This is a genomic window from Rhizobium sp. O111 (genome assembly GCF_055616315.1).
This window is the reverse complement of record NZ_JBSHXL010000003.1, coordinates 960,277-1,071,813: the sequence shown is the minus strand read 5'-3', so window position 1 is coordinate 1,071,813 and position 111,537 is coordinate 960,277. Positions and strand designations below refer to the sequence as shown.

112 protein-coding genes, 13 pseudogenes and 1 riboswitch (2 of these 126 cut by a window edge) are annotated in these 111,537 nt (G+C 58.4%); of the genes and pseudogenes, 65 read left to right on the top strand and 60 right to left on the bottom strand.

The annotated features are described in order from the left end of the window. Window positions 1–380 (bottom strand): annotated as a pseudogene (locus ACVTFQ_RS31100) (PAS domain-containing protein); it reaches 743 nt to the left of the window's first position. 215 nt (window positions 381–595) lie between these two features. Here ACVTFQ_RS31100 and ACVTFQ_RS31095 point away from each other — a divergent pair. From ACVTFQ_RS31095 to ACVTFQ_RS31085, 3 genes are read left to right on the top strand one after another with little or no spacing between them, the layout of a single operon-like run. Then, complete coding sequence (locus ACVTFQ_RS31095) at window positions 596–799, top strand: cold-shock protein (protein ID WP_111563694.1); 204 nt, start codon at window positions 596–598, stop codon at window positions 797–799. Window positions 800–823: 24 nt separating this feature from the next. Next, the gene (locus tag ACVTFQ_RS31090) at window positions 824–1,150 is read left to right on the top strand and encodes a GNAT family N-acetyltransferase (protein ID WP_470424647.1); all 327 of its coding nucleotides are present in this window, start codon (window positions 824–826) and stop codon (window positions 1,148–1,150) included. Continuing rightward, complete coding sequence (locus ACVTFQ_RS31085) at window positions 1,081–1,290, top strand: GNAT family N-acetyltransferase (RefSeq protein ID WP_470424550.1); 210 nt, start codon at window positions 1,081–1,083, stop codon at window positions 1,288–1,290. Before ACVTFQ_RS31090 ends, ACVTFQ_RS31085 begins: the two co-directional genes overlap by 70 nt. Window positions 1,291–1,614: 324 nt before the next feature. Here the strand turns inward: ACVTFQ_RS31085 and ACVTFQ_RS31080 are convergent, their stop codons facing one another. The 3 genes from ACVTFQ_RS31080 to ACVTFQ_RS31070 all read right to left on the bottom strand — a co-directional run bounded on the left by ACVTFQ_RS31080 (window position 1,615) and on the right by ACVTFQ_RS31070 (window position 3,352). Beyond that, complete coding sequence (locus tag ACVTFQ_RS31080; protein WP_470424549.1) at window positions 1,615–1,797, bottom strand: hypothetical protein; 183 nt, start codon at window positions 1,795–1,797, stop codon at window positions 1,615–1,617. An 86-nt stretch (window positions 1,798–1,883) separates the two neighbouring features. Next, window positions 1,884–2,930 (bottom strand): non-homologous end-joining DNA ligase, encoded by a 1,047-nt coding sequence (gene ligD / locus ACVTFQ_RS31075; protein WP_470424548.1) that lies wholly within the window; start codon window positions 2,928–2,930, stop codon window positions 1,884–1,886. Window positions 2,931–3,055: 125 nt separating this feature from the next. Further along, a complete protein-coding gene (locus ACVTFQ_RS31070) occupies window positions 3,056–3,352 on the bottom strand; it encodes a DUF982 domain-containing protein (protein ID WP_470424547.1) in 297 nt (98 codons plus the stop codon). A 157-nt stretch (window positions 3,353–3,509) separates the two neighbouring features. Between ACVTFQ_RS31070 and ACVTFQ_RS31065 the strand changes: the two genes are divergently transcribed. Next, window positions 3,510–3,728: a hypothetical protein gene (locus tag ACVTFQ_RS31065; RefSeq protein WP_470424546.1), complete on the top strand. Its 219-nt coding sequence runs from the start codon at window positions 3,510–3,512 to the stop codon at window positions 3,726–3,728. Window positions 3,729–3,892: 164 nt separating this feature from the next. On the opposite strand, the gene ACVTFQ_RS31060 is transcribed toward ACVTFQ_RS31065, so the two are convergent. Then, on the bottom strand, window positions 3,893–4,435 hold the full coding sequence (locus tag ACVTFQ_RS31060) for a DUF1330 domain-containing protein (RefSeq protein ID WP_470424545.1): 543 nt from the start codon (window positions 4,433–4,435) through the stop codon (window positions 3,893–3,895). A gap of 531 nt (window positions 4,436–4,966) precedes the next feature. Here ACVTFQ_RS31060 and ACVTFQ_RS31055 point away from each other — a divergent pair. The 15 genes and pseudogenes from ACVTFQ_RS31055 (at window position 4,967) to ACVTFQ_RS30985 (ending at window position 19,229) form a co-directional block, all read left to right on the top strand. Next, entirely contained in the window at window positions 4,967–6,163 is a 1,197-nt protein-coding gene (locus ACVTFQ_RS31055) for an IS256 family transposase (RefSeq protein WP_470423900.1), read from the top strand. 124 nt (window positions 6,164–6,287) lie between these two features. Then, window positions 6,288–6,399, top strand: a riboswitch (TPP riboswitch). A gap of 91 nt (window positions 6,400–6,490) precedes the next feature. Beyond that, window positions 6,491–8,317, top strand: a complete 1,827-nt coding sequence (gene thiC, locus ACVTFQ_RS31050) for a phosphomethylpyrimidine synthase ThiC (protein ID WP_470424544.1) — start codon at window positions 6,491–6,493, stop codon at window positions 8,315–8,317. 1 nt (window position 8,318) lies between these two features. Continuing rightward, a complete protein-coding gene (gene thiO, locus ACVTFQ_RS31045; RefSeq protein ID WP_470424543.1) occupies window positions 8,319–9,293 on the top strand; it encodes a glycine oxidase ThiO in 975 nt (324 codons plus the stop codon). Then, window positions 9,290–9,487 (top strand): sulfur carrier protein ThiS, encoded by a 198-nt coding sequence (thiS, locus tag ACVTFQ_RS31040; RefSeq protein ID WP_470424542.1) that lies wholly within the window; start codon window positions 9,290–9,292, stop codon window positions 9,485–9,487. The genes thiO and thiS overlap by 4 nt, the downstream gene beginning before the upstream one ends. Window positions 9,488–9,490: 3 nt before the next feature. Further along, the gene (locus ACVTFQ_RS31035; protein WP_470424541.1) at window positions 9,491–10,264 is read left to right on the top strand and encodes a thiazole synthase; all 774 of its coding nucleotides are present in this window, start codon (window positions 9,491–9,493) and stop codon (window positions 10,262–10,264) included. Then, entirely contained in the window at window positions 10,261–10,866 is a 606-nt protein-coding gene (locus tag ACVTFQ_RS31030) for a thiamine phosphate synthase (RefSeq protein WP_470424540.1), read from the top strand. The genes ACVTFQ_RS31035 and ACVTFQ_RS31030 overlap by 4 nt, the downstream gene beginning before the upstream one ends. Window positions 10,867–10,981: 115 nt before the next feature. After that, complete coding sequence (locus tag ACVTFQ_RS31025; RefSeq protein ID WP_470424539.1) at window positions 10,982–11,509, top strand: 2'-5' RNA ligase family protein; 528 nt, start codon at window positions 10,982–10,984, stop codon at window positions 11,507–11,509. 206 nt (window positions 11,510–11,715) lie between these two features. Continuing rightward, window positions 11,716–11,981, top strand: a pseudogene (locus ACVTFQ_RS31020) (type II toxin-antitoxin system prevent-host-death family antitoxin). A 504-nt stretch (window positions 11,982–12,485) separates the two neighbouring features. Further along, the gene (locus tag ACVTFQ_RS31015; protein ID WP_470424538.1) at window positions 12,486–13,256 is read left to right on the top strand and encodes a 2-keto-4-pentenoate hydratase; all 771 of its coding nucleotides are present in this window, start codon (window positions 12,486–12,488) and stop codon (window positions 13,254–13,256) included. A gap of 152 nt (window positions 13,257–13,408) precedes the next feature. Beyond that, complete coding sequence (locus ACVTFQ_RS31010) at window positions 13,409–13,645, top strand: hypothetical protein (RefSeq protein ID WP_081993172.1); 237 nt, start codon at window positions 13,409–13,411, stop codon at window positions 13,643–13,645. 289 nt (window positions 13,646–13,934) lie between these two features. Then, window positions 13,935–16,285 (top strand): annotated as a pseudogene (locus ACVTFQ_RS31005) (hypothetical protein). Window positions 16,286–16,628: 343 nt separating this feature from the next. Then, window positions 16,629–17,216: an AbiEi antitoxin N-terminal domain-containing protein gene (locus tag ACVTFQ_RS31000; RefSeq protein ID WP_283193831.1), complete on the top strand. Its 588-nt coding sequence runs from the start codon at window positions 16,629–16,631 to the stop codon at window positions 17,214–17,216. After that, window positions 17,206–17,361: a hypothetical protein gene (locus tag ACVTFQ_RS30995; RefSeq protein ID WP_470424537.1), complete on the top strand. Its 156-nt coding sequence runs from the start codon at window positions 17,206–17,208 to the stop codon at window positions 17,359–17,361. Before ACVTFQ_RS31000 ends, ACVTFQ_RS30995 begins: the two co-directional genes overlap by 11 nt. Then, window positions 17,346–18,104 (top strand): nucleotidyl transferase AbiEii/AbiGii toxin family protein, encoded by a 759-nt coding sequence (locus tag ACVTFQ_RS30990; protein ID WP_470424536.1) that lies wholly within the window; start codon window positions 17,346–17,348, stop codon window positions 18,102–18,104. Before ACVTFQ_RS30995 ends, ACVTFQ_RS30990 begins: the two co-directional genes overlap by 16 nt. Before the next feature lie 825 nt (window positions 18,105–18,929). Beyond that, the gene (locus ACVTFQ_RS30985; protein WP_470424535.1) at window positions 18,930–19,229 is read left to right on the top strand and encodes a hypothetical protein; all 300 of its coding nucleotides are present in this window, start codon (window positions 18,930–18,932) and stop codon (window positions 19,227–19,229) included. Here the strand turns inward: ACVTFQ_RS30985 and ACVTFQ_RS30980 are convergent. From ACVTFQ_RS30980 to ACVTFQ_RS30965, 4 genes are all read right to left on the bottom strand, one after another. Beyond that, entirely contained in the window at window positions 19,203–21,509 is a 2,307-nt protein-coding gene (locus ACVTFQ_RS30980; RefSeq protein WP_470424534.1) for a xanthine dehydrogenase family protein molybdopterin-binding subunit, read from the bottom strand. The two genes, ACVTFQ_RS30985 and ACVTFQ_RS30980, sit on opposite strands and share 27 nt — an antisense overlap. Then, window positions 21,506–22,495: an FAD binding domain-containing protein gene (locus ACVTFQ_RS30975; RefSeq protein ID WP_470424533.1), complete on the bottom strand. Its 990-nt coding sequence runs from the start codon at window positions 22,493–22,495 to the stop codon at window positions 21,506–21,508. The genes ACVTFQ_RS30980 and ACVTFQ_RS30975 overlap by 4 nt, the downstream gene beginning before the upstream one ends. After that, window positions 22,492–23,025, bottom strand: a complete 534-nt coding sequence (locus ACVTFQ_RS30970) for a 2Fe-2S iron-sulfur cluster-binding protein (protein ID WP_111563705.1) — start codon at window positions 23,023–23,025, stop codon at window positions 22,492–22,494. Before ACVTFQ_RS30970 ends, ACVTFQ_RS30975 begins: the two co-directional genes overlap by 4 nt. Before the next feature lie 86 nt (window positions 23,026–23,111). After that, a complete protein-coding gene (locus tag ACVTFQ_RS30965) occupies window positions 23,112–24,131 on the bottom strand; it encodes an XdhC family protein (RefSeq protein WP_470424532.1) in 1,020 nt (339 codons plus the stop codon). A gap of 226 nt (window positions 24,132–24,357) precedes the next feature. Between ACVTFQ_RS30965 and ACVTFQ_RS30960 the strand changes: the two genes are divergently transcribed. From ACVTFQ_RS30960 to ACVTFQ_RS30940, 5 genes are all read left to right on the top strand, one after another. Continuing rightward, window positions 24,358–24,963, top strand: coding sequence for a TetR/AcrR family transcriptional regulator (locus ACVTFQ_RS30960; protein WP_111563707.1), 606 nt, complete (start codon window positions 24,358–24,360; stop codon window positions 24,961–24,963). Window positions 24,964–25,070: 107 nt separating this feature from the next. Beyond that, the gene (locus ACVTFQ_RS30955; protein WP_111563708.1) at window positions 25,071–25,451 is read left to right on the top strand and encodes a hypothetical protein; all 381 of its coding nucleotides are present in this window, start codon (window positions 25,071–25,073) and stop codon (window positions 25,449–25,451) included. 9 nt (window positions 25,452–25,460) lie between these two features. Further along, complete coding sequence (locus ACVTFQ_RS30950; protein ID WP_283193838.1) at window positions 25,461–26,156, top strand: MgtC/SapB family protein; 696 nt, start codon at window positions 25,461–25,463, stop codon at window positions 26,154–26,156. A gap of 339 nt (window positions 26,157–26,495) precedes the next feature. Next, window positions 26,496–26,702, top strand: a complete 207-nt coding sequence (locus tag ACVTFQ_RS30945) for a hypothetical protein (RefSeq protein ID WP_112950080.1) — start codon at window positions 26,496–26,498, stop codon at window positions 26,700–26,702. 6 nt (window positions 26,703–26,708) lie between these two features. After that, complete coding sequence (locus ACVTFQ_RS30940; protein ID WP_470424531.1) at window positions 26,709–27,080, top strand: GFA family protein; 372 nt, start codon at window positions 26,709–26,711, stop codon at window positions 27,078–27,080. A 102-nt stretch (window positions 27,081–27,182) separates the two neighbouring features. On the opposite strand, the gene ACVTFQ_RS30935 is transcribed toward ACVTFQ_RS30940, so the two are convergent. Further along, window positions 27,183–27,482, bottom strand: coding sequence for a hypothetical protein (locus ACVTFQ_RS30935; RefSeq protein WP_470424530.1), 300 nt, complete (start codon window positions 27,480–27,482; stop codon window positions 27,183–27,185). Window positions 27,483–27,598: 116 nt separating this feature from the next. Between ACVTFQ_RS30935 and ACVTFQ_RS30930 the strand changes: the two genes are divergently transcribed. The 5 genes from ACVTFQ_RS30930 (at window position 27,599) to ACVTFQ_RS30910 (ending at window position 30,357) form a co-directional block, all read left to right on the top strand. After that, window positions 27,599–28,042, top strand: a complete 444-nt coding sequence (locus ACVTFQ_RS30930) for a pyridoxamine 5'-phosphate oxidase family protein (protein WP_112950081.1) — start codon at window positions 27,599–27,601, stop codon at window positions 28,040–28,042. Window positions 28,043–28,149: 107 nt separating this feature from the next. Next, a complete protein-coding gene (locus ACVTFQ_RS30925; protein ID WP_470424529.1) occupies window positions 28,150–28,830 on the top strand; it encodes a hypothetical protein in 681 nt (226 codons plus the stop codon). Window positions 28,831–28,845: 15 nt separating this feature from the next. Beyond that, window positions 28,846–29,034, top strand: coding sequence for a hypothetical protein (locus tag ACVTFQ_RS30920; protein ID WP_470424528.1), 189 nt, complete (start codon window positions 28,846–28,848; stop codon window positions 29,032–29,034). A 284-nt stretch (window positions 29,035–29,318) separates the two neighbouring features. After that, window positions 29,319–30,038 carry a Crp/Fnr family transcriptional regulator gene (locus ACVTFQ_RS30915; protein WP_413393962.1) on the top strand — a complete coding sequence of 240 codons (720 nt, stop codon included), beginning with the start codon at window positions 29,319–29,321 and terminating at the stop codon, window positions 30,036–30,038. A gap of 85 nt (window positions 30,039–30,123) precedes the next feature. Next, window positions 30,124–30,357 (top strand): DUF6894 family protein, encoded by a 234-nt coding sequence (locus ACVTFQ_RS30910; RefSeq protein ID WP_283193844.1) that lies wholly within the window; start codon window positions 30,124–30,126, stop codon window positions 30,355–30,357. 382 nt (window positions 30,358–30,739) lie between these two features. Here the strand turns inward: ACVTFQ_RS30910 and ACVTFQ_RS30905 are convergent, their stop codons facing one another. Then, complete coding sequence (locus ACVTFQ_RS30905; protein ID WP_111563719.1) at window positions 30,740–31,453, bottom strand: Crp/Fnr family transcriptional regulator; 714 nt, start codon at window positions 31,451–31,453, stop codon at window positions 30,740–30,742. 239 nt (window positions 31,454–31,692) lie between these two features. On the opposite strand from ACVTFQ_RS30905, the gene ACVTFQ_RS30900 reads away from it, so the two are divergent. Further along, entirely contained in the window at window positions 31,693–32,052 is a 360-nt protein-coding gene (locus ACVTFQ_RS30900) for an oxidoreductase (protein ID WP_111563720.1), read from the top strand. Between the two features lie 85 nt (window positions 32,053–32,137). On the opposite strand, the gene ACVTFQ_RS30895 is transcribed toward ACVTFQ_RS30900, so the two are convergent. The 4 genes from ACVTFQ_RS30895 to ACVTFQ_RS30880 form a co-directional block, all read right to left on the bottom strand. After that, a complete protein-coding gene (locus ACVTFQ_RS30895; RefSeq protein ID WP_470424527.1) occupies window positions 32,138–34,129 on the bottom strand; it encodes an ATP-binding protein in 1,992 nt (663 codons plus the stop codon). A gap of 121 nt (window positions 34,130–34,250) precedes the next feature. Further along, on the bottom strand, window positions 34,251–35,741 hold the full coding sequence (locus ACVTFQ_RS30890) for an ATPase domain-containing protein (protein ID WP_470424526.1): 1,491 nt from the start codon (window positions 35,739–35,741) through the stop codon (window positions 34,251–34,253). A 262-nt stretch (window positions 35,742–36,003) separates the two neighbouring features. Continuing rightward, window positions 36,004–36,264 carry a DUF982 domain-containing protein gene (locus ACVTFQ_RS30885; RefSeq protein ID WP_470424525.1) on the bottom strand — a complete coding sequence of 87 codons (261 nt, stop codon included), beginning with the start codon at window positions 36,262–36,264 and terminating at the stop codon, window positions 36,004–36,006. 192 nt (window positions 36,265–36,456) lie between these two features. Beyond that, window positions 36,457–36,744 (bottom strand): PRC-barrel domain-containing protein, encoded by a 288-nt coding sequence (locus ACVTFQ_RS30880; protein WP_111563724.1) that lies wholly within the window; start codon window positions 36,742–36,744, stop codon window positions 36,457–36,459. 323 nt (window positions 36,745–37,067) lie between these two features. Here ACVTFQ_RS30880 and ACVTFQ_RS30875 point away from each other — a divergent pair, with 323 nt between their 5' ends. Beyond that, entirely contained in the window at window positions 37,068–37,931 is an 864-nt protein-coding gene (locus ACVTFQ_RS30875; protein WP_470424524.1) for an SDR family oxidoreductase, read from the top strand. Between the two features lie 42 nt (window positions 37,932–37,973). Here ACVTFQ_RS30875 and ACVTFQ_RS30870 read toward each other — a convergent pair whose 3' ends face one another. The 4 genes from ACVTFQ_RS30870 to ACVTFQ_RS30855 all read right to left on the bottom strand — a co-directional run bounded on the left by ACVTFQ_RS30870 (window position 37,974) and on the right by ACVTFQ_RS30855 (window position 41,549). Beyond that, a complete protein-coding gene (locus tag ACVTFQ_RS30870) occupies window positions 37,974–39,209 on the bottom strand; it encodes a DUF763 domain-containing protein (RefSeq protein ID WP_470424523.1) in 1,236 nt (411 codons plus the stop codon). Window positions 39,210–39,407: 198 nt separating this feature from the next. Beyond that, on the bottom strand, window positions 39,408–40,742 hold the full coding sequence (locus ACVTFQ_RS30865) for a PQQ-dependent sugar dehydrogenase (protein WP_470424522.1): 1,335 nt from the start codon (window positions 40,740–40,742) through the stop codon (window positions 39,408–39,410). A 1-nt stretch (window position 40,743) separates the two neighbouring features. Next, entirely contained in the window at window positions 40,744–41,187 is a 444-nt protein-coding gene (locus ACVTFQ_RS30860; protein WP_470424521.1) for a DUF2231 domain-containing protein, read from the bottom strand. Between the two features lie 179 nt (window positions 41,188–41,366). After that, complete coding sequence (locus ACVTFQ_RS30855) at window positions 41,367–41,549, bottom strand: hypothetical protein (protein WP_470424520.1); 183 nt, start codon at window positions 41,547–41,549, stop codon at window positions 41,367–41,369. A gap of 155 nt (window positions 41,550–41,704) precedes the next feature. Between ACVTFQ_RS30855 and ACVTFQ_RS30850 the strand changes: the two genes are divergently transcribed. From ACVTFQ_RS30850 to ACVTFQ_RS30835, 4 genes and pseudogenes are all read left to right on the top strand, one after another. After that, window positions 41,705–42,064 (top strand): response regulator, encoded by a 360-nt coding sequence (locus ACVTFQ_RS30850; RefSeq protein ID WP_112950086.1) that lies wholly within the window; start codon window positions 41,705–41,707, stop codon window positions 42,062–42,064. A 16-nt stretch (window positions 42,065–42,080) separates the two neighbouring features. After that, window positions 42,081–42,584, top strand: a complete 504-nt coding sequence (locus ACVTFQ_RS30845; RefSeq protein WP_470424519.1) for a DUF6180 family protein — start codon at window positions 42,081–42,083, stop codon at window positions 42,582–42,584. Window positions 42,585–42,687: 103 nt separating this feature from the next. Next, complete coding sequence (locus ACVTFQ_RS30840; protein ID WP_470424518.1) at window positions 42,688–42,939, top strand: hypothetical protein; 252 nt, start codon at window positions 42,688–42,690, stop codon at window positions 42,937–42,939. Window positions 42,940–43,171: 232 nt separating this feature from the next. Further along, window positions 43,172–43,670: pseudogene (locus ACVTFQ_RS30835) on the top strand (GNAT family N-acetyltransferase). Window positions 43,671–43,877: 207 nt separating this feature from the next. Here ACVTFQ_RS30835 and ACVTFQ_RS30830 read toward each other — a convergent pair. Beyond that, window positions 43,878–44,012, bottom strand: a pseudogene (locus ACVTFQ_RS30830) (SDR family oxidoreductase); the annotation flags it as partial. Window positions 44,013–44,104: 92 nt separating this feature from the next. Here ACVTFQ_RS30830 and ACVTFQ_RS30825 point away from each other — a divergent pair. The 5 genes and pseudogenes from ACVTFQ_RS30825 (at window position 44,105) to ACVTFQ_RS30805 (ending at window position 46,537) form a co-directional block, all read left to right on the top strand. Beyond that, window positions 44,105–44,656: a DUF924 family protein gene (locus ACVTFQ_RS30825; protein WP_470424517.1), complete on the top strand. Its 552-nt coding sequence runs from the start codon at window positions 44,105–44,107 to the stop codon at window positions 44,654–44,656. A gap of 27 nt (window positions 44,657–44,683) precedes the next feature. After that, window positions 44,684–45,251 (top strand): annotated as a pseudogene (locus tag ACVTFQ_RS30820) (pyridoxamine 5'-phosphate oxidase family protein). Window positions 45,252–45,447: 196 nt separating this feature from the next. Next, window positions 45,448–45,684 (top strand): hypothetical protein, encoded by a 237-nt coding sequence (locus ACVTFQ_RS30815; RefSeq protein WP_111563844.1) that lies wholly within the window; start codon window positions 45,448–45,450, stop codon window positions 45,682–45,684. A gap of 34 nt (window positions 45,685–45,718) precedes the next feature. Then, window positions 45,719–45,949 carry a hypothetical protein gene (locus ACVTFQ_RS30810; protein ID WP_283193852.1) on the top strand — a complete coding sequence of 77 codons (231 nt, stop codon included), beginning with the start codon at window positions 45,719–45,721 and terminating at the stop codon, window positions 45,947–45,949. 213 nt (window positions 45,950–46,162) lie between these two features. Then, the gene (locus tag ACVTFQ_RS30805) at window positions 46,163–46,537 is read left to right on the top strand and encodes a VOC family protein (protein ID WP_111563735.1); all 375 of its coding nucleotides are present in this window, start codon (window positions 46,163–46,165) and stop codon (window positions 46,535–46,537) included. Between the two features lie 61 nt (window positions 46,538–46,598). On the opposite strand, the pseudogene ACVTFQ_RS30800 reads toward ACVTFQ_RS30805, so the two are convergent. Beyond that, window positions 46,599–46,855: pseudogene (locus ACVTFQ_RS30800) on the bottom strand (sulfite exporter TauE/SafE family protein); the annotation flags it as partial. Between the two features lie 97 nt (window positions 46,856–46,952). Here ACVTFQ_RS30800 and ACVTFQ_RS30795 point away from each other — a divergent pair. The 6 genes and pseudogenes from ACVTFQ_RS30795 (at window position 46,953) to ACVTFQ_RS30770 (ending at window position 51,625) form a co-directional block, all read left to right on the top strand. Continuing rightward, window positions 46,953–47,834, top strand: a complete 882-nt coding sequence (locus ACVTFQ_RS30795; RefSeq protein WP_283193854.1) for a LysR family transcriptional regulator — start codon at window positions 46,953–46,955, stop codon at window positions 47,832–47,834. A 158-nt stretch (window positions 47,835–47,992) separates the two neighbouring features. After that, window positions 47,993–48,874 (top strand): aldo/keto reductase, encoded by an 882-nt coding sequence (locus ACVTFQ_RS30790; protein WP_283193855.1) that lies wholly within the window; start codon window positions 47,993–47,995, stop codon window positions 48,872–48,874. Between the two features lie 15 nt (window positions 48,875–48,889). After that, window positions 48,890–49,231 (top strand): hypothetical protein, encoded by a 342-nt coding sequence (locus ACVTFQ_RS30785; RefSeq protein ID WP_283193856.1) that lies wholly within the window; start codon window positions 48,890–48,892, stop codon window positions 49,229–49,231. Window positions 49,232–49,333: 102 nt separating this feature from the next. Further along, on the top strand, window positions 49,334–49,555 hold the full coding sequence (locus tag ACVTFQ_RS30780) for a hypothetical protein (RefSeq protein WP_111563739.1): 222 nt from the start codon (window positions 49,334–49,336) through the stop codon (window positions 49,553–49,555). Between the two features lie 170 nt (window positions 49,556–49,725). Then, window positions 49,726–51,085: pseudogene (locus ACVTFQ_RS30775) on the top strand (KUP/HAK/KT family potassium transporter); the annotation flags it as partial. Beyond that, complete coding sequence (locus ACVTFQ_RS30770) at window positions 51,065–51,625, top strand: KUP/HAK/KT family potassium transporter (protein ID WP_470424642.1); 561 nt, start codon at window positions 51,065–51,067, stop codon at window positions 51,623–51,625. The pseudogene ACVTFQ_RS30775 and the gene ACVTFQ_RS30770, both read left to right, overlap by 21 nt. 217 nt (window positions 51,626–51,842) lie before the next feature. Here the strand turns inward: ACVTFQ_RS30770 and proP are convergent, their stop codons facing one another. From proP to repC, 3 genes are all read right to left on the bottom strand, one after another. Continuing rightward, complete coding sequence (gene proP, locus ACVTFQ_RS30765; protein ID WP_470424516.1) at window positions 51,843–53,360, bottom strand: glycine betaine/L-proline transporter ProP; 1,518 nt, start codon at window positions 53,358–53,360, stop codon at window positions 51,843–51,845. A 589-nt stretch (window positions 53,361–53,949) separates the two neighbouring features. After that, a complete protein-coding gene (gene serA, locus ACVTFQ_RS30760; RefSeq protein ID WP_470424641.1) occupies window positions 53,950–55,188 on the bottom strand; it encodes a phosphoglycerate dehydrogenase in 1,239 nt (412 codons plus the stop codon). A 278-nt stretch (window positions 55,189–55,466) separates the two neighbouring features. Further along, entirely contained in the window at window positions 55,467–55,790 is a 324-nt protein-coding gene (gene repC, locus ACVTFQ_RS30755; RefSeq protein WP_470424515.1) for a replication initiation protein RepC, read from the bottom strand. A 28-nt stretch (window positions 55,791–55,818) separates the two neighbouring features. On the opposite strand from repC, the pseudogene ACVTFQ_RS30750 reads away from it, so the two are divergent. Beyond that, window positions 55,819–56,088, top strand: a pseudogene (locus ACVTFQ_RS30750) (FAD-dependent oxidoreductase); the annotation flags it as partial. Window positions 56,089–56,280: 192 nt separating this feature from the next. On the opposite strand, the gene ACVTFQ_RS30745 reads toward ACVTFQ_RS30750, so the two are convergent. Both ACVTFQ_RS30745 and ACVTFQ_RS30740 read right to left on the bottom strand, forming a co-directional pair. Further along, on the bottom strand, window positions 56,281–56,562 hold the full coding sequence (locus tag ACVTFQ_RS30745; RefSeq protein WP_470424514.1) for a helix-turn-helix transcriptional regulator: 282 nt from the start codon (window positions 56,560–56,562) through the stop codon (window positions 56,281–56,283). Window positions 56,563–56,582: 20 nt separating this feature from the next. Then, on the bottom strand, window positions 56,583–57,905 hold the full coding sequence (locus ACVTFQ_RS30740) for a type II toxin-antitoxin system HipA family toxin (RefSeq protein WP_470424513.1): 1,323 nt from the start codon (window positions 57,903–57,905) through the stop codon (window positions 56,583–56,585). 339 nt (window positions 57,906–58,244) lie between these two features. On the opposite strand from ACVTFQ_RS30740, the gene ACVTFQ_RS30735 reads away from it, so the two are divergent. Further along, window positions 58,245–58,568 carry a hypothetical protein gene (locus ACVTFQ_RS30735; RefSeq protein ID WP_413393992.1) on the top strand — a complete coding sequence of 108 codons (324 nt, stop codon included), beginning with the start codon at window positions 58,245–58,247 and terminating at the stop codon, window positions 58,566–58,568. A 7-nt stretch (window positions 58,569–58,575) separates the two neighbouring features. Here ACVTFQ_RS30735 and ACVTFQ_RS30730 read toward each other — a convergent pair whose 3' ends face one another. After that, complete coding sequence (locus tag ACVTFQ_RS30730; RefSeq protein ID WP_112436748.1) at window positions 58,576–58,785, bottom strand: hypothetical protein; 210 nt, start codon at window positions 58,783–58,785, stop codon at window positions 58,576–58,578. A gap of 444 nt (window positions 58,786–59,229) precedes the next feature. Beyond that, a pseudogene (locus tag ACVTFQ_RS30725) lies at window positions 59,230–59,454 on the bottom strand (DUF983 domain-containing protein); the annotation flags it as partial. 373 nt (window positions 59,455–59,827) lie between these two features. On the opposite strand from ACVTFQ_RS30725, the gene ACVTFQ_RS30720 reads away from it, so the two are divergent. The 3 genes from ACVTFQ_RS30720 to ACVTFQ_RS30710 all read left to right on the top strand — a co-directional run bounded on the left by ACVTFQ_RS30720 (window position 59,828) and on the right by ACVTFQ_RS30710 (window position 61,305). Further along, the gene (locus ACVTFQ_RS30720; protein ID WP_470424640.1) at window positions 59,828–59,965 is read left to right on the top strand and encodes a hypothetical protein; all 138 of its coding nucleotides are present in this window, start codon (window positions 59,828–59,830) and stop codon (window positions 59,963–59,965) included. A gap of 326 nt (window positions 59,966–60,291) precedes the next feature. Beyond that, window positions 60,292–60,513, top strand: coding sequence for a hypothetical protein (locus tag ACVTFQ_RS30715; RefSeq protein ID WP_283193862.1), 222 nt, complete (start codon window positions 60,292–60,294; stop codon window positions 60,511–60,513). Between the two features lie 285 nt (window positions 60,514–60,798). Next, a complete protein-coding gene (locus ACVTFQ_RS30710; RefSeq protein ID WP_283193863.1) occupies window positions 60,799–61,305 on the top strand; it encodes a metallophosphoesterase family protein in 507 nt (168 codons plus the stop codon). Window positions 61,306–62,507: 1,202 nt separating this feature from the next. Here ACVTFQ_RS30710 and ACVTFQ_RS30705 read toward each other — a convergent pair. The 5 genes from ACVTFQ_RS30705 to ACVTFQ_RS30685 form a co-directional block, all read right to left on the bottom strand. Beyond that, window positions 62,508–63,281 carry an SDR family oxidoreductase gene (locus tag ACVTFQ_RS30705; RefSeq protein ID WP_470424512.1) on the bottom strand — a complete coding sequence of 258 codons (774 nt, stop codon included), beginning with the start codon at window positions 63,279–63,281 and terminating at the stop codon, window positions 62,508–62,510. Between the two features lie 139 nt (window positions 63,282–63,420). Next, a complete protein-coding gene (locus tag ACVTFQ_RS30700; protein WP_470424511.1) occupies window positions 63,421–64,011 on the bottom strand; it encodes a cysteine hydrolase family protein in 591 nt (196 codons plus the stop codon). 248 nt (window positions 64,012–64,259) lie between these two features. Then, window positions 64,260–64,361, bottom strand: a complete 102-nt coding sequence (locus ACVTFQ_RS30695; RefSeq protein ID WP_470424510.1) for a DUF982 domain-containing protein — start codon at window positions 64,359–64,361, stop codon at window positions 64,260–64,262. A gap of 704 nt (window positions 64,362–65,065) precedes the next feature. After that, a complete protein-coding gene (locus ACVTFQ_RS30690; RefSeq protein ID WP_470424509.1) occupies window positions 65,066–65,665 on the bottom strand; it encodes a flavodoxin family protein in 600 nt (199 codons plus the stop codon). After that, window positions 65,662–66,327 (bottom strand): glutathione S-transferase family protein, encoded by a 666-nt coding sequence (locus ACVTFQ_RS30685; RefSeq protein ID WP_111563753.1) that lies wholly within the window; start codon window positions 66,325–66,327, stop codon window positions 65,662–65,664. Before ACVTFQ_RS30685 ends, ACVTFQ_RS30690 begins: the two co-directional genes overlap by 4 nt. Before the next feature lie 49 nt (window positions 66,328–66,376). Here ACVTFQ_RS30685 and ACVTFQ_RS30680 point away from each other — a divergent pair, with 49 nt between their 5' ends. Then, a complete protein-coding gene (locus ACVTFQ_RS30680; RefSeq protein ID WP_470424508.1) occupies window positions 66,377–66,571 on the top strand; it encodes a hypothetical protein in 195 nt (64 codons plus the stop codon). A gap of 559 nt (window positions 66,572–67,130) precedes the next feature. On the opposite strand, the gene ACVTFQ_RS30675 is transcribed toward ACVTFQ_RS30680, so the two are convergent. Beyond that, window positions 67,131–67,265, bottom strand: coding sequence for a hypothetical protein (locus ACVTFQ_RS30675; protein WP_470424507.1), 135 nt, complete (start codon window positions 67,263–67,265; stop codon window positions 67,131–67,133). Between the two features lie 141 nt (window positions 67,266–67,406). On the opposite strand from ACVTFQ_RS30675, the gene ACVTFQ_RS30670 reads away from it, so the two are divergent. Further along, window positions 67,407–67,556, top strand: coding sequence for a hypothetical protein (locus ACVTFQ_RS30670; RefSeq protein WP_470424506.1), 150 nt, complete (start codon window positions 67,407–67,409; stop codon window positions 67,554–67,556). 515 nt (window positions 67,557–68,071) lie between these two features. Here ACVTFQ_RS30670 and ACVTFQ_RS30665 read toward each other — a convergent pair. Continuing rightward, window positions 68,072–68,332 (bottom strand): annotated as a pseudogene (locus ACVTFQ_RS30665) (chromate transporter); the annotation flags it as partial. Between ACVTFQ_RS30665 and ACVTFQ_RS30660 the strand changes: the two are divergent. Next, window positions 68,322–69,900 (top strand): annotated as a pseudogene (locus ACVTFQ_RS30660) (mechanosensitive ion channel family protein); the annotation flags it as partial. The pseudogenes ACVTFQ_RS30665 and ACVTFQ_RS30660 overlap by 11 nt on opposite strands. A gap of 712 nt (window positions 69,901–70,612) precedes the next feature. On the opposite strand, the gene ACVTFQ_RS30655 reads toward ACVTFQ_RS30660, so the two are convergent. Beyond that, a complete protein-coding gene (locus tag ACVTFQ_RS30655; RefSeq protein ID WP_470424505.1) occupies window positions 70,613–70,927 on the bottom strand; it encodes a hypothetical protein in 315 nt (104 codons plus the stop codon). A 156-nt stretch (window positions 70,928–71,083) separates the two neighbouring features. Here ACVTFQ_RS30655 and ACVTFQ_RS30650 point away from each other — a divergent pair, with 156 nt between their 5' ends. After that, window positions 71,084–71,239, top strand: coding sequence for a hypothetical protein (locus tag ACVTFQ_RS30650; protein WP_470424504.1), 156 nt, complete (start codon window positions 71,084–71,086; stop codon window positions 71,237–71,239). 842 nt (window positions 71,240–72,081) lie between these two features. Here ACVTFQ_RS30650 and ACVTFQ_RS30645 read toward each other — a convergent pair. The 3 genes from ACVTFQ_RS30645 to ACVTFQ_RS30635 form a co-directional block, all read right to left on the bottom strand. Next, window positions 72,082–72,669, bottom strand: a complete 588-nt coding sequence (locus tag ACVTFQ_RS30645; RefSeq protein WP_470424503.1) for an HWE histidine kinase domain-containing protein — start codon at window positions 72,667–72,669, stop codon at window positions 72,082–72,084. A 1,159-nt stretch (window positions 72,670–73,828) separates the two neighbouring features. Next, window positions 73,829–75,196, bottom strand: coding sequence for a sensor histidine kinase (locus ACVTFQ_RS30640; RefSeq protein WP_470424502.1), 1,368 nt, complete (start codon window positions 75,194–75,196; stop codon window positions 73,829–73,831). Between the two features lie 632 nt (window positions 75,197–75,828). After that, window positions 75,829–76,002 (bottom strand): CrpP-related protein, encoded by a 174-nt coding sequence (locus tag ACVTFQ_RS30635; protein ID WP_413394299.1) that lies wholly within the window; start codon window positions 76,000–76,002, stop codon window positions 75,829–75,831. Between the two features lie 536 nt (window positions 76,003–76,538). On the opposite strand from ACVTFQ_RS30635, the gene ACVTFQ_RS30630 reads away from it, so the two are divergent. Beyond that, window positions 76,539–78,182: a putative bifunctional diguanylate cyclase/phosphodiesterase gene (locus ACVTFQ_RS30630; protein ID WP_470424501.1), complete on the top strand. Its 1,644-nt coding sequence runs from the start codon at window positions 76,539–76,541 to the stop codon at window positions 78,180–78,182. Between the two features lie 456 nt (window positions 78,183–78,638). On the opposite strand, the gene ACVTFQ_RS30625 is transcribed toward ACVTFQ_RS30630, so the two are convergent. From ACVTFQ_RS30625 to ACVTFQ_RS30610, 4 genes and pseudogenes are all read right to left on the bottom strand, one after another. Continuing rightward, window positions 78,639–79,777, bottom strand: a protein-coding gene (locus ACVTFQ_RS30625) for an IS3 family transposase (RefSeq protein WP_470424500.1) whose coding sequence is annotated in 2 segments (ribosomal slippage) — window positions 78,639–79,519 and window positions 79,519–79,777 — 1,140 coding nt in all. Because the reading frame shifts where the segments join, the coding sequence is not laid out codon by codon here. A gap of 84 nt (window positions 79,778–79,861) precedes the next feature. Further along, window positions 79,862–80,644 (bottom strand): annotated as a pseudogene (locus ACVTFQ_RS30620) (IS256 family transposase); the annotation flags it as partial. Between the two features lie 1,103 nt (window positions 80,645–81,747). After that, window positions 81,748–82,347: a hypothetical protein gene (locus ACVTFQ_RS30615; protein WP_112436724.1), complete on the bottom strand. Its 600-nt coding sequence runs from the start codon at window positions 82,345–82,347 to the stop codon at window positions 81,748–81,750. Between the two features lie 121 nt (window positions 82,348–82,468). Then, window positions 82,469–82,897 carry a hypothetical protein gene (locus tag ACVTFQ_RS30610; RefSeq protein WP_112436723.1) on the bottom strand — a complete coding sequence of 143 codons (429 nt, stop codon included), beginning with the start codon at window positions 82,895–82,897 and terminating at the stop codon, window positions 82,469–82,471. Window positions 82,898–83,225: 328 nt separating this feature from the next. Between ACVTFQ_RS30610 and ACVTFQ_RS30605 the strand changes: the two genes are divergently transcribed. After that, on the top strand, window positions 83,226–83,429 hold the full coding sequence (locus ACVTFQ_RS30605) for a cold-shock protein (protein ID WP_112436842.1): 204 nt from the start codon (window positions 83,226–83,228) through the stop codon (window positions 83,427–83,429). 68 nt (window positions 83,430–83,497) lie between these two features. On the opposite strand, the gene ACVTFQ_RS30600 is transcribed toward ACVTFQ_RS30605, so the two are convergent. Beyond that, window positions 83,498–84,331, bottom strand: coding sequence for an IS5 family transposase (locus tag ACVTFQ_RS30600; protein ID WP_112973966.1), 834 nt, complete (start codon window positions 84,329–84,331; stop codon window positions 83,498–83,500). Window positions 84,332–84,713: 382 nt separating this feature from the next. On the opposite strand from ACVTFQ_RS30600, the gene ACVTFQ_RS30595 reads away from it, so the two are divergent. After that, a complete protein-coding gene (locus tag ACVTFQ_RS30595) occupies window positions 84,714–84,959 on the top strand; it encodes a hypothetical protein (protein WP_112987737.1) in 246 nt (81 codons plus the stop codon). Between the two features lie 434 nt (window positions 84,960–85,393). On the opposite strand, the gene ACVTFQ_RS30590 is transcribed toward ACVTFQ_RS30595, so the two are convergent. The 3 genes from ACVTFQ_RS30590 to ACVTFQ_RS30580 all read right to left on the bottom strand — a co-directional run bounded on the left by ACVTFQ_RS30590 (window position 85,394) and on the right by ACVTFQ_RS30580 (window position 87,766). Then, window positions 85,394–86,590 (bottom strand): IS256 family transposase, encoded by a 1,197-nt coding sequence (locus ACVTFQ_RS30590; RefSeq protein WP_470423900.1) that lies wholly within the window; start codon window positions 86,588–86,590, stop codon window positions 85,394–85,396. A gap of 318 nt (window positions 86,591–86,908) precedes the next feature. After that, window positions 86,909–87,193: a hypothetical protein gene (locus ACVTFQ_RS30585; RefSeq protein WP_283193935.1), complete on the bottom strand. Its 285-nt coding sequence runs from the start codon at window positions 87,191–87,193 to the stop codon at window positions 86,909–86,911. 294 nt (window positions 87,194–87,487) lie between these two features. Further along, on the bottom strand, window positions 87,488–87,766 hold the full coding sequence (locus ACVTFQ_RS30580; RefSeq protein ID WP_162718164.1) for a BON domain-containing protein: 279 nt from the start codon (window positions 87,764–87,766) through the stop codon (window positions 87,488–87,490). 624 nt (window positions 87,767–88,390) lie between these two features. On the opposite strand from ACVTFQ_RS30580, the gene ACVTFQ_RS30575 reads away from it, so the two are divergent. Beyond that, window positions 88,391–88,891 carry an SRPBCC family protein gene (locus tag ACVTFQ_RS30575; protein WP_111563788.1) on the top strand — a complete coding sequence of 167 codons (501 nt, stop codon included), beginning with the start codon at window positions 88,391–88,393 and terminating at the stop codon, window positions 88,889–88,891. A gap of 935 nt (window positions 88,892–89,826) precedes the next feature. Here the strand turns inward: ACVTFQ_RS30575 and ACVTFQ_RS30570 are convergent. Both ACVTFQ_RS30570 and ACVTFQ_RS30565 read right to left on the bottom strand, forming a co-directional pair. Then, window positions 89,827–90,894: a YihY/virulence factor BrkB family protein gene (locus ACVTFQ_RS30570; RefSeq protein WP_470424639.1), complete on the bottom strand. Its 1,068-nt coding sequence runs from the start codon at window positions 90,892–90,894 to the stop codon at window positions 89,827–89,829. 513 nt (window positions 90,895–91,407) lie between these two features. Continuing rightward, window positions 91,408–91,806: a DUF4112 domain-containing protein gene (locus ACVTFQ_RS30565; protein ID WP_112436721.1), complete on the bottom strand. Its 399-nt coding sequence runs from the start codon at window positions 91,804–91,806 to the stop codon at window positions 91,408–91,410. A gap of 653 nt (window positions 91,807–92,459) precedes the next feature. On the opposite strand from ACVTFQ_RS30565, the gene ACVTFQ_RS30560 reads away from it, so the two are divergent. Beyond that, window positions 92,460–92,894, top strand: a complete 435-nt coding sequence (locus ACVTFQ_RS30560; protein WP_113037615.1) for a hypothetical protein — start codon at window positions 92,460–92,462, stop codon at window positions 92,892–92,894. 361 nt (window positions 92,895–93,255) lie between these two features. On the opposite strand, the gene ACVTFQ_RS30555 is transcribed toward ACVTFQ_RS30560, so the two are convergent. The 6 genes from ACVTFQ_RS30555 to ACVTFQ_RS30530 form a co-directional block, all read right to left on the bottom strand. Beyond that, window positions 93,256–94,155, bottom strand: a complete 900-nt coding sequence (locus ACVTFQ_RS30555) for a sugar phosphate isomerase/epimerase family protein (RefSeq protein ID WP_112950108.1) — start codon at window positions 94,153–94,155, stop codon at window positions 93,256–93,258. A gap of 78 nt (window positions 94,156–94,233) precedes the next feature. Then, window positions 94,234–95,172, bottom strand: a complete 939-nt coding sequence (locus ACVTFQ_RS30550; protein WP_111563795.1) for an ABC transporter substrate-binding protein — start codon at window positions 95,170–95,172, stop codon at window positions 94,234–94,236. A gap of 65 nt (window positions 95,173–95,237) precedes the next feature. Beyond that, complete coding sequence (locus ACVTFQ_RS30545; RefSeq protein WP_112950109.1) at window positions 95,238–96,221, bottom strand: ABC transporter permease subunit; 984 nt, start codon at window positions 96,219–96,221, stop codon at window positions 95,238–95,240. Window positions 96,222–96,252: 31 nt separating this feature from the next. Beyond that, entirely contained in the window at window positions 96,253–97,797 is a 1,545-nt protein-coding gene (locus ACVTFQ_RS30540) for a sugar ABC transporter ATP-binding protein (protein ID WP_470424499.1), read from the bottom strand. Then, a complete protein-coding gene (locus tag ACVTFQ_RS30535) occupies window positions 97,794–99,200 on the bottom strand; it encodes an FGGY-family carbohydrate kinase (protein WP_470424498.1) in 1,407 nt (468 codons plus the stop codon). The genes ACVTFQ_RS30540 and ACVTFQ_RS30535 overlap by 4 nt, the downstream gene beginning before the upstream one ends. After that, window positions 99,197–99,976 carry a DeoR/GlpR family DNA-binding transcription regulator gene (locus ACVTFQ_RS30530; RefSeq protein WP_111563798.1) on the bottom strand — a complete coding sequence of 260 codons (780 nt, stop codon included), beginning with the start codon at window positions 99,974–99,976 and terminating at the stop codon, window positions 99,197–99,199. The genes ACVTFQ_RS30535 and ACVTFQ_RS30530 overlap by 4 nt, the downstream gene beginning before the upstream one ends. A gap of 178 nt (window positions 99,977–100,154) precedes the next feature. On the opposite strand from ACVTFQ_RS30530, the gene ACVTFQ_RS30525 reads away from it, so the two are divergent. The 3 genes from ACVTFQ_RS30525 to ACVTFQ_RS30515 are packed head-to-tail and all read left to right on the top strand — an operon-like array spanning window position 100,155 to window position 103,343. Then, window positions 100,155–101,237, top strand: a complete 1,083-nt coding sequence (locus ACVTFQ_RS30525) for a class II aldolase (RefSeq protein ID WP_112436718.1) — start codon at window positions 100,155–100,157, stop codon at window positions 101,235–101,237. Beyond that, the gene (locus ACVTFQ_RS30520; RefSeq protein WP_112436717.1) at window positions 101,234–102,511 is read left to right on the top strand and encodes a xylulokinase; all 1,278 of its coding nucleotides are present in this window, start codon (window positions 101,234–101,236) and stop codon (window positions 102,509–102,511) included. Before ACVTFQ_RS30525 ends, ACVTFQ_RS30520 begins: the two co-directional genes overlap by 4 nt. After that, entirely contained in the window at window positions 102,504–103,343 is an 840-nt protein-coding gene (locus tag ACVTFQ_RS30515) for a TIGR01459 family HAD-type hydrolase (RefSeq protein ID WP_470424497.1), read from the top strand. Before ACVTFQ_RS30520 ends, ACVTFQ_RS30515 begins: the two co-directional genes overlap by 8 nt. 1,063 nt (window positions 103,344–104,406) lie before the next feature. Here the strand turns inward: ACVTFQ_RS30515 and ACVTFQ_RS30510 are convergent. Together ACVTFQ_RS30510 and ACVTFQ_RS30505 are read right to left on the bottom strand one after the other, a co-directional pair. Continuing rightward, window positions 104,407–105,723: an MFS transporter gene (locus ACVTFQ_RS30510; protein ID WP_112436715.1), complete on the bottom strand. Its 1,317-nt coding sequence runs from the start codon at window positions 105,721–105,723 to the stop codon at window positions 104,407–104,409. A gap of 576 nt (window positions 105,724–106,299) precedes the next feature. After that, on the bottom strand, window positions 106,300–107,040 hold the full coding sequence (locus ACVTFQ_RS30505; RefSeq protein WP_413394248.1) for an outer membrane protein: 741 nt from the start codon (window positions 107,038–107,040) through the stop codon (window positions 106,300–106,302). 692 nt (window positions 107,041–107,732) lie between these two features. Between ACVTFQ_RS30505 and ACVTFQ_RS30500 the strand changes: the two genes are divergently transcribed. Together ACVTFQ_RS30500 and ACVTFQ_RS30495 are read left to right on the top strand one after the other, a co-directional pair. Beyond that, a complete protein-coding gene (locus ACVTFQ_RS30500; protein ID WP_111563806.1) occupies window positions 107,733–108,257 on the top strand; it encodes an NUDIX hydrolase in 525 nt (174 codons plus the stop codon). 479 nt (window positions 108,258–108,736) lie between these two features. Next, a complete protein-coding gene (locus tag ACVTFQ_RS30495) occupies window positions 108,737–109,015 on the top strand; it encodes a hypothetical protein (RefSeq protein WP_470424496.1) in 279 nt (92 codons plus the stop codon). A gap of 590 nt (window positions 109,016–109,605) precedes the next feature. Here ACVTFQ_RS30495 and ACVTFQ_RS30490 read toward each other — a convergent pair. The 3 genes in view from ACVTFQ_RS30490 to ugpA are tightly spaced (at most 8 nt apart) and all read right to left on the bottom strand, a layout consistent with a single transcriptional unit that may run on beyond the window. Continuing rightward, window positions 109,606–110,664, bottom strand: a complete 1,059-nt coding sequence (locus ACVTFQ_RS30490) for a sn-glycerol-3-phosphate import ATP-binding protein UgpC (RefSeq protein WP_111563807.1) — start codon at window positions 110,662–110,664, stop codon at window positions 109,606–109,608. After that, window positions 110,664–111,512, bottom strand: a complete 849-nt coding sequence (gene ugpE / locus ACVTFQ_RS30485; RefSeq protein ID WP_111563808.1) for a sn-glycerol-3-phosphate ABC transporter permease UgpE — start codon at window positions 111,510–111,512, stop codon at window positions 110,664–110,666. The genes ACVTFQ_RS30490 and ugpE overlap by 1 nt, the downstream gene beginning before the upstream one ends. An 8-nt stretch (window positions 111,513–111,520) precedes the next feature. Further along, a protein-coding gene (gene ugpA / locus ACVTFQ_RS30480) for a sn-glycerol-3-phosphate ABC transporter permease UgpA (RefSeq protein WP_111563809.1) crosses the window boundary here: on the bottom strand, window positions 111,521–111,537 show its 3' end. The gene runs 865 nt beyond the window's last position; the window shows 17 of its 882 coding nt (coding positions 866–882); its start codon lies beyond the right edge, outside the window; it ends in the stop codon at window positions 111,521–111,523.

Below are 111,537 nucleotides of genomic sequence, written 5' to 3'. Positions count from 1 at the left end.
CGTCGTCGCACACCGGACTGACGAACAGCGCGTTCCAAAATGTGCTGCCGTCCTTCCTGTAGTTGAGAATGTCGACCGAGATGTCCATCCCATTGGATACCGCCTCGCGGAGGCGGCGGACCGTGTCCCCGCTTGTCTCCGGCCCCTGGAGCAGCCGGCAGTTCTTCCCGACAAGCTCGTCGTTGGAATACCCCGTCAGTCTCTGGAAGGCCGTGTTGCAGAAGATGATCGGGTTGTCGTGCTGGTTCGGGTCGGTGACGATCATCGGGCATGCGCGTCGCCTTGAAGGCGGCCGCGAAGGGATCCTCTCGGACACGCGCCGCTGCGAGGCGCTTGCCCGCACGTCGAGTGTCGCTCTGACTGCCGTCATTATCTGGCATTATCGCCCCTTGTTGATCCTGAGCGGAATGACCGGCGGCCCGAATAGTTCCACTGACGGCGGCATTGCGCGTGGGTTCCATCAGACAGTTCCCCTCTCGCAACAACCCTCGAGCGGAGGTTGGCCCCGACCATACCCAACAGGGCGGCGAAGCCGTTGCGGGCCTCCGGCCGAGCCGCTAGGAAATACCGCAGGATACCAACCAGGGGATTTTCAGTGGCTTACGGTACGGTCAAGTTTTTCAACCAGGACAAGGGCTTTGGATTCATAACGCCAGACGAAGGCGGACAGGACGTGTTCGTCCATGTTAGCGCGGTCCAGGATTCGACGCTGCTCCGCGAAGGGCAGAAGGTGTCGTACGACGTGGGTCAGGATCGAAAGACCGGCAAGTCGAAAGCCGAGAACGTTCGTGGTGCCTGACGTAGATCGAGCGGAGTTTCCTGGATGAACATCAGGACGGCCACCAAGGATGACGTGGCGTCGATGAGCGCGATGCTCGAGACGCTTGTCGCGGCGGGCAGACGCAGGATGCCGGCGGACGAAGAGTATGTTCGGGATCATTACGTCGCCAATCCTCTTGGCATACGCTGCAGTCTCGCCGAAGACGAGGATGGTAGCCTTCTCGGTTTTCAGTCACTGATCCGAGCCGTCGAGGGCAACGCCTACGACACGCCGGTCGGCTGGGGGGCATTGGAACCCACGTGTCGCCGCACGCAGCTCGAACCGGCGTCGGCACCAGACTGTTCGCATCTAGCGAGCAGGCTGCGATAGAAGCAGGATTGTCGAAGATCGAGGCCTTCATCGGCAAGGACAACGCCGTGGCTCAGGCCTACTACGAGCGGATGGGTTTCGAGACCTATCGGCAGACGATGGCGGCGCTCCGCAAGGCCTGGGCGCGACGGGAAGGCTGAAGAACAAGCAGTCCGCGGTTTGGGAGGCGTCAACGCTTTCAATGAAGTGTCGGCCCGACGGCATACTGAGGATGTCTGAGATGGGACGTGTGATCGGGCCGACCGCCCGAACGGCGACGTCCTCGGCGAGCGCGATATCCGTATCGGCCAAATCGCCCGCAACGGATAGCAGGGCCGTGCCGACCGAACGCATCATCATTCCCAATGCGTCGTTGCCCTCGTCGTTCGCCCACGCGGCGTTTGTTTCGAGGGTGACGGCAAGCCGTTCAGGGACGGCCTGACGCTCCGCGGGTGGTAGTTCGTTGAACGACGGACCGATCTGCATCAGTGCTTCGCATGGTGGTCGCCGCGATCACCTTCGCCGCGCTTCGCTTCCGTCTTGGACTTGTGACGCTTGTCTGCGGACAAAGACCGGCCCACGTCGGTCGACTTCTTGAACTGTCCCTTCTCGTCGCGGCGCACGTAGCGCTGGTCGGTTCCGGTGTCGATGAGTTCGCGTTTTGACATGACTGTCTCCTTCTTCGGAACACCTGAAACGCGCGAGATTCCAAAAATGTTGCGCGCCGTCCGCGTGAGGACTGAAGTGCAGGATGTCAGCTCTCGATCCGGTAGACGGCGGCATTGTCCTGGACGTCGCGCAGCCCCTTGTAAGCCGCATGGCGGAGCTTCCCGTCGTGCGTCCATGCCCTGAATTCGATCTCAGCGACCAAAGTCGGCTGGCACCAGACGACGTTTTTCCGCCGACCCTCGTAAGCGACCGGCGCCTTCTTCGTTGCCAGCTTGTCGAGAAGGCCGCGCAGCTCCTGGGCGTCGCGTTCCTTGAATCCGGTTCCGACCGATCCGACGTAGCCGAGGTCGTGGCCGCTCCAGGCGGCGAGGAGAAGGCTGCCGATCCCGCCGCGCGCGGACGCCGACCGCTCGTAGCCGACGACCATGAAGCTCTCGGACTGGATACATTTGATCTTGTACCAGTCGCCGAGACGGCCTGATCGATAGGCACTGTCCCTGTCCTTTGCGATGATGCCTTCGAGACCGTGCACGCAGGCTGCTTCGAAGATGGCGTCGCCGTCCCCTTCGATCTCCTCGGAAAACTGTATCGCTTCCGGGGCGTCGGCCAGCAGGCTTTCCAGCAGATGGCGTCGGCTCGCAAGCTCCATGCCCCGGACGTCATGTCCATCGAAATAGAGGAGGTCGAACGCGACGAATATTGCCTCGCTCGACGACCGCTTTCCCCCGCGGCCGCCCAGGCTCTGCTGCAGCGCTCCGAAATCGGTCCGTCCTTCGGCGTCGTAGACCACCGCCTCCCCGTCGAGGATGGCGGTCGCCACCCCCAGTTCCTTCGCCGCGGCCGCGATGGCTGGAAATCGGTGCGTCCAGTCGTGCCCGCCGCGGGTCAGGATGCGAACCCGTTTTGGCTCAATGTGGATGGCCAGCCTGTAGCCGTCCAGCTTCACTTCATACAGATACCTGTCACGGCCGGGCGGCTTCGGACGGAGCTGCGCGAGGCAGGGCTCGACTCTCTCCGGCATCGCGTCGAAAGGCAGTTGCGGCTGCTTGGGATCGCGGGGCTTTCTCGCGCGGCTCCTGACTGGCGCGTCGTCGGCTAGAAGCGGCTGGGAGCATGGTCGGCGGCTACTCATGAGGACTACTTACACTGATCTAAGGAACACGTCGTACGAGCGGGAGATAGTGGTTTCGTCTGGCTTCAACTAACTGGGTGCAGCATGACCTCAGCCTGCTCCGTCCCGAGGCGGGGCTTCTTTTCTCAACCCGCGAGCTTCATTGCCGACATGTCGTCCGGCAGCACGTGCAGCCCTGCGACATGCGCGGCGTCTACGAATGCCGCGCGCGCCACCTCCGGATCGATATAAAATTCCAAGGCGTCGAGCGAGGTCGCGAGCGCGTGGTGGAACTCGGACGTCTGTTTTCCGCTGAGGGGCCAGCTCACGCTGAGCAGCAGGCCCGCAAGCTCGTCTACGGTATAGGCCTGGCGGTATCGCGCGAGACCGTCGATTTCGACATGGAGCGGGCGGATATGAACCTGGACGTGGGAGCTGTTCATGACGCGATACTCTCCTGACATTCAGCGAATCAAAGCGTGAACATCGATTCGGTTCCGTGACGAAAACGATCAGGGAAAAAGGCACTCCTCGCAGAGTGTCTCGGGACGTCAACTCTTCCAAGTTCGCGGGCAAGCCTATGCCGGAGGTGAACTCCCTTTGACCGTGACGACCGACATGATTTCAGAGTTCGTACGGGCGGCGAACCGTGTGGAGACGCTAGCCCCTGCCGACCGGCGTCTGCTTCTCGAAAAGGGAGTGTCAGCGTCCGGGGCGCTGAGGGGTCTGCTTGTAAAAACTGGAAAGGTCGCACCCGTCGACGACGCCGCTGAAAGAGTCATCCAGGACATCGCAAGCAACATCGAACAGATCGGATGAAACGGTGTAGAAGGCGATGCTCGCGCTTGCGGCGCAGATACGGACGATGAGGATCTTGAATCGAAAACCCACTTCCGCTTGAGGAGCCCTGCCACGCCTCCAGTGCGAACGCGCGAAGCGCATGAGGGCTGCCGCAGCTTTACGGCGCGGCAGCCTAGGTTGTTTCAAAGTCCTTTCGAGATCTGCAGAGGCTGCAGGACGATATCTGCAAGCGCCGCCTTTCCCACCTCGAACGCCTTCTGGTACTCGGCGTCTTCCACCATCTCACGGAAGGCGGTCCGCCGGGGATACTGCACTAGCAGCACCGCGTCCCACCCTTCCACCTGCCCCGTCGTCAGAACGTCGAGGCCGTCGCCACGGAATAGGATCCGTGCGCCAAAGCGGGCAAGAATGGGTTCGGCCAGTCTCAGGTATTGCAAATGCCGTTCACGGCCGCCATCTGGGACGAACCGTAGAAGGTTCAGCATCACGACAGGAGCGTCGTCCTCTTCAGCTAGGAACTTGGCAAAGACGTCGGGCGAAAACGCGGTCGCTCCGTCAGAAACTGTCAGGAACGAGCGCCGGTCTCGATCTTGCTCGCGCCAACGCCGCATAAGTACGGACCGGCGCTCTGGATACCGCTCCTCGAGGATCGACGCGGAGCGTACAAGTGAGCAGATTCCGCTTTCGAACTGCCAGATCTCGAAACTGGAGAAGGCAAAGCGCATCTGTCCCGCCACGCCCGAAAAAAGCGTTCGGTCGCCTCCTGCCCGGCACCTCGCTCATGCTTCACGAGGAGGAGCCTGGCCGTCGCGAAGCGGGCCATGGAATACGTGACGCCGTCTACCGGGAATGGGAGATTCACGGCACGAACCGGATTCCCAAGGAAGCGACGATGCGCGTCCCGCAGGAAGTGGCTGAGCGCCGTGGCGACGGTATTCGACAATCTGAAAGCCGAACACTATGGACGAATATCAGGCAGTCTCGGCCGTTATTACCGAGTCGATTAAGCTCAACCGCATCGCACCAGCCGATCCCGGCCAAGGAAAGCGTAACGCGCGTTACGTCCCATATTGGGCGGCCTGAATATCAGCCTGGTAGTAGCTGTACGCATTGATGGGGTACGAACCAACAACCTAGGAGATATCAGGCAAGTTTACGGGTAGTGTGCGGGAGGTTCTGCAAAAATCTATTGAGGATTTGAGCGGCCATGGCAGGCTGGTGATGTCTAACGTCACCAACTCCCTAGGAGCCCCACCATGACCAGGAGTGAGAATAAACCATCGATAGCCGCCGTCAAAGATTTGATGGGTGCAAACCACGACGCATTGCGCATGATTATGCAGGATCTGCTGCAAGAGATGCTGGAAGGCGAGATGACCGAGGCACTCGGTGCCGCAAAGAGTGAACGGGCCGAGGCTCGGATCGGCTATCGTTCCGGGCATTACAATCGAACGCTGATCACGCGAGTCGGCAAGCTGGAGCTGCGAGTGCCGCAGGACCGCGATGGGCGGTTTTCAACTGAGCTGTTTGAGCGCTATCAACGCTCCGAACAGGCGCTAGTAGCGTCGCTGGCGGAGATGTACGTTCAGGGCGTTTCGACCCGGAAGGTGAAGGCGATCACTGAAGAGCTATGCGGCCACAGCTTCTCAGCTTCGACGATATCCGCGATCAACAAGCGACTGGACGAGAGTTTGACGGCTTTTGCCGAACGGCGGCTGGACGAGCCGTTCGCCTATCTCATCATCGATGCGAAGTACGAGAAAGTCCGCCAGGCAGGTGTCGTTCGCTCGTGCGCCGTGCTTGTCGCGCTCGGAATCGATTGGGAAGGGCGTCGTCAGATCCTTGCAGTCGAGCTTGCCAACCGAGAGAGCCACTCGTCGTGGAAGGACTTCCTGCTCGGCCTCAAACAGCGCGGACTGCACGGTGTCGAATACATCGTTGCCGATGACCATGCCGGCTTGCGCGCCGCCGTTCGCGAGGTGCTGCCCGACGCATGGTTCCAGCGCTGCTATGTTCATTTCCTTCGCAACGCACTCGATCACCTGCCGCGCAAAGCAGACGACGATTGCCTCCAGGAACTGCGTTGGATCTATGATCGCCGGGAATTGTCAGAGGCCAAGAGCGATCTCGCTGCTTGGCTGAGAAAATGGTCACCGCGATACCCCAAACTCGCAAGCTGGGCGGAGGAGACCATCGAGGAGACATTCACCTTCTACAGGCTGCCTCGCCAGCACCACAAACACATGAAGTCCACAAACATGCTCGAGCGTTTCAACGAGGAGATCAAACGCAGGACGATCGTGCTGCGCATCTTTCCCAACGAGGACAGTTGCCTACGCCTCATCCGTTCGCTCGCAGTAGAGACCCACGAAAACTGGCTCGAGGCAAACCGCTATCTCAACATGAACGACTTGAAGGAGATGAAAAAAGCCGACCTGCGTCAAGCAGCCTGACCAGCAGGCCAAGCCGCTATTTGCAGGACTTGCCGTACACGACCAGTTTACGGAGGACTTGGCTGTCCAGACCAATAATCCGACACACGGCTTGACGCAGACCGTTAGTCAGCAATAACCTTGCGTCATTCACCAGGGGTGTCCCGTCAAGGGGCTGAGATTCTGCTATCGTGCGCAGTGACCCGTTGAACCTGATCCAGTTCATACTGGCGTAGGGACGGTGCAAGCGCTCGAAGGCCGGGATTCCCGCGTGGATTCCATGCCGGCGTCTTTTCATCATTCCGGCTGAGGACTGGGTCTCCAATCGAAAACTTGGAGCCTCAAACCATGAATATCGCCGCAAAGACCATCACCCCCACAGTCACCACCGGCCCGCTGCCGGCCTCCCGCAAGATCCATATCCCGGGCCAGATCCACCCGGATATCCGCGTTCCCATGCGCGAGATCAGCGTCCACCCGACCTCAGGCGAGCCGCCGGTCACGGTCTATGATTCGTCCGGCATCTACACCGTCGAAGGCGCCGACATCAGCATCGAGCGCGGCCTTCCCGCGCTCCGGCGCGACTGGGTTCTCGCCCGTGGCGACGTCGAGGCCTATGACGGCCGGCGGGTAAGGCCCGAGGATAACGGCTTTGCCAGCGGCGAGCGCCTGACACCCGAATTCCCGGGTAAGCGCCAGCCACTGCGCGCCACCGACGGCAAGGCCGTGACCCAGCTTGCCTATGCGCGTGGCGGTATCATCACGCCGGAGATGGAATTCATCGCCATCCGCGAAAATCTCGGCCGTGAGGCGAAGGCGGACGCGATGATCCGCGACGGCGAGAGCTTCGGCGCGCATATTCCCGATCACGTCACGCCTGAATTCGTGCGCCAGGAAGTGGCCGCCGGACGCGCCATCATTCCCGCCAACATCAACCACCCCGAAGCCGAGCCGATGATCATCGGCCGAAACTTCCTGGTGAAGATCAACGCCAATATCGGCAACTCCGCCGTCACCTCCTCGATGGCCGAAGAGGTCGAGAAGATGGTCTGGGCGGCGCGCTGGGGTGCCGATACCGTCATGGACCTCTCGACCGGCCGCAACATCCACAACATCCGCGAATGGATCATCCGCAACTCGCCGCTCCCCATCGGCACGGTGCCGCTCTACCAGGCGCTGGAAAAGGTCGAGGGCATCGCCGAGAACCTGACCTGGGAGGTCTATCGCGACACGCTGATCGAGCAGGCCGAACAGGGAGTCGACTACTTCACCATCCATGCCGGCGTGCGGCTCCAATACATCCCGCTGACGGTCAACCGCGTCACCGGCATCGTCTCGCGCGGCGGCTCGATCATGGCCAAGTGGTGTCTTCATCACCACCGCGAGAGCTTCCTCTACGAGCATTTCGAGGAAATCTGCGACATCTGCCGCGCCTATGACGTGTCCTTCTCGCTGGGCGACGGCCTGCGGCCCGGCTCGATCGCCGACGCCAACGATGCCGCGCAATTCGCGGAACTGGAAACACTGGGCGAACTGACGAAGATCGCCTGGGCCAAGGATTGCCAGGTCATGATCGAAGGCCCTGGCCATGTGCCGATGCACAAGATCAAGGAAAACATGGACAAGCAGTTGGCCGTCTGCGGCGAGGCGCCGTTCTATACGCTCGGGCCGCTGACGACCGATATCGCGCCGGGCTACGACCACATCACGTCCGGCATCGGTGCGGCGATGATCGGCTGGTTCGGCACGGCGATGCTCTGCTACGTCACGCCGAAGGAGCATCTCGGCCTGCCGGATCGCAACGACGTGAAGACCGGGGTCATCACCTACAAGATCGCCGCCCATGCCGCCGATCTCGCCAAGGGGCATCCGGCCGCCCAGCTGCGCGACGATGCGCTGTCGCGCGCCCGCTTCGAGTTCCGCTGGGAGGACCAGTTCAACCTGTCGCTCGACCCGGAAACGGCCCGCGGCTTCCACGACGAGACGCTGCCGAAGGAAGCGCACAAGGTCGCGCATTTTTGCTCCATGTGCGGCCCGAAATTCTGCTCGATGCGGATTTCCCACGATATCCGCGCCGAAGCGCAGAAGGAGGGACTGGACGCCATGGCGGCGAAATATCGCGACGGCGGCGATCTCTACATGGCCGTCGACGCCACCGCGCAACCGGGCAGCTGAGATGCGCGTCTTTGTCAAAGGGGCCGGCGTCGCCGGCCTCACCGTTGCCCGAGAACTCAGCGCGCGAGGCGCCGAGGTGACCGTCTTCGATCCGAACGCGGGCTTTTCGGCCGCCGCCTCCTGGCTCGCAGGCGGCATGCTGGCGCCTTGGTGCGAGCGCGAGAGCGCTGACGAGGCCGTGCTGCACGAAGGACAGGATGCGCCCGACCGTTGGGAGGCGATGCTGCCGCGCGAGGTCAAACGGAACGGCACATTGGTGCTGGCGCCCGCGCGCGACCATGCGGAGCTGAAGCGCTTCGCCGGCCGCACGACGGGGTATGAATGGCTCGACGAAGAGCGGATCGCGGCGCTCGAACCCAGCATGGCCGGTCGCTTCCGACAGGGCCTGTTCTTTCCGCGCGAAGCGCATCTCGATCCGCGCCGGGCGCTGACTGCCTTGCGCGACAAGCTGATCGCGCGCGGCGCCATCTTCGTCGAAACGATCCCCGAAAAGCAGGACTTCGACCATATCGTCGATTGCACCGGCGCGGCGCGCATCAACGAGACCGCTTCGCTGCGCGGCGTCCGCGGCGAGATGCTCTACCTCAGGACGGACGAGGTCACTCTCGACCGCCCGGTGCGGCTGCTGCACCCGCGTATGCCTGTCTATATCGTGCCGCGCGGCAACGGCTTGTTCATGGTCGGCGCGACGATGATCGAGACGGAATTCGCAGGTCCGATCACAGCCCGCTCGCTGATGGAACTGCTGAACGCCGCCTACGCGCTGCACCCCGCCTTCGCCGACGCGACGGTGGTGGAAACCGGCGCCGGCATCCGCCCCGCCTTTCCCGACAATTTCCCCCGCGTCGAGCAGCACGGAAATCTGATCTCGCTGAACGGCCTTTATCGCCACGGCTTTCTGCTCGCGCCCGCCATGGCGACGCGGGCGGCCGACCTTGTCTTCAACACCGATACCGCGGGAGGACACGCATCATGAAACTGATCGTCAACGGCGAAGCCAAGGAGATCGCCGCCGCCACGCTCGAGGAGTTGCTGGCGCTGATGGATTACGAAGGCGACTGGCTGGCGACCGCCGTCAATGGCGAACTCGTGCACCGCGAGGACCGGCCGGCCCATTTGCTGAACAATGACGACCGGATCGAGATCCTGTCGCCGATGCAGGGAGGTTGACCGATGCTTGAACTCCATGGAACGCATCTGCGCTCGCGCCTGCTCTTGGGCACCGCGCGCTACCCCTCGCCGTCGATAATGGCCGATGCCGTCAGCCGCTCCGGCACCGAGATCGTTACCGTCTCGCTTCGCCGCGAGACCGCTGGCGGCCGCCATGGCGGCGCCTTCTTCGAGACGATCCGCTCGCTGGGCGTCAAGGTGCTGCCCAACACCGCCGGCTGCCACGGCGTTTCCGAGGCGGTGCTGACGGCGAAGATGGCGCGCGAGCTGTTCGCCACCGACTGGATCAAGCTCGAGGTGATCGGCAACCACGACACGCTGCAGCCCGATGTCTTCGGCCTTGTCGAGGCGGCCCGCATTCTCGTTGGCGAAGGGTTTCGGGTCTTCCCCTACACGACCGACGACCTCGTCGTCGCCGAACGGCTGCTGGAGGCCGGCTGCCAGGTGCTGATGCCCTGGTGCGCGCCGATCGGCAGCGCCGCCGGCCCGCTTAACCCGACAGCTCTGAGATCGCTGCGCTCACATTTCCCAGATGTGCCGCTGATCGTCGATGCCGGCATCGGCCGTCCATCGCATGCCACAGCGGTCATGGAGCTTGGATTCGACGCCGTTCTGCTCAACACCGCGGTAGCGGGCGCCGGCGATCCGGTCCTGATGGCCGCTGCCTTCGCGGGCGCCATCGAAGCCGGCCGACAGGCGTTCGAGGCGAGCATGCTGGAGCCCCGCGACATGGCGGTGCCATCGACGCCGGTTATCGGACAGGCGGTGTTCGCATGATGCTCGATCCGTTCTACCTCATCGTCGACAGCGTCGACTGGATCTCACGGCTGGTGCCTCTTGGCGTCAAGCTGGTGCAGCTGCGCATCAAGGATCGCTCCGAGGCCGATCTGCGCCGAGAGATCCGCAGTGCTCGGGCGATCTGCGCGGAATACCGCTGCCAGCTGATCGTCAACGATTACTGGCAGCTGGCGATCGGGGAGGGCTGCGATTTCGTCCATCTCGGCCAAGAGGATCTGGAGACAGCCGACCTCGCCGCCATCCGCGCCGCCGATATCAAACTCGGCCTCTCCACCCATGACGAAACGGAACTGCGGACCGCGCTCGTTGCCCGGCCGGATTACATCGCGCTCGGCCCGGTCTACGCGACGATCCTCAAGCAGATGAGATGGGCGCCGCAGGGACTGCCGCGACTATGCGCCTGGAAATCGAAGATCGGCGACCTGCCATTGGTGGCGATCGGCGGGCTGAACATCGACCGCATCGACGGCGTCTTCGCTCACGGCGCCGACAGCGCCGCCGTGGTCACCGACATTACCCGCAATGCCGATCCCGTGGCCCGCACCCGACAATGGTTGGAGGTCACGAAGCCATGGCGCTAAGCCGAAGTTGAGATTGGACGGTTCTTGGCCAACGCCAATGACGGGATGTTCGCGCTTGGTGGTTTCTCCTATAGGATCGCGGAGCCATTCGAGTGATGAGGAGCGGAGCGCCGATTTGAAGACGAATAAGCCTCTAATCCTCACCGCGCGCGTTGCCGAGGTCGATCTCCAGCCATTCGATCTTCTCCGCGAAACGCATTTCCCGCCGGAGCAAAATTTTCTCCGCGCGCATCTGACAATGTTTCACCGGTTGCCGGGTGAATATGTTGAGCGCATCACCGGAAGTCTTCAGTCCGTCGCGGACCACCAAGGCCCATTTACAGCGAAAGTCACTGGCGTTCGCCACCTGGGAATGGGAGTTGCCTTCAGTATCGAAAGCCCCGAGCTGATATCGATCAGGGATGAACTGCGGAAAGTCTTTATCAACTGGCTGGGCTCTCAGGACATGCGGACGTGGCAACCGCACATTACCATACAAAACAAGGTGGCACCGGCGCGGGCGGACAAGCTATATCGTGAGCTCTCGGAGGGCTTCCAGATGCACGGCATCACCATCACGGGGCTTGTTCTATGGAGATACCTTGATGGTCCGTGGGCCGCCGAGTGGGCGACGATGTTCGACGCACGCCAGCATGCAAGCTAAACGCATGCGCGCCGGTTGCTCTCCTGATTGCTTGTTTCGCTTGTGATAACGCAGTCGCTGACATCTTGTGCTTGATGGACAGAGAAAGCGCGGGACGACAGCCATGCGGTAGCTTGCGTCGCGATGGCAAACCCGCGACGAACAACCCTTTTCTCGCAAATGCAGAAAATCTGGATATTCTGGAAACTTCAATCGGAGTTCGTTTCATGCGCCAGTTCACGACCGGTGACCTCAATAAGCAGGTCGGTGATGTGACGTCACAGATGCCGCCAGCCGGGAGCCGGTCGTCCTGACCAAGCATGGGAAGTCGCGCTTTGTCCTAATGAGCCACGATCATGACGAGCGTCGGCGCACGGGCGGCGATACGGGTAAAGTACATCGCGCGGCGGAAATGCCCTCGGAACATATAGACTTGCTTGAAGCGGAAATCGATCGTCTGGCGCGCGGCGAAGGTTACGGCGATGAGCCGTGAATTCCTTCCCGGATAAATCATCGCCTATCCGTATCTCTGGGGTAGCGGAGCGAGATCACGACGCAGGTCGGGCGCGACTGGGCGGCTCGGCGATATCATGATTGTACTCGTGACCATAACCCGGCAGCGCTTCAGGTCGCTCGAGCCGGCGCGGCGTGCTTCCGTATCGTGAACTTCAATGGCGCCACGATCCGACTCCAGTGGCTGCGTCGTAACAGCAAGAAGAGCAGGTGCGTGAGGCCGTCCTTGGCGTTCAAGCAGGCGTGGTTGGCAAGAGCAGGCTAATCGCCTCGAAAGGCACTGAGTCTACGGTCCGGTCATTCCCATCTAGCGCTCTTCTCCCATTGTCGCTTTGCGCTTCGCGCCACGAGCGAACTCAGCTCCTCGTTTCTTGATCAACCGTGTCCTATGACATTTTAATACCTTCGCGAGGCGCCGCGAATGGATCGCTTATGCGCTGAAGCCCATCTTCTCCGATGTCGTAACGTCGAATTGGAAACGAAGATGTATTTCGAGCTGAAGGACGCGACCGCCGACATTCTTGCGCGAAGCCGTCGCCACGATGAGCTTTGCGATCTGCCGCTGCAATTGATTGCGTCGGAAAGCGAGGCCTACGACATCCAGGCCGCCGCGCAGGATGCGCTGGGGTTCGAGAGGAAAGGCTATGCGATTGCTGGTTCGACGGAAAGGTCGCAAAGGACCCTCGGCCTGACATCACCTATCTACTCGGAAATCCCAGCCTCAAGCTTTCTTAACAACACCCGGGAGTTTCGACTACCTCCCGGCGCGATTGGTGTGCAATGCGAATTTGCCTTCACCCTGCTTCGACCCTACCCCGACGCGGGCGAACGCATTGATCTCGGCAGCGCACGCGATGCCATTCTCGCCTGCCGCCCGGCAATATGCCTTTTAGGGAGAAGAACCCGGAGAACATTTTGGGGCAACAATCCCGCGATCGCCGACTTCGGACTTCATGTCGCCACGTTGTGCGGTAACCACGTGCCAGCAGCATCTCTTGCGGAACTCGCCTCCATCGAGGTGACGACTTTCCTGTTCAGGGAGACCGTCGTCTCTGGCAAGGCTTCATCAATCATGGAGGATCCAGTTAATGCAGTTGTCTGGATCGCGCGCCAACTCGCCGCGAAAGGGCGTCAACTGGAGCCAACCGACGTCGTCACGACGGGCTCATGCACCACCATCCTGCAGGTTCTGGCCGGACAGCACGTCGCCGCGGACTTTGGTCCGCTCGGTCAGCTCGACTGCGTTTTCACATAATTACTCCCAGAAGGCTCAACAATGCCCCCACGCACACTCTTTGTCGCCGAAATCAAAAAGAAGCGGCCGATCGTGCAAAAGACGACAAGGCAGATCCCGCTAAACCACGCCGCTACTCGAGCGATTCAAAGCGACGCCGAGGCTCAATCCTGATGGTCAGCAGAAGCATTCCGCACGAGTATTTCGTGCTCGACGTTGCTGATCGCAGCGGACCGATTGTTGCCAGGCTTGGCGACCGCACCGTTCCTGAATCCGTTATAGATCGCCGTGGTCGGCGATACCATTTCGCCGGCGTTGCAAGACGTGACCCGCGCGGTCGTCTTGATGTGACGGCATTGCGGCAAGGCGAATGGATCGTCGCGCCGGACCTCATCTATCGCAGAGCATAGGCGCCAGGAGCAAACGGCTCCGTGAACATCAGAGAGGCCAATGATCGGTTGGGCTGACGGCAGTTGACCGATTGTCGGCCTCACCCCTTATTTAAGCAAGACGCACTTCGTTTAAAAAGGCGATAGACTTAAATAAGTACGCTTGATTAAAGCGAGCACATCGAATTCTTGAGCACTGAGCCCGAGTGATTTGCGTAGGGCATGAATGCGGCGATCACGCAGCGTTTGAACCGCTATGCCCGATACATCCATTCTTAACGCTCGCCCCCTATTGCCGCTCGCCCTCGGCATTGCCGTCGAGAGAAACATTTCATCACGCCACTTTCAGCGAAAGATATCTCAATTCTGCGAGCTATCGCACCGATTGTGTCCAGGCGGGTGCTGGAGAACATCCGGCCCTTCCTGGTCAGCTTAATTATCTACCGGAAATCTCCCCCGCTCATGAATGGCGTATCGACTGGACGACGATCGGTCAGGCCTGCGGGATTGAAGCCGATTTGACGGCAGAACTAAAAAAACAACTGCGGCCAGGCCTGGATGCAATCATCCGGTGGGTCGGTGTAGCACCAACGGTCGAAGAGAAACGGCCGCCAAAGCAGACAGTTCGTCCCGACAAGATAACGCCTGCAAAAAAGCAGCCTCCGCAACCTCAATCAGAAAGCCCCAACGTGCGACAACGGATGGCAACTTTGCCCCGTCCGCATCTGCGCCGCGTGGGCCGACGCCAAAACCGATCAGCCCTTTCCCGGAACCACTGTTCGAAGCGACAGAAGATCCGGCGAGCTCTCAGGATGCACTGGTTTATCATATGCGTCGGTTCGGCGACACTTATTGGCAGCTTTACCGCGCCGTTGTTCATCTGAATGAGAGCTTCGACAATAAGACGCTACTATCCTGGATCCAGGGCGAGCGCGTGCCCCGATCTGTAGCCAGTTTCAATATCCTCCGCCGCATCGAGCGACGCTATCGGCTTTCGGAGGGATATTTCAAAGAGAAGCTGCCGCACCAGGCGCGCTCGCTCTATGGTCACGATCTCGGTGACATCAGCCCGGCTGAGCGTCGAAGGATTTCGTTGCGCCTGCCCGAGGACTTCAACAGCCTGCCCTTTACCAAGCGCGAGGAGATCCTCGACTGGGTGCGCCGGGTAATCATTTCAGGCTCGACAGAGTATCGCCGCTATCAGGCGGCAGCCAGTAAGCAGCGTTATGCGATCCGCTTTCCCGGCGTCACCTATGGCGGCAGCTTTCTTTCCGCTCGATCGTTGGCCTCCGCTGCCGGTGCCAATCAGAACCTTGCGGCAGAACTTGATGATCCGGATCTGCTCTCCGGCGTTGTCGACGCGCCGCCGAGGCTTGCAATGGAAATGGCGGATCTCATCCGCTTCAAGACCTCGACGCTGACGGCTATTGGCTTTCAGCGTAATGCGGTCCGGGGTGAAGAAACGGCCTCCCAGAAGATCGAGCACCTGGGTCTGATGTTTGGTCCGCTGGCTGCCTCGCCAAATGGTGCCGTAAAGGGTTTCGGCGTGCCAGTCAGCCAGTTGAGCATCGGCCTTCTCGTCTTCCCCGGTGTTTGGTATCTACAGTGGCGCGAACAGCGGCGTGGTTTCTACACCAAATGCAAGAGGACATGTTGATGGTCGCCCAAGCCCTATCTCGCGCGGACGTCGGTCGGCTGGATCCGGCAGCACCCGGAACTCCTTCGGAATGTCAGGCCCATCGCCGGTCTGATCGAGCAGGAAGAAATCGATTTCGCAGCTCGCGACTGGCATGGCGCCTGCGATGCGTTTCATCGGCATTGCCGCTAACCGATTCAAGGAAATCCAACGCGTCATGCGTGTTCACCGCGACCCGTTTGAGCCGATCATGTGTGTCCTCGAGGCCGAGAGCCCGTTGGCGGAGTATCGGAAGATCACAGATGAGATCGTGAGACGCATGCCGGATGAAAGCCGATACTTGCGGCCAGCGGCCGAAGCCGTCAGGTCCTTCCTACTCCTTCACCTCGGCCCGCATCTCGGGCCAAGGCAGAAGAACCTTCGCCAACTTCGTGTCTGCCCGCGCGGACATTATCCGACATCAGAACGCCGGCTTGAAGACATGAAGTGCGGCGAGTTGCGCTGGAGCGATCGCGACCATGGGTGGGAGGTCCTAATCTTATCGGTCGCATTCAAAGACTCTGGCTCCTCCTTCTTCGCACAGAAGCCGTGCAAGCTGATCCTGGCCGACTTGCTATCTCTACAAATACCTCGACGCTTACAGCGACCGCCATCGTGGTGTTCTGCTCGGCGGAGCCAAAGATCCCGGAACCCTTTTCGTCAAGACGGTCAAGACCACCAGCCTTGATGCGGCCTACAACTCGACAACCTTCTACGAGGCTCGGCGGAGGATCATTCAACGCTATGGCATCTATAATCCCTATACCGGACGGGGTGCGATCAAGGGCTTTTTGCCGCTTGGACCCCATAACCTGCGCGACATTCTTGCGACGCATATTCTGAAGCAGACCGGATCCTACGAGCAGGCAAGGGACGCCATTCAGGACACGCCAGACGTCGTGCAACAGCACCATGGTCGCTTCCTGCCACAAGAAAAGGCCGCACTGGCGGCCAAGATCCTCAATCAGGTTTGGGAAGCTGCATAAAATCGAATGAGATGCTCGGCTTGGATGTCGGCTACACCCTACGTCCGAGCCGAGCTCGTCGTTTCGCTCTTGAAGGGACATCAACCGACGGCCCGTCGTTCATCGGAGATCAGATTTTTCCACTCGGACAGCTACTTTGCTGCCGGTAGCCGTCCACGACCATCCAGAGGACAAGTACGTTTCGAGATTTCGATTTTCGAGTAATAAAAATCTTCGAAAATACTTTATATATTTCTGGCACTTCAGTGACACTGACCCCGATCAGATGCCAAAATTTGCATGAAATTTGTAAAAAATTGCATTCACGACCATATGTCGTTATAGTGAGTGCAGGAGCTATCCCATGACGAAGTTACAGGAATTGAAAAAGCATCTGCGGTCCGGCAAGGTCTACCGTCGGCAGGATCTCGCCCAATGGTCGTCGTCTGTTGATCGGCATTTGCAGCAAATGCTGGCAGAAGGATACCTGACCAAGCTATCAACCGGCGTCTATCACCGGCCGAAGCAAACCGCGTTCGGCAAAGCCCCCGCCGAGGATGATGCGCTCGTCGAGGCTTTTCTGAAGGATGACCGTTACCTCGTCACCTCGCCCAATGCCTATAACAGCTTGGGTGTTGGCGTGACACAGCTCTATAACAAAACCGTCGTCTATAACCATAAGCGCCACGGCAACTTCATGCTGGGCGGTCGCGAGTTCGAGTTCCGAAAAAAGCCGGCCTTCCCCAAAATCCTGACCAAAGAATTCCTACTGGTCGATCTGGTCAACAATCTCGACCAGCTGGCCGAGGACCGCGATCACGTGCTGGCCCGCGTGAAGGAACGTGCCCTGCAAGACAATCCTACCGCTCTCACCCGTGCCGCCAAAGAATACGGTATGGTGCGCACGCGGAAATTCTTCAACACCCTCGCCGCGGATACGCATGCCAGCTGACTTCCTCCATAGGCACAAGGATTTTGCATCCCTGCTGCGCATCGTAGCGGACCAGATGAAGGTGCAGCCGGTGCTGGTCGAAAAAGACTACTGGATCATGCATTGCCTATACGGCCTGCAGCAGTGGAGATGGCATTCGAGCTGAAGGGAGGCACCTCGCTCTCGAAAGGATACCGCATCATCAACCGCTTCTCGGAGGATATCGATATCCGTATCGAACCGCCGAAAGCGATGGAGGTAAAAACCGGCCCCAATCACGACAAGGTGGCACATCGTGAAAGCCGGAAGGCTTTTTATGACTGGCTGGCCGAGACGATCACGATCGAGGGTTTCCAAAAGATCAAGCGCGATACCGAATTCGACAACGAGACGTACCGCAGTAGCGGCATCCGCCTCTACTACCGCGAGACGACCGGCACTAAAACGGATCTCAAGAATGGCGTGTTGCTCGAAGCCGGCTTCGACACGGTGGCTCCCAATATCGATAAGGATATCAGCTCCTGGGCCTATGATTACGCTGTATCGCGCGTCGAGCTGATCGATAATCGCGCACTGGCCGTTCCCTGCTACGAGCCCGGCTACACGCTGGTCGAGAAGCTCCAGACCATCTCCACTAAATATAGCAAGCAGCAGGAAACCGGCCAGTTCCCCGCCAATTTCCTCCGACATTATTACGACGTCTACTGCTTGCTAGACAACCGGACGTGCAAGCTTTCCTCGGCTCGGACGCGTATGGTGCCCACAAGCAGAAACGCTTTCCGAAGGCCGACAATCAGGACATCGGCAGCAATCCCGCGTTCAGCCTATCCGATCCGGAGACGTTCGGAGTCTACGAGCGCGCTTTCGAGCGGACGTCGGCCCTATATTATCATGGCCGGCCCACCCTGAAAGAGATCGTGGCCCGCATCACCTCCTACGTAGATCGTCTTTGACAAACACTGTCCCAGGTGGGCTGATCTTTAGTGGATCGCACTGCAAAACCAGTGAGTAGCAACTCACGTGCGTCTCCTCGCAATGCCGCCGACCGGTAAGTGATAATCCCGGACTCGCTCGTCGGTGGCGGCAATACCGCCCAAACGACGACACTACTAGCGATGAAACCGGCCCGCGCCCTCTGGCCTCGCCGTAACGTGGCATCGATGAGCTGCGGCAATCGGCAGATAAGAACTATGGGCGTCCGAATCGCGAAACAAGCTGGATATCTAATTTCCACATTGCGAGGTAAGCATAAACATGGAACATTTTGCAGGGAATATCGCCTCCAGCGTCCGGCTATTTTCTAGCCAGCCTCGCAGTTCAGGAAAGCGTCATCTCGATCATCGTGGGACGGAAGCCCGCAGCCCTGAACAGCGCCTGTCCCGCCGCGTTGCGATGGGCCGTCGACACAACACGTGTCACGGACGCAGACATGTGTCCTTCGACAGCGATACAGCAAAGAGCGGATTGCGTCGCCTCAACGGCCGGAATTTCCTCGACAACCGATGCCATCTGATCAGGAGTGCGGTCCGGTACGCCGATCTTGTATACCTGCAGCTACTTAGGCTGAAGTCCCTCTAAATACCGCAAGTTTGCCCACGTTTCGCAAGAACTTGCATGGTCCGGCTTATCCAGTGAGCGTGGAAAGCTATCATCGTCCACCTAGTCATAGGACGTTTCTCAGATCAGATACTCGCTATTCGCACTTTCGTCCGGGTTGCCGTAACCGGTTCCTTCTTGAAGGCCGTTGACATAATGAACTTGCCCCGGTCATCCGTGAGCGAGCTGTTGCAAGATCTAGAGGCGCATCTAGGCGGCTGCTGGCGCACCTCGTTAACATGGACGGCACAGTCGCAGGCTCACGGAGCCTTCCGAAAGGAAAGCTTCGGGCGAAGTCGGCTCTTTCCTTACCAACGAGATACTGATCCCGTCCCTTCTCGCGTTGGCGACGCGCAGGCCACGATAACTTCATCGCCGCCTGTACCCCAGCCGTCAAAGCACGCAATCTCGTTACCCTCCAACAGGCAGTTCCCGTAGCACCTTATCCAGAGTGATAGGCAGGTCGCGCACTCGGATGCCGGTCGCGTTGTAAACGGCGTTAGCAACGGCCGCCCCGACCCCGGTAATGCCTATCTCGCCAATACCGCGCGCACCCATCGGCGCCCACGGATCGGGTGTGTTGGTGTAGAGGATGTCGATCTTTGGGACATCCATCTGCACCGGCACATGATATTCGGCAAGCGATGCATTGACCACTCGGCCGGTCCTTTCGTCGAAATTGGTTTCCTCGGTGAGCGCCAGGCCGATGCCCATGACAATGCCGCCCTTGAACTGGCTGGTTGCCGTCGTGGCGTTCAGTATCTGGCCGGCGTCGAAGGAACCGAGAAAACGCGACACGCGGATTTCGCCCGTCAGGGCGCTGACCCTGACCTCACAGAACTGGGCGCCGTAAGAGTGCATGGAGAAGGCCTCCATCTCCGCCGGCGGCGGTGCCTCGGCCTGGCAGACCAGTTCATCGCGGCCGGAGCGGCTGAGAATGGACTTGTAGCTCTCGAACAGGCCAGGATCGTCGCGATGACCGAGACCACCATCGCGTGGCTCGACATCTGTGAGCGATAGGCCGGCGAGAGGCGAGTCGTTGCCGGCGAGCTTGATCAACTCCTCGACAAAGACTTCCGTCGCCGCGATCACCGCACCGCCGATCGATGCGGTCTGGGTCGATCCACCGGCAATCACCCCGCGCGGCAGGCTGCTGTCGCCATATTCGAAGGTGACGTCTTCCATCGGCACCCCGAGGCGGGCTGCGATATGCTGAGCCTGGGCCGTCGCCGTACCCATGCCCATGTCGTGCACCGCGGTCGAGACGGTTACGTGACCTTCCGACGTCAGCCTGATCTTTACCGCGCCACCGGGGAAGCGATGGTAGGGATAGGTCGCGGTGGCGCAGCCCATGCCGATCAGCCATTCGCCCTCGCGTTTCTGCCGCGGCGTCTGGCTGCGGTTCCGCCAGCCGAAACGCTCGGCGCCCTGTTCATAGGCTTCGATAAGGTAGCGTGACGAAAACGGCTTGCCGGTGGTCGGGTCCTTTTCCGGCTCGATCCGGCGACGCAATTCAATCGGGTCGAGGTCGAGTTTTTCCGCCAGCTCGTCGAGCGCACATTCGAGCGCGAATGTCCCGACCGACTCACCAGGTGCGCGCATGAAAGTGTTGGCGAGCATGTCGATGTCGGCGACATCCTGCGCGAGCTTGAATGTCTTGGCCGCGTAGAGATGGCGAGCCGGGAAGGTGAACTGTTCCGGGCAGGAATTGTGCGGTGTCATTGCCGCGGTGCCGGTATGGATGAGCGCATCGAGCGTGCCATCCGCCCGCGCACCGAGAGCCACACGCTGTTCCGTCACCGTGCGACCGCCAACGATCCGAAAGACGCCTTCCCGCGAGAGCATGATGCGCACCGGCCGCTCGGCGAGTTTCGAGGCCGCGATGGCGAGGATCTGGTGATCCCACAGACATTTGCCGCCGAAACCGCCACCGACATAGGGTGAGGTGACACGCACCTTGCCGGGTTCCAAGCCAAAAATATCGCCGAGTTGACCAGCGGTTAGATCAATCAACTGGCTGGCATCATGCAAGTGCAGCGCGTCGTCCTTCCAGGCCACCGTCGCCGCATGCAGTTCGATGGCATTGTGGTTGTGCCGAGGGGTCCGATAGGTCAGATCGACCTTGACCTCGGCATTTGCGAGCGCTTTTTCGGCATCGCCGATCTCCAGCACCGGCGGCTGACCAAGCAGCGTTTCCAACTGTCGCGGCGTTTGTTTCGCCTCATCGAACGAAGTCACGGCAGGCAGGCTTGCGTAGCTCGCCTTGATCAGCGAGGCCGCATGATCCGCCTGCTCCTGCGTTTCGGCCAGAACGAGGGCTATGGGCTGGCCATTCCAGTGGATCTCGTCATTCTGCATCACCGGCAGGTCGCTGGCGCCGGCAGCCGTCGGAGAAGACATCATCAACGACGGCGCCTTCATGCGCGGCGCATTGTGATAGGTCATGACGAGAATGACGCCCGGCGCCGCTTCCGCAGCCGCGGTCTGGAGTTCGGTGATGCGACCGCGCGCAATGCTGCTGAAGGCTAGTGCCGCATAGCTTATGTTTTCGTAGGCAAACTCGGCGGCAAAACGCGCCTTTCCCTGTACTTTCAAAGGACCATCGACCCGCGAGACAGGCTGCCCGAGAGCGCCATGTTTGCGCAGCATGGGATCGGGTGTAACGGCAGGCTGCCAGCGGCCGGGCCTATTGTTATCGGCTTCAGGTTGGACGCTCATACGTTGTCTCCCTTCAATTCGTCAAGCACGGCGACAATCGTGCGTTTCGCCAATTCGATCTTGAACCCATTTTCGCTGAGAGCGACGGCATCGGCGAGTTCGGCCTCGGCGGCGGCGCGGAAGCTTTCCGTGCCGGCTAGCTGTCCCTTCAGCGCGGCCTCCGCCTTGATGGCTCGCCATGGCTTGTGGGCAACGCCGCCGAGCCCGAGGCGAACATCACGCACCTTGCCCGCCTCGTCGATGTCGAGAGCGGCCGCGACAGATATGAGCGCGAAGGCGTAGCTGGCGCGGTCGCGAACCTTTCGGTAAGTCGAGCGGCGTGCAAAGCCGAGCGGCGGGATTTCGATCGCCGTGATCAGTTCATCAGTCTGCAATTCCGCCTCAATCTCGGGACGATCGCCCGGCAGCCGATGCAGTTCGGCCAGCGGCATGCTGCGGCCACCGGCCGGTCCCTGCAGATGAACCACCGCATCAAGCGCGACGAGAGCGACGCACATGTCGGAGGGATGAGTGGCGACACAGCTATCGGATGCACCGAGAATAGCGTGGTAGCGATTGAAGCCTTCAAGCGCGTCGCATCCTGCCTGTGGCAGGCGTTTGTTACAGCGCGCCGCGTTGTCGTAAAAATACCGACAGCGGGTGCGTTGCAGAATATTGCCGCCGACCGTCGCGACGTTGCGGATCTGCGCGCTTGCACCCGCCAGGATGGAGCGCGAAAGCAACGGGAAATCGGACCGAACCGCCAAATGCGCGGCGAGCGATGTGTTTTTCGCCGCAGCGCCGATCAGGAGGCTGCCGTCGGCACGCTGTTCGATATCGCCGGGAAGGTGTGTGACATCGACGAGCATCCCTGGCTGCTCGACCGTTTCGCGCATGAGATCAACGAGGTTCGTGCCGCCGCCCAGATATTTCGCGGCCGGACCGGCCTTCTTCAAAGCGATCGCGGAAACGGCGTCCGACGCCTGCTGATAGGAAAAGATATTCATGCCCGCACCCTTTCCTCGGTCGGAGCAGCCGTCTGGTGGGCCAACGCTTCTGAGATTGCTTCGACAATGCCGTTGTAGGCTCCGCATCGACACAGATTGCCGCTCATGCGCTCGCGGATTTCACGATCGTCGATCGGAGTATCAGCTACGGTGAGATCGCTGGTTACAGCGCTCGGAATATTCCGTTCGATCTCGCCCGCCATCCCGATGGCGGAACAGAGCTGGCCCGGTGTGCAATAGCCGCATTGAAAGCCATCATGTTCGATAAAGGCTTGCTGCATCGGGTGGAGATTGCCATTGACCGCAAGCCCTTCAACCGTGGTGATGCCGCGTCCCTGATACTGCACCGCCAGTGCAAGACAGGAATTGATGCGCTCGCCATCCACCAGCACGGTGCAGGCGCCGCATGCTCCTTGATCGCAACCCTTCTTGGTTCCCATCAAACCCAGATAATTGCGCATGAGATCGAGCAATGAGGTGCGGATGTCCGCCTCCACCTCGATATCCTCTCCATTGATGATAAAATGCATGAGACATCTCCTTTGACTGAAGAGCATTGGGGCTTGAAAAGCATTGGCGATGTTGAGCCGCAGAAACGAATCCGGATGAAGTTCGCTCAAGTCCCCATCAATACGGTTTGGCGACAAGCGGCGATATCCGCGACCACCGAAAGCGACAGCGAACGGGCGTCGCGGGCCCGGCCGAACAGGCCAATCGGCGCCTTGATCCGGTCGATCGCCTCCTGCGAATGTCCCTGTTCTCGAAGCCGCTCCATCCTCTTCTCGTGTGTTCGGCTGCTGCCCAAGGCGCCCAAATAGAACGGCTGGCCACGCAGGGCGGCTTCGAGGATCGGCATTTCAAGGTCCAGATCGTGCTGTAGAAGCGCAACGGCCGTGTCCGCGTCGATCAGCGTGTCGTCAGGTCGCTCGCCGGCGGCCGCATCATATTGAAGGACATCGTAACCTGCCGCCCGCGCTACCTTCGAGGCGATCTCGACCTCCAGCGTGCGGCCTGAAAGGAGGACTCGAACAGCCGGACGGTAAAATGTCAGGAACGCCTCACCATCCCAACCGGTGTCGGCTTTTCCGAAAACGAAGGAAAGCGATTGGTTGCTCGGACTATAAGCCAAGCCAACATCGCGCCGGCAGCCCAGCCCTTCGATCACATTTCGGATCGGTCGAATGTCTCGCACAACGTGAACGGCAACGGTAATCCCGCCTCCACACGGCAAGACAATATCGAAGAACGGGGAACCCTCGCCCAGCATGACGAACCGATCACATCCTTTGGATATCGCCTGCAAGGCTTCGGCAGCAACTGCCGCCTCGGTACAGCCGCCGGAGACGTAACCGCCGTACAAGCCGTCATCGGCCACCGCCATATGAGCGCCCAAAGCACGTGACGAACCGCCGCGAATTTCGACGAGCGTGCAGAACGCAACTTGTCGGCCGGCGAGCGTTGCCTTTACAGCAAAATCGAGAACCTCGACCGTAGAATCCGTCGAGAACGCTTTGGCCGGCGCGGGCGATATCTTCTCGCCGAAAGGTCGTTCGAATTGTGGCTGTCGATCGTTTAGCCTCTCAGGGAACGCCTTTCGACTTTCTGGGTTACGATCCCATCGGTGTGTCGATATCATAATCAAACGCTCCCACCGATCGCGGCGTGCGTAGCCTCAAACATCAAGAAGACCTGGAATTCGCGAACATCACAGGTTGACTTCGCGACCCGTGCCACCAGTTTGGACATGACATCCATCCCAATCCTCACTAGAAATTGGATGGCACCCCGACACAAACGGAGGAGCCTCCGTTTATAGGTAGTGGCTGACGAAGTTTCGTCAAGCCCTGTCGTGGGGTGGGAAATTGTTACCGAAAGAGGATGCATCGCAAGCGCAGGAACAGCCGCGGTTACGTGCTGACGCGCAGCGCAATCGCGCCAAACTGGTCGAGGTCGCGTCGAAAGCCTTTGCTGAACGCGGCACGGATGTTTCGCTTGAAGAGATTGCCCGGCAGGCGGGTGTCGGCATTGGTACGCTTTATCGACACTTTCCAACCCGCGAACATCTCGTCGAGATAGTCTATCGGCGCGAACTCGAATTGCTCGCTGGCGCCGCGGTCGAACTCTTGGCCGAAAAGGCACCCGATATCGCGCTCGATGAGTGGATGCACCGTTTCGTCAGCTACATGGCGGCAAAGCGCGGTATGGCCAGCAGCCTGAAGCTGCTGTTCACCTCAAACGCCGCTCTCTTTACGGAGGGAACGACGCGCGTGACAGCCGCCTTCGACAAGCTTCTTCGTGCGGCGATAGAGGCGGGCACGGTCAAGGACGATCTCGAGGCAAGCGACGTTCTCTACACGCTGTTCGGCATTTACTCGATCCCGGACACGCCCGACTGGCGCGAACGGGCACACAGGATCGTTCGCCTGATCATGGACGGGTTGCGAAAACATACTCCACGCAGTACCTAGCCGATGGGCCGCCTGGCGCTCCTTGATCGTCGTCGTCGCACGGACCGCCATTTGCTTTTGGCCTCGCTGCTCTACCTCCATCGACAGAGACAGTGGAGGAAGTGCCAGTGCGCAAGCCGATTATTCTATTTGCATTTGTCGTATTTACCCTACCCGCAACGGCAAGGGCGCAATCAAGCGAGCTCGAGGATACCTGTAAATCCGTTGCCAAGAGCTTTTTCATGACCGATCAGCTTGCCATCGGCACGGTCCAGTCCTTTCCCGAGTTGAAACCGCCTGGTGTCCGAATGTCCTACTCGACGCGCCAGGGTACGGCGCCGGCCGAGATGACCGATATTTTCGAATGCGAATTCGACAAGGCGGACAAACCGCACAACCTGGCGCGCTTCTGCGTATCCAGCACCTGCTATTCACCGACCGTCGACGACGGGGATCGCAAGCGCCGCTTCGAAGAGATGCGTGTCCTTCTCAGCCGCGCTGAAAAATAGGATCGCGCCGTGCTTGACCTGATGCCGATCACCCCCGGCTGGCCGGAGATCGCCCTTCGTATCGGGGCGACCCTGCTGGCCGGCATCTTGATTGGTGCGAACAGGGAACAAGGCGGTCACGCCGCCGGGCTGCGCACAACCACACTTGTCGGGCTCGCGGCCTGCATCCCGATGATCCAGGCTAACATGCTGTTGGCCACGAGCCAGGGCGTCAACGGCTCGATGGATATCCTGCGCTTTCCGCTCGGAATATTGACGGGCGTCGGTTTTATCGGCGGCGGCGCAATTCTGCGTCGCGGCGATATCGCGACCGGGGTGACGACCGCTGCAACGCTCTGGGTGATAACAGCGATCGGCCTCTGTTTCGGCGGCGGACAGATTGTCATAGGCGCGGCCGCCACGGTTCTCACCCTTCTCATTCTCGCGCCGCTGAGACACATTCAGCAATGGATGTCGTGCGAAGAGAAGAGCTCGGTGACCATCAAGGTGCCTAAGGGCTCACCCATACCTGACATCAGGGCCGCCCTCCCATCAGGTTCCACCGCCTGCTTCACCACTCTGCGGGAGATCGATGACGGCGACGCTCTGATGTTCGAAATCCGCTGGACATCCGGCCGTTCAGGTCGCGATGCGACCGCGATCGCCGATGGGTTGAGGGAGCGATTTTCGGTGATCGGGTTTGAAAATCGCTCGACTATCAACTGACTGACAGATCGAGCCTTCGGCATGCCCGCGAGGCAGTTAAAGAGGCAGTCATCGCCGCGGCGATCGAAGCGAAAGTGCTTGCCTGACGCTATTGCCTTGCCATGGCGCCATTCGAAACTCGCTAAATTCGCGATCGAGAATGTACCTTTCATGACCATCGCTGGCAAACCGTAGCTACTCGCACCAGTTATTCGCTGAACCACCCTTGGGTTGAGTGGCCGCTTACCGGCCTAACGAACTCGAAAGGTGCACAACACGATGAATTCTACGCAATTGAAGGTTGAACCCGGCATCTGGACGTGGTGCCCGGAAAGGAATGTTCTTTAAGCGGATACTGCCTTGGCCGACCTCATTGGTCTCGATGCCGATGAGACGCTGGTCGGGCTGCCCGTTACCTATGAACAGGCTGCCGAGCACTTCCATCGCGCGGCGGGGACCGTCAAAAGCCGCGTCAACCGCGCACGCCAGCGCATCGCCGACAAGTGCGGAGAGCTGGTTGCCTGGCCAATCGGGGCGCAGGCAAAGTCAAGGAGGTTACAGGCATGACTTTTTTTGGGAGGCTGCCTCTGTGGCGCGGTACGATACCAGGCTGATGGCGAACCCTTTCGTATAGGAATTTGTCATTGCGCGGACTGCCGCAAGGAAAGCGGATCTTCATTCACCTCCTTCGCCCATTGGCGTCGCGATCCGTTCACCTATTCCGGTGAGATATCGACATTTGCAGGTCGGAGCTTTTGCCCGCGCTGCGGAGGACGCCTTTTTTGCCTAAACGATGATGACGTCGAGATTCGTTTTGGATCGCTGGACAACGTCCCAAGCGAACTGACTCCCGAAATGGAAGTCTGGACGAAACGGCGAGAGAATTGGTTGCCGGCTATTCCTGGGACGGAACGAAATGAAGAGGATCCTCCCCTAAAACTGTGACCGTAGAGCCGGCAGCAGGCTCCCTGCCGCGGCGATGTGATGGCGAGCAGAGCTACCGCGAAGCGTTTGGCGTCGTTACCTGTGTTGGTATGCCGCCATGACCTAGGGGTTGGGGGCGCGATCATTCGCCTGCGGGGGGCGGCCACTACCATCGGCCGCGTTGTTGTCGAAGGCGCCGGGTCCCGATGGCTGAGAATTGATCGGATCCTGCTTGGTTGACGCCGTCGGGTTGGTGTCGGTGTCCTGACGCTCACCCCACATTTCGACGCCACCCCACGCAAGCAGCGCCAGAATGAGACTGCAGACCAGCACCATCAAGACTGGCCGGCCGTAGCTGCCCTGTCTGGCTTCAGTCGCGGTTTCGGTCACCTTTTCGCTCTGTCTGCTTTCAAATTGGGTCATTGCTGATCTCCTCGTTGCTCACAAACACAACGTCGGTCCGCGCAAAAGGTTTGCTGCGTATCGGAACAATCGGGTCTCGTGGACGATATCCCGCACACGAAAACGGGAGATCAGCCATGTCCGCGATGACTTTCGAAGACCTCGCATCCAAGATCAGGAAGATCGACTTCTGCATGCTATCGACCCAGAGCGGGTCGGGTAAGATTTCCAGCCGCCCGATGAGCAACAATGGCGACGTCGAATACGACGGCGATTCCTGGTTCTTCTCTTATGAGGACACTCGCAAGATCAGCGAGATCAACGGCATCGATGATGTCTCTCTCACCTTCACGGAGCCTCCGAGCCTTCTGGGCAAACCGGGCATCTTCATTGCGATCCAAGGGATGGCGTCGATCGTCAAGGATAAGGCATCCTTCGAAGCTCACTGGGTTTCGGGCCTCGACCGCTGGTTCCCTGAGGGCACCCAAACGCCCGGCCTCGTTCTGATAAAGGTGTCGGCATCGTCCGTGTATTATTGGGACGGTGAGCAGAACGGGCAGGTCGACATACCGCGCGGGTGAGCCAACCAGATACAGTTCCCAAGAGCCAAAGCGGGTCAAATTCCAGCAGTACACGGAACATTGGCGCACCATGCGAGTTGCCCGGATATCAATGGATGGAGGAAACCATGGCCAACATTTATAACGAAAACACAAGCGACGCCTCGCACGGCATCGCGAAAAGCACCCTCACCGCATTCTTTGACACCCGATCCGAAGCAGAAAGTGCTGTCGAGCGTCTCAGCGACGCAGGCGTCGCCAATGCCCGCCTCATGGCGGGCTATGAAGCTGATGCCGAGAAAACCAATGTCGCGGCAGACGATCGCGGCGGCTTCTTCGATGCGCTGAAGGACTGGTTCTTTCCTGACGAGGACCGCTCCATCTACGCGGAAGGCCTTCGCCGGGGTGGCTTCCTGGTATCGGCCTCGGTAGACGATGCGACATACGAAACAGCCCATGACATTCTGGACGAGCACGGCGCCATCGACATGGACGAGCGCGCTGACCTATGGAGAGAAGAAGGCTGGACAGCGAGGCAAGTCACGCCGGCCCCGAGCTTTACCGGCGAGCCAGGTCTCAATGAGGCAGGGGCAGCCACGCAAGCGGAAGGCGTAAACCAATACGCGCGCAGCACCCATGAAACCTCACCCCGCGTTCGCGCCTACGAACTGGATCAGGAGCTGCCCGACGACATTCGCGACGACGTTTTGCCCACGGGCCATCAACGCGACGTCGCTGAGGGTGAGAAGTCTCCCGAAGAGCGTGAAATGGGTGGGCTCCGGTTGGACCAGCCCATTCCTCGGGTCTGATCGAGGGAGTGGATCATGGACAAGGACAAGGACAAGAAGGCGCAACGCGAGATCGAGGAAACGGGCAGAAAGCCCGCGCAACCTCAGGATCACCCGGCCGCCGGTCCGCATGCACAAGATCATCTCACCGACGAGACGAAGACCCCAGGGACAGGTTCGTTGCCCGAAAAGGACGACGCCAGCGTCTCGCCGGGAAGTGGTTGAAAACTGATGCAGTGTCTGCGGGTCCCTGCCGGCGATCATAGGCGCGGCACTTTGGCGTTTTGTGGAAACACGGTGTGCCCGGCCCAGATGGCCGGACACACCAACTATTATGTCACGAGTGTAGCTCAATTAAAGCGAGTAACCGTCGACCCCCGTCGACCTTTACGCGTGACACCAGCGAGCATTTTCGTCCCTGCGACCTTGTCGTCCGAATTGTTCTGACAATTTGATAGTGCGTGCGTCAGAGCCGTGGCGCGTATCGACAGGCGGAGTTGATCGAACGAATGCAAAAAGCACAGATGTCCAACCGGATTCTGCGATCCTTGAGCGACCAGGATTTTAAGCTTCTGGCACCATATCTGGAAGAAGTTGAAATGCCTTCCCGATTTCCCATCGCTCGCCCTGACACCTTGCTGGAGTACGTCTACTTTCCAGATAGCGGTATCGGCGCCGTAATCAGCGTGCTCCCCGACGGGAAGAAGGCGGAGGCCGGCATGTTTGGCAGCGAGGGGTTTGTGCCGACATCGACGGTCATTGGCGACACGGTGGTGCCATACCTCATAGAAATGCAGGTTGCTGGCCGCGGATATCGTATCTCTGTGGACAGAATGCGCGAGGCGACTGAACGAAGCGCCACGCTTCAGATTCCCTTCATCAAGTTCATGCACGTTTTCGCCGTGCAGGTCTCTTACACCGCGCTCGCAAACGCCAAATTTCGCGTCGAGAAGCGGTTGGCCCGCTGGATCCTCATGTGTCACGACCGGGTGAAAGCGGACGTTCTTGAGATCACGCACGAATACATCGCCTTCCTCCTCGGTATCCGTCGACCGAGTGTGACGACAGCGCTTCACATTCTCGAAGGCCACAGACTTATTCGTTCGAACCGCGGAACGATCGTCGTCGTCAACCGCGGGGGTCTGGAGCGATTTGCGGCCGGTTGTTATGGGCTGCCTGAACGCGAGTTCGAGCGCTTGCTCGGCGCTGGCTCGAAGGATGAGCTTTAGAACCTCTCATAAGCGGCTGATGCCGTTCACTTTCCATGGAACCGCTGACCACCAGCATTCGTTTTGTCCGCTTATGGAGGACAGAATGCTTTTCTTTTTCAATGTTCGCTCAGACGAGAGTTTCGATGCCGACGACGAAGGGATCGACCTTCCATCGCTCGAAGCAGCGAGGCGGGAAGCAACGAAATCCGCGCGCGAGATGGTCGCCGAACTTATTTTGTATGATCAGCGTATCGACGGAATGCAATTTGAGATTACCGACGAAAAGGGAAACGTTCTCAGTACAGTTCCATTCCGAGACGTCATCAAATTTGACTAGGTCCCTTGCTGACCGACCGCTTCGTCATGCTTGATCAACGACATCGCCGTCGTTTTGAGGCCGAGCGGCCTCGCGCGCGGCCCGAAGGCGCTCTGTCTTCAGGCGCCGCGCTTCCGCCTCGGCCTTGGTTGCAGCCAGTGCGTTCTGCGACGTTGCTTCACGTCGTCTCTGCCGCTCCTCAGCGCTGATAGACTCGCGCCGGCGAAGCTGTGGGCTCTCTGCTTTTTGCATGCGGTTTAGAGTATAGCGTGAAGAGCGGAAGGCAATCGATCGTCTTCCAGCGTACGGAACGTCTCAATACGCGCCTCTCTTTTACCACCGCCGAACGAAAGGTTTCCATGCGGAACTGTTGCCACCCGCATGACCGGTCTGATCTGCCGCGCTAGAATCGTCCAATGAGGCGCCGATACTCTTCCTCAGGCCTGCCGTAGGAATCGCCGGCAAACTCCTCCAACCCACGCCTGTCGCGAATGGTGATGAGACCTCGTTCGGAGCGGATGAATTTCTCTCCCTCAAGGACGTGCAAAGCAGTCGTGACACTCGGTCGCCTGACACCGAGCATCAGGGAAATGAAATCATGGGTGAGCGCTATCTCGTCACCATCGACGCGGTCATGCGACATGAGAAGCCATCGGGCCAGTCGTATGTCGATCTGATAGTTGACGTTCGACAGCACCGTGTAAGAGATCTGCGATGCAAAAGTCTGGATGAACCTCGCAAGGAGGTTTGCGAAGTTGGGATAGGACGAGATTGCCTCGAGCGTTGCGCCCAACGTCATCCTGTAGCCCCAACCGGCGACCTGCATCAGCACCTCGTGGACACTCACAGTCCCGCCGACGCCCGCTGATGTCGGGGAAAATCCCTCGCGACCAAACATCCCGGCCTCCGCCTGGTTTCCATCCGACGACACGGTGATGACTGAACCGATACCGCTACACAGAAAATAGACGTGGTCGATGGGCCCGTTCGCGTTGACGATAACGTGACCCTGTCGAAGGTCGATCATTTCCAGACTGCCGAGGATAGCCTGAAATTCCGCATCAGGCAGACGAGCCAGTAGCCGGTTGTGCATGGTTGATTGGTCAGAGGCGAACATGAGACTTCAATTGTATCGGATGAGGCATGCGGAGCATTCCTCACACGCTGAAAAATGTCGGCTGTATAACATCCTGCCGTTCTTCATGTTCTTGGGTACGCTGGCAGACATTTCTACATCAGATGCATTGCGGGATGGCGTGGGTACCTTGTCCTTAGACAGACTTTGTCCCTCTCGCGGGAACTACTAACTTTTCTCCAAGTTGGGTCCAGGTAAGCAATCAAATGGAGGAAATCCCGATGCTCACGAAAATTCTCGCGGTCTCATTCCTGTCGATTGGCTTGGCGACATCCGCCATGGCCCAGTCATCCGGAGGATCGGGAAGTGGCGGTACCAGCTCTGGAGGCTCTGGCGCCTCAAGCGGCACCGGCACCGGCGCAACAAGCGGCACGGACGGTGCCGGCTCGAACAGTGGCAACGGCGGCAACGGTCAGAACACTGGCAATGGAATGAACAACGACACCAACATGAATGGCCAGAATTCCGGCGCATCCGGGGGCGACGCCAATGACTGCGCAAGACGCGGTGCTGGCGGAACGACCAATCCATCGAGCAACAACAATGCAACCGGCACCGACCCGGCAAATACCTGCAAGTAGTTGAGGCGGGTCGCCCGGCTGGTGACACGGCTACCAGGGCCCGCAGAAGCGGGCCCTGTGGTGTCCGATTATGCGCCTCAAGCAGCTAAGCTTGCTCGACCCCATTGGCAGGGTTGACCATCTCATTGATCTTCGATGCAAGCACTTCAACAGCGAAGGGCTTACCGATCATAGCCATGTTGGTCCCAAGGAAGCTTGCCTTGGTGGCGGCGTTTTCCGCATATCCTGTGACGAAGAGAACCGGCAGATCCGGCCTATGCTGACGCGCAACGTCGGCAAGCTGCCTGCCGTTCATCCCTGGCAGGCCGACATCCGACACCATAAGATCGATCCTCCCAGTTGCGGTCAGCGTACGAAGCGCGGCATCGGCGTCCTCGGCCTCAAGAACACGATAAGAGAGGTCCATGAGCACCTCGCAAATCAAAAGGCGGACAGCGTCGTCATCTTCGACGACGAGCACGGTCTGGCCGCTCCCCTCCGAAGGGCTTTCGGCATCACCTTGCTCTTCTTGCGTCTCAGCGCCCAATGCGGCCGGCAGATAAAGCTTGATCGACGTGCCTTGTCCGGGGGAACTGTCAATGCGAACCTGACCGCCCGACTGCTGCGTGAAGCCGTAAATCATTGACAAGCCCAAACCGGTGCCCTGCCCGATCGGCTTTGTCGTGAAAAAAGGATCGAATACCTTCTCCAAGATTTCCGGGGGCATCCCCACGCCGGTATCTTCTACGGCGATCATCACGTAGTTCCCCGCGTCAAGCCCACCGGCTTCCGATGCCGCGACCCGGCATTGCTCCGCGGTGATCGTAAGACGCCCGCCATCAGGCATGGCGTCGCGCGCGTTGATAGCAAGGTTCAGCAGAGCGCTTTCAAGCTGATTGGCGTCCGCCTTGGCATATCCCACGTCAGCCGTGACTTTCAGCTCTATTGCGATGGTTTCAGGAAGGGTTCGTTCCAGGAGTTCCTTCGTAGCGAGGAGCTGAGCTGCCACGTCAAGCGACGTTGCGTCGAGGGTCTGCCGGCGCGAGAAGGCAAGAAGTCTGGCAATGAGCGCGGCGGCCCTGTGTGCCGACTCCGTGGCGGCATCCATGAAGCGCCCAACTTCCTCAAAGCGACCGGAAGCGATGCGGCGCTTAGCGAGATTGATACCGCCGATAATACCGGTCAACATGTTGTTGAAGTCGTGTGCAATCCCGCCAGTCAACTGGCCGATTGCCTCCATCTTCTGCGCTTGACGAAGCGCTTCCTCGGCCCGGCTGCGCGCGGCCATTTCCTCTTCAAGTTCCGCGGTGCGCTGCACGACACGCGCCTCGAGATTTCGGTTGAGATCATCGAGCGCCTCGCGCTCCAGACGCAATGCAGCCTCCGACATAGTCAGTGCTTCCTGCGTCCGCTTGCGTTCACTGATGTCGATGGCCGTGCCGACGAACCGAACAGCCTTGCCGTCAACGAAAATTGTACCGCCTTTCGCCGCGATCCAGCGTTCGACACCGTCTTCTATTCCGATGGTCCGATAGTCGATCTCATACTCTCCGGAACCGCCGGGCCGCAGCGCATCCCTGACGGCTTGGTCTGACCTCTCGCGGTCATCAGGGTGTAGTCCGGCCAAGAACCCCGCTTCGTAGGAAACCTGCCGATCGGAGAGAATTCCGAACATCGCTCGGCAGCGTTTGTCCCATCTCAGCTCACCGGTGATGAGGTCGAAATCCCATGTTCCGACACCAGCGGCGCTGGTTGCAAGACGCAGCCGCGTTTCGCTCTCGTCTAGTTCCGCCAAGCGGTCACGCATCTGGAACTGCTTGGAGCGCAGCCGCATTGCGGACGCGACGGCGCTGAAAAGCGAGGCTCTACCGAGCGGCCGCTCCAGAACCACGCTATTGCTTGCGAGATCAAACAGCGCCAACTGAGACAGACGCCCGTTCGGCGCTCGGCTGGTACGAGGTGCCGCCAGAAGCACGAAAGGAACGTCAGACCACGAAGGCTGAGCGTCCAGCGCCGACTTGAGCTTATCGACATCCTTGACGAGGGCTTCTTCCGTGAGGAGGATTGCGCCAATACTTTCGTCGATCGCTTTGGCCACCTCGGCGATATCGAGACAGACGACAACGTCGTAGTTTTCTTGGCGTAGAAGCGTCGCGACGCTGTCGGCATCGCGCCCGAACGGAGCGCTGACGAGAATTCGGCGACCTTCTCGCAGTCGCTCAGCCATCACGTTCGCGATCTTCCATCAGCGGACCCCGCGCGCCCATGTATTCAGGTGTCCCCGTCAGAATTCCCCGGAATTGCGAAAGCGGCTCGCCAATCCTGATGCCGCCACTGTCAATGCGCAGTTCGCGAACGGTATCCTCATGCATGCCGCTGCGGTTCTTCAACACGGATATTGCCTTTCTGACACGCCCTTCCGCCTCGAAGAAACGAAGCAACACCACGGTATCAGCGATATAGGATACATTCAGGTTGGTCGACATGCTTCCAACGAGACCATTCTGCGGGTTGATCAGGAAAGTCACGACGCCTTTCTGGCTGAGATAGGAAAGCAGTTCGTGCATCTGCAAGATTAGATGCTGCTCTTGCGGCATGGCGGCCATGTAGCCGTTCAGGCTGTCGACCACCACCACCCGTGCGCCTCTCGCCTCCACCTCACCGCGGACGCGGGTCGCGAATTCGCCGGGGGAAATTTCCGCCGGGTCGATCTGCTCGACCACAAGCAGGCCACTATCGATATGGGGTTGCAGGTCGAGGCTGAACGCCTTGGCACGGGCAAGCAGCGTTCCGATCCGTTCGTCGAATTCATAAACAATACAGGGCTCGCCGCGCTCACAGGCTGCGAAGAGATATTGCAGGGCGATCGTGGTCTTGCCGCAGCCGGCCGGCCCCGTCAGAAGCGTGCTGGTTCCCCGTCGCGGACCACCGCCCAAAAGACGGTCCAGCTCGACCACGCCGCTCGCCGTCACTTCTCCGGAAAAACCCGCGTGATGGTTGGCGGCGATGAGGCGCGGATAGATTTCGAGCCCACCTTTCCTAATGGTGAAGTCGTGATATCCGGCGGTGAAATCGACGCCACGCAGCTTCTGCACCTGCATGCGGCGGCGGGCGGCGCCATAATCCAGCGTCAGCCGTTCGAGGGTGATGACACCATGACAGAGACTATGGAGATGAGCATCCCGCTCCTCGGCGTTGCCGGTCATGTCGTCAATCAGAAGGACCGTCGTGTCGCGTCCCGAGAAGAACTGCTTCAATGCAAGAACTTGCCGGCGATAACGCAACGGGTCCTGGGCCAACAGGCGCATCTCTGAAAGGCTATCGAACACAACCCGCTTCGGTTTGACCCGCTCAACCTCATCCTGGATCAGCCGGATCGTCTCGGTGAGTTCCATCTCCCATGGATGCAGAATGGACTGTTCTCGTCCTTCGCCAAATACGTCTGACGCGGAGTTGAATTCGAAAACGTCGAACTCCTTGATGTCCCACCCATGCGAGTTTGCAACGGCGGACAACTCCTCCTCCGTTTCAGAAAGCGTGATATAGAGCGCCCGCTCACCCTGACGGACGCCTTCTCGCAAGAATTGCAGCGCCAGCGTGGTCTTCCCCGACCCTGGCGCTCCTTCAACGAGGTAAAGGCGCCGCGACGGCAGTCCACCCTTCAGGATGATATCAAGGCCTTTGTTTCCGGAAGAAAGAGTTGGTGGCAAGGTGTGTTCCTGGAAGTTCGTCGCCAAGGGGCTTGTCCCTGGGAAATATGAAGGAAGCGGCGGAAGGCAAGGATAGCCGCACACACGTCGCGCCAGGCTTAAGCTGACGACGATTTAGAGAATGGCTGGCCGCGCGTATGCTCCACGAGTATAAGTGAGACGCAGTCGTCCGCCGAATTTTGTACGGTAGCGCACAGATGAACATTTGCAGTTGGAAGGCCGCCAAGCAGCGCCTCCTAAAGTCACCCGACGAAAATGAATGTCAGTTGACACCCGGCTTGGCCTCTTCCACCGCAGCCAAAAACTTGATTTGAGCGACATCGCCGTCGATGAGGCCTGCTACCGCGGCACGGCACGCGTTTCGAGCCTCGATAAATAACGCGCTGGTGCGCTCCGGCCAGCCATCCGTCAGATGGATCATGGCTTCGAAAGGGCCTGCTACAGTCTCCCGCTTACCCCATTCACGATGATAACTGGATTTCTCCACTTGGTGATCGGCATGTTTTCCTCCCTGCGGATGCAAGAAACATCGCTCCCCTCGGGGGGTCCAGCGCGCGCTGGTTCGGTCACCACCGTACAAACGTTACCCGGCATTAGTCAGGCTAAGCTTCGCTTGTGACCGACGACGGTCCCGAAATGTGGATTGCACAGGCCGGCCGGGCGGGGATCAAAAATAGGCCATGAAAAGGCCCGGCATTGAACCGAGCCAGCCTTCTCAATCGCGATGCTCGGGCATCGCCTTTAGCTGATCCTTCGTCCAGCTTGTCACCGCGTGAACATCGCCATCTTCGTCGCGCATCCAGTCGAGGTCCGAAAACGGCACGGCTACGGGCTTCGCACCGATCCCGAGAAAACCGCCGACATCGATAACGACCGAGTTCGTTCCGTGGATGTGATCCACGGAGCCGACCTTGTGGTCGTCAGCGCCATAGACGGTCGCTCCTTGAAGATTGTCCGCTGTCAGCTCGGCAGCGGAAAGGCGCACGTGATTCGTGTGATCCATTAGCATTCTCCTTAGCTACAAACCCTAACGTCGCCACCGCGGCTTTGTTCCTCGTGCTACCGCAGGCCCGGTGGCTTTGAGGCGAAATCGCAGCTTGGACAGGTCGGATGCTCGCCTGGCGTTTCGTTGCCCGCAGCGAGAAACCGGAAAAACCGCTGCGTTCACCATCCCTGTCGCGTCCGGTTGACACAAGCGCGATCTCCAAATGCAAACCTGGAGTTCGGAGACAGGTTCCATCACGACCAAAGTCGCCGACGGGGACCACAGTGGGAACTGTTGCCGCTCGCGTAGGTTTGCCTCCTGAACAGCCAAAGGAGGCGACCATGAGCGATGACCGCAGACCAGCACCCCCTTACCCCGAACAGCGCCAACAGCCGCCCGGCAGCACCTCACGGATGCAGCCCGTTCCCGACCACGGTGAGCGTTCCTACCGCGGTAACGGAAGGCTCGATGGAAAGGTCGCCCTAATCACGGGGGCGGATTCGGGTATCGGCAAGGCAGTTGCGATCGCGTTTGCCCGTGAGGGCGCCGATATTGTGATTTCCTTCCTTGACGAGATCGAGGACGCCGAGGATACGGCAAAGTGGGTCCGCGAAGCAGGTCGGCAGGCGGTCGTCGTCCCAGGCGATATCACGTCCGAAGATCACTGCAAGGATCTCGTCCAGCACACCGTGCGAGAACTTGGCGCCATCGACGTGCTTGTGAACAACGCCGCGTTTCAGCGGACCTATGCCGATATCGCAGACATCACCGACGGAGAATGGGATCGGACGTTCCGCACCAATATCTACGCGCCATTCTTCCTGTCGAAGGCCGCGATCCCTTACATGCGCTCAGGCAGTTCGATCATAAACACGACCTCAATCCAGTCTCGACAACCGTCGGCACACCTGCTTGCCTACGCGTCAACCAAGGGCGCCGTTTCAAATTTCACCGCCGGGCTAGCGGAAATGGTCGCCGAGAAAGGCATTCGGGTCAACGCCGTGGCGCCAGGGCCAATCTGGACGCCGCTCATCCCATCCACGATGCCACCGGAGAAGACCACCAAGTTCGGCGAGCAAACGCTGATCGGCCGCGCAGGTCAGCCGGCGGAATTGGCGGGCGCCTATGTGCTCCTGGCATCTGAGCTAGGGAGCTACATGACCGGAGCGGTCATTCCAGTGACCGGCGGCGAGATCATGATCTAGCATCAAGGGCACTTTGAGAATGACCAGCCAAGATGTGACCGGTCATTCCTCCCAGCCGAACACGCTGCGGCCACCGAAGCTCGCGCTATCTCGGAATTCGCCCGCGATGATCTCCTTGAGATCAGGCCCCGTGACATAACGCTCAAGCTGCCGCGCCTGGATATCCAGGCGTTGCAGGGCTGCAAGTTCCTCCTCGCGCCCAAGTCGCCCCTTCGCAACGGCTGATCTCATGACGCTGATGGTTTCGTCATAGACCTTCAGCGGCACCGGAAACGGGTGTCGGTCCTTACCGCCATGGGCGATCGAGAATCGCGCCGGATCGGAAAACCGACAGGGAGCTCCGTGGACCACTTCCGCCACCATCGCAAGCGCCCGGACCGTTCGCGCTCCCACGCCTGGGACCATCAGCAGCTCCTGAAAGTCGATCGGACCGCGATCCGCCGCTGCCGCCAGGCTGCCATGCAGCCGCTTCATGTTCACATCCGTCTCGCGGACATCGTGATGAGCGGGCATGACGAGGTGTGGCAGCGACAGTTGTGCCGGTTCCGGCGCAGGTACTGCCTCGACTTTGCGGGCGAGCGCGGACGCTTCCCGAACAATTCTATCCGGTCCGAGCGAAGCAAGGATATCCAGTTGTCCGACGCGAGAACGCTCCGCGCGCTTGTCGGCGAGATTGATGATATCGCCCTGCGTTCGCCCCTCGATCGCGCTGTGGGGAGAATCGATGAAGCTTTCCAGCCCCTCGGACAGCCAATGATACCGTCTCGCCTGGCGGGTCGCGTCGTTCATCCCTTGCTGCACGACAACCCACTTGCCGTCGTCGGCAACGATGAACCCATGCAGGTAGAGATCAAATCCGTCCTGAACCGCAGCGCTATCGACCTTCGCCACGAGGCGGCTGACATTGGCGAGCCCGGTGCCATCGAGACCCACGCGATGCCCGACATCAACAAGTTCGTCCGGCGTTTTTCGCGAATGGGAGCCGCGGCCACCGCAGACATGGAGCCCAAGCTCCCTGGCCCGCGGTTTCAAACCGCGTTTTAGCGACCCCAGCACACTGGTGGTGATACCGGAAGAGTGCCAGTCCATGCCCATGACGGATCCAAACGACTGGAACCAGAACGGGTGAGATAGTCGGCGCAAAAACTCATCACGGCCATAGTGGTGGATAATCGCCTCCGCGATAAGAACGCCAAGTTTGGTCATGCGCTCGCCCAGCCATGGAGGAACGCGTCCGCCGTGAAGCGGCAAGTCGGCGCTGCCTGATCGTTTTGACATCTCGACGATGTTTACGCTCGGCCGGCCGAAAACACAACCGATCGCCCGCAAACTGGCCGTCTTCTGATCTCGAACAACGATCGTGCGCTTTTCGGCCTCAGCCGGAAATAAATGCCGAGGACAGTCAGCGAATTGCTTGCCCCTGTTGTGACGCGTCGCCGCCTAATCCCTGGTTTCGCACCGGCGCATCGTAGCGGTTCACTGCGCGGTCACCCGCCAGATCGTGTTGCCGACGTCATCGGCGACCAATAACGCCCCCCTACCGTCAACGCCCACGCCGACCGGTCGACCTCGCGCCTGGTCTTGCTCGTTGAGGAACCCCGTAAGCACATCCTGCGGCAAACCATCAGGCTTTCCATCCTTGAACGGCACGAACACGACCTTGTAGCCGTTGAAAGCATGCCTGTTCCAACTGCCGTGCTCACCAACGAACGCGCCGCCTCGATAGGCCCCGGGCAGATTGTCGGCGGTATAGAATGTCATGCCGAGCGGGGCGACGTGCGAGCTCAACGCATAGTCCGGGACGATCGCCTTCGCGACCAGATCCGGACGCTGCGGCATCACGCGCGGATCGACATTCTGCCCGTAATAGCTATATGGCCAGCCATAGAAGCCGCCATCTTTAACCGAGGTCATGTAGTCGGGCACGAGGTTCGGGCCGAGCTCGTCCCGTTCATTCACAACCGTCCAGAGCGCTTTCGTCCGCGGCTCCAGGCTCAATCCGTTCGGATTGCGCAGGCCGGCAGCAAAAATCCGGTGGCGGCCCGATTGACGGTCGACCTCCCAGATCGCGGCTCGGTTCTTCTCCGCTTCGATGCCGTTTTCCGTGATGTTGCTGTTGGAGCCTACGCCGACATAAAGCAGACTACCGTCGTCGCTAGCCACGAGGCTCTTTGTCCAGTGATGGTCGATCGGGCCGCCCGGCAGCTCGGTCAGAACCGTACCGGGGTCGCTGATCTTGGTATCGCCCTCGCGGTAGGGGTAGCGGACAATTGCGTCAGTGTTGGCGACATAGAGATCGCCTCCGACCAGCGCCACGCCGAAAGGCGAACTCAGATGATCGAGAAACACCTCCCGCGTCTCAGCCACACCATCTCCATCGGCGTCGCGAAGTAACGTAATACGGTTGCTGGCCTCGCCTCCGCCACCACCTCCTGTCGCCAGGGATTGCACCCAGCCTACGATCAGGTCTTTGGGCCGTGTGATCGGCTCGCCCTTTGGCGCCGTGGATTCGACGGCCAGAATGTCGCCGTTTGGAAGCGTGTAGACGGAACGAGGATGTGAAAGCCCGGTGGCCAGAGCTTGGACCTTTAGCCCTGCCGCCGCCTTCGGCGTCTCGCCATCTTTCCAACCGACGACCTTCGCGACGTTCATCGGCGGCACGAGATATTCGGCCTGGGCCGGAAGTTTCGGGCTAGGGCCGATCTCCGTCGGCTCCGGCTCACTGTCACTGCACCCGGCTAGCGCCAATAGACCGGCGCTCGCGAACAGGCCGGCCGTGAATATGCGATATCGCTGAGACAGAAACTTCATTTTACCATCCTCCCGCAGCGAGGCGTCGGACGCGCGCGCCCAGAACCGCAACGATCAACACCAGCAAGACAGTCACCACAGAGAGTGCCAATCCCAGCGGCATCACTGATGTCCAGGCGTCACGGCTATGAACGAAGGAGTTGAAGATGGCGAGGCCAAACACGATGAGATTCCCGACACCATAGAGCCAACCCGCCGCAGTCCTCAGCGCAAGAAGACCCCGCGCCGCATCGATCAGCCCGGCCAGCAATCCGACGGCACCAAGCACGGCCCCGGCGAGCAGGAGCCACGCGGAGAAGTTGGTCCACATCATCTGCATCGTTCGCCAATAAGTGATATCGGTGAGAAGCGCGCCGATCAAACAGGCAGCGGCGAAATGTAGGGGGATTGAGCGGAAGGGTGATTTGAATGCCCGCAGCGCGGGCGCAGAGACGGTATAGGTCATGGGCATTTTCCAAAGAAACCGGCAACTAGTGAGAAAACTGACGATCTTAGTGATTGTTCCCGCCATGACTGCATTCGCAAAGCTTGAGAGCGTGGCGCCGCTATTCAATCGCCAGTTTAGTCGTTGACGCGATCATGCAGGACCGCGTTTGGCGCTTCATGTGAATGTCGCGCGCCGGATTACAGTTGCCTCTCTTGTTGTTGTGCCTGGATCCGCGCGGCCCGCAGCCGCGCGGTCTTGGCATCCCTGCGCCCACATTCTTCAGTGATCGTCTCGCGCGCAATTTCATCCGTCCGGACGCGCGCTTCGATCTTCTTTGCAAGGTTCGAAGTTGCCCGGCGCTTCACCGTGATATCTGTCATGTATTTATTCTCCCGTTCGGGCGGAGAACGCGGAAGACTATGAGATGTTACCGTCTGATAGCGTACAAAACAGCGCAACGGCCCTCGACACGATAAAGTGCTGGTTGTCCGAACGGAGATCTCGGTCAACGTATTGATTGGAGGGAGCCGCAGCAATGAAACTTGGAAACGTACTCGTTCTCGAAAACGAGCCGTTCATCGCGCTCGACATGGAAGACATGCTTAGAGGCTACGGCGCATCTTCCATCACTTCTTTTGACACCCAATCAGAGGCGTTAATATGGCTCGAGTCCAACAAGCCTCATGTCGCAGTTGTAGATCCAAGACTGAATGATGGCCTCTGCGTCGATGTTGTAGCAGCGCTGGCTGACGCGAACGTGCCCTTCGTCGTGTATTCCGGCGCCGAGGTCGATGACGATGCAAAGCACGCATTCGAAAAGGGTCTATGGCTTGGAAAGCCGGCTATTCCGGAAATGCTCAAGGAAACGTTGGCTCGCTTACTCGCCGCGGACTGAACGTGGAAGCGAGCAAATGCTCCGATCTGAACAACCCTTCGAGCTGGAGCGGCTGGTTAGCGCACATCCCATCTCTTCCCTTTCGTCGACCGAGCGCCAATTCCCCGGCGACATCCAGCCTTTCAGCGGAGACGTTTCAATGAATCATTCTGCCCTGCTGCTCACCGCAGCGAGCGTGTTTGGTTTTACGGTTCCTGTTCTTGCGCAAGATAGCAATTTCAATCTGACCTATCACGTGGAGCGCACACCGAAGGCAAAGTTGAGCATCGAGACCTGCGGGAGCACGATCGAGAAAACGGCGGAACAATCGGGGCTCGCATCCGATGTACAGACGCTCCCAGGGCAGCTCGTGGTCGTCCGAGGCGGTGATGAAGGCCGCGGCCCTTTCATCGCACAGTGCATCGAGGTTGAGAGCACGACTGTCAGCGTTGTCCAGGGGATCGACTATCAGGGACCGAAGGCTGCACTCGGTAAGTTTGCAGACCAGGCAAACGCCGCGGTCAAAGCCGCCGCGGAATAACCTACAGTATCGTCCTTATCCTCGTTGTAGGTGGCGAAAGACGAGAGATGGTTATATTACAATTTCCTGATATCGTGGCCTCATTGTGTGGGGAGTAGACGTGATGAAGAGTTTGGTTCCAGACGCATTTTACTGGGCACGGTCCGACAAACACACCGATGGCCGGACGACAATCGTACAGATGTCGACGATTTTCGGTGAGGATCCGGACTTCTGGACCTTGGCCGTCCTCGGCTCCGACCAACATCACATGATCAGTGATTTCGAGCTCATTGCGCTCGTCGAGCCGCTGGAGGGCTATTCGCTGCGTCACGCGGCGGAGTCACTTCAGCCGGACTCGTGGCAGCGCTGGTAAAAGAAAGCCCTCGCAGGAGAACGCGAGCTCGAATTTTATCCGTCCAAAGGGGTGACGGCAAACGCACGCTTGTTTTGTGCATGCGATTATATTCGAACCTGCTTAATAAAATGAAAGTTCCAAGGACGCCGACGATCGCTGCGGGACCGAGCGGGCGGCAGAGGTGGTGTTGAAACAATTCTTTCCCGCCCTCCTTGATGGACTTCTCGCCATCGTCACAGCACCGTCATAAATCAGGCGACATCTTGCGTTCGATTGCCGAGGCGTCGAAGAGGGCGTGGACGACAGCGATACGCCGGAGCCGGATGACCTGGGCGATCGACGCAAGAACCTTAAAAGCAGGCGCTTTCCGCATATTGTCCCGACCATAAACGGGACCGTGGTCGGTTATGCATATCTCGTGCTGTTCCGCAAACACCCTGCCTACCGCTATACCGTCAAGTATTCGATCTATGTGCATCATGACCACATCGGCAAGCGTCGGAAGCCAGCTCCTACGCGGTCTGACCGACGCCTGTGCCGCGGCAGGTTTCCGACAGATCATCGGTTACATCGACGCCGACAACGCGGCGTCGCTTGACCTGCACGAAAGGTTCAATTTCGTGCGCGTCGGCCTAATGCCAGCCGTCGTATATCGCTACGGCCGCTGGGCCGACAGTGTCATGGTGCAGCGTTCGCTGGGGACCGGTTCGACCACATCCCCTCGCCCGCCGCCTTTATCCACTCGCTGAAGGCTTGCGACCGGCTTGTTGCAAGGTGGCTGAACCGCCGACCTGCTGGTGTTGTGCTGGTCTCAAGACTGTCGGGGACCGCCGCGTGATCCGGATAAGTAGCACGGCCTGACGTAGCGTTCGGCTGATAGTTCAGCTCGCAGTGCAATCGCTTTCGGGCGAAAAGCCGCCGCGGCGTCCGGTTGTCGCGGCGGCCACATCCGCTTGCTACAAGAGGCGGACTGACATGCCTCCATCGACGATCATTGGACTGCCGGTCATGAGTTGGGATCGGTCCGATAAAAGGAAAAGCGCGGCTTGCGCGATCTCCAGGGCGGACGCCATTCTTTTCATTGGATGGATCGGCCTCTTGTTGAAGTGGCGAAGAAGCGCTAGGCGCTTAGGTTTTAGGGAGCCTCGCATGGCAACCACTACCTGCGGCGCAAGGAGGACACGTGAGTTCGATCTGTACACCTGAGGACGTCTATCACTTCTGGTTCAAGAAGTGCGGCCGCGACGACTGGTTCCGTGGCGCCACTGAGCTCGACGCTGAAATCAAAAGTCAGTTCCGCGACACCCATCTTGCGCTCGCAGCTGGTCCGAGCCCTGAATGGCGGGAAAACGCCGTAAACCATCTCGCGCTGATTGTCGTGCTCGATCAGTTTGCTCGCAACATCTACCGCGGAACAGCACTCGCATTCGCGACAGACGGCCTTGCCTTGGCCGAATCCGAGTTGGCGCTTAGGTCTGGCCACGACAAGTTTGTCTCGCCAGAGCTCCGCGTTTTCTTCTACATGCCGTTCGAACATGCGGAGGATATCGCGCATCAGGATCGCTCTGTTGCGCTTTTCACCGAACTGGGCGATGACGAGTACCTTGATTATGCGATCCGCCACCGAGAGGTGATCAGGTCATACGGCCGCTTCCCGCATCGAAATCGGTCACTTGGCCGACAGTCGACGGCCGCCGAGCTTGACTACTTGGCGCAGCCGGGAGCAGGATTTTGAAATCTGGCCATCTCATTGGAAGTCGGCATGAACCTAACCGAGCTCGATGAAGCCGCTTGGATCGATCTCGAACTTGCAGGCACGGATCCGAACTCCGGCCTCCGCCATGTGAACCTGTGCACGGTAGATTCCGACGGGCGTCCGCAGGCTCGCCTGGTCGTCCCGCGGTCTACGAATGGGCAAAAGCGCACGATCGAGATTCACACGGATACTCGATCGGACAAATGGCGCAAGATTGGCGCCAATCCCTCGGTAACGCTTTTGGCGTTTGACCCAGCGCGGGGCCAGCAACTTCGGTTACGTGGCACAGCGGAGCGCCATGGACCAGGGAGTCCGGTAGCAGCAGATGCGGGATCGTCTGTCGCCATGGACGCGGTCAACCTGCGCTGGCGGCCCACCGGGCGACCCGCCTACAGGTAAGAGGTCTGACGCAGCGAATGGTGGCGATGAAAGCGGAAAGGTCGTCTTCGGAGTCATAGTTTTCCGCGCTTCCGAACTCGATTGGTTCCAGTTAGAGCGTGGAGCCAATCGGCGAGCGATGTTTTCCTACGGATCCCGTGGTGAACTCCTGGATGCCCGAAAGATCAATCCCTAATTTGTCTGGAGCTCAGCGTAGGACCGCCCGCTCAACCAACGCTACGTCGCGGCAGGGGTGAACAAGGGTGACGCTTTTTCCTGCAGTCTTTACGCTGATCATCCGGATCTCGGTGAACTGTGACAAAGCGCCGAACTTGATCTTGGTGGACCCGGACTGTAGAGAAGGCGCTCGAATAACGCATGGACTACAGACTTTGACCATACGCTACCTATGGACCCTCGACCGCACTGGTCAGCAGTCCCGCAATGGCCTCGCGACTGAGAACGAGCTCCTCGATATTATCGGTAAAGAAGCCCTGCCCTGTGTCATGCCCGCCGATTGGCTCCTGGCGACGATGCAAATCGATATGGAAGGCAGCGGGCTTTCGATCCACGAGTCCAAGCACAATCCCCAGGACACGTGGAAGCTCGAACTAAAGCTGGCGGCGTAAAGCCGAGGGCTACACGGAAAGCCGGAGCATGAGAATGAGTGAACTGACCGTAGAAGATGCAACGAAGCGGATCTATGAATCGCTTCAGGCCGACAACGCCGACATCGACGAGCGCATCGCAGAGCTCAAGGCAGCGCTGACGCGTGCAAGCCAGAAAGATGCCGTGTTCGATCCCACCAAGCTCGTGCAAAGTAATCGGGAGGGTCGGAAACGGATGAAGGCTTATTTTCGCCAGCGTGGGGTCATTGTTAGGTTCTCGGATTGATCCAAGCTCCCAGCGACTAGGAATGCGCCAATCTGAAGGCTTTTGCTGCCAGCTTTTCGCCATTGCATCGACAGGCTGCTGATTTGATGAAACTGAACCGGGTGAGCGATGCTACTGGTGGCTGGCGCTATCTGACCTAACTTTGTCCGGATTTGGTTGGCACGGTGGAATACCCGCTCGCGCGGGTTAGACCCCATTCCAGGAGATGATGCAATGTTCACCCACGTCATGATTGGCAGCAACGACCTGGAGCAAGCGAGACGCTTTTACGACGCCACGTTCGCCGCACTGGGAGGCAAGCCGGGCGAGATGGATGCACGAGGCAGGCTGATCTACGCCCACGAGGGTGGTCGGCTGATGATCACGAAACCGATCGATGGCAATCCGGCAACTGCCGCCAACGGCGGGACCATCGGTATCGCCGCCACGAGCCCAGACCATGTTTTAAGTTGGCATTCCGCGGGCACGGCGAACGGTGGCACAGCAATCGAGAGTCCGCCCTCCGAGCGTCCGAACGGGGCGTTCGTTGCATATCTGCGCGATCCTGATGGAAATAAACTGACCGCGCGGTCTCAACCGACGAAGTAAGATGGCATCATCAGGATGGGCGACCACTTTTCGCCCTCCACCAGTACCGGTCACTGCTGCGTGTTCCGGCCACCACACCCGCCATCATTGTCCAGAGCCTACGCATGCCCATGAAACGTGGTGCCGCGAACAACTGCCAGACGTTAGTCACAAAGGACGGAATGATGAGCAACGACGCTGCTGCGAGCGGTGATAGCAGGCTCCCAAGTATCCCATTGCAACGGTTGGGAGGCGAATGCCGGTCACCCCTTTAACCGCTCCGGCGGCAAAGAACGTTGCGAAGAGGGCGAACAGGGTCGAGGTTGATAGGCCGGTCATAACCTCTCTCATAGGTTATGCGGCGGCATGCACAATGCGGCGTTCCCGTATCAAGCCTTCGCCTAGACCGAAGGCTAATCGCTTGTAGCATCCCTCGATGTGCTTTGACTTTACCGAAGTGCGTCTCTTTCTTGCCGTAGCAGATGCCGGAAGCATTACCCATGGAGCAGCCGATGTCGGTCTTTCTCTTGCTGCGGCCAGCGACCGTTTACGAGAAATGGAGGCGACGGGAAAGGTTCTCCTCTTGGAAAGAGGCCGCCGAGGTGTTGTGCTAACGGAAGCGGGCGAGGCACTTTCCCACCATGCCCGCGAAATACTCAACCAGGCCGCTTTGATGCGTGGGGAACTGAGCCTCGTTGCAAAGGGCATAAGGGCGACCATTCGTATTGTTGCCAACACGGCGGCTGTCGTTGATACGCTTCCAACACGGCTGTCACCATGGCTTGCGGCGCATTCTAAGGTCGACGTTGAGCTTCGCGAGCGCCAAAGCCATGAGATAGCACGCAGCGTCGCGGCAGGTTTTGCAGATATAAGCGTATTGTCGGACACGGCCACCAACGAGGAACTCCTTCTCAAGCCCTTCGCCGTGAGCAAGCTCGCTGTCGTCTCGGCCCAGGCACATTGGCTCGCGACCGCAAAGGAAGTTCGGTTCGCGCAGATCGGTGAAGAGTATTTCGTCGGCTTGGAGCGCGGCGCACTGCAAGATCATATCGATGCGCAGGCGAACAGGCTTGCGATAAAGCTGCGATACCGGATCAGGCCGCGGACACTCGAAAGCATATGCTCAGCGGAAGGCGCTGGCGTTGGTATTGCCATCGTTCCAGGGACCGTCGCCAGGAGGTGCACGCGCACATCAGGTCTCTCCGTAACGCCGCTGGCCGATACCTGGGCACGCCGGCATCTCTCGGTCTGCATCGCCGCGAGCCGCGGTGTCCCGCCGATTGTAAAAGACCTGTTCGACCATCTGGCGCGCGCATGATCCACGGCAGGTAAGGCCGAGGACCGACAAACCGCCGTGCGTAAGGTTGGTCCTTTCCGTGCGCGTGTGTAAGAATGTCATCAAGACCACTTTAACAACCACCTCGCGCCACTACCTTCACGATATCGATCAACTACATGCGACGGCGGAGTCTGGCGATGACCGAGTACAGTGCGGCGAAATCAGGATCGTTCAAGATCGGCGGAGACATGGAGGTGAACCGCTTGGGGTTTGGCGCCATGCGCGTGACCGGCCCCGGCATCTGGGGCCCTCCCGCAGACCATGGTGAAGCGATCCGAACGCTAAAGCGTCTCCCCTCGCTTGGGGTCAACTTCATCGACACCGCCGATTCATACGGGCCAGATGTTTCCGAATGGCTGATTAAGGAAGCGCTTCACCCTTATAACGATGGATCAATCGTCGCCACCAAGGGTGGCCTCACCCGTCACGGCCCGGATATCTGGCTGCCTGTCGGGCGTCCCGAATATCTAATTCAACAGGTACACAAGAGCCTTCGAAACCTGGGCGTTGAAAGGATTGATTTATGGCAATTGCACAGGATCGATTCAAGGGTACCAGCTAAAGAGCAGTTTGACGCCATCAAGTCGCTCATCGACTCTGGCCTAATCCGCCATGCGGGGCTGAGCGAGGTGTCGGTGGCTGATATCGAGGCTGCATCGAAGGTCTTTAAGGTGGCCACGGTGCAGAACAGGTACAACTTGGTGGATCGCACGAGCGAGGACGTCCTCGACTATTGCACGAAACACGGAATTGGCTTCATCCCGTGGTATCCACTGGCGGCCGGAGAATTGGCGAAGCCTGGATCTCTTCTGGATACGGTTGCAAAGCAACACAGCGTATCGCCAAGTCAAATCGCACTTGCATGGGTCCTGAAGCGTAGCCCGGTCATGCTACCGATTCCGGGCACCTCAAAAGTCAAACATCTGGAGGAGAACGTCCGCGCGGCGGACGTAACGCTGACCGACGATCAATTCAGGGCACTCGACGCCGAGGGCAAAAAAGCGTTCCAGAAGGCATAATTAAAGAAAGAACCGATGGTCGAGAAGATTTCCAAGCTTTCGCCAACAGCGCCATCAAATGCGACGCGGATCGATCAGAGCGTTTCTGTCGCCGAACCGGACATTGCATGGGTGGCCAACCGGCAGTCCGTGATCGACGCCGCATTCTGTGAGGCGAAGACTGACCGATTGGTCACCGGTGAGGATGATCGAGCATTTGACGGCGAGGAGGAAGCTCGCGGGGGACAAAGCCGAGGGCACGCTCAAGGTGAAACAGACCAAGGCGTCGAATTACTGTCGGGAGAAAGCAAGAGGATTGGTACGGGAAACCTTGATGATGAAGAGGTTGCGTTTGGCGGACATACGGGATTTGTGTGACGTCGAGGAACTTTAGCGTGACAACCTCGAGAGTGGTATCTCTCCAGGTCGGTACGCGGCGCGGAGCGCAACGCGAGGACACGCAACAAACGAAAGCATCACATGAGTCGATTTAGCGAAACAGAGAATGCTCTCATCGCAAGGCTTCGGGCACTCAAGGCGAAGCGCAAGGTAACGATCAGTTTGCTTGATATCAGCGACCCGCTTCGCGAGAGCGGGTTTACGCATGATGAAATCCTAGCGGTGTTGCGGGCAATCGAGCAGGACAAGGTTATTGCCTTCACAACCGCAAACCGGATCCGGATGCTGAAGGACCTGCCCTGATGTCGTGTGGCAGACCGTTCGAAACAGGGTAGCCGTACGCGGCCTCTTTTCCTTTTTGGCAAGTCTTAAATGCTGTGGTTCATCCGATCGAACCAATCGAACGTTCGAGCGTTCAGCGATATCATCACCTACAATGTTGAAAACAAAGTCGCTTCCGTCAGGATTGCTCGGTGACCTACCCCCAACTTCGCTCTGAAGACCCAGAACTGGCAACTGAATCGCGCAACGGTCTGCCGTCACTGGTGTTGGCTGCCCTTGGGGTCGTATACGGTGACATCGGGACAAGCCCCCTCTACGCGTTTCGCGAAGCACTTCACGCCACGGCGGGGTTGGGATCGCACCGGGAGAACGTGCTCGGCATTCTTTCACTCATCGTGTGGGACCTGACTATCGTCGTCACGGTTAAATACGTGATGTTCGTTCTTCGGGCTGACAATCGGGGCGAAGGGGGAACGCTGTCCCTGATGACGCTTGCCCGGCAGAGCTTCACCGACAGCCAGCGTGGATTCTCGTCTTGGGTGTCGCGGGAGCCTCCCTCTTCCTTGGCGACGCCATTATTACCCCAGCAATCTCGGTTCTGTCCGCCGTCGAAGGAATCCAGGTGGTCGCGCCCGGCCTGTCGGCATGGATCGTTCCGATCACCGTTACGATCATTGCCGTACTGTTTTCGTTCAACGTTTTGGGACAGGTGGTGTCGCGTCAGTATTCGGACCCGTCATGGCGGTATGGTTTCTGGTTCTTGGAATAAGCGGCGCCGTCCATATTCTCGATGATTTGGAGATTTTTAGCGCCATCAATCCACTTCACGGAGTTTTGTATGCATCGAACAATATCGGTCGCGCTATCGCCGTCCTAGGCGCGGTCTTCCTCGCTGTCACCGGCGCTGAGGCACTCTACGTCGACCTCGGCCATTTCGGCAGACGACCAATCGTGGTGGCGTGGTTCTCGCTCGTATTTCCATGCCTGCTTCTCAACTACTTCGGACAAGGCGCGTTCGTTCTCGCAAATCCTGGCATGACCGACCACCCATTCTTCGGCATGCATCCTGAATGGGCGCGTGTGCCAATCGTGTGTCTTGCAACCGCAGCAACGGTGATCGCGAGCCAGGCAGTCATTTCGGGGGCATATTCGCTTGTGCGTCAGGCAATGCACCTCAACTTACTGCCACGCCTGCAGATCCTGCACACTTCCGAGACGCACTCCGGGCAGATCTTCATGCCACAAGTGAACGCGTTCCTATTCGTGTTCGTTATCGCACTTGTTCTGTATTTCAGAAGCTCGAGCGGACTGTCTGCCGCATACGGCATCGCGGTTACGGGCGAGATGCTGATCACCAGCATCCTTTTGTTCGTGGTCATGAAACACATCTGGAGATGGACGACGCTCACCACCACGGCGATCATCGTGCCACTCTTCCTGATCGACGCCGGGTTCTTTGTGGCAAACATCGCCAAATTTCCGGAAGGCGGCTGGGTTCCGGTCACGGTTGCATGCACGATGGCCCTCATCATGCAAACATGGATGGCAGGCCGTCGACTACTGGCGTCTCGCACGCGTGCGGACGAGGTACCGCTGGAAGGGATCATACAAAGGCTGACGAAGAGGCCGCCGACGACTGTCCCCGGAACTGCCGTGTTCCTGACAAGCGACGTCGAGGGTGCACCGACCGCACTGCTGCACAGCCTCAAGCACTACAAGGTTCTTCACGAGCACAATGTCATTCTGAGCGTCGTGACCGCAACGGAGCCGTTCGTTCCTGACGACGAGAAGATATTCCTTGAAAGCTTCAGCCCACTGTTCAGCCGGTTGGTGATCACGTTCGGATATATGGAGACGCCCAACATCCCGCGCGCGCTTGTGCTGGTTCGCAAGCTTGGTCTGAAGTTCGACATCATGTCGACATCGTTCTTCCTGTCGCGCCGGACGATCCTCCCATCAAAGAAAGGCGGCATGCCTTTCTGGCAGGATCGCCTGTTCATCGTACTCGCCCAGAACGCAGGTAACGCTACCGATTATTTCGGCCTTCCAACAGGACGCGTGGTCGAGCTCGGCTTGCAAACCGTTATCTGATTTCTTGGGGTCGATCGTCGCAAAGCGTACTCCTATTCGCGTAACCTCAAAGACAATCGCTACGTGTAAACTGCGGAGGAAATTGTCGGTGAAGAAATGCGGCGAGTTATCAAGCGAGGGGTCGGAGCTCGAATTGGCCCGAAAAGTCTCGTCCGAAGCACACCAGGGGCAGGGCCCTCGGGGGCCGATCTTCCTGCTCCGCACACCTCGTGGGCGATCAATTCAGTTCGGGGTGTTGGCCCACGAGCTTTTCACGCTTCTGCCGAAGAAGTTGCATCTGCTCGGCCAACTCCGCCATCGCTTCATCGATCTTTTCAACGCTTTCCTCGATGTATAGATAATGCTCCGCAAGAAGCGCCCTTGCCTCTTTGCGGCTGGAAGCGTTCGGCGTATCTCCATAAAGGGGCCGATTGGCCGTCTCCTTCAGGAAAAAGGTCGTCAGAAGACCTGCGGCTGCGGCAATCATGAGATAGTACGCCGGCATATAGATGTTGTCGGTCGCTTCGACCAACCATGCCGCCACAGTGGGTGTGAGGCCGGCGACGATAATCGAGATATTGAAGGATATGGCGAGCGCGCTGTAACGAATTCGCGCAGGAAACAAGGCGGGCAAAGTTGCAGCCATGATGCCGACAAGGCAATTCAGACCGATCGCGAGGATTAACAGACCAAAGAAGATGCCGATCGTGTTGCCGCTCGCTATCAGATGAAATGCCGGCAACGACAAGGTGAGGATGATCAAGCTTCCAACCGCGAGAAACGGCCGACGGCCGATGCGGTCACTCAAAAATCCAACCAGCGGCTGCACGAATAACATTCCGACCATGACCGCGATGATGATTAAAGCGCCATGGTCCTCCGTATAGCCGAGGGTTTTCGCCAGATAGGTCGGCATATAGGTCAAGAGCATGTAATAGGTGACGTTAGTAACAAGCACCATGCCGATGCATATTGCCAGGGACCTCGGATGCCTCTGGATGATCTCCGCTATCGGGATCATGGGCCGCTCGGACAACGCCTGCTTATCTTCCTTCTCGGTCCGCTTCAGGCGTTCGGTGAAGGCCGGCGTCTCCTCGGCCGCATGCCGCAGATAAAGGCCGATGAGACCCAAGGGAGCAGCGAGAAAGAAAGGTAGGCGCCAACCCCAGGCGAGGAAATTTGCTTCGCTCATCGCCGCGGTCAGTACGACGACCAGTCCAGCGCCGAGAACAAATCCGGCGATCGAGCCAAAATCGAGCCAGCTTCCAAGAAAACCGCGCCTGCGATCAGGCGAATATTCCGCGACAAATATGGCGGCGCCGGTGTATTCACCGCCAACCGAAAACCCTTGGACAAGTTTGCACATGAGCAGCAGGATGGGGGCCCACAGGCCAATCATCGCATAACTCGGTATCAGGCCAATACAGAACGTGCTGACCGCCATAATGACGATCGTCAACGATAGAACCTTTTGCCGACCGAACTTGTCACCCATAGAGCCGAAAAACACGCCGCCCAATGGCCGCACGAGAAACGGTACGGAGAAGGTTGCGAGTGCGGCGACGGTCTGCACTGCTGGCGAAGCTTCGGGAAAAAATACCTTGCCAACCGTGGCTGCGACGAACCCATAGACGCCGAAATCGAACCATTCCATCGCATTGCCGAGGGCGGCCGCAGTGATCGCCTTCTTCAGCTTGGAGTCCTCGATGACAGTGACGTCGTTCAGTGTCAGCGTGTTGGTTTGCGTATCGCTCACGATGCCCCCATGTGCAAATTCACCTCAACCAAGAGGCGCGGGTAAATGCCTGAAACGCCTGAACGCTCCAAGCTGTTATCTAGGGCTTGTTTTTGCCGCTCCAAGCTGGCCGCCAGCCTGGCGAGCGAGCCATCTTGCCGGGAAGACGCAGTTGCGTGTCGCGTCCATCGCCAAGCAGTCTGACCTTCTCGAGGCGCCACGTCGCGCCGGCATAGTCGAGCTGACCAGATCCCTCCACGACATCGGTCTCGATCCGACGGCTGTAATCCTCGATGTTTCGCCATGCATTGATCACAATGGCGGCCGCGATCAGAAACGGCAGGCTTGCGAGCGAGAGTCACCATGTCCACTTCACGCGATCAGATGCCATCTTTACGGATCGCCAGTCTCGCTTGCGGGGCAGCATCATCCGGTTCGAGCGACACGCTGATCTCGTCCTTGAGCTGCGGATCATATTGTTTCGAGAGCACCAGCTTCATATAGCGTATCTCGTCCTCGGGGAGCTCGTAAACGAATAGACCTGTCATCGGCGGACCGGGCTGAACGACTTTCGCCGAAAGACTGTTTGGCGCATCCCCTGGGCGCACCGTCAATAGAGCAGTCGCGCTCTGATCGTGCCGGGTATCGCGCGCAGCGCCTGTAGAATTTCATCGGACGTCTCGGAAACGCCCTCAACCTCGATCACCACATAGCCCGTGTCGCCATGGGTCTGCAGGAACTCTGCAATTATATTGAGCCCGCGCGAAGAGAATATCTCGTTTAGCTTGATGAGCGTACCGGGGCGGTTTTCATGGACGTGGATGAAACGCGTGCCATTCGGGCGCTCGGGCAGCTGAACCTGAGGAAAATTGACCGCGCCCATCGTCGAGCCGACGTCGGAATATTCGACCAGCTTTCTGGAGACTTCGCGGCCGATGCGCTCCTGCGCCTCTTCGGTGGAGCCGCCGATATGGGGTGTCAATATGACGTTGCTCAAACCCTGAAGCGGCGATTCGAAGCGATCCTTGTTCGATGCCGGCTCCACGGGAAACACATCTACGGCAGCTCCGGCCAGATGCCCTTCCTTCAACACGGTCGCGAGCGCATCGAGATCGACGACAGTGCCGCGCGAATTGTTGATGAAGATCGCGCCCTTTTTCATGCGGCGCAGTTCGGCCTCGCCGATCATGTTTTGGGTCGATGCTGTCTCGGGAACGTGCATCGTCACATAGTCCGAGATTTCGAGGAGCTCGCCGAGCGACGCCATCGATTCCGAATTGCCCCGGCGCAACCGATCGGAAAGGTCGAAATAGCGCACCACCATCCCCATGCTTTCGGCAAGAGCACTGAGCTGCGAACCGATATTGCCGTAACCGACGATCCCTAGCGTTTTACCCCGCAGCTCGCGGCTGCCGACAGCGGATTTCTCCCATCCGCCCTGATGTGCGGACGCCGACCGCGGAAAGATCTGTCGGGCCAGCATGATGATCTCGCCGATCACAAGTTCCGCCACCGAGCGCGTGTTCGAGTAGGGTGCGTTGAAGACAGGTATCCCGCGGCGCCGCGCCGCCTCGAGATCGACCTGGTTTGTGCCGACCGAGAAGCAACCAACCGCAATCAGCTTTTTGGCGGATTGGAATATCTCGTCTGTCAGCTGCGTTCTTGAGCGAATACCAATGATATGCGCATCGGCGATGTGGCTCTTGAGATCCTTGTCATCGAGCGCCTTCGGCAGGTGAGTGAGATTCGTGTATCCAGACGCCGCAAAGTAATCCACGGCGCTTTGGTTAATGCCTTCGAGCAGAAGTACAGAAATACGGTCCCGGGAGAGAGAAAGCTGGCGAGTCATGATAGACCTTTTGTCTCCGATTAAATTTGCCAGCGTCGTTTCGAGCCGACCGTGGCGCCCTTCAACATGGCTTTGCGACCATCCGATAAGCAATGCAAGCGCAAAAGCCGTTACTCTCCCGCCCATCTCTCGATGCATGTTGGACGCCAAGTCGGCGACGCGAGGATCTTCAAACCCACTAATGCGTTGTTTCAGAAGAAAAAAGACCAGAATAAAACGGCCGTCAAGTTTTGCGTCAAGCTCTCAGGCCCTCTGGCGTGTCAGTCAACCGGGCACCGTCAGCCAGCGCGGCGTCCTTCCATCCCATTTACCTTCAAGAACGCCATCAGCATCGGTCCGAGCGAAAACTCACCGCGCTCCGACCGCTTCGCGTGGTCACGCAGATACCCGCCTGGCGAGTCGATCATATTCGATCTCCAAAATGCAGGCCATAGCCACCGCAGGGTTCTCCGGCCCCATCGCTCCGCACGCCTCCTCATAAGCAGACGAGCTAACCCAAGCATTGACCGGACGACCACCGCGGCTCCCATCAACTCGCGCCAATGGTCAATCCTGCCGCTGGGCCCGTAATCGATGATTTGAAGGCTAGCTTTGAGCACCATGCCTAGCGGAAACGCGTTGATCGGCTCAATGTTGCGCTGCGTTCTACCCTGCCCCGTCAAAGGGGCCGGCGTTGGCGGCCTCGCGGTGGTCCATGCGCTTGTCGCGCGCGGCGCCGAGATCACGGTCTTCGATCCGCACCCCGGCTTTTCGGCGGCCGCGTCATGGCTCGCCGGCGGCATGCTGGCGCCTTGGTGCGAGCGCGAGAGCGCCGACGAGGCGGTGCTGCGCGAGGGGCAGGATGCGCCCGACCGCTGGGAGGCGATGCTGCGCGGCGTGGTCAAACGCAACGGCACATTGAACGACCGCGCAGGGACAGAGGGACGAAAGTCACGCCCGACTTGCGTCGTGGTTACGACGCAGCCACCGCAGTCGGATCGTGGCGCCATTGAATTTCCCGATACGGCGGCACGCCGCGCCAGCTTGAGCGACCCGCAGCGCACCTGGGCGGATACGTCAATCACGCTTTTCGCAACCGGAGATATTGCTATTTCATGATCGTGATCTCGGAATAAACCCGACTCCAAACCCAAACAGGCGACCAATCTTCTCCAACGTCTCCAGTCTAGGATTCGCGGTCCCAGCTTCAATCTCGGCAACTTGCCGCCTAGTGAGGCTTAGCGATTTAGCGAATTCTTCTTGGGTCATGCCGATGCCCTTGCGGAGATCCCCGACTGCTTCGGGTAAAGGCAAATCGCCATTGCGCGCGCGCGCGGCCAATGTCCGGCGGTTTTCAAGAACTTGTTCTTTTGTTGGCTTCTTCCAGCGGGCCATATATCAGTTCGACCTCCGCGTCATGAGCAGGCCTCGAGAACGCTGTTTGTTATTTCGACGCAGCGCGTCATCGCTCGCTGCTGAATTTCGGGAGAAGCGCCCCCGTCCCTCGCAAGGTTCGGCGCCCGTCGCAGTTGTTCAGCGAAAGAGTAGAGTGCACTCGCCATACGTTTCTGCTCATCGGGAACGGCCATCACTCCTTTGCAGATCTTCTTCCAGTCAGGGAGGTGATCGACGCCTCCATCACGCATCATGGCCCATCGTGTCGAGCGAACGATTCCTTCCTTGGCCAGCCGCATGGGCGCGAAGTCAAACAATGGAGCAAGACGGATCGTGCCATCTTGATGTTTGCTTAGAGCCGAGTTCCGACCGTGATTATCAGGATTTCCGAGCGCCAGATTGGCGATATCGCGCTTCACATATTCGACGATGTCCGAGAATGGCTCGGCTGAATATTGGCGCAGCAGGTCGATATACGCCTCGTGTGTGCCAACATGGCCGAAATCCGCGACGCCGATCGCCGACACGAGGCTTTCCTGCCCCAGCCTGACGGTTCCGCCGCCTTCTCTTGTCTTCCGGTCGAAACGGGGAATGATCAGGACCCCTTCGGCATGGCTCGAAGGTTCGCTGACATGAAGACCGATCTCTTCAGCAATTCGCGAATAGATGGCTTCGCCCTCGAGGATCAGACGATCGACGGGGTCGCTGCTGCGTACCAGCTTGACGATGACGTGGCGCACGGCCTCGTCATCGGTCACGAAGCTATCAGGATAATAAAGACCATCATTCGCCTGGGTCATGGAGACCTTGGGCCATTCGCCTTGCAGTCCGCTTGAACCAGACGCAAGCATTGCAAAGCGATCAGCCACCTCCATGAAGCGATCCGACCGCTCGAGGATTTCCTCTTCCGTCACGCCTCGGCGCCGCACATTATATAGTCGTTCCCTTTCGGCCTCAGCCGCTTCCTTGATGCGGATATTGCCTATGCCGCCCGTCGCTGATCGCAGAAGCAGCGGGAGATCAGAAGCGCGCGAGCCTTCGGCGAGCCCTAGGTGCTCCGCAAGCTTTCGCCTTGCATGTCCTTGTGGCATGAGATCCAATAGAAACGGCGGCCAACTGCCACTAAATCGATTTTCGAGATCAACAGGATAGCGGATTGACAAGGCGCGATGGTCTCTGACCGTTTTTCCGGCCGCGAATTCCACCGACGCCACGGTAACGAAATAATCGAGATCGTAGTCGACGATCGACGCGCCCTTGAAGCCGGCCGTATCGTCCTTCAATTCGAGCGTCGCGGCGTGGTGCCACTCACGGTTAAAATGTGTTTGAAGCGTCAGCCGCATTAAATTGATCCTTCTAATGGGACGTTAATGTACTACGTAGAAAAGATAAACCCCATTTAATGGTTCATAACCGCGTCGGAGGCGGGACCTGGCGGCGCGGGGAGTAATCGAGCATGCCGAGGATGCCGACGGCCAGAAAAAAGGGTGCCGAGAGTTCAGGCGCTCGGCGGAGAACTCGGTTCGACGGTGTTGATTGCCCCTTCGGCCGATCGGAGCCTAAGCGCGGACACTGGCGATTGATGGCGATATCAAATAGGATTCGATCACGGAAGGCGCCAATATCGTCGAGGTTCCCAGCGAAGGCAGTCGTCCGACGACAGTTGGACTAGGAAAGACGCATTGCCAGACTACCCGACCACGCCAGATAATCGATACTTCATAGTGCGCGGCCGCCTATGGCGGCAGTGCAACCCCGCGCTCGACCAAGATACCCATGATCGTCTGGTGGCTCAGCTCATGGCGGCGCGGCGCGCCGTTCGCGATGCGACAGCGGGCAGTCGCGAGATGGCGGACGCCCGTGGCCGCGTCAACGATGCGAAGGTAGCGCTTGGCGAGCGGGGAACCCCGTGGTGGAACGACGGCGCTCCCGACTACAATCGCCATCTCGTCCGAAACACCCCGTACGCTGAGTGGTATGCCGACTTGCAGGAAGCGCTTCCATGAAAAGTATTCAACCCTTTGGCCCATCCTTCGGCGGTTCGCGGCCCCGCTGCAGGGCGGCGACAATCAAAGGCGTTGCCGCAATGACAATCCGGCCAAGCGGTACCTTGCGGATGACGCGAGTCGCCACGGCACTCCCGGCGATACCCGCGATCAATTTTCCCCATGGGAATGCCCCAGAGGTCTCCACGTTATCGGACTTCGTTGTACGCTTCGCCATGTCTATATCCTCAATGCGTTCCCGCGCTAGCAAGGCGTTTCGGGTGGAGTACGACCGACACTCAATGCCAATGCCAATGAGCTTAAACGGGCTGATTACGAGAAAAGTTCACATGACGATGCATTAACACATCCGCGGGAACCCTGTCCGTTCATTGCGCCACCGCCTCAACGAAGTCTCGAACCCTGTCCTGAGGCGGATCCTTATCAAGCGTTTTTCATCGTACCGCGCGATCGCCCATAGTCGCCTATACTCTCCTACCGTCGTTTTTCGTGCTCAAGGTTCGTATGGCCGAGCAGTACGAGAAACCTCGGTATCGTTTTCACGACGCCGCTCTCCTCGCATCGGATAGAGCCGCTTGCTTGACAGGAGACTGACCCTGCGCACCTTCCAGGAATTCCGGTGCGACTAACGTCGCAATGATGCGCAACACAATGGGGCATTCTGGAGCGAGAGCGCGAAGGCGAGCGCGGGGACAGCGACAATGCTCGTGGCGAAGAACGCTGGTCCATCAGCAGGGTCCGCGAAAAAACAATCGAGGCCAAGAACCTCGTAGGCGGGAGCCAATGACGACGGGCCATCGAAGAGATGGCCGCGTTGACACCGTGGGTAAGGCCCTCTGATGCCTGTCAGTGCGAGATCCTTCGTTTCGTCGAAATCGCTCGTCACACTCGCATTTTTTAGTTCATCTTAGCCTCAAACTGCTTCCGCCTTCGGCGGCAACACCGACGACACCACGCGAGAGCATGGTTGAAATCATTCAGACGATCATGCTTGCGGCCCCAAGCACGCATTTCATCGTGATGGCGCAGGCCGTGCTTTACAGAGGCGCGGGCTTTTCGGTCGTGTGGCCACAGTTCATGTGGCTCGCAGGGATCGCCGCGGCCCTGTTTACTCTCTTGCTAAGGGGCTTCCGCCGCTCTCTCAGGTGAGATGCCGGGCTTGAAGGGCGTCAACGTGCCCGGAGCGCCCTGCCAGTAGCCTGGGAGCAAAGCAAGGAGATTTGTGATGCTGACCGTGCGATCCATCGAGTCCCGATCCTATCATGCTCGGGCCGCGACCGAGAATATGGGAAGCCGCGAATTCGGTGCTGGATCGCGGCTTCAGCAGCCTGCCAGTCGTCGACAATGACGGCGCGCTGCTCGGCATCGGGTCTCAATTTCGAAGCACCTTGTGCTGATCCTTGTCGTCGTCTGGAGAAGCGCATGATGATGCGGCCGAGCCAAACGCCCGCCAAGCGCGTGATAAATGGACCCATGAGCCTTGCGTCGCCATTTCCCAATCCGACGGTGATCATGGACGCCGAGGCGCCCCCGGCCGCGACAGCCACGTTTCGCAGCGAGATTGTACACTAACGTACAGACTATTCTGTTTTGATATCAATCATTTGCGGATATTCCGGAATATGGCTTTCGAGCCGCTTCAATCATGGTTCAGCTCTTGCCCTGCCTAATCGCGGGCTAGCTTTCTTCTTGATGCTGTCTCATCAAAGCCAAGGGACATCGCTTGACCAAGACCGACTGGCCAAAAGAGCCGCTCACGACAACCGACCTGAAGATGTTGCACGGCGTTCTCATCGATTGGTGTCGCGACAATGACTGCGATCCGTCCAGCGATCGCGGAAGGCTAGCTGCCAAGGCGCTTGTGGGATGGCACGAATTCGGCATTCACGATGCGGCCGAGCTTACCAAGCTCATGCATGACGAGGTTATAATCGCGAAAACCTGATTTTATAGCGTCATCATCCAGACGGCCTCGCCACCGTTTTCGACGTTCTTGGGGCTCTTGATATCCCGGCCGCCAGCCCCAGCTTTCGTTCATGGGACATCTTCGATATCAAGTCAGTAAAAACCATTCCGATGTATACTGGTCGATTATCGACATCTTCACGGGTTGGGCCGCCGTCTATCACGGCGTCCGTCTGGATACCTTGGAACCGGACGAAGCGGATCGGATGGTGGATGTGATCAATCTCGCCGACCTCGCCAAACGCGGACAGCTTAGGCTTCTTCGATGATCTACTTCACGAGCGATACGCACTTGGCCGACCCTCGCGTACTGAGGATCGACCAAAGACCTTTTCCGGGAATGAAGGAGCATGACGCGGCCCTGATCGCAAACTGGAACGCGGTCGTTCGTCCGGATGATGAAGTCTGGCATCTCGGGGACTTCATGGGCAGGGGCGCGGGGGATTGCAACCATATGCTCCAGCGCCTAACCGGCATAAAGCACCTGATCATCGGCAACAACGATCCCGACACGGTGGTCGCCTGCGGAGGGTGGAAAACGGTGCAGCACTACAAAGAGCTCATCGTTGACGGCGTTCTGCTGGTGATGTGCCATTACCCCTTCCGCACCTGGAACCAGATGGGCAAGAAATCGATCAATCTCCACGGTCATTCACACGGCCGGCTCAAACCTTTGCCCCGTCAGTTTGATGTTGGGGTCGATGTTTTTGATCTCAAGCCTGTCACACTCAACGATATCCTATCATCGCGCTTGAAACGAGTGCCAGGATGACCAATGTTGGATGTACAAACCGGGGAGCTACCTTCCTAGCCAAGGTACTCCGCGATGGAGGCATTGCCCGACTTCTTGTGGCGGGTCGCAAGCGAAGGGCAAGGCGAAAGCGCGTAATATCAATGCAGCCTGTCCGTGGGAAAGCAAGATCGCGATCTTTCCAGTAGCGTCATCGAAAACGAGCCGGCATGGTCGCCTGCGGCTATCAGTGCCCGCTTGGCCGATGCATGTCCCTTGGCCTTTGCGACGAGTGCGTTCCATGCGCTGTCGCTGGACGCCGCCGCGCCCTGAACGGTCGCTGGGAGCCCTGCTGACGCGACAACCCCAAGCATGCTTTTTACTTCATCCACGTTCCGGCCTTTTCGGCGGGGAGCCTCATGCGAGGTACGACAAAGGTCAACAAGGCCGAGCGTCGCCAGGACGCGCGCTGTCACTGTCGCCTCCGGCATTAGCCAAGGGGCATGACGCGGGACAGGAACTGTGTAGCGCCCGAGCATCATTGTCCCGGTAGCGCTTTCTTCACCACGTTTGAACCGAGTTCAGTTAGACATGGTGCATGTTAAGTTTCCTGTCATGTCGGCTCGATATGCCTTTTCGCGAAGTCAGGCAGAGATTTTGAGATGACCCGTTATGAAGTCGATATGTCGAACGGCCGATGGGTGGTCATTGATCGCACTACGGGACTAGCTCTGCGAAATTCTTCCGATGAGAGGTTCACCCGGTTGGAAGCCCAGGCTCTTGCTGATTTCCGCAATGGCATCGGGACCTCGACGCCGGAGCGTGTCCACACACGCCTTCAATCCATCCGACTTGCGTGGAAAGCTGTCCTAGGCAGGCGTGGATAGCTCCAAGGTCATCGTGACGCCAAAGAATGCGAAGTCGCGAACGTGATCGAACCACTCGGCCGCTTGCGTGCTGGAGCTGATTGCGTTGCGGACGAGACCCCTTACGCCTCCTGGTCTGATGCCGTCCGATTTGGCGGGGACCCGTGGTTTGCACGTGCGGCTATCAGCAAGTTTCGTTGTTGGACGCACCCGTCGATTTCTCAACGTCCTTGGATGTGAGTTAACGTTGTTTGACGCCCCGGCACGATTTCTCCTGTTCATTGCGTTCTCGCCAGCTCTCGGCATGCTTGGCTACCTCCGGGAACAACTCCGTCTGCCGGCCTCGTCCTTACAACGACCGATTTCGACCCGATGGTTTCACCGCAATAGTCCTTGGCCCCCATCGACCCATATTGGTGATCCAGTGATGTGCCGCGCCTTGTCTGATGCCAGAAATGCTATGACGTCCGCCACATCAGAGCTTTTGCCTGGCCTGCCGCCGGTGATGGGAACTTGGCCGTCTGGCCAGATGACGGGGATCACTGTTTGATCCTCTTGTCGAAGGGCAGTGTTCGAGTCGATATTCGTTTCGATCTCGCCGGGGCACACCGCGTTGATACGGATGTGATGACGAGCAAGTTCGAGCGCCAATTGCTGCACCATCGCAACCTGACCCGCCTTGGTGGCGGTGTAGGCCGTCGCGCCGGGCGTCGTGAAGGTTCGGGTTCCGTTGATCGATGACACCACGATGATCGATCCGCCACCCGCCGCCTTCAGGAGAGGAACAGTCGCCCGGATTGTCAGGAAGGTGCCAGTGAGATTGGTGGAGATGGTCCTGTTCCATTCCTCCAATGTCAAATCATCGATGGGAGCCCACGCGCCGTTGATCCCGGCGTTCGCCACTACGACGTCGAGCCTGCCGTAACGGCGCGCCAGCTCGCTGACCGCCTCCTCCATTTGCCGTTGGTTCGCGATATCGGCATTCAAGACGTGAGCATCGCCATCGCTCTCGCTGATCTCGAGCATCGTGGCGTCAAGATCGTCCGGGCTGTGTCCAAGCAAGCCGACGCAATATCCTTCCGATGCAAGGCTTTGGGCCGAGGCTCTTCCGATGCCCGATCCCGCGCCTGTAACCAAGGCAACTCTCTTCATGTGACACCCGTCCAATGCTTGACGAAAACAAGACGATGATTAACCCGGTATCAGCGGATCCGGTTCCAAGTACGCTTCTGTACGGACGTTCGATGGTCGGGTACATGACGGAAAACGCCCACCGAAAGCGCCGCGCGGTTCATCCCACGACTTTCGCAAGCAGCTCTTCCGTGGAAGTCATCTCGACCTGCACGGAAAATCTCGCGCCGAGAAGCTCCAGTGTCGAATCGTGCGTGCTATCCGCCCCACTGCACACCGCGTCATGCGGAATCAGCACACGGTACCCGAGGTCGATCGCGCCGACCACGGTCGCGAGCACGCAAACGTCCGTCTCCCCTCCGGTGACGATAAGCGTATCGACGCCGTCCTGGACCAGAAGTTGATGAAGCCGTCCGTCAACCCAGGGGGAATACGTCCGCTTGTCAAAGATCCGCGCTGGCGGGACAAATCGAGCCAGGGCCGGTAAAAGGTCGACAAGCTCGCGCGGTAAGCGGTTAAGGGTCATCTGATCCCACTTTTCGTAATAGGTCTTCCATGCGCCCGGCATCTGGCTCGCGGAGCGCGGCGGGATGAAGCGGGTGAAGATGGTCCGTGCAGGTGTTCTCGCCGCCAATTCCTCGATTTGGCTGGATACCTCCGCCATCCATGGAACGTTCCACGCGGTCTCCTCGTCGAACATCCGCTGCATATCGATACATAGGTGAGCCCACCGTGGCATGATCGCCTCCATGTCGTGCCGCAGACCGCGAACCAGTGGCCTACGAACCAAATCCGAGTAAAGGGCCCATCGCCGTCAAGGAAACAAAGCCTACCGCGGCCAATCCCGTCGTGAGGTAATCACTCGATCGACCTGGCTCCGCGTTCCTGATTTCGCCCTTGTTCCCAAGACAGCGGAGAAGCCGGCAAACATCCAGCATAGTAGCGTTATGGATCCCAAGATGATGGCCCAGTGGAATGTCATGGCTGATATCGCTGTCATTAAAGAACCTTCGCCTGAACCGCTGCGTCCATGAAGCTTTCGCGTGCCAATTCCGCGCTTCCGTGCTCCATTAGAGCCTTGCGGCACCTGGACATCGCCAAGCTGAATTCCGCGCTGTCCTTCTATGGCCATTGGCTTTTTAGCGCTAGCAGGGCGGCATCGGGTCCGTTAATGCGTTGACGGCTACCGCCAGCCATCCGCACGTGAACCGGCACCGCCCACCTTATCTGAAAGTCGACATCAATAACCATGGGCATGAGGCACCTCTTTTTGAAACCGTATGTACAACCTCGACGACGGTTGCCGGTTCCCGAGGTGAGGGCTTGGTCCGCAACCGCACGATCGATCCTGATTTAGATTGTGTTCCACGACATTTTCGTCAGCGGCATCTCATGATTGGTGTAATGCCCCCATAAATATCCGGGGATATGCTATCTCCCGCGCCATCGCGGCTGACCCAACGGAGTGGGCATGTTCCCGCCGTCGCGGGCGACCAGGAGCGGTCGCACTCCGGCGGGCACGGGTTTTTTCGAGCCTTTGGACCGGCTCTTTCGGGTTTGATGTGCCGCCTCCCGTGTTCGTGGTGAGGCTCGTATGGAGTTGGTGACGTCGATATCACCAGCCTGCCATGGCCGCCGGATCCAAGCGAGATCCGCACCGCGCTCGAGATCCGCCGTCCGGCCCCAGGCAAATCGAGTTCGCGACCTTGGGCGTTCGGGCGGCTCAACCGCGCGAAACCGCTGGTATCATAAAGAAGCGGCCGTGGCTCGATCCAAACCAGACGGGGACCCGTCGGTGGTAAGAGCTATGGCGCTTTGTTGCCCAACAATCCCGCGAGTTGGACCGTGTTGCGAACGAGCATGTCGACTGCTGACGTCACAACCTCCGGGATCTCGTCGAGGTCCACGAAGTTCTTGCTGCCCATTGCTTCACCCACCCAATAGGCGACCGCGTTGGCGGGAATGGTGAAGCCCACGTCGTTGAGGGCCTGGAAAACCTCGGCGGAAACGTGATGGGCGCCGTCCTCGTTGCCGACGACGGCGACGGCCGCGACCCGGCCGTGGGAAATCATCCGCCCCTCGTCATCGGTTTCCTCGAGGAAGGCATCCATGCGCTCAAGAGCGCGCTTGGCGACCGAGGAGGGTTGCCCAAGCCAAATAGGTGTCCCAATTATCAAGATGTTGGCATCGAGAATCGCCTTTCTGATATCGGGCCATGCATCGCCTGGCCCTTCGTCTGATGTGACGCCTGGCTTGATGTCATGGTCGGCCAAGCGGATCGTTTCGACCTCGACATGCATTTCGCGCAATCCGCGCCCAATGAGGTCGAGCATTCGGTCGGTGGATGACGGCTCGCCTCCGCTAGATTTCAGGGTGCCGTTCAGAGCGATTGCCTTGAGTTTCATTGGGTCGTCTCCTTTGATGATCGCGGCGGTCCAAAAGCATAGGGTCCGCCTTTCTCCAGGGCTCTATGGTAAGCGGGACGGGCGTGGATACGTGCGAGCCAGTCTGTTGTTGCTCGATTGTCATCTCCGAGAAACCCACGGGCCCCCGCCGCCTCGAGGGGAAAGCTCATCATGATGTCGGCCGCGGTGAACGCGGTTCCAGCGAACCATTCGCGACCGCGGAGTTCCTGTTCGACGAAGTTCAGGTGCGTCTCGAGCATCGGACGTATGCGCTTCAACGCGAACCGTCCCAGAAGGGGAATTTTCGATGCGACGAGGCTGGTGAAGAGTATCGGCATCAGCGAACCTTCGGCATAATGGAGGTACTGGCGATATAGAACGGCTTCGCGGGGCGTCGCAGGCAAGCCTAGCTTGCCGTCCGCCGAGCCAACTAGGTGTTCGACGATCGCACCAGTCTCCACCAACACCTGGCGGCTGGCGGGGCTATCGAGATCCTCGACGATCGGCGACTTTCCGAGCGGATGAACCGCCCGCAATGCCTCGGGGGCGGACATATCCTTGTTTCGCTCGTAAAAGCGGATTGCGTAATCCAGTCCCAGCTCCTCCATGAGCCAAAGGATGCGCTGGGAGCGGCTATTGTTGAGATGATGGACAATAAACAGGTGAATTCTCCGCGGTCACGACCAGCAGGGAGAAGCTGGATAGCCGTCAATGGTTCCAATCGTCGCCAGGGCTTGGCAAGGTCGCGCGTTCGCCTTCGGACAACAGCAACACGGGTTCGAGCTTCAAATCGTCGCCGAACTGTCCAAGCAGCGGGTTCGTGTTCGAGAGCGGGTTTGTCGCCTTCGGGCGGCGTTTCCCATCCAGACCGCGCGAGCAGTGATCGGCTTCGCCTCGCCGCTTTGACCGTCCGCCCGCTGTCGCCGGCCCGCCCGATGCGCAAGGTATCGCTTTCCTCTCACAGCTTGCGGTCGGCGGTCTCGAACTAGGTGGATCGGTTGTCGAGAACCTTGTCAGGGCGCCGAGAAGATCAGAACCAACGGGGGCGCCGAGGGCTTCTTGTTACAGGTCAGGATTGATTTCGGTTCGAACGAAGAGATCAACTCTGGGTGCTTGAGGAAGCAACTGAACGTGGATCAGGCTCTCATGGTTTGATGCCGCGGCGATCACGACCGGTCGCGATATCAACCAAGGAGGCGCGATTCGTGGTAGGTTTAAGCCGGTTTGCTTATTTCATGCCGGGAAATTCCAGAACATCCCGCCTGAAACCATCGCCCCCCCCAAAGTGATGGTTTCTGTTATCACTGTTGGTTTGGGTGAGCTCAAACCACATAGAAAGCGCGTACATTTGAACTACCGCAACCTTCCAACGCCCGACATGACCAAGGAAGCGGTCCTGTGACGTGACGGCCATCGGCCCCCAAACCGGTCTTGAAAGCGGCAACGACGCTTCCGTGTGAAGTACTCACGCCAGCCCGCTCACCTTTAGGCTCGCGGCGGTGGCAGCCATCAGGGCCACCACGATCCAAGGTGGGGCTCGCCAGACCAGCAGCAACAGAAAGCCCGTGATCGCCAGCGGGAAGTCAGTCTGAGTGAGCACGGCGCTTGCCCAGACTGGATGATGGAGAGCGGCGCCCAACACGCCTACGACAGCAGCATTCGCCCCCTCATCGCGGCTTGAGCTAGAGGAAAGCGATAGAGGCTGCCCCATGACGGGAGAACGCCCACCAACAATGTGGTGATGACCGACGAGATGGTCGAGGCCGGGTGCATTGCGCATTACGGCAAAGAGTTCATCGGCTGGACGGGTGAAGGCAAGGCATCGACGCGCCGGCTCATACGCAATCTGTTGGACGCCGCTCTGTCCTCTCCTATGGAGGGCGGGGAATGAACTTGATAAAACTCACCCCATCTGCACGTAGAGGGAGCGTTGACCGAAGGCATCAAATTGCTACGCGTGCACCCTTACCAAAGATAAATCTCCACAAAGCGATAAAAACTCCCACCATGCTGCGGCGCTTACGCAGACGACAAAGGCCGTGGCCGCGACAACAAGGATATTTGTTTGAATGTCCCCGGTCTCCGACGATCGAATGAAAAATTAGTGCTTGGTAGGCATTCGCGGAAATTCGGACTTCCGAAGTTTCTCTATCTCGCTTTCGATCAGGCCCCGAAGAAGTTTCCTCTTTTGGGGTTCAGTTTCAGTGAGCAAAATTTGGCGGAAGCGTTTGATGTTCTGAGTTGCGATCCAGGCATCCATAAAGCCGCTCGCTTTCTGTCGAGATCAAAGCGGCGATCAAGCGGCCTCCCTAGTCGCTCGTCGTTCAATCTCCCACTCACGAGGCGCTCGCCACCGGGGCAAGTCAAACGAATATTTATCATTAGTGGCTACCCATCGCCCGTTCAGAGGGCGATGCCTATTCGCGGCTCGTCGGGTGTCAGGGACCTTGACATGCCCCATACCGCCTGTCCAACAACGGCCACGGCCACGAGCTTCAGACCATGTAGCAGGCCCTGCCCAATCGGATTATCGAGGGCTGTCGCCGCCACAGCGAAGATGATCAGGATGATGGCGGAGGGAAGTGTGAATGCTGCCCACGCCGCGAGAGCGCCCAATGGGCCACCCCGCATAAGGCCAAGAGCAAAGCCGACCTGGCTTGCCGTTGGCCTCATTGCCGAGGGTCTTTACCGTAAGCTGGTGGCACGTGGTGACACCATTCCTAGTGACCTGGCTCCGATTGTCATTTTCGCTGGCGCGATGGCGATTATTTTCTTCGCGGTGGATTGGCCACCTCTCGCTCGCATCGTCTTGCTAGCCTACCTGTCCGCCTTCATCTTGTTCCGCTTGGCTCGAGTGTTCATGTCCATCGCCAAGGTCGCACCGCCCGTGCGGGCAAGATTGTCGGCCGTCATCGGACTTGTCTGCTTCGCGGCCGCCACTGAAGCAATTGGGGAACCCCTCGGGGTTCCGCCGCTCGTTACGGAGGCAATCAATTACTGTTTCTCCCTTATCGGCCTGATGTTGGCGATCGAGGCCCTTTGGGCCACTTCGCGGCGACCTCGGTCCTGGAAGGTTGCTATCGCGGGTTTCCTTGTGGTGCTATGGGTGATCTGGTGTGTCAACATGCGGGGGGTTTTCTGGATCGGCATCTATTTGCTTGCCTTACCGGCCGTCCTCAAGGGTTGGCCGCGCGGTGGCCTCTTTCACCGGCGATCCGAGGAGCTTTCGAGGTGTCTTGATTATCCGCGGCGCTCGTGCCGTCGTGATCTGTCTGGCCGTCGGCTGGCTGGCGCTGGTCTGGCGTCTCAATCCGGATACATTGGGTCGGCGCGATCCGGTGATCGTCTCACTGTTCTACGGTGGTCTGAAAAGTGTCTTGATCCTCGTCTGCGCCGATCTGCTCTGGCAACTGGCGAAAGGTTGGATCGACCGGACACTGCATGGCGCGACGGATGCGACCTCGCTCGCGCCGGCCGATGCGGCCCGCCGCGCCCGATTTCGCACCCTGCTTCCAATCCTTCGCAACGCGCTGGCTGTCATGGTCGGCGTCATGGCCTTTCTGATCGTTCTGGCACAACTCGGCGTTCAGATCGGACCGTTGATCGCGGGCGCGGGCATCTTCGGCGTCGCTATAGGCTTCGGCTCGCAGACCCTCGTCAAGGACGTGATTAGCGGCGTGTTCTACATGCTGGATGACGCCTTCCGCGTCGGGGAGTATATCCAAGCCAAGGATTACAAAGGCACTGTCGAGGGCTTCAGCCTGCGTTCGGTTCGCCTACGTCATCATCGCGGCCCGGTCTTCACGGTGCCATTCGGCGACCTCGGTGCCGTCGAGAACATGAGTCGTGACTGGGTGATCGACAAGTTCAGAATTACTGTCGGCTTCAACACCGATATCGAAAAGGCCCGAAAGCTGACCAAAAAGATCGGAGCGGAGCTGAAGGAAGACCCAGAGCTTGGCCCGCTCTTTATCGAGCCACTGAAGATGAAGGGTGTCGAGGAGTTCGCGGACTATGGAATAGTCCTGAGCTTTGCCATGACCACGGTGCCCGGCATGCAGACTTTCATCCGTCGCAAGGCCTACGCCAAGCTTCGCGAGGCGTTCCTGGCAAATGACATCGCTTTCGCCCAACCGACCGTACAGGTAGGCGGTGACGACAAGGAAGGCGGCGCGGCAGCGGCAGCGCAGGCGATCCGCGCACAACAGGCGGGCACAGCCACGACCGCGACGTGAGCGAAGCCCATGGCCTCAATCCCTCAAGGTGCGCGATTACCACCGCGTGATCAGCACAACATTGCTAAAGGCCACGGATGCGGCAGCCCGGTAGCGATCCTGCTCGATCAGTGCGATGAAGGTGTGAAAGACCAAAGCAAGCGCGCTTGCTTCCAAAACACAACAACACAACGACGAACGGCCGGGCGGCATTAGTAAGGATACCTCTCTAAATGGGCCTCTTTGCTCAAGCTGTCCTTCGGCGAGGTAGAGCCATTTAGTTCAATCCCGCGATTGCTCCATGGGCGGATTTCGTTAAAACCCTCTTGATCGAGTGCTCATCCGCCCACCTCGGTCTTGCCGGGCTTAGTACCAATGCGCGTCTGCTCCGCGCCTCGGCCCAGGGTCTCGATCCGTGCCGCTTTCTGCGGCGATGAGCCCGTGTGTTGGCGTTTGCGGCCCGAGTTTGGCCAATCTCCTTGGATTTTTTGCAGTGGCCGCAAGCGCTCAGTGAGTGCGTGCCGTAGTCGCCGGCTTACAACCCGATGGAAGCCACCCATCGACGCACGATCCGAGCGCAGTGTCTGCGTCGCCGACCTGTTGTCATTGCGGTCGAAGGAAGTTCCCCGCCATGGTGGTCCTTGGTAAACTGGCTCGCTCTTTTAAGTCCCGGATTCTAGAAAATGGCGATGAGCGCCATCCATTGCCTTGCCAGGATTACGCGAAACGGTGTTCAAGATTCGCTGCCAGTGACACGTGTTTTCCGTGCTGTCGCGGCGTGTTCGCGGAACACTCTCACCGCTTCGAGCGCCTCGTGGCTTAGCTTGGCCATGGCGGAGGATAAGTCGTGGATACCCGCCACCGCTTGAGCATGGCCCACCGACCCAGCGTTGACCAATCCCATGACGATCGAAGTCACCTGGAGCTGCGCTAACGTGAAGGCAGCGTGGATTTCGATAACAAGTTGTCGCGTCGCGTCAATGGCTGCAACGGAACTCGTGTCGAACGCATCCCGGTTATCGCTGGACATCTCGGTCAGTCTGGACATGCGCGATCTTTCTTACTGATGCGATCCGGGCCTTTGGTATGAATGCAATCGATACGTCGATGCCCACGACAACGTTTGGCGCGCGAGATGGTTTGAAAAATATCTCAAAGTTGCTCAGCGGTAGAGGTTGTGAACGACGAAGCGGAGACCCGGCTTATGCGTGATCCGGGATCATTTATTGAGGACTGGATGGCTTTCCAACAAAGTGCGATCCTCGTGCGCGGTTGCTTTGTCGCCAGCTTGGATGTCGACGGTGGCGGGAATTTCAAGGACCGCCTTGTTCGGTTGCCAAAATGCCACGACAACCGATGAAATCGGAGGGGCTCGATGCCACGACAACGATCATTCATTGCGGGGCTGTTTGTGTCCGCTAAAACTCGCTGGCGGGAAAAAATGGACCGGAAATGTTTCAACGATCGAATAGGCGGCAAATAGCCCGGACGTTCATCCAAGCGGCGACGACTTGCGCTGCGGCTTTATTGTTAACGGGCGTGGATGCGCGCGCCCAGTCCATCACTCAGGTCGCGCCTTTCTCACTCGTCGCGGCCGAGCTCGACTTGTTGGTGAGCGAGGATACGAGAGCGGCGAAGGTTGACGGTATAGGCTACTTTGTGATCGATGACCGTGGCGCCGTGGTGCGCGGGCCCGTCGTTACCGTGAAAGGGTCACCTGCTCCCGCTCGGCAAGCGTTCGAAAGAGATTTTCGTGCCGCTATCTTGAAGGCAGCTCCTTTCGATCCGCGCAAGGAGTTTGTCGGCAAAGTCCTTGTACTGCGCCTATCGACGTGCGGTTCTGGTGCGGACGCCTCTTGTGGCCATCCGCTCAAGTCAATACCACCGAAGCTGGTGCAAAGCTGGCTAGCGCGGCAATAGGAAGGTCTCGGCGGTCCATGGAGCGCTATCGCGTCCGTCAGCGCTGCGTCATCAGTACGCGCTGTCATTCGCTACTCCAAGCATCGGCGGCATGTCGGCCCGCTCTCATTTAACATGGTCTCTGCCCCACCGTGAACGGAATAGTTCGAGCTTCTCCCAATCACCGTGCCGCCAAAACCGTTTCGTGTCGGCTCCGTCACCCGAGGCCCCCGCTCAATCCAATTGATGACGCGCGATCCAGAGCCCTGCTCCGAGCCGAGTTCAACGGTCACCGTTCCAGTGTCATCCGACAGGGCGCCATATTTCGCGGCGTTCGTGGTGAGCTCGTGGATAATCAGCCCCAACGGAACACCCCCCCGCGGGAGGATATCGAGGCCCCCCCTTTATCTCGAACCGCGTTCGAAAGTGTTCAACAAAGGGCTTCAACTCGGCGACCATCAAGTCGCTCGGCCGGATGAATGTCCAAGAGCGGTCCGCAAGCACATTATGTGACGCCGCGAGAGCCTGGATATGACCGGCGGGCGCACGCCTGAAGCCTTCGACCGTGTCCTCTGTCGACGCGGTGCGGTTGGAGATCGAAACGACCAGCGCAAGTCTATTCTTCACACGGTGGCCTAGCTCCCGCATGAGGAGGAACTGCTGCCGTTCGGCTTTCTTGTGACGGGAAAGATCGACCAGCGTCGAGACCGCGCCCTTGGTTTCATTTCCGGCAACCCGAAACGGAGCGGCGCTGACCAGGAGCGGCTGCGAGTTACTCTCGTTCAAGGTGAATGCTTCGACGCCTTGGACGGAATGACCGGAGAGCGCGAGCGAAATGAAATCGTCGCTCTGCATCAATCCGGTGGCAGCCTTGAACTCGAGCTCGAACACGGCGCAAACTTCGAACCGACAGGATCACGTCGGCATAATGCCAGGGCGGCGGCATTCGCGTGTGACACGAACCCCGCCAGGTCAGTCACGATAACATGCTCCGCCGTGGAGGAAAGTATAGCCATGGCCGTGCGCTCCGCTTCCTGGGAGCGCTCGTCCTCTATGCGGTCGCCAATATCGTCGAAGGTCACCGCTATCGCATCCGAAATGCTAAGCGTGAGAATGCCCTCCTCGACAAGCTTTTGGGGAGTTTGTTCAAACCGGGCCAAGGGTTTTTGGCCGGAACCTTTATCATTGGTCCCTTGGGTTCCTTACGATCGTGTGGCGGCAAGCTCGCGCTGTTCGATCGAGCCTCACGAGATTGCTCCAAGGTCCGAACGACATAGTCGAGTTTCGATCTCGCTTTATGACACGGACAGGCGAGCCGCGCGGAGAAGAACCACTAGCCATCCTTGGTTAATTTAGTTTTAGAGCTCGGGAACCCAAGACGCTGTTTACGCGTTCCTTTTCGCATTGTGATAAGGAGTGACTCACCGCATGTCCACAGGCAACAAGGCTCGCCACCGCATGTACGGATTCGTAGCGATAATCTTCGCGGCGGGGATCGTGATCGCGGGTGGCTATATCATTTTGGCAAAGCCAGGCGAGAGTACGGACAAGCCAGTCTCCGAGGTCGTCAATCCAAGCAGATAGCGCGTGGGAGCAGTGTCCTGGGAGGATATTTATCACGCGCTCGACAGATGGCCTGGGCCTTGCCGCCGCGCGTAGCTTGGTCCGTGCTGGGCACGAGGTCGTTGTGCACGCCCGATCTCAACCTAGGGCCAACGTCGTTTCCAGCACCTTCCCAGACGGTCATCACGTCCCAGTCGATCTAAACCTTGGCGGTTGCGATCGAGAGATGTCAGCGGGCTTTAACGCGCGTGACCACTTGCGCAGCGCGGGAGGCGATCGGCCTTTGTCGATGGTCATTAGCACTCGATCTGGGCGGTGCATTCGTGTGTGACCGAGCATGATCTGGAAAGCATGGAGATTGCCGGTCTCCTTGTACACCGCGCTGCCTTCGTTTCCTCATCGAGTAGGTGACATAGCGCTTGGTTTTGGCCGGGCGCAAGCAAGGCATCCGAACACGATCGTCTCGAGGCAGTGGAGGCAAGTGGCTTCAAATCAATTCGCCTTGAAGCTCGAATATGAGTCCGGTTTGAGGGTATTGAACTCGCCCTTTGCCACTGAAATAGCTCGGAACAATGCGCGTGAGAAGACGTGATCCGAACCCGTCGCGCTCGGGCGCGGCCACCTTCGGTCCGCCAACTTCTTGCCAAACCAGATGAAGGCGGCCCTGCTCCACTGCCCAACGTAAACGAACCTGGCCCGTGGGTACCGATAGGCTTCCATACTTGGCGGCGTTCGTAGCCAATTCGTGCACGAGAAGAGCAAGGCCCAGTCCCTGCTGGGGTGAGATGGGCGCCAACGGTCCCTCCAACGAAATCCGGCTGTGATTGAGCTCCGCATGGGGTTGCAGGGCTCCCCGCAGGACAACACCGATGTCGGCTCCCGTGTCTGGACCGTGGACGAGGATATCCTGGGCGTTGGCCAGGGCTTGTATCCGTGACCGGATAGCAGTCACGACCTCGTCCGTGGATCCGGCCGATCGAGCACTCTGGCTGACGATAGCCTGGACAACGCTCATGGCGTTCTTGAGGCGGTGCGACATCTCCTGTTGCAGGACGCGCCGGACTTCGTCCGCGGCGAGTTGTTCAGATAGCTTTTCCTGGGTCGTTTCCAGCTCTCTGTTCAGCGTTTCCTGGAGAGACCGTTGCTCGACTTCAGACGTCAAGTCTCGGGCCACGCAATAAAGTAGACCCTTGGAGGGGACAGCATTCCATGACAAGGGACAGTACGTTCCGTCACGCTTTAGAAGCCGATTGGTAAAGGAGAGAACCGACGTCCCGCTCGCCAGGCGGTTTATTTCCGAGCTTGTTCTTAGGCGATCTTCGGGGTGCTCCAACCACTCGGAAGTGCGTCCGAGAAGGTCCGAGGGTTCCCAACCAAGTGTTTTTGTCCATGCGGGATTGACGCTCAACCATACACCCTCCGCGTCCGCGACCCCAAGCAGATCGATGCTCAGGCTCCAGATGCGGTCCTGGTCGTCCAGCCCCTTCTCCACTTGGAGCCGGAGCTCGTCATTCGCCTTTTTCAAAGCAGCTTCCGCGATGACCTGGCCCGTCGTTTCCTTCACGACAAGGAAAATGCCTTCGATTTCTCCGGTGTCGCCCCACATGGGACTGTGGCAGTGAGTGAAATATGCCGTCTGGCGTCCGCCGTAACGATCAGGCTGATACGCGGCGTTCTCGACGTAAAAGGGCTTACCACCCAGTACCTGCTGGAAAATCGGCCCTAGCGCGTCCCACATCTCCGACCACCACTCCTTGGCGGGCCTGCCAAGGTTGCCAGGGTGCTTGTTGCCAAGGCTGGGAGCGTAGGCGTCGTTGTAGAACGTAATCAGCTCTGGCCCCCAGTGGATCATCATCGGGAACTCCGAATTCAAGATCAACCGCACCGCCGTACGCAGACTTAAAGGCCACTTCTCGGGTGTGCCCAAACCCGTGTTCCGCCAGTTGATGGCTCTAAGTGCTGCTCCGCACGCTCCGCCATTTTCCAGGCAACCGAAAATAGTTGAATCCATTTATGAAACACTTGGCTCGACGTCTGATCAATATTCCCGTCGTTTATAGGCCCAAACATCCGTCTTAGTCGATGCCAACAGTTTGAAACCATCGTGTCCCATGAGATGGTGTGTGTGGCGACGGGTCGCTCAGCGGCAAAACCGATCATGTCGCGGAATATCCGCGTCCGGGATCTTCTCCACAAGCTCTCGTAGGTCAATTATGTCGTTGGTCATCGATGTATCCTTCGTATCTGGTTGAGTGTCAGCAACCCACCATACCAAAGAATATAGATGACCGCCCGCAAGGCCGCTCACTCGCCACGGCGCACTAAGGGCACGCTCGCGTTCTACCGTCCACCCGCACCACGAGAGGTAACATCAATGAAAGCCGCGGCCCAATGGGCGCGCCTTTGGGGCGGCTTCGTGTCGATGCTGGGACCGACCTCGAAAGGGCTCGCGGCTTGAGCTCACTGAGGGGTTTTCCATGCCGCGAGCTACACCCGCGACGCGTCCTCAATCCGCCAGCCGAAAAACCAAGCCTCCGCTCTCAGCCTCCAGCCTTCTACTTCCTTCCGCGAGCAGGCGTTTTCAAGGTGGGGAAGCACAGGATTTTCACACTCGGAAACGCCTAGTACTCTCGCATTGATCCCGCGTTGTTGCCAATCCATCATCGCTTCAACATCACAATTCATCAGATCCTCATGATCATGGCCGACGCCTCTTGGAGCGTTGCAACCCGCCAGACTTCTGCGAGCCCAATCTTGCACGGAGCTTGCGCATGCGTTCAAATCGCTGCGACTGCTCCTACCTTACCACACTCCAAGTCATTACGAATATTTGCGTTTGGGAAGTCATCGGTCGCTGGATCGATCCTTGGATCTGATCGCCTTTCACGGGTCATGCCACGCTTACCTCGGAAGTTGCCTCATGGTGGACTCGCGTTCAATGTCGGCATCTCGATAACAGGAATTACCCGGATGCTGTTCGGGTCGCGCCCTCTCGCGCCACGGAGGGCGGCCGACACAACCATCTTGCCAATTCCTCGTAAATCGCAACGTTCAGGCGAAATAAAGCAAGAAAAACAGGATCTTGCTAACATTCACCTTAATCGCCTGATAACATCCAACTGTTACTCCTCTCTCAGGAGGCGATGAGGCCTATCATCTTGGCATGAAGCCGCGCACCGCCGGTGGAGTCCATTCTCTTGATAAAGTATAACCGCGCCCAATTTGAGCTTCTGATTTGGTCTGGGCTATTTCTTGTTGTTTTCGGGTTGGCCCTGCGTTTCAACGGTCATGAAGCGCTTGACCATTTCTTTCAATCTCATGAGCAATACGATCTCGATGAAGTCTTCACGGCCATTAGCATAGCCGGCGCGCTTGGCCTTGTTTACTCCCTGATTAGAATGAAGGACCTGGCGCGTGAGATCGAGCGGCGGATCGCGGCGGAGAAGAACGTCGACTGGATTGCCTGCCACGACCCGCTGACCAATCTACCAAATCGACGGATGTTCGGCGCTCTTTCCGCGCGTCCCGCGCCTGGTGCCGTCATAGATCAATACGCGGTATTCAGTATCGATCTTGATGGCTTCAAGAAGATCAATGATCTTCTTGGACATGCCCATGGCGATGAGGCATTAAAGATTGTTGCTGAACGGTTATCCGCCATCTTCCCGGGTAATGACGTCTATCGAGTGGGAGGGGACGAATTCGCTGTTGTCATCAAGATTCAGGGAGATCAGGATCTCGTGGCCGTCGCGCGACATATCGTCGAGATCGTCAGCAAGCCCATCGTTACCAACGGAGCGACAGTGGACATGGGCGCCAGCGTTGGGCTCGCGCTCTATCCCGAGGACAGCGATGAATTCAAGACCGCCCTGCAATATGCGGACTGCGCCATGTATGCCGCCAAGAAAGCCGGCCGAAACAACGTGAGGACGTTCGCATCATCCATGCAGCAGGACTTGGTTGCGCGTGTACAGATGGAGGCCGCGCTAAAGAAAGCGCTTAACGATGGACGGATTCGCCCCCATTACCAGCCGCTCGTTGACTTGAAGACGCAGGAGATCGTCGGCTTCGAAGCGCTCGCCAGATGGGAGACGGAATCGGGCGCGTTCGTTTCTCCCAGTGACTTCATACCCGTTGCCGAGGACGCCGGCCTCATTATCCCGATCACCGACTACCTGTTCGAGACGGCATGTCGCGATGCCCTATCATGGCCGTCGCACATCACACTTTCATTCAACATTTCGCCCGTGCAATTGAGTGACCGGCTACTCGGCCTGCGTTTGTTGGATGTCATGAGAGAGGTCGGCCTTTCTCCCCATCGCGTCGAACTTGAAGTGACGGAGAGCGCGCTGATCCAGGATACGGAAACGGCGCGCGAGGTCCTCAGCGGCCTGACAGCCGCCGGGATCAAAATCGCCCTGGACGACTTTGGTACCGGGTTCTCGAGTCTTTCGCAGCTGTCCAACTACCAGTTCGATAAAATCAAGATCGACAAGAGTTTCGTGGCGACGTTCGAAACCAACGAGAAGCAAGAGAAGCTCGTCCGTGCGATCATTTCGCTGGGAACTGGCCTGAGCGTCAAGATTACGGCGGAAGGCATCGAAAAGCAGACGCAACTCCAAAGACTTCGGGAGCTAGGCTGCGATATTGGTCAAGGTTATCTTTTCGGCAGGCCCGCACCGATCGATCAGGTGACCGAGATTATCCGGCGGCGCCCCGCCGCGTCAGCATTTTCCCGGACAGAACCGGATGATGCGCCACGACACGGCGGACTGAATCAGGTGGCGCCTTGGTGGCAACCGGCACAAGCATCGGTTCCGTTCCTGGCCAAGCAAGGATAACGCGAGAGTGAGCATCAATCGGACACATATTGGGAGAAACGTGTATCGCACCTAGCGGAAGCCAGTGGCCCGGTGTGGTCGAGACTAGACGGAGAGCGTTCGGAGGCGTGCAGATCCAACCTTCGTTCCAATGTCGGTCGCGTCTCCAGCCAGACAGGTTGATGCCGTAGCCGTCGAGGCGGACGTGAGCGATCACGCGCAGGTCCAGCGGATCCGCGAGGTGGCAGCAACGACATTTGGGCGGGTCGACGTTTGAGTAGACAACGTCGGCGTGGGAGCCAACGGATACTCTTGGGATATCCCGGTGGAGGATCACGCCCGCCTCATCGACGTTATCTCAAGGGGCTGGTCCCTCATACGGCCCTGGAGGGGAAGTGACAAGTCAGCTGGAAGCAAGAGCTGGTTCGGTTTGTCTGAACAGATTGGGGCGTTTCGCTAAGTGGATTTCCGCCTCGATTATGCCGCCACTATCATTGGCGTCAGCGCGTTGAAGTAAGCCTGATCCGGCGTCTGCCGGTCAAGGGATGAATGTGGGCGTCGGGTATTGTAAAAGGTCAGATATCGACTGATGCCAGCGCGGGCCTCGGACACAGTTTTGTAGGCATGGAGATAGACCTCCTCGTATTTGACCGACCGCCAGAGCCGCTCGACGAAGACGTTGTCGCGCCACGCACCCTTGCCATCCATCGAGATTTCAATCCCGGCCTTCTTCAGGACCGCCGTGAAGTCGATGGAGGTGAACTGCGATCCCTGGTCGGTATTGAAGATGTCTGGCCTGCCATATCGGCAGAGAGCTTCCTCAACCGCCTCGATGCAAAAGGCCGTCTCCATTGTGATCGACAGCCGCCACGACAGAACCCGACGACTGAACCAATCGACGACGGCGCAGAGATAGACGAAGCCCCGCGCCATGGGGATGTAGCTGATATCCATTGCCCAGACCTGGTTGGGTCTGGTGACCACCAGCTTCCTGAGCAGATATGGATAGACCTTGTGACCAGGTACCGGTTTAGACGTGTTGGGTCGGCGGTAAATCGCCTCAATGCCCATCTTCTTCATCAGCGTCGCAACGTGAAGCCGCCCTGTCTGAAGCCCTTCCGCCTTCAAAAGCCCTTGCAACATCCGACTTCCGGCAAACGGGTAATCGAGATGCAGTTCATCGATCCGCCGCATCAAAGCCAGATCGCCGTCTGACACAGGGCGCGGCGAATCATAGAGGCTGCCACGGCTGAAGCCGAGAAGCCTCGCCTGGCGTACGACAGAGAGTTTGTGCTCGCGGTCGATCATTTCTTTCCGCCCAGCAATCCCGCCTTGCCGAGCGCACCGGATAAAAAATCATTCTCCAGTGTCAGCTCGCCGATCTTAGCATGCAGCGTTTTGACATCGACGGTCGGAGCCGCCGGTTCCGCTTTGGCGTCATCGCCGAAAACGCCTGTCGCCCCCTCAAGGAGCTGGTCTTTCCATTGCTTGATCTGATTGGTGTGCACGTCGAACTGCTGGGATAATTCAACCAGCGTCTGTTCACCCCGGATGGCGGCAAGCGCCACCTTCGCCTTGAAAGCCGGGCTATGGTTCCGGCGCGGTCGTCTCGTCATGGTATCTCCTGTTCCCGGCATCTAAGCCGAAGTCAGGCAGAAATTCCACTTATCCGTCCTGTCCAAATTTCCCGAGCCAGCTCTATCGAGTGCGTTGCGAAGGAAATGAACATAGCAGCGCTGGAACCATGCGTCGGGCAGCACCTCGCGAACGGCGGCGCGCAAGCCGGCATGGTCATCGGCAACGATGTATTCGACACCGTGCAGTCCGCGCTGTTTGAGGCCGAGCAGGAAGTCCTTCCACGACGAGTGGCTCTCTCGGTTGGCAAGCTCGACTGCAAGGATCTGACGACGCCCTTCCCAATCGATTCCGAGCGCGACAAGCACGGCGCACGAGCGAACGACACCTGCCTGGCGGACTTTCTCGTACTTCGCATCGATGATGAGATAGGCGAACGGCTCGTCCAGCCGCCGTTCGGCAAAAGCCGTCAAACTCTCGTCCAGTCGCTTGTTGATCGCGGATATCGTCGAAGCTGAGAAGCTGTGGCCGCATAGCTCTTCAGTGATCGCCTTCACCTTCCGGGTCGAAACGCCCTGAACGTACATCTCCGCCAGCGACGCTACTAGCGCCTGTTCGGAGCGTTGATAGCGCTCAAACAGCTCAGTTGAAAACCGCCCATCGCGGTCCTGCGGCACTCGCAGCTCCAGCTTGCCGACTCGCGTGATCAGCGTTCGATTGTAATGCCCGGAACGATAGCCGATCCGAGCCTCGGCCCGTTCACTCTTTGCGGCACCGAGTGCCTCGGTCATCTCGCCTTCCAGCATCTCTTGCAGCAGATCCTGCATAATCATGCGCAATGCGTCGTGGTTTGCACCCATCAAATCTTTGACGGCGGCTATCGATGGTTTATTCTCACTCCTGGTCATGGTGGGGCTCCTAGGGAGTTGGTGACGTTAGACATCACCAGCCTGCCATGGCCGCTCAAATCCTCAATAGATTTTTGCAGAACCTCCCGCACACTACCTTATTTTCTCGTGGTGAGCAGCTGAGAAGCGCGTCCCCTCCTCCCTGGTCCACAGATGGCGCTCAGTCTTGGAGGGTGTGACAGACAGGACACGAACATCTGCTGAACGGAACGGGGCCCTGCCCGAAAGGGGTAAGCCCAACTGACTTACGCCTCTGTAGCGTGGTTGCCGCTGGATCTGCTTTTCGTTTACGTGGCGTTGACATCAACGCCGGCCCAGCAAATGCCCGCCGTGAGCATGAAGCTCATGGCGGGCTTCGATCATTTGAGGGCATGATCGGCTATGACTTGGATGCCAGGCCACAACATTTGAAGACATGGCGTGGCGGTAATCATGGTTCGCGCGGACGGAAGTGTTTCACTTCAGACGGTCCCGACTCGGGGTTACGCAGGTTTTTTTCGTGGCACACTCCGGCTTTATTTTCCAGGACCATGGAACCTACGTCGTCCTGCCGCGTTAAAGTCGCACTCTAGATCAGCGCCATTGCCCCGCCATCGCGCGGGGCTCCTTTTTTCCCACACCTGGAACGGGGCCTCCCGAGACTCAACCGCACAGGGTGGAGGAGCCTTTGCTCGATCATCAGGGAACAAGTGCGGAGCATCATCGAAAGGGCAAGCGGACAGGCCGGTGTCGTGACTACGTGGTTGCCGCCGCCGCCGTCGCGATCTTGATGATCTGTCGTGGATGGCTGATTGGCTAGGTTCCATCCGACTAAACCCCCTCATCCATTTTCGCTCGAGGAGAGGGGCCAAGTAGCGGACGCAATGCTTGGCCGAACCGTACTCGATGGCGTCGGGTGAAAGCGACGTTGCCTCCCGACCGTCGACACGTGCCGATAAGGCGCTATCGGCGAACGGCGAGCCCCGCCAGCTTTAACCGACGTGGAAACGCGCGAGGTTCCGCACGGAAAGCTTCAAACAGAGTACAGCCGGACCACGCGATCGGCCCCGCCGCTTGAGCGTGTATTTCCTCGGATCAACCCAGAGGCAGAGGCCATTGACAAGTCAGCGATCGTATCGTTCGAGAAGTAGGCGCATATGAGTGTTCTGTGCATGCAGCTTTTCCGCCAAACGCTCCCGAAGCGCGTGTATTTCCGTATCGAGCGCGATGGCTTGATCAACAACGGCGACTTCATCGGAACGGCTGGCGTCATGGGAAACCGAAGCGACCTTGTTGGGTTTTTTTCCTGAATGGGCTGTCCGCTTCTCGGGCGCCTTGTTGTCCAAGTGGCCGGCGGCGCGCGAAGGGTTCGGCGCGAGTGGCGTCGACGATGCCTTGACCTCGACAGGGCGAGGCATCGGCTCTTCTTCGTGCTTGGACGAGACTTCGGTTTGCAAAGGCCGGATGCGGGGGCCGTCGTCCGTCGCGTGCCGCTCCTCCAATGGCGCTTGTGGTTCTTCCGCCGCGATATTGACACGGATCGAAACCGTGTTGGTATCGGCGCTTCTCGGGTCGGTCAGATTCGTCCGAGGCTTACTCTCACGGGGCTGTGCCTTCTCAGGTGCCTGAGCACCATTGTCCTCGGCTTTGTCGGGATGCCCGGGGGATCCGTCCGCCTTGCCGCGCGAGGCAAAGCCTTTCAATACCTGCCATGGCGATCGCATGGATAATACTCCCCGACTCGTTATCGTCGGGGTCATTGTACTAATCCAACGACCGGACTTGCAATGCAAGCCCGGTCTTTAGATGTGGGTGAACTGATTGTTGAACCCAGGGTGCCTGCTATCAGGACATACCGAGCTTTTTACGAAGATCGGCGTTCTCGGCGCGCAGTTTGTCCGACAGGGACTTACGCAGCTTTTGGTTTTCTTCCTCCAGCTTCAGCAGTTCCGAAAAGCCATCGGTGTTGGAGGTCGCGGCCGCCGTTCCGCGCGGCGCGCGCTTGGCCGGCTGGTTCTTCGCGACTGGGGTTGCCTTTTTCGCGGAAGCCGGCGTCTTGACCGCCGGCGCGGCAACAACCGTCTCGCTCGCGGGAGCACTGCTCTTGCGGGGCGCGCGGGTCTTTTTGACTGGGGCGCTCACCGACGAGCCAGAGACCGCTTCCGGTGCGGACTTTGGTTTGCGGGGCGCGCGGGTCTTCTTTTCCTTGGCCTTGGCGGGTGCATCTACGGATGCAATCTCGGCCGCGGGAGCAATGTTGGTTTCGTCAGCCATCGTATCAATCCTTGAGAACTATATAACCATTCGCGACAGTACTTAGTCTGGGACAGTATACACCCCATGTGGTTTACAACTTGTTGACAATGATTCGCTGAACGCGCCCACGCATGTCGCCATGCGGATTGATCCAAACGACATCCAGACTTGGTCGAGCGACCCGTGGACCGGCAACCGACCTCCTCGATGAACCCTCAGGTTCACGGAAGGTGTCGGCGGCTCTTCCTCATGGCTTGAGCGCGGGTTGATTTCAGGTGCGCATGATGTATCGATGTGGCTGCATCTCGCGCTACGGTTCAACTGGGTGAAACTATAGGGTAATATGATGCCAACAGGCACGGTTAAGTTCTTCAACGATGAGAAGGGCTTCGGCTTCATCACGCCCGACAATGGCGGCGCGGACGTTTTTGTCCATGTTTCCGCGCTTGTTCGCGGAGGCTCACTCGGCCAAGGCGAGAAGGTCGAATACGAAGACGGTCAGGATCGAAAGACCGGAAAATCGAAAGCGGAACGCGTTTCCGTTATCTAGGACTGGGGGTTGGCGCGAAAACCATTCTACAACCACCGGCTTCTCTCAGAGTCGGACTCGAAAAGAGTTCAATGGTAGCAATACCTTGCGAGCCGTCTGGTGATGAGGCGGATATGGGCGATCATGATCCATGCCTCGGCTGAAGCGATGGACTTTTCGACGTCCTTTGCCAATCTCCGGCACCTTCCAAGCCATGCGAAAGTTCGCTCGACAACCCAACGGCGTGGTAGCACTTGGAAGCCTTTGGTCTTGTCGCTGCGCTTGATGATTTCGACCGTGAACCGACCGACCTTCCTCAGCTTCCGTTTCAATTTGTCGCCCGCATAGCCACCGTCGGCGAAAACATGCAGCAACCATGGCCATCTGTGACAAATGGATTTCAGTAAATCGGGCGCGCCATCGCGGTCCTGGATATCGGCGCTGTGAACCATGAGACCGACCATCAGGCCGAGTGTGTCGACGACGATATGGCGCTTGCGGCCCTTGATCTTTTTGCCGGCGTCGTAACCTCGAATGCCGCCGCTTTCGGTGGTTTTGACACTTTGGCTGTCAATCACGCCTGCCGTAGGACTGGCCTCTTTGCCTTCCAGTTCGCGCGCCGCCATCACCAGATGGTGGTTGATGCGGGCCCAAAGCCCAATACCCCGCCACGCATAGAAGTATCGCTGAACCGTCGAGCACGGCGGAAAGTCCTTTGGCAGCATCCGCCATTGGCAGCCGGTCGAGGCGATATACAAAAGCGCATTCATGACCTCACGCAGCACCGTTGTCCGCGGTCGCCCAAGTCGACGGGGCGCAGGTAAGAGCGGCTCGACAATTCCCCATTCTTTATCCGTCATATCGCTTGCATAGCGTGCTGCTCGCCGGGCATATTGCCGACGGGTGGTTTCGGTCCAGGCCATCGTGAACTCCATCGAATCTTCGCAAATCCGAAGGAATCACAACCTGTTGAAATCACCCACTTCTTTTTGAGGCAGCCTCTCAGGCATTCGCAGGTACGCGGACTGTAGGGATCGGGGGCGAGCTCGGAGTCGCCTCCGTATCATGGTACCATCCTGGACATTCGAGCTTCGCGGCAAGTTTCTCTCTCCATTCTTCATCTCCCAGACACGCCACGCCGTGGTTTGACCGTCTCCCATGCCGAGCATCGGCGATATCATTACATTCGCTTTCAATCCCACCGCATGGACATCACGGTTGTTGAATGCGAACTTGTCGCGCCTCGCGATTCCCTGCTCGAGAACCGAGGCTATCCAGCCATGAGTGGCTAGTAGGCGGCATGCGATGGAAGCAAAAGGAATGATGGAAGAGTTGTCTGACGTATCAATGATCAACCGCGCGCTGAAGGTTATCTGCCGGGAGCTTGGGGTTGAGCGTGATCGAAAGTTGGTCCTTCAGATTGCCACTCTATTGGTCCGCCTTGTAAAAGAGGGCCACTCGCTTGATACCGATCACTTGATTTCCATCGCCAAAAGCCAGTTATCGGACATTACTGGCACATCTACATCCGAGCACCCCGCGTCATCCTAGAGCCGCTTTGAGGCGCGAATGCCGTGAAGCGACCAATTGAACGGCCGCCCTCGGGGCTCGGAAGTGAAGCACGCGGCATCGCTGGGTGTGCAAGTGCCACACCCTTATCGCGGTTCGATGGCTCGCGCGTTAAACCCGGGCCGCGCGCTTACCACCGTGCAATATTTCCAGTTGCGGAAATACGCGAAACAAAGCGCCTTACGCAACCCGTCTAAAGGGTCTGCTAAGTACCTCCCAGGCTTAAACAATCCGGCAATTTTTCATTGTCGTGAATGTCGCTTGAGCTGTCGAATTATCAACCCTTTTGGTCAGCAAGCACACATCCAAGAGCTAACATCAGGTTTCTATGAACTGCTCCGTAATGCCGAAAGGACGTCTATATCGGCTAACGGTCGTGTACGGCAAGTCCTGCAAATAGCGGCTTGGCCTGCTGGTCAGGCTGCTTGACGCAGGTCGGCTTTTTTCATCTCCTTCAAGTCGTTCATGTTGAGATAGCGGTTTGCCTCGAGCCAGTTTTCGTGGGTCTCTACTGCGAGCGAACGGATGAGGCGTAGGCAACTGTCCTCGTTGGGAAAGATGCGCAGCACGATCGTCCTGCGTTTGATCTCCTCGTTGAAACGCTCGAGCATGTTTGTGGACTTCATGTGTTTGTGGTGCTGGCGAGGCAGCCTGTAGAAGGTGAATGTCTCCTCGATGGTCTCCTCCGCCCAGCTTGCGAGTTTGGGGTATCGCGGTGACCATTTTCTCAGCCAAGCAGCGAGATCGCTCTTGGCCTCTGACAATTCCCGGCGATCATAGATCCAACGCAGTTCCTGGAGGCAATCGTCGTCTGCTTTGCGCGGCAGGTGATCGAGTGCGTTGCGAAGGAAATGAACATAGCAGCGCTGGAACCATGCGTCGGGCAGCACCTCGCGAACGGCGGCGCGCAAGCCGGCATGGTCATCGGCAACGATGTATTCGACACCGTGCAGTCCGCGCTGTTTGAGGCCGAGCAGGAAGTCCTTCCACGACGAGTGGCTCTCTCGGTTGGCAAGCTCGACTGCAAGGATCTGACGACGCCCTTCCCAATCGATTCCGAGCGCGACAAGCACGGCGCACGAGCGAACGACACCTGCCTGGCGGACTTTCTCGTACTTCGCATCGATGATGAGATAGGCGAACGGCTCGTCCAGCCGCCGTTCGGCAAAAGCCGTCAAACTCTCGTCCAGTCGCTTGTTGATCGCGGATATCGTCGAAGCTGAGAAGCTGTGGCCGCATAGCTCTTCAGTGATCGCCTTCACCTTCCGGGTCGAAACGCCCTGAACGTACATCTCCGCCAGCGACGCTACTAGCGCCTGTTCGGAGCGTTGATAGCGCTCAAACAGCTCAGTTGAAAACCGCCCATCGCGGTCCTGCGGCACTCGCAGCTCCAGCTTGCCGACTCGCGTGATCAGCGTTCGATTGTAATGCCCGGAACGATAGCCGATCCGAGCCTCGGCCCGTTCACTCTTTGCGGCACCGAGTGCCTCGGTCATCTCGCCTTCCAGCATCTCTTGCAGCAGATCCTGCATAATCATGCGCAATGCGTCGTGGTTTGCACCCATCAAATCTTTGACGGCGGCTATCGATGGTTTATTCTCACTCCTGGTCATGGTGGGGCTCCTAGGGAGTTGGTGACGTTAGACATCACCAGCCTGCCATGGCCGCTCAAATCCTCAATAGATTTTTGCAGAACCTCCCGCACACTACCCGGCTAACCCGGTAACCGTGAAACTTTTTATCCGTCGACGTGAGGTTGGCTAACCTGTTGGCCACATAAGTTCCAACTATCGCGACTGGGAGGGTGCGGCTAAGCCGTCGGATCGCCAGCTTTGGAGGCAAGCGTTCCTTTGCCGTCAGTGGGCCGCCCCCGCGGCTTCATCTGGTCGGGAAGCACCGCGCGGCGCTTCCCTCCAACAAACACTCGAAAGTCAAATTTCAGGGCAGCCTCGGGCGTTGGCGAACACGATACGGTCAGGGCCGCGGCGCGTCATACCTTCGATTATAATCCTGCGGGAATTCGCGCTAGCGATTCGAGCGCGTCGAAACCCTTCGTCACGCGCGGCATCCAAAGCCTCGTCGGGGCTGCACCCGCGCCCTCTGTCATAGCCGTCGCGGTACCGGTCAGGATATCGATCACGATCGCGTACATCGACGCCGCCAGGCCCGACACGCAGTTCCAAACCCTGGCCGGCGGCCGGCAAAACGGCAACCATTAAATCCGCCGCGATAATCGCCGCAGCAAAAGCGTACTTGGTAATCTTGATCATTCTCCATCCTCCAAACTACATTGACCATGAAACAGTGGAGCCGCCTGATTGTTCCCACGACAAAAGTCGCGTGAGTTGTTCGCGACGATTGCTGACCTCGGCAAGCGAAAAGCGCAAATGACGGCACGACTAAGCTCGGCGGCTGGATTTGTTTGAGAGCGTATGGGAACGCGGCCCATCGTCGAAGGATCGGCCGCGTGTATTGGAAGCCTCGATTGGAAAGCACGTCAAGCGCGCGGGTTACCCGTTGCCCACGACGATCTCCAAGGCGTTGATGACGGAACCAACCCCCACGATGGATCTGGCAACTTCAGTGGCCCGCTGCGCTTCGGCCAAACTCGACACAGCGCCCCGCAACGTGATCTCGCCGTTCATGTCGACAACCACGATGTCGGAAGGATCAAGGGACCCATCTTTTGAAAGGGCGTTTGCCACCTTCGTTTCCAAGCTTGCGTGGTTGGGCGATTCAAGATCGGACTCAGGTTTAAGTCCGTGGAAGTTCCGTTCACGCGTCACCATCTCTGTTCTCCTTGATCGATCCTGCCAGGCGACATTTAGCGTGCTTTCACCGTATGCCGCGTTGTTCGAGGAACCCGGACGAGCAGGATTTTGTTCCCGCGGTCTGATGAGAGCCAACATCGATCGGTGGCTTCGGTCAGATCCAGTCCTGGCTGGGGCGGAAGCTCAGTAATACCGGATCGATAAAAACGGTCGACCCAACTTTCTCGTCGGCACATAGTGAGATGAAGCGGTTTGCGCGCCGTCGGTCGGAGGAGGATGTCGCGACGCGCGCGATAGTGTAATCTTGGCGTCCAAAAAGTGGGTTTAGCTTCCCGTCTGGTGATCCTTCAGGCGGTCGAGCTCAGGCCCTAAACTTCTCTCGCGCTTACGGACTTCGTCGCATGCGCGCCGATTGCGTTGCTCTCGTTCGGGATGTGAGACCGCCGTCGGCTGAACGAAAGATGATGAGACGAGAGATCGGCTCCACCTATCTCGGACCGGCGGTGGGAAACAATTGGACGGTGTAACGCGACGGCCGCCGATCAAGAACTTTTTTTCGAAGCGCTGTCGGACGCCGGCGCGGCCGAACGTCTTATGGGATGGGCGATAAGAGGAATGGTCCCTTAAGCCGAGGAGGTCTAGATGAAGCAAGATGAAAATGCGGGTGACATCCAGATACAGACTCCGGTCGAACGTAGGGGAGACCGCGAGCTTGTCGCGAAACGAACCTTCAACGCGCCGCCGAATAAGGTGTTTAGAGCGTGGAGCCAGGCCAATATCTTCCAGCGTTGGTGGGTCCCTAGGTCGGCGACAGGCGTGCGGCTCGCATCTTGTCACATGGACGTCCGCACCGGCGGTGGCTATCGGCTCGAATTTAGCGCCGATCAGTCGGAAACGGTGGCCTTTCATGGCAAATATCTGGAGGTATCACCAAATGAGCGCATTGTTTGGACCAATGACGAAGGAGAAGCTGGCGCGGTCACGACCGTGAGCTTCGGGGACAACGGCGGGAAGACGCTTCTAACCTTCCAGGAAATCTATCCATCGCCCGAAGCGCTTGACGAAGCACTTGAGGGCAGCGCGGTCGCGTTGCCCGAGCAGTTTGACCAACTTGACGAATTGCTCGTTATCATGGACAGGTAGTGCAAATCGATCAGCGCTCGCGAGCGAGACGGCGGTGATCACTAGCGCGGGTCGTTGCGAGCGGGGAAACCGGGATTGGGCGAAGACGCCGACGATGGCGGACACTACTTGCCAGACCTCCACCTACCGGTCGCTCATGGCGCCTAGCCCGGCGCTAAGCGCCTGGCGCGGTCCGACCACGGAGGGTTCATCGGCGACAGGGCTACACGTATCGGGCGAGCAAATGTTGCAGCATCTGGTTTTCCCTGAAAAGCCGATCACGCTCCAGGTTAGCACCAGATCCGGCATGGCCTGATTTTCGAATAAAAGGACGGATAGGTGATGGCTCGCACGATCGATCCGGCGCTATCGGCGTCCGACCGCTGCTAGCGCCATCCGAGCGAAACCCGTCAACGGAAGCGACCGCCGCGAGGCGTCTGGACCTAACGGTGTCTTTTTCGGTGAGGGGTTTCGGGCGATATTCTGGTTGATCAGATTCCAAGATGCGATCTAGCTCGTGAATCCAGTCGATATATCTCTGTCGAAGAGGATGATCGGTTGGCATGTCGCGAACCTTCGCCTCGGCCAATCGTTTCCGGTCTCGGTTCAATGCGACGTCGAATCCCATGTGCCACCCTACGTTAACTTTGGAACATAGAGTGAACATATGGATCACGCAACGTGAATCCAGCGAATTAAGGCGTTGGGTTCTCGCATCTCGCCCGAGCCGGGCCGAACGAAAGCTCGGTGCGCGTCATGAAGCGATGCGCCTCCTGAACCCTTTGTCGGCCAGTTATCCCTGGGATGCCCGTTGAGATTAAGTTTTTCAGACAGGGAATCAGCATTTAACCGCTTACGCCGATGCGAACCGGGGGGCTAAGGGACGCCACGAGATCATCGAGCGCTCCGAGGACGGCTAGACTAAAGGCCTCGCCTGATTGTCTAGAGCAATCCCCTCAGGCGCTCTTTCCGCCAATCGCTTCACCCAATGTGTCCGCGACGTAGGCACCGCGCTCTCCCATCGGCAACGGTGGCCCCGTGGTCGTGTCCCTGGCCGTCTGGTGTTCAAGCTCCGCGTTGAGCTCGCCCCCGATGATCAGAATGACTATGGACAGCCAGGTCCAAACCAGGAAACCGATAAGCGCCCCCAAAGTCCCATAGGTTGCGTCATAGTTCGCGAAATGCCTCAGATAAAATGAGAAGCCAAGCGACATCGCGAACCAGCATACCGTCACCAGAACGGAGCCCCAACTGATCCACCGAAGTCGGGCCGGTTGGCGACTAGGGCCGAAACGATAGATGGCGGTTGTGGCGACCGCGACAATCATGAACAGGATCGGCCAGCGGACAATCAATGCCATCTGTTCCTCAAACCGGTCGAGCCAGACATAGGAGAGAAGTATGGGAATGATCGCGACGAGTCCAACCATGAGTGTCGCCGAGGCCATCGCGCAGATCGTGAACGCGAGGCCAATGAGGTTCAACCGAATGAGCCCTCGCTTTTCCTCTTCATCATAGGCGACGTTCATTGCGTCGAAAATCGCCAACGTGGCACTGTGAGTGCTCCACAGCGCAACCGCCAAGCCAATAGTAAAGGTAACTCCAAGAGTCGAATTGCGGCTAGCCGTTAAAGTGCCGATCCGCTCCGCGATAAGATCAAAGGCTCCAGGCGGCAGAACGCCCGCCAGCTGACGTAGATGATCCGCCATGGTCGAGGGATCGGCAACTAGTCCATAAAGCGCTACAAGCGCCGAGATCGCGGGAAAAAGACCGAGCAGGAGGTAGAATGTGACGCCGGCTGCGATTAGCGTCACCCTATCCTCCGTGATCTGATGAAAAACGCGCCACAAGACATCTTTTATTCCGTTGATCGGAATTGCCTCTGGCACCTTGGCGTCGCGCCCATGGAGATCAGCAACGACCGGGAGCGCTTGCATGCCTGGTTTGGTCTTTTTGCCCATCATAAGGGAAATACCGATGGCGGCCAGAAAAATTGCTTTTGTCACAACACCTCGTCGGCTCATTTCCTCACTCCGATCGACCACCGTTGATTGGAAAACGCTGGAGCTGTCGAAAAGATGCATGCCGGGTCGGGTCAACAAAGCTTTCGGTTTTGCGGGAGAACTCTTCGAGGCCTGCTGCCCGGCGTTAGATTCAGGTGACCACTTAAATAGCCTGTTTCATCGCCACTTCGAAGGCGAAGAGCCACGGTTAGGTGGGCCGAATGAGATTGCATACCCTTAAGCCCACGATGGCGGATGCGATCTCCGAGATTCGAGCAAGGGCACCCGTGGGGGCATAACCTTCAAGTACGATTATCCCACAGTCATCTGTAACCGTGATGTGAGCGTCCGCCAATTCCGACGCGTAGGCTAGGGCGGAAGATAGCCTTGACGATTGATCCGTGAGGGACGCGCGTGAACTTAAGAACTCGACGGATACGGATTGAAACATGACGATTTCCTTTGCGATAGGTAAACGTCATTCCCCGGTCTTTGTTCATCCGCCATTCATGTCATTCCCACGCCCGTTGGATATCATGTGCTTGTCAGTACAAACTCGCGAGGTGGCGAAACTTCATCTTGACTGGGGTTGACGAAAGCATTGCCGGGCCGCGCGTCTTGATGGATCACGGCTCGATAAAGGACGTTCGAGCCATGAACGATCGGACGACGAGCCTCGTTGACCAGGTAAAGTTTCACGAGCGTGCCAGCGGCGTCACCTACAAACGCGACTAAGCCTCGCACGGCGACCGCGCCTATGCGCAGGCGCGTCAATGGGATACCCACGGCCATGTCCATGAGCGAGGCGACATAGGAAAGCCGCCTCAAGCGGAGCAAATCGTCCGCGCCAATACTCCCTTCAAACCTCGATTGCTCCGGATTGCCCTCTTCCGATTTTGGATTTCCGCCAAGCCGCGCGGAAGTTTTCGCCATCTTGTGATGACTCCTTCAGACGTTCAGTCCGCGCGCATAAGGGAGCCTGGCGTCGCGCTGGGGATGGGCTCCGCGTCCGAATGGTTCCCCGGCGTCATCCGGCCACTTGGTGGCACCACGCCTTGCGTCTGACCAACGTCATCGAATGCCGTTAGCTGGACAATCATCTCCCTCGCGCGAAGAACCGCGTGGTCGCCGTCAAGGCCCCCGTCGCCGCCTGCCATCGTGACTGAAACCACTTCTCGGCCTTCTCCCCTGAATTCCACGGTCACCCTTCCATCCGCAGCGTTGCTGACGTGTGTATCGGATAAGCTGCATCGCGTTGCTCCTTTTGCCGTCAAGGAACAATACGGATTGTCGCAGTGAGTTCCGCGCGTATCCATTTCAGGTCTCCTCTCTCGAAGGTGTGGCGACGGTCCACCCGACCCAACCCACCGTTCCATGGCCTAACCCGCCCGGTATTTTTGACGAAAGGATGCGTTGGCATTTACGTCGGACCGGCGAGGAAGACCGCTCTGGTTTGTCATCGTTTCCACGCTCAAGCATGAGGGTCACCGGTGATCGCTTGCAACCAGGGTCAAGCGAAACGATTGCCGCGAACGTGGTGAACCAATCCGAAACTCCGGCGTTTGGAGAAAAACCAGGAGTTCAAAATGCTTTACGAAGGACCATTCCTCTCACAAACGCCGCCGGAAAGCCGCCATGCCATCGCCTTGGACGCGGCCAATGACGCGGTGTCGGAATTCGTGCGGTTCGTCCGCGACAATAGCATCGGTAACGACCTCGTTGACGAGATCGAACTTCCTATTCCTAAACCCGTCCTGATAGAGGCATTCACGCGCGTGATCGCGGCGGAAGATCGACCCGATATTCGGGCGTTGCTGGTCAAGGCGGGATTGACCTTAAGCCAGTATCACATTGGCCTCGGTGAAAGGATCAAGGTACGCCCGATACCTGCCGGTACGAGATGCCGGGCGTCCAATCCCCACCTCGCGCGGAAATTTGCCTGCGCCCTTCTCCTGACCGCGACCGAGCGGACGCGGCTGACTGAAATTTACCAAAACGCCGTGAAGCTCGCACGGCACTAATTGGGACCACCCGCCCAAATTGTCGAGCGCGAAGCCCCAAGGGCGGCCAATTGATGCTCGACGCAAAGCGACATGGAGCATAATTATCGGTTGCAATGGGTTCCCCGACCTCGTTGCTGGTCAGCATGAATAATGGGGTTTGGAAGGCTGTTCGGCATGTTCCCAACGATGGTCTCGACAAAACTGCTCACCGGCGCGGACAGGCCTTCTGGTTCTCGAAAGGGTTCCCTTGGCGACTTTTCATTGTGGTTTCCGGAAGTCCACGTGGTCATAAAGGAATCGTGTAGCATTTCACGCTCTCTTCAACTCCTTGAAGAGATGCGTCGACCTTAAGCTTAAGAAGAGCACTCCCAAATTGCTCTTACGCAATCGGCAAATGTGCTGCCCTTACCAAGTCAGCCTTGAGCCGCGCCGTCTCCAGTCCCAGTTCGATAAACGCGAGCGCATGTTTTGCCAGGGCGACGTTGTCATCCCATAGATTTCTCCAGATCGCGGTCTTCAGCGACAGGTCTTTGTCGACGATGGTCGTCGAAAACGATTCGAACGTGACAAAGTCGTTCCAACCAATCGCAACGAGAGCGTCGAATATCGAGGCAAAATCGATGTTACCGGTTCCCAGATAGCCGCGATGACTTTCCCCGATATGAACGTAACCGATCTTTTCCGCGGCGTTTCGGATTGCGAGGCCAACATCTGCCTCCTCGATACTCATATGAAACGTATCCAGGTGCAGGAAGACGTTTGATGCGCCGGTGTCGCGAATGTATTCCAAGCCCTGCGCCGCGGTATTGAGCATGTTGCTCTCGAACCGATTGACGATCTCAAGGTTCAGGGTCACGCCCGCGGCCTTTGCACGATCAGCCACTTTAGAAAGCGTACCAACGCTCTGGTTCCATCCCTTTCGAGACAGCGAGCGTTCTTGTTTCCCGTGAGCCGAGCTCAATATGCCTGCCAGCTTGGTGCCGCCAAGATCGCGGACGAGCGCCACGGCGCGATCGAGAATCGCTTCACCGTTGGCAACAATCGACGGATCGTCGCTGGAAATATCACCATCTGCGGGCAGCCCCATGCTTACCGCGACATCGAGGCCAAGTTCCCGAATGCGGGACGCAAGCCACTTAACATCGACCTGCTGTGGGTCTAGGTAGGAAAATTCCACCAGTTTGAAACCAAGCTCTTGGGACCGCGCGAGGGTCCTCTCGATCTCGTCTTTTGAAGACCCCGCACTCCAGACAAACGAGTGGACACCGATTTTGGACATGACATCAATTTCCTGATTTCATTGTAGAATGAGCCCCGCCGAAAGCCGGACGTTCCGGCGGGGCACCGTGAGGAGATCTTAACGAGCCGCGGTCCAGCCCTTGTAGTCCTTGATGTTGTCCGCCGTGATCAGCTGAGGATCGAGGAGGACGGTAGCCTCTGCTGGCTTCTTCCCGTTGAACAAGTCGACGGCCATCTTCAGCGAGTCGCCCGCCATAGTGTAAGGGTCCTGGGAAGCCGATGCCTTGATCATCGAGTTTCCGCTGGCAAGCGCCTTTTCGATATCCGGCGCGCCGTCAACGGCAGTGAAGAAGAACTCGTTCCGGTTCAGCTGCTTGGCAGCAAGTTCTGCACCGATCGCTGTCGGATCGTTGATCGCGAAGACAGCGTCGATCTTGTCAAACCGGGTCAGAAGGCCCTGCATGACAGCCAGGCCACCGTCGCGCGAACCCTGCGCGTTCTGGTCGTCTGAAAGGATCTTGATGTCTGGGCTCTGCGTCAGGACGTTCTTGCAACCCTGGACGCGGTCGATGATCGAAGACGATGCTGGGCCGTTGATGATGACGACGTCGCCTTTGCCCTTGAGCTGATCGACGATGTACTTGCAGGCCTCCTCGCCTGCCTTGATGTTGTTCGTCATTACGGTGACGTCAGCGCCGGGCGCCGAAACGTCGAATGCCGCGACGATCACACCTGCTGCCTGCGCCTTCTTTACAGCTGGCGCGATCGCCTTGGCGTCGACGGCGTTTAGCATGATGATGTCGACGCCAGCCGCAACGAAGCTATCCATCTGCGAGACCTGCTTATTGAGGTCGTAGTCCGCTGAGACGGAAGTTACCTGGACATTCGGGTTGATTTCCTTGGCGCGGTCTTCGATGCCCTTGATCGTGGCGACGAAGAACGGGTTGCCGAGAAGACCGACCGAGATGCCGATTTTCTGAAGTTCCTTGGCAGAGGCGGGCATTGCAACGGCAGCCGCGAGCGCGGTACCGATGAGCAGTTTAGAAAACAGACGCATACTTTCCTCCATTTTGGCGCTCCCCGCGCCATTGCTCCGGTAATCCCGGTTTCTTGAGCCACACCTCATGTGCGGCTAAGCCCTTTCAGCCGATAGCGGTCGAGCGCCACGGCGACGATGATGACAAGTCCCTTGATGATGTATTGCCAGATGTCGGAGACCCCGACGAGGATGAGACCGTTGGACAGAACCGCGATAATCAGAGCCCCGATCAGCGTGCCCCATATCGAGCCGACACCACCGACGAAGCTGGTACCCCCAAGGATAACCGCTGCGATCGCGTCCAGTTCGTAAGCCTGACCGAGCTGCAGACCATTTGCCGCATAAAGACGGGCCGCGGACATCACTCCACCGACGCCCGAGAGAAGCCCAGACATCGAGTAGACGAAGAGTAGGACGAGTGGCACCTTGATGCCCGTCAACCGTGCGGCTTCGACGTTGCCGCCCACTGCGTAGATCCAAGTGCCTAGGACGGTCCGCTTCAGAATGAACCAGGAGATTACAATGGTGGCGAGCGCGATGATCGCGAGCCATGGGATTCCGAAAAGAGAGCCGTTGCCGATGAAATCAAACGGGAGGTCGGCGTTGAAGACCGTCGTGTCGTTGCCGAGTAATCGGGCTATGCCACGCATCGCCGTCAACGAGCCGAGCGTCACGATAAATGGTGGCAGCTTGAGGAACGAGATGATGACACCGTTGACCACGCCACATGCCAGCCCCACGCCGATCGCCGCCGGGATACCCAGCATCCCGACTTCGGGATAAAGCGAAACGATGACACCGACCATCGCGGAGGCCGCCAGGATCGAGCCGACCGACAAGTCGATACCGCCGGTCAAGATGACGAATGTCATGCCCGCGGCAAGCACCGTGTTGATCGAGGCCTGCTGGGTGACAATCGAAAGGTTGTTCACGCTGAGGAAACGGCCGCTCAAGAGATGAAAGCCGAGTGCCAGAATGACCAGCACCGGCAGCATCCCCAGCGCGGTCAATGTCGACCTGAATTTTGCCTTGCTGGCGTTTGCGTGATCGGTCGATGTTGAGGTCATGATGTAATCCCGTTGTCTATGGTTTCAGGCCTCAGGCTACCTTGGATGCCGATCCCGTGGAGAAGGCCATAACGGCCTCTTGGCTAATCGGGTGATCGGGCGATGCATGTACCTCGCCAGCGATTAGGCCTTCGCGCATGACAAGCACACGGTCGGCAATGCCGATGATCTCGGGCAGGTCGCTCGAAATCACCACGATGGCGATCCCGCTTTGCGCGAGTTCGTCGATAATCCGGTAGATTTCCGACTTGGCACCTACGTCGACGCCACGCGTCGGCTCATCAAAGATGATGACCCTGGGTTTGGTCTCGAGAAGACGCGCGATAAGAGCCTTCTGCTGGTTGCCACCCGATAACGCTCCGACGTTAATGCTTGCGCTCAGCGTACGAATGGAGAGTGACTTGATAGCCCGGGTGGCACGCTCCTTTGCAGCAGCGAAGTTCAGTATGCCTCCGCGACCCGCATCCTTGCCGATAACGCCGATGTTGATGTTCTCGTTAATCGTCAAATCGAGGAAGAGCCCAAGCCCCTTTCGATCCTCGGTCAGGTAAGCAATCCCGGCATCCATGGCGTCACGTGGTCCACCGATGGTTAGCTCTCGCCCGTCGAGGGTCACTGTTCCAGATGTCTTGTTGTCCGCTCCAAAAATAAGCCGCGCGAGCTCGGTTCGACCTGAGCCGACAAGGCCAGCGATACCCAAGACCTCGCCAGCCTTTGCATCGAAGGAGCAGCCATGCACGCGGCGACCATCGCCTATGTCCTTGACGGCCAAGACAGTCTTGGCCGCCTGTAGAGGTGCACGGTGTTCCTTTTTGTAGAAGGACGACAGATCGCGACCCACCATCATTGCCACGAGCTTTTCGGCGGACAAATCATTGCGATCAAGCGTGCCGACATACGCGCTATCGCGCAGCACGCTCACCCGGTCAGCTAGCGCGTAGATCTCTTCCATGCGATGGCTGATATAGATGATAGCAATCCCCCGCGCCTTCAGACCGGCGATTACCTCAAACAAGCGTTCGGTTTCCCTCGACGTCAGTGAGGTCGTCGGTTCATCCATCACGATGATCTTCGCGTTGGTCGTCAAAGCACGTGCGATCTCGACCATTTGGCGCTCACCCAAAGAGAGAGCGGCGACAAGTTGCGACGGCCCGAATGAGATGCCGAGTTGCTTGAGGATTGGCTCAACACGACTGCGGGCCTCAGCTTTATCCACGACACCATAGCGAGAAGGTTCGGTTCCGAGAAACATGTTCTGGGCAACGGTGAGGTTAGGGGCGAGCGACAATTCCTGATAGATTACCGAGATACCGTTTGCCTTGGCCTTAATCGGATCTCCTGCCACGATCGGCTTGCCATCCACGAGAACAGCGCCACCTGGATCAGCCGTATATGCGCCGGACAGGACCTTCATAAGCGTTGACTTCCCAGCGCCATTTTCCCCCATCAGAGCATGAACTTCTCCCGGGTAGACCGTGAGCGACACCTTGGTCAGAGCCTTGGTGCTCCCGAAAGTCTTGCTGATGTCGCGCATCTCAAGCACAGGAGCGCGATCCGTGTTCCCTCTAGTTGTCATGCGTGAAACTCCTTGCGTGGCCGCACCACCTCTGCCTCTTCGATCTCGATCAATGATCGCCAAGCTTTGCGATAGGCCTCAAGCCCGAAGAGGGGCATTGGTTCTGCCCGTGTCGTTTCGTTTCTGAATGGAAATTGCCCGACGGTTTCGAAGACGAGCGCGGCGGCCCCGAATGCGCTTCCCTCAGCGGTCGCGCTTGAGTAGACGTCCTGCGAGGGTCGGAGCTCAGCGAGAAGCTCGGCAAACAAACCTGTTTTCACCAGGCCGCCGTCAATGACGATCGAATTTTCCGACCTTATCAGATCGAGGCACAAGTCTGTCATCAAGGTGACGTAGAGAAGTGCGGCAGCTGCCCGCTCCTCACCCTCGACAAGCGGCCCTACGAAGCGGCCGTTGAACCTCTGCATCGGACCACCTGGGGCAAAAGACGGCAGACCGAAGACGCCCTTCGCAATCACTTGCGACAGTGCATCAACACTAACGGGCTTATTCCAACCGCCGCTCGCAAGCTCGTACTCTCTTCCGCCCATGAAACGGATTGTAGGGGCAGCTTTTCCATCGACGGTAACATTGGCCAGCATGTCACGATGCTCATCGAGGGCATCCAACGGGCAAGCCGCATTGAAGATGACGACCCATGTACCGGTTGACACGAGCGTGAAGTCGTCGAACCCAACCGAGCGATAATAGTAAAGCGCCGAATTGCTGTCGTGAACGCCATTATGGACTTGGACTTCGGCGCGGTTACCACCTTGGAGCGGGCTTCGCCAATTTCCGATAGCAGCACCCGCGCGTACAAACGCCGGCATCTTTTCTCGCCAGCCCTGACGATCTACCAAGCTACTAAAGTCCTCGTTCAGAGGTGCCCAGAGATGAGAGTGGCAACCGATGTAGGAGACTTCCGACACCTTGCCGCCGGAAAATTTCCAGGACCAGTATTGCGGATATGCCAGGATCGCGTCGGCCCTCCCCAGGCTTTCCGGCTTGGCCGCCTCCAACCAGAGAATGTGCCGGCCGTAGTTGAACCCGAGAGGGAGTTTGGGCGAGTAGGTCTCACTGAAAACTGGAGCCAACATATCGATGCGCTGCCTAAGCATCTCTGGTGGCTCTTGCTCATAGTCGAGGATCGGATGCGTCAGATGGTCATCTTGGACGAGCGCGAAGGTACAACCATGTCCTGAGAACATGACGTGCCCGACCGCGTGATCCTCGACAGCATTCAGGAGTGAGCTTGTCATCCATCCAAAAAGCGCTTCATCGTCGAGCACACGAATTCCGTCGCGCTCGATCCAGGCTGGCTTTGTCCTTAATTCCGCGAGGATCGATCCATCCGCGCCGAACACGAACAGCTTCGAGTTCGTCTTGCCTAAATCGAAGACAGCCACGGCGCTTCCAGACGTCATCCCTGCCCCCCGACCGCCGCGATCATGATGGTGATCCCCGCGTCTTCAAGCATTTTCGCGCCGGCATCCGACAAGCCGTCATCGGTGACGATCGTCCCAATACGCGAAAGCGGCAGGACAAGGTTGCGCGGCTGAATGGAAAGCTTCCGGCTATCCGCCAGCAAGACGATCTCGTCCGCGCAACTGCTCAGTTCACCGATCGCCTTGGTCAAAAGGGGATGCGACTCTAAGAGCCCTTCGCCGCTAATACCCTGCGTGCCGAGGAAGAAGCGGGAGGCGAAGAAGTCCGGCGCGCCAGCCGACGCATCGTGGATGATACCCGGCTCTCTATATAGAACGCCGCCAGCCAGGAGAAGGCTGCAAGTGCCATGCTCACCTAGATAGGCAGCAAGCGGCATGGAATTCGTATAGAGGCGGACATTGCGCCGGGCCAACTGCAGTCCCAACTGGTAGCATGTTGAACCCGCGTGAACGATGATCGAGTCTCCGTCCCGCACGAGGCTCGCAGCTTTCTCGGCAATAGCGCGCTTGGCATCAACCGCGATGTCGCGATTCTCATCGTATGGCCGTGCCGACAGGCGACCAGAAGCAGCCGACTCGTTCGCGGAGATACCACCGTATACTTTTCGGGCGACGCCGATTTCATCGAGCTTGTCGATGTCACGTCGGATCGTCGCCGGAGAAACACCGAGCCGCTCCTGCAGGTCGCGCACGGATGCGAACGGCCTCTCTTGAAGCATCTCCGTGATCAGGCGATGGCGATCGGAATCGTTCAACTATATGCCTCCACTGACGTTTCTCCCTAACGTCGATGACGAACTATAATCACACACCATCGGCCATCGCAACATATAAAGATGTAAAATCTTCACCGTTGACGATATTCGATCACATTTATATGGTTGCGCCAGAGTTCGCTCATCACTGGGCGACAATCGTCAGGAGGAGGCATTCATGGATCGACCAGACCTAAGGGAAACGAACGTGTTCAAGGGGTTCCTCCGGCTTTCCAGCGAGATCGGAAGCGACATCCTGAAGACCCAAGGCGCTGGTGGAAACACGTCGATAAAAGATGATGGTGTCATGTGGGTGAAGGCTTCTGGCACTTGGCTCGCCAAAGCCGAGGCCGAGGACATCATGGTTCCAGTGGTTGTGGACCAGCTCGTCTCTGCACTGCGCGACGGAGACCCGCGCGCGGAAAAATCAACGGATTTCATAGTAAGCGAGCTAAACTCGAGCGGGCTCAGGCCTTCCATCGAGACAAGCTTCCACGCAGCGCTCGAAAACCCCGTCGTTGCGCACTATCACTGTGTCAATGCCATCGCACTCGCAGTTCTTGAGAACCGCGACATTGAGTTGGCGCATCGGATGCGGACCGTTGCGGACCTCACATGGGTGACCATCCCCTACCGACGCCCCGGAACCCCGTTGGCGAGGGAAATCGAAAAGGCGGCTGCGTCTCGACCGGATGTCTTGATTCTGTTCAATCACGGGATCATCGTATGTGGTGACACCCTCGAGGAAGTTGCGGACAGGATTGAACGCGTTACGAAAGCACTGGCTCAAGGCACACGCGAGACGATCAGCCCCGATCTCGCTTCACTCGACGCTATTGCCGAAGGATCCGGATTCCATCCTGCGCGAGACCACGACAGTCATGCGGTCGCATTGTCCGAGGTCAACCGGGCAATCGCCCTGGGGGGATCCCTGTATCCCGACCATGTGATCTTCCTCGGAACCGAGATCGGCGTGCTGCAGGATGGCCAAAGCGCGGCAGATTTCCAAGCTGCCTTGCACAACGAGGGTCGGGACGTACCGAAGATGTTGATTGTCCCAGACAAAGGCGTTCTATTGTCGAGCTCATTGACCGCTGGCGGTGAAGTGATGGCACGCTGCTTGGCCGAGGTGGTTGGCCGCATCCCCAGTGAAAGCAATGTGGTCTACCTGTCCGAAAGCGATGAATACGAGCTGATGAACTGGGAGGCCGAGCAATATCGACAGGCGCTCGATCGTGAATCGGCGAGGCAAACAGCGTGACCAAGAATGCTGGATCAGCTGTCGCCATTGGAATTGATATCGGAACATCGGGCGCTCGCGCGGCCGCCATCGACATTGACGGCACTCCAGTAGCGTTTGCCGCCTCGCCGTTCAGGTCCAATGACGAACTGCGTGACCCTGCGGCTTGGTGGCGGCGAGTGAAAGAAGCGATGGAACAACTCGCCGCGACAATCGACCTTCATGGGGTCGAGGGCGTCGCCGTCGACGGGACGTCTGGAACGGTCTTGTCGCTAAACGCTTCGGGCGAAGCCACCGGATCAGTGCTGATGTACAACGAGCCGTGCCCCGATGCGGACGTCGTGGCCCGTATATCGCGACATGCGCCCGACGGCGCGACGGCCGTCGGCGCGAACTCAGGCTTGGCGCGCGCTATTTACCTGTCCCTTGACCGCGAGGTTGACGCCATCGTGCACCAGGCGGACTGGATCCTTATGAAGCTGGGATGCCCAGGACGGCCCAGTGATGAAAACAACGCGCTCAAATCAGGTTTTGATCTCGAAAGCCAGAAATGGCCGGCGTGGATCGAAGCGGCGGGCATGGACATCGCTAGCTTGCCCAGGGTTTACCGCGCCGGCGCGCGAATTGCCCAAGTATCAGGATATCTCAGTCAACTGGGTGTCCCCGCTTCGGCATGGTACCACGCGGGCACCACCGATGGATGTGCATCCTTCCTTGCCACGGGCGCTTCAGCCGTCGGGGATGCGGTCACCGCTCTTGGTTCGACGATCGTATTAAAGTTAGCGTCCGATCAACCGATCAATGCGCCAGAGTTCGGGGTCTATTCACACCGGGTGGGCAATTTCTGGCTGGTGGGCGGCGCATCGAACAGTGGTGGAAACGTGCTCCGTGCGTTGATAGGTGACGACCGGCTGACGGCCCTGACGACCGCGATTGACCCTAATCAGCCGCTAGGTTTGGGATATTACCCACTCCTTAGGCCGGGTGAGCGCTTTCCGATCAATGATCCGCACTATCTGCCGCGCCTTGAGCCGCGACCCGCGGACGACGCGGCGTTTTTCCAAGGTCTCCTGGAGGGAATGACCGAGATAGAGCGCCTGGGTTACGATCGCTTGCGTGAACTTGGTTCCCCCGCCCTAAGAACCCTACGCACGGTGGGCGGCGGCGCACAAAACCCGGCCTGGACGGCAATGAGAGCCCGGGCGATCGGGCTCGAGCCACTACCAGCGAAATCGGTTGAGGCCGCTGTGGGGATCGCTACCCTTGTTCTAGCCAACAGGGACCAGCATGTTTAACCCGACAGAAACCGACCTTGCGGCATTGACGCGGACGTACGACGTATTTCTGATTGATCAGTTTGGCGTCCTGCGCGACGACATCGGGCCTTATGAAGGGGCTGTCAAAGCATTGTCGTGGCTTGCCTCGCAAGGAAAGCGCGCGATCGTTCTTTCGAACTCCGGGCGGAGCGGAGATTACAACAGCGAGAGACTGGTCAGACTTGGCTTCGCGGCGGAAAGCTTCGAACGCTTCGTGACCTCCGGCGATGTCGCGTTTGACCTCCTCTCAAAAGAGGGATCAGGTGTCGCGAAATCCGCACGGTGTTTCACGGTTTCCAGCGGAGGAGACACCGACCTAGCGGATCGTCTCGGGCTTGCGTCCACCGGTGCCGCGCGCGGCGCTGATATCGTTATTATTTCGGGCAGCGAGGCCGAGCGGATCTCAATGGATGAGTATCGGAAGATGCTGCTCCCAGCCGCGGTGAACGGCATCCCATGCTTCTGCACCAATCCAGACATCCACAAGCTACATGAGGGCCGGATCGCGCCCGGAGCCGGGAGCATTGCAAAACTCTACGAGGAACTCGGCGGGAGCGTGCGCTGGGTTGGAAAGCCATTTCCCGAAATCTACGAGTATGCCCTCAAAGTAGCTGCAATAGATGAGCAGAACCGCGTTGTCTGTATCGGAGACAGCATTGAGCACGACATCCTTGGAGCGAACATCGCAGGTCTAGGCTCAGTCCTAGTGCGAACGGGTATCCTGGCTGGCCAGAGCGAAAACGAACTCGCGAGGATTGCTGAGCAGTCTAGCGCCTACCCAGACTTCCTTCTGGCGCGCTTTTCATTGTGAATGTTGAGATCGTAGGCACACCGAAACAGGCCCGGCCGCCCCCGAGGCACCTCGGTCGCTTTTACGTTGATTTTGAAGACATCGCTCGAGCGGCGCTTTCAAGCAGCCGGGCTAAAGAACGTCCGTCGACGCCGTCGGCTTGATTGAGCATCACAATCAGCGAACCTATGACTGCCTGCGACTTTGTGGACCGTGTGAACACATACTGGGAGCCACGAACGTCCACCAAGTGGTCGCAGTCTGTTCCTTCCTTTGACAACGACAGCCCACGATCCGCTTGAGCCGCCCACCGATCCCCTCTTCGGTTCCCGTGAACGCGGTCTCGATATGCCGACACCACCGCGCGTCGCATGTGGTTTCGGGCATAGCAAGCTTTAATGCGAATTGCCTGAGCATCCTAAAAACTGTCAGCGCCTGAATTTGGCGATCCTACGTCTGTATACTTGTGGGCTTGCGGTTCGCGGCGCATTCACTACCTAGGATCTTGAGCAAGAAAATCCAAATTGGTTGAGCGGCTTTCCTCAGTATCGTCCACCGCACCGTCAAACCCGACACGGGTCGATCGCAGTATCTCGCTCGCGGAACCGGATGTAGCATGGGTAGCTGAGAGACAATCCGCGATCACTGCCAGCTTGGAGCACAAGAACAACGAAGGTCGCCAACAAAACCTCGGGGATGAGGAACTACTTTCAGGCCATCTGTCTCATCCTTCACCTGAAGACCGAGCTCGAGAGGCCAAGCAGTCAGACAGTCATTTGTCAGGCCAAAGCGAGCGAATTGGCAAGGGGAACCTCAGTGAAAATGTTCCATTCGGCGAGCATCAAGGCTACGTCTGAAATAGCCCCCGCCGAATGACGCCCCCCCGATTTCCGGCGCGGGTGGAAGCTCAGCAAGCCCAACAATGCCCCCATCAAGGTCAGGCCGAGGGAACAACCATTCTTGTGTCATCGATAGGTGTCCAGCCTGACTCGGTGAGAAGCGGCGGCCGATGCCCGCCTTGACGCCGGTGGACGGACGAGCGCCCGGGGCGTATTGATGGTACCACGAGTGTTCTCGGGCACGACTATCGAACGCAATCCGAAACTCCCATATTCCCGCGAGCCGTGTCCGTATTTGGAACCCGGGGTATCATGCGACCAATGACGAGAACCAGAAGAGCCGCGAGCGCCAGGCACGCCGCGAGGAAGAACATGGGCGCGATAGTGCTGCCTGTCGAATCCTTGATCCACGGCACTACGTTTTGCGCGACGAAACCTCCAAGGTTGCCCACCGAGTTGATTGCCGCAAGACCCGCGGCGGCGCCAGCGCCCTTGAGAAAGCGTGATGGAAGGCTCCAAAAGACAGGCTGGCCAGCGAATATTCCCGCAGCAGCGATGCTCAAGAAGGTGAATTGCATGATATGGTTGGAGATAATGGCGGAGAGGACCAAGCAGATTGCTCCAATCGCCGCGGGAATGACGATATACGGCGTTTTGGCGGGAGCCTTATCCGCCCGCGCGGGGATCACGTAGAGCGCGATCCCGACAAGAACCCACGGGATGATGTTGAGAAAGCCGTTGGCCGTGTTGCTCACGCCGAAGCCCTTGACGATCGTGGGCAGCCAATAGCTTAGACCGTAGGCCGCGAGCGGAAACCCGATATAGCAAGCCGACATCAACAAAACGCGGGGGTTGATTAGGGCTTTAAAACCGTTGCCGGCGTTCGCTTCCATGCCCGAATTTTCCGAAGCCAATCGATCCTTCAGCCAGCCTTTTTCCTGAAGACTGAGGAACTTTGCCTGCTCTGGCCTATCAGAGAGGTAGAACAGGGTGACGAACCCGGCGATGACGGCGGGGATGCCGGTCGCGAGGAAAACCCACTGCCAGCCCGCGTGGCCATAAAGGCCGTCCAGATCAAGCAGCGCGCCGCCCAATGGTGCGCCTACCGCGTTTGCCACGGCTGAAAAGATCATGAACAACCCTACCATTCTCCCTCGATATGCTGACGGGTACCAAAGGGTCAGAAGGTACAGCACGCCCGGAAAGAAGCCGGCCTCGCATGCCCCGAGAAGGAAGCGTAGTATGTAAAACATGGTGGCGTTCTGCGTGTAGGCCAACGCGATGGTGACGAGACCCCACGAAATCAAAATCCTGGCAAACCACTTGCTCGCGCCAAACCGATCCAAGAGAAGGTTGCTAGGAACCTCGAAGATGAAATAGCCAATGAAAAACAGTGATGCGCCTAGGCCGTAGGCGTATTCGCTCATGCCTAGCGCATCAACCATTTCCAGCTTGGCGAAGCTCACGTTTTGACGATCGATGTAGGCGATCAGGTAGAGTAGGCCGAGAAACGGCATCATGCGCCAGGTAATTTTCGAGATCAGTTTTCTTTCGACAACCACAACGGTTCCTCCTCATGCCGGATGCAGTTGAGATAGGTCCGCCGACCCACCGATCAACCATGGGGAGAAAAGCTTTGTCACAACCGATTTTCAGGAACGCGCGGCCAACCCTGTCAAGCCATGGCACGTAACGATGGACAGGGCATTGTGAAGGGCAACGCTCGACCGATTATCCTCAGGCTTGCCGCACCACCACGCATCACGGGCAGATTGTCAGAATTTCGATGCAGGCGATCAGCCGGGTTTGGACGCTTCCAACGCCGGCCGAGCAGTCGTGTCTCTTGATACAACACTTGCTTGCCAAGAGCGCGACATCGCGCGTGGAGCCGAGTCGCCGAACGGCACGCGGCTTTCAGAATGCGGTCGGAGCATGCGTTGCCGATCGGCAATGGCGTCACGCCGACGTCTCTCTTCAACCAACGACTCGCGGCAACTGCCCCGGCTGCTTGCGCGTGCCAGTGTTGGTTTCATCAGGTGGCCCGCTGGAGAAATGACGCACCATGAGCCGAGCCAGCACCACATAATGATGGACATCTCGGTGGCGCAGCGTGGGTCCCCAGCGCTGCGCCCACGTCATCAGAAACTCTTCCGAAAGCCGAACGTCACAGCGTTGCTGCGGAAATCCGTGCTCGATGAGGTACCCGCTTGCGAAGTGAAATCAAAATTATCCGCGGCCGTGAACCTGTATCCAATGTCGAGGGTCGTGTTATCGAAAAGAGACACATCGGAAAATAGCCCGATAGCCTGCAGATTGATCCCGACACCCGCATCCAGGTGATAGGCGAATGCTGTGTCACTGTCGTCCATCAACGTTGCAACACCCGCTACTCCCTGCTTTCGAAGGTCGAGGTTCATGAAGCCGGCACCGCCGCCAACATACGGGGTGATGGCGCTTAAAGCTCCGTCCGCGGCCAGCGGAATATCAAGGTATCCATTCACGTAACCTTGGATCGAACGGGCATCGCCAAAAGAGTTGATGCCGCCGAGACCTACGCCAGCGATACTATGCTCGTCGACCGAAGCCGTGCCGTAGCCCAGTTCCAATTCCACGCGCGGCGAAACGAAACCGTATGCTCCAAAGTCATAGCCAGCGCGGAGGGCGCTATAGAAGCCGACATCATAATCAGTTTCGACAGTCGTGCCGCCGACACCAAAACTAGTATCATCCAGGAAGTTCACGGACGAGAGCGAACCAATGTAAAAACCGGATACCGACCGCGCAACAGCCGGTTGCTCAACGGGAGCCACCAGGTCCGCCGCAAGGAGCGAGGACGGGGAGGAAATAAGAGCGGTGAGAACAAGAGCTGAAATTTTCATTGCGAACCCAGACTTACGCGCCACGAGGAGTTCGTGGGCTTCAGGTTTCGCAAGTAGAGAAGATTTAGCGGCATTCCACCCACCCACGACGATAACGAAAGCAGCGTGACATAATAGCAACGCCGGGTTGCGCTTTCCACGACCACCCACCCCGATAGCCGCACGAACATTCTGACGAAGCCTAGCGCGGCCCGGCTTGGGTGGGCTAATGGCCAGCTGATTGGACGTTGAGAGGCGGATAATTGCGACTATTTCGACAATAACCGCGGACGCTTAGACGGGCGCTTTTGCCCCACCGGATACTTCGCAATGTTCTTACGCGAGAAAATTGGGCACCGCCGGGCGATCGCTTCAGGCCAATGGGTGACCAGGCGCATCGCTAGGGGCGCACCCGGTGAGTGCACGGTCCGTGAGGCAATTATCGACCGCCGCGGCCGGCGTCACCACTTCGCCGGCGCTGGACGCGGTCCGCCGGCGGCGCCTCGACATGACTTCATCGCGACAAGGTGAGCGCCCAGTCGCACCTGGCCTCTTCGATTCCAAAGAGTAAGTAGCATGATCCACCACACGTCTCGCGACCATGATTGATTTCAATCCTGTGGATTGCGTTCCCCACGTCGCGTAGACGGAGCGTCTGCCCTATATATCATCTTCCGCGGCCGCTAGCGTGTGCCGTTGCACGGATGATCCATATGCCAGGTAAGAAACAGAGCACTGATAGCCCAAGGAAGCGCCGATCGCTATTGGCGCAACTCGCCGACGAACCGGAAAAGCTTTTCACGGGCGCGTTCCGGCAGCAATATGGCGCCGTCTGTTTCCGTTACGTCGGCGTGACATCGAAGATCGAGGTTCTGATCATCTCGTCGCGGGATACGGGCCGTTGGGTTGTGCCCAAGGGCTGGCCAATGAAGAAGAAAAAGCCCCACGAGGCCGCCGCGATCGAGGCTTGGGAGGAAGCCGGGGTTCGGGGTACCGTCCGTAAAGCCGCGGTCGGACGCTACACTTACCTGAAATTCCTCGACGACGGTGATGTCGTTCCAACAATCGTTGACCTTTTCCAGATAGAGGTTACGGTTCAGCAAGACGAGTTCAAGGAGAAGGGACAACGTCGACTTGCTTGGGTCGAGCCGGACGAAGCCGCGCGACGCGTGCGCGAGTTGGAACTGAAATCTTTGCTCGTTGACTTTAAACCGAAGGGCAAGCGCCAGGGTACCTAACGCGGAATAATCGGGGTGAGCCACCTTCACGCCGAAGGACATACAGCGGGGGTAACCAGAGCAAAGCTTCAAAAACGAGACTGACACATGATGAGCCCCAGATCATCAGATTCACGGCTCAATTCTGGTTTGTTCATTGGTGAAGGCTGGCTCATGGTGGCGGCTCGGCGCGCCGGAATGGCGATAGCCTCTCGCATTCATCCGCCACGCCATCGAGAGGATCACCTCCGTGCATTAGACCTCGCGTGGCGGCTTTGACGGTGAGCCGCGACCGTGGAAGCTCTCCGCCGTGAAGCACAGCTGCTTCCGGCCGCCTCCCTCGACTACCATGGCTTCATTTTACCTGGGATGAGATGGCGGGGCGTGTCGTGATGGCTGCCTTAGCGAGATAGTGACGCACGGCCCGACCAAATCATCGACTGACATGACATTTTCGACTAACATGGAGTTGTAATTCGCTGAGAGACAGGTGAGAGGATATGCTTCGGGATCGTATTAATCACGTGGTGCATGGTCGAGCATTACTTGCAATGAGAATTCCCGAGATACGAGAAGTGCGTGGTACACAGCCTGGCTTCTCCGATCTTTTCGAAAACTACAGTCTTGCTGTCATTCATCTCAATGCCTTGACAGCACGTCACGCGCCGCGATCACAAATTGACGAATATAAGGAGCTGATCTCCAATATGGAGGAGGAAGCAGCATATTTTGTGAGAAACTACTCCCCAATGCATGGCAAGTTCGATTGGGCGGATTGACACAACGCATTTGCATGGTCCACTCCGATTTGCCGCGTCCGGGGGCTTTTAATGTGGCCGACCGTCTTGACCAGCATGGTCGAAGAGCAACCAGGAGCCGTTTGGTTCAACCCCTTCGACGCGCCTCGCTGCCTTGAGGGGGCCCCCGGTTAAAGGTCCTCTGGTCCAGTTCCTTGATACGCTCCCGCACCGCGCTGACTTCGACCTGATACACGTCGAAGATGACGGACGCGACATCGCCGTTGTCGACTCTTCAGATAAGTGTGGCGGTCCATGGATTGAAGGCTAACGGCTCCACGCACACCCGCCTCTTCCCGTGCTCCGCGGCCGCGGCCGCGCGGTCCCTCATTCGTCATCGGCCATCTCTTGGGAAAAACCGGGCCCACCTGTGGTCACAAGTGTTCGCTGAACCAATTGCATGAGCATACCTTCGGCGCGATTCGTCCAGGTTTACTCTCCATCATCCTTCTCGCCATGTTTCCCATGCAGGCTGTTCACCGGGGCGCTAGCCGCGACCTCCTGGTGCGCGATAAAGCTTCGCGTATGGATCGTGCCGTTGATGCCAAACACCCCGACGCGATGGTTTCAGGTCATGACAATCCGACAGGTGTCGCGACGCGACGCCCATGACGATCGAAGAAATGCACAGCGCTTGTTCCAGCTTGAAGGATCACTCGGCTGCCTATTGTCATCATTGAACGACCCGCCGTTCGGAAAATGATCTCCACGCCCCCGATGGTCGTGGCGTGGACATAGCTTTCCGCGCCGACGAGTTCGATGGCGCCAATGTCGACAGCCAGACCCAACATGGAACTCGATAGAGTGTCCGCGACGTTCAAGTCCTCGGGGCGAATTCCGATCGTCGACACGTTAGGCGCGAGCGATACCCCGGGGGCATCAACGGCGAGCGCTTCGGCGCTAATCAAATTCATCGCTGGCGAACCTATGAACGCCGCCACGAAGGTCGTGGCTGGCCGCTCGTAAAGTTCGATCGGCGTACCGACCTGCTCAATCTTCCCGCCGTTCAGCACGACCAGACGATCGGCGAGCGTCATGGCCTCCATCTGATCATGGGTCACGTACACGCTTGTCGTCGACAGCGTGCGCTGCAGCTTGCGGATCTCCACCCGCATCTGCACACGCAGCTTCGCATCGAGATTGGACAACGGCTCGTCGAACAGAAATGCCTTCGGCTCGCGCACGATTGCCCTGCCCATCGCGACGCGCTGCCTCTGGCCGCCCGACAGCTGGCGTGGCTTGCGCTCGAGCAGGGAACCAATCTCCAGCGAAGACGCCGCGGCAGCAATCCGTCGTTCGATCTCGGCCGCAGCCATTCCTCGGTTTTTCAGACCATAGGACATGTTCTGCCTGACGGTCATGTGCGGATAAAGCGCGTAGTTTTGAAAAACCATCGCGATATCCCGCTCGGATGGTTCCAAAGCGTTGACAACGCGCCCGTCGATCGCGATTTCTCCGGAGGAGATCGCTTCCAATCCCGCGATCATCCGCAGGAGCGTGGATTTCCCACATCCGGACGGTCCGACGAGGACCACCATCTCACCGTCGGCGATGTCGAGCGAGATTCCCTTTATCGCCTCGAAGCCACCTGCATATGTCTTGCGAACGTCCCTGATCGTGATGCTTGCCATTACTTCTCTGTCTCCACGAGGCCCTTCACGAACCAACGCTGCATCAAGACGACAACGAGGATCGGGGGAATGATTGCAAGAATTGCGGTGACCATGACGAGGTTCCAAGGCGTCGCCGCGTCGGCGAAATCGACCATTTTGCGCAGTCCGATGATGATCGTCGACATGCTCGCGTCGTTGGTCACAAGCAGCGGCCAGAGATACTGCGTCCAGCCGTAAATGAAGAGAATGACGAAAAGCGCCGCCAGGTTGGTGCGTGAAAGCGGAAGCAGGATATCGCGCATGAAACGGAACGGCCCTGCATTGTCGATACGGGCGGCCTCCACCAATTCGCCGGGTATCGTGAGGAAGAACTGCCGAAACAGGAACGTCGCAGTCGCCGATGCCATCAATGGAAGGGTCAGCCCCGCATAGGTGTCGATCATGCCCAGATCGACGATGACCTTGTATGTCGGCAGGATGCGGACCTCCACGGGCAACATCAGCGTCACGAAAATCATCCAGAAGAACACCATCCGCAGCGGAAAGCGGAAGAACACGATCGCGAACGCCGACAGGAAGGAAATGATAATCTTGCCGATGGCGATCAGGGCCGCGACGACAATCGTGTTGAACATCATCCGCTCGAGGCTGACTCCGACGACCCTCTCGACCCCACCGACCAGGGCGTCGCCGTAATTCTCCGCGAAATGGCCTTGCGGCAGCATGGTGATTGGTGGGCGCAGTATCTGCGCCGACGTCATCGTCGATGCGACGAACGTGTAGTAGATCGGGAAGGCTACAATGATGATCCCGAGCACGAGGATCAGATGGCCTGTGATACTTGCGATGGGGCGCCGGTCGATCATCTCAAACCTCAAGCGTAGTGGACGC

Excerpts from the sequence above, each read along its gene's own strand:
- ACVTFQ_RS30570 (WP_470424639.1), bottom strand. The coding sequence starts at position 90,894 with ATGAGCCGACGAGGTGTTGTGACAAAAGCAATTTTTCTGGCCGCCATC.
- ACVTFQ_RS30965 (WP_470424532.1), bottom strand. The coding sequence starts at position 24,131 with ATGATATCGACACACCGATGGGATCGTAACCCAGAAAGTCGAAAGGCG.
- ACVTFQ_RS30640 (WP_470424502.1), bottom strand. The coding sequence starts at position 75,196 with ATGATGATCCACTGGGGGCCAGAGCTGATTACGTTCTACAACGACGCC.
- ACVTFQ_RS30840 (WP_470424518.1), top strand. The coding sequence starts at position 42,688 with ATGAAGAGTTTGGTTCCAGACGCATTTTACTGGGCACGGTCCGACAAA.
- ACVTFQ_RS30925 (WP_470424529.1), top strand. The coding sequence starts at position 28,150 with ATGGCCAACATTTATAACGAAAACACAAGCGACGCCTCGCACGGCATC.
- thiO (WP_470424543.1), top strand. The coding sequence starts at position 8,319 with ATGCGCGTCTTTGTCAAAGGGGCCGGCGTCGCCGGCCTCACCGTTGCC.
- ACVTFQ_RS30635 (WP_413394299.1), bottom strand. The coding sequence starts at position 76,002 with ATGGATTGGCAACAACGCGGGATCAATGCGAGAGTACTAGGCGTTTCC.
- ACVTFQ_RS31035 (WP_470424541.1), top strand. The coding sequence starts at position 9,491 with ATGCTTGAACTCCATGGAACGCATCTGCGCTCGCGCCTGCTCTTGGGC.
- ACVTFQ_RS30810 (WP_283193852.1), top strand. The coding sequence starts at position 45,719 with ATGAGTGAACTGACCGTAGAAGATGCAACGAAGCGGATCTATGAATCG.
- ACVTFQ_RS30670 (WP_470424506.1), top strand. The coding sequence starts at position 67,407 with ATGACCGACGAGATGGTCGAGGCCGGGTGCATTGCGCATTACGGCAAA.
- ACVTFQ_RS30920 (WP_470424528.1), top strand. The coding sequence starts at position 28,846 with ATGGACAAGGACAAGGACAAGAAGGCGCAACGCGAGATCGAGGAAACG.
- ACVTFQ_RS30880 (WP_111563724.1), bottom strand. The coding sequence starts at position 36,744 with ATGGATCACACGAATCACGTGCGCCTTTCCGCTGCCGAGCTGACAGCG.
- ACVTFQ_RS30870 (WP_470424523.1), bottom strand. The coding sequence starts at position 39,209 with ATGTCAAAACGATCAGGCAGCGCCGACTTGCCGCTTCACGGCGGACGC.
- ACVTFQ_RS30710 (WP_283193863.1), top strand. The coding sequence starts at position 60,799 with ATGATCTACTTCACGAGCGATACGCACTTGGCCGACCCTCGCGTACTG.
- ACVTFQ_RS30790 (WP_283193855.1), top strand. The coding sequence starts at position 47,993 with ATGACCGAGTACAGTGCGGCGAAATCAGGATCGTTCAAGATCGGCGGA.
- ACVTFQ_RS30875 (WP_470424524.1), top strand. The coding sequence starts at position 37,068 with ATGAGCGATGACCGCAGACCAGCACCCCCTTACCCCGAACAGCGCCAA.
- ACVTFQ_RS30845 (WP_470424519.1), top strand. The coding sequence starts at position 42,081 with ATGCTCCGATCTGAACAACCCTTCGAGCTGGAGCGGCTGGTTAGCGCA.
- ACVTFQ_RS30855 (WP_470424520.1), bottom strand. The coding sequence starts at position 41,549 with ATGACAGATATCACGGTGAAGCGCCGGGCAACTTCGAACCTTGCAAAG.
- ACVTFQ_RS30495 (WP_470424496.1), top strand. The coding sequence starts at position 108,737 with ATGCTTCGGGATCGTATTAATCACGTGGTGCATGGTCGAGCATTACTT.
- ACVTFQ_RS30580 (WP_162718164.1), bottom strand. The coding sequence starts at position 87,766 with ATGGTGACGCGTGAACGGAACTTCCACGGACTTAAACCTGAGTCCGAT.
- ACVTFQ_RS30605 (WP_112436842.1), top strand. The coding sequence starts at position 83,226 with ATGCCAACAGGCACGGTTAAGTTCTTCAACGATGAGAAGGGCTTCGGC.
- ACVTFQ_RS30970 (WP_111563705.1), bottom strand. The coding sequence starts at position 23,025 with ATGCATTTTATCATCAATGGAGAGGATATCGAGGTGGAGGCGGACATC.
- ACVTFQ_RS30705 (WP_470424512.1), bottom strand. The coding sequence starts at position 63,281 with ATGAAGAGAGTTGCCTTGGTTACAGGCGCGGGATCGGGCATCGGAAGA.
- ACVTFQ_RS30655 (WP_470424505.1), bottom strand. The coding sequence starts at position 70,927 with ATGTCCAGACTGACCGAGATGTCCAGCGATAACCGGGATGCGTTCGAC.
- ACVTFQ_RS31030 (WP_470424540.1), top strand. The coding sequence starts at position 10,261 with ATGATGCTCGATCCGTTCTACCTCATCGTCGACAGCGTCGACTGGATC.
- ACVTFQ_RS30525 (WP_112436718.1), top strand. The coding sequence starts at position 100,155 with ATGGATCGACCAGACCTAAGGGAAACGAACGTGTTCAAGGGGTTCCTC.
- ACVTFQ_RS30505 (WP_413394248.1), bottom strand. The coding sequence starts at position 107,040 with ATGAAAATTTCAGCTCTTGTTCTCACCGCTCTTATTTCCTCCCCGTCC.
- ACVTFQ_RS31080 (WP_470424549.1), bottom strand. The coding sequence starts at position 1,797 with ATGTCAAAACGCGAACTCATCGACACCGGAACCGACCAGCGCTACGTG.
- ACVTFQ_RS30795 (WP_283193854.1), top strand. The coding sequence starts at position 46,953 with ATGTGCTTTGACTTTACCGAAGTGCGTCTCTTTCTTGCCGTAGCAGAT.
- ACVTFQ_RS31090 (WP_470424647.1), top strand. The coding sequence starts at position 824 with ATGAACATCAGGACGGCCACCAAGGATGACGTGGCGTCGATGAGCGCG.
- ACVTFQ_RS31015 (WP_470424538.1), top strand. The coding sequence starts at position 12,486 with ATGTATTTCGAGCTGAAGGACGCGACCGCCGACATTCTTGCGCGAAGC.
- ACVTFQ_RS30915 (WP_413393962.1), top strand. The coding sequence starts at position 29,319 with ATGCAAAAAGCACAGATGTCCAACCGGATTCTGCGATCCTTGAGCGAC.
- ACVTFQ_RS31055 (WP_470423900.1), top strand. The coding sequence starts at position 4,967 with ATGACCAGGAGTGAGAATAAACCATCGATAGCCGCCGTCAAAGATTTG.
- ACVTFQ_RS31000 (WP_283193831.1), top strand. The coding sequence starts at position 16,629 with ATGACGAAGTTACAGGAATTGAAAAAGCATCTGCGGTCCGGCAAGGTC.
- ACVTFQ_RS30555 (WP_112950108.1), bottom strand. The coding sequence starts at position 94,155 with ATGTCCAAAATCGGTGTCCACTCGTTTGTCTGGAGTGCGGGGTCTTCA.
- ACVTFQ_RS30910 (WP_283193844.1), top strand. The coding sequence starts at position 30,124 with ATGCTTTTCTTTTTCAATGTTCGCTCAGACGAGAGTTTCGATGCCGAC.
- ACVTFQ_RS31070 (WP_470424547.1), bottom strand. The coding sequence starts at position 3,352 with ATGAACAGCTCCCACGTCCAGGTTCATATCCGCCCGCTCCATGTCGAA.
- ACVTFQ_RS30805 (WP_111563735.1), top strand. The coding sequence starts at position 46,163 with ATGTTCACCCACGTCATGATTGGCAGCAACGACCTGGAGCAAGCGAGA.
- ACVTFQ_RS30650 (WP_470424504.1), top strand. The coding sequence starts at position 71,084 with ATGCGTGATCCGGGATCATTTATTGAGGACTGGATGGCTTTCCAACAA.
- ACVTFQ_RS30535 (WP_470424498.1), bottom strand. The coding sequence starts at position 99,200 with ATGACGTCTGGAAGCGCCGTGGCTGTCTTCGATTTAGGCAAGACGAAC.
- ACVTFQ_RS30690 (WP_470424509.1), bottom strand. The coding sequence starts at position 65,665 with ATGAAACTCAAGGCAATCGCTCTGAACGGCACCCTGAAATCTAGCGGA.
- ACVTFQ_RS30565 (WP_112436721.1), bottom strand. The coding sequence starts at position 91,806 with ATGGCGAAAACTTCCGCGCGGCTTGGCGGAAATCCAAAATCGGAAGAG.
- ACVTFQ_RS30860 (WP_470424521.1), bottom strand. The coding sequence starts at position 41,187 with ATGACCTATACCGTCTCTGCGCCCGCGCTGCGGGCATTCAAATCACCC.
- ACVTFQ_RS30590 (WP_470423900.1), bottom strand. The coding sequence starts at position 86,590 with ATGACCAGGAGTGAGAATAAACCATCGATAGCCGCCGTCAAAGATTTG.
- thiS (WP_470424542.1), top strand. The coding sequence starts at position 9,290 with ATGAAACTGATCGTCAACGGCGAAGCCAAGGAGATCGCCGCCGCCACG.
- ACVTFQ_RS30980 (WP_470424534.1), bottom strand. The coding sequence starts at position 21,509 with ATGAGCGTCCAACCTGAAGCCGATAACAATAGGCCCGGCCGCTGGCAG.
- ACVTFQ_RS30900 (WP_111563720.1), top strand. The coding sequence starts at position 31,693 with ATGCTCACGAAAATTCTCGCGGTCTCATTCCTGTCGATTGGCTTGGCG.
- ligD (WP_470424548.1), bottom strand. The coding sequence starts at position 2,930 with ATGAGTAGCCGCCGACCATGCTCCCAGCCGCTTCTAGCCGACGACGCG.
- ACVTFQ_RS30560 (WP_113037615.1), top strand. The coding sequence starts at position 92,460 with ATGCTTTACGAAGGACCATTCCTCTCACAAACGCCGCCGGAAAGCCGC.
- ACVTFQ_RS30515 (WP_470424497.1), top strand. The coding sequence starts at position 102,504 with ATGTTTAACCCGACAGAAACCGACCTTGCGGCATTGACGCGGACGTAC.
- serA (WP_470424641.1), bottom strand. The coding sequence starts at position 55,188 with ATGACTCGCCAGCTTTCTCTCTCCCGGGACCGTATTTCTGTACTTCTG.
- repC (WP_470424515.1), bottom strand. The coding sequence starts at position 55,790 with ATGGTGCTCAAAGCTAGCCTTCAAATCATCGATTACGGGCCCAGCGGC.
- ACVTFQ_RS30490 (WP_111563807.1), bottom strand. The coding sequence starts at position 110,664 with ATGGCAAGCATCACGATCAGGGACGTTCGCAAGACATATGCAGGTGGC.
- ACVTFQ_RS30600 (WP_112973966.1), bottom strand. The coding sequence starts at position 84,331 with ATGGCCTGGACCGAAACCACCCGTCGGCAATATGCCCGGCGAGCAGCA.
- ACVTFQ_RS30595 (WP_112987737.1), top strand. The coding sequence starts at position 84,714 with ATGGAAGCAAAAGGAATGATGGAAGAGTTGTCTGACGTATCAATGATC.
- ACVTFQ_RS30785 (WP_283193856.1), top strand. The coding sequence starts at position 48,890 with ATGGTCGAGAAGATTTCCAAGCTTTCGCCAACAGCGCCATCAAATGCG.
- ACVTFQ_RS30850 (WP_112950086.1), top strand. The coding sequence starts at position 41,705 with ATGAAACTTGGAAACGTACTCGTTCTCGAAAACGAGCCGTTCATCGCG.
- ACVTFQ_RS30770 (WP_470424642.1), top strand. The coding sequence starts at position 51,065 with ATGCAAACATGGATGGCAGGCCGTCGACTACTGGCGTCTCGCACGCGT.
- ACVTFQ_RS30745 (WP_470424514.1), bottom strand. The coding sequence starts at position 56,562 with ATGGCCCGCTGGAAGAAGCCAACAAAAGAACAAGTTCTTGAAAACCGC.
- ACVTFQ_RS31060 (WP_470424545.1), bottom strand. The coding sequence starts at position 4,435 with ATGCGCTTTGCCTTCTCCAGTTTCGAGATCTGGCAGTTCGAAAGCGGA.
- ACVTFQ_RS30930 (WP_112950081.1), top strand. The coding sequence starts at position 27,599 with ATGTCCGCGATGACTTTCGAAGACCTCGCATCCAAGATCAGGAAGATC.
- ACVTFQ_RS30935 (WP_470424530.1), bottom strand. The coding sequence starts at position 27,482 with ATGACCCAATTTGAAAGCAGACAGAGCGAAAAGGTGACCGAAACCGCG.
- thiC (WP_470424544.1), top strand. The coding sequence starts at position 6,491 with ATGAATATCGCCGCAAAGACCATCACCCCCACAGTCACCACCGGCCCG.
- ACVTFQ_RS30500 (WP_111563806.1), top strand. The coding sequence starts at position 107,733 with ATGCCAGGTAAGAAACAGAGCACTGATAGCCCAAGGAAGCGCCGATCG.
- ACVTFQ_RS30905 (WP_111563719.1), bottom strand. The coding sequence starts at position 31,453 with ATGTTCGCCTCTGACCAATCAACCATGCACAACCGGCTACTGGCTCGT.
- ACVTFQ_RS30780 (WP_111563739.1), top strand. The coding sequence starts at position 49,334 with ATGAGTCGATTTAGCGAAACAGAGAATGCTCTCATCGCAAGGCTTCGG.
- ACVTFQ_RS30700 (WP_470424511.1), bottom strand. The coding sequence starts at position 64,011 with ATGGAGGCGATCATGCCACGGTGGGCTCACCTATGTATCGATATGCAG.
- ACVTFQ_RS30995 (WP_470424537.1), top strand. The coding sequence starts at position 17,206 with ATGCCAGCTGACTTCCTCCATAGGCACAAGGATTTTGCATCCCTGCTG.
- ACVTFQ_RS30975 (WP_470424533.1), bottom strand. The coding sequence starts at position 22,495 with ATGAATATCTTTTCCTATCAGCAGGCGTCGGACGCCGTTTCCGCGATC.
- ACVTFQ_RS30585 (WP_283193935.1), bottom strand. The coding sequence starts at position 87,193 with ATGGTTGCCGTTTTGCCGGCCGCCGGCCAGGGTTTGGAACTGCGTGTC.
- ACVTFQ_RS30990 (WP_470424536.1), top strand. The coding sequence starts at position 17,346 with ATGGCATTCGAGCTGAAGGGAGGCACCTCGCTCTCGAAAGGATACCGC.
- ACVTFQ_RS30610 (WP_112436723.1), bottom strand. The coding sequence starts at position 82,897 with ATGGCTGACGAAACCAACATTGCTCCCGCGGCCGAGATTGCATCCGTA.
- ACVTFQ_RS30545 (WP_112950109.1), bottom strand. The coding sequence starts at position 96,221 with ATGACCTCAACATCGACCGATCACGCAAACGCCAGCAAGGCAAAATTC.
- ACVTFQ_RS30680 (WP_470424508.1), top strand. The coding sequence starts at position 66,377 with ATGGTTCCAATCGTCGCCAGGGCTTGGCAAGGTCGCGCGTTCGCCTTC.
- ACVTFQ_RS30540 (WP_470424499.1), bottom strand. The coding sequence starts at position 97,797 with ATGACAACTAGAGGGAACACGGATCGCGCTCCTGTGCTTGAGATGCGC.
- ACVTFQ_RS30865 (WP_470424522.1), bottom strand. The coding sequence starts at position 40,742 with ATGAAGTTTCTGTCTCAGCGATATCGCATATTCACGGCCGGCCTGTTC.
- ACVTFQ_RS30740 (WP_470424513.1), bottom strand. The coding sequence starts at position 57,905 with ATGCGGCTGACGCTTCAAACACATTTTAACCGTGAGTGGCACCACGCC.
- ACVTFQ_RS31010 (WP_081993172.1), top strand. The coding sequence starts at position 13,409 with ATGGTCAGCAGAAGCATTCCGCACGAGTATTTCGTGCTCGACGTTGCT.
- ACVTFQ_RS30730 (WP_112436748.1), bottom strand. The coding sequence starts at position 58,785 with ATGGCGAAGCGTACAACGAAGTCCGATAACGTGGAGACCTCTGGGGCA.
- ugpE (WP_111563808.1), bottom strand. The coding sequence starts at position 111,512 with ATGATCGACCGGCGCCCCATCGCAAGTATCACAGGCCATCTGATCCTC.
- ACVTFQ_RS30550 (WP_111563795.1), bottom strand. The coding sequence starts at position 95,172 with ATGCGTCTGTTTTCTAAACTGCTCATCGGTACCGCGCTCGCGGCTGCC.
- ACVTFQ_RS30575 (WP_111563788.1), top strand. The coding sequence starts at position 88,391 with ATGAAGCAAGATGAAAATGCGGGTGACATCCAGATACAGACTCCGGTC.
- ACVTFQ_RS30615 (WP_112436724.1), bottom strand. The coding sequence starts at position 82,347 with ATGCGATCGCCATGGCAGGTATTGAAAGGCTTTGCCTCGCGCGGCAAG.